Origin of the sequence: Streptomyces sp. V3I8, from assembly GCF_030817535.1 — a bacterium.
Classification (GTDB): Bacteria; Actinomycetota; Actinomycetes; order Streptomycetales; family Streptomycetaceae; genus Streptomyces.
In genome coordinates this window covers 1,368,807-1,484,149 of record NZ_JAUSZL010000002.1, presented here as the reverse complement: position 1 = coordinate 1,484,149, position 115,343 = coordinate 1,368,807, and the positions used below count along the sequence as shown (strand labels likewise).

Annotated in this window: 81 protein-coding genes, 2 tRNA genes, 2 pseudogenes, 2 CRISPR repeat arrays and 1 riboswitch (2 of these 88 cut by a window edge); of the genes and pseudogenes, 55 read left to right on the top strand and 30 right to left on the bottom strand. The window is 71.7% G+C overall.

Annotation, left to right across the window (positions count from 1 at the left end; translation table 11 throughout):
- The 13 genes and pseudogenes from hpnC to QFZ75_RS06475 all read left to right on the top strand — a co-directional run.
- A protein-coding gene (hpnC, locus tag QFZ75_RS06530; RefSeq protein ID WP_307534608.1) for a squalene synthase HpnC crosses the window boundary here: on the top strand, nt 1-862 show its 3' portion. The gene continues 41 nt to the left of window position 1, outside the view; 862 of the gene's 903 nt are visible here — the last part of the coding sequence; its start codon lies off the left edge, out of view; the stop codon is at nt 860-862.
- Complete coding sequence (hpnD, locus tag QFZ75_RS06525; RefSeq protein WP_307534606.1) at nt 859-1,809, top strand: presqualene diphosphate synthase HpnD; 951 nt, start codon at nt 859-861, stop codon at nt 1,807-1,809. The genes hpnC and hpnD overlap by 4 nt, the downstream gene beginning before the upstream one ends.
- Nucleotides 1,809-1,949, top strand: a complete 141-nt coding sequence (locus tag QFZ75_RS41070) for a DUF6380 family protein (protein WP_373465816.1) — start codon at nt 1,809-1,811, stop codon at nt 1,947-1,949. Before hpnD ends, QFZ75_RS41070 begins: the two co-directional genes overlap by 1 nt.
- Nucleotides 1,946-3,370 (top strand): hydroxysqualene dehydroxylase HpnE, encoded by a 1,425-nt coding sequence (hpnE, locus tag QFZ75_RS06520; RefSeq protein ID WP_307534604.1) that lies wholly within the window; start codon nt 1,946-1,948, stop codon nt 3,368-3,370. Before QFZ75_RS41070 ends, hpnE begins: the two co-directional genes overlap by 4 nt.
- Nucleotides 3,367-4,488, top strand: coding sequence for a polyprenyl synthetase family protein (locus QFZ75_RS06515; RefSeq protein ID WP_307534603.1), 1,122 nt, complete (start codon nt 3,367-3,369; stop codon nt 4,486-4,488). Before hpnE ends, QFZ75_RS06515 begins: the two co-directional genes overlap by 4 nt.
- Before the next feature lie 112 nt (nt 4,489-4,600).
- Nucleotides 4,601-6,628, top strand: a complete 2,028-nt coding sequence (gene shc, locus QFZ75_RS06510) for a squalene--hopene cyclase (protein WP_307534601.1) — start codon at nt 4,601-4,603, stop codon at nt 6,626-6,628.
- A complete protein-coding gene (locus tag QFZ75_RS06505; protein ID WP_307534599.1) occupies nt 6,628-7,272 on the top strand; it encodes a 1-hydroxy-2-methyl-2-butenyl 4-diphosphate reductase in 645 nt (214 codons plus the stop codon). Before shc ends, QFZ75_RS06505 begins: the two co-directional genes overlap by 1 nt.
- Nucleotides 7,273-7,277: 5 nt before the next feature.
- Nucleotides 7,278-8,300 carry an adenosyl-hopene transferase HpnH gene (gene hpnH / locus QFZ75_RS06500; RefSeq protein ID WP_307534597.1) on the top strand — a complete coding sequence of 341 codons (1,023 nt, stop codon included), beginning with the start codon at nt 7,278-7,280 and terminating at the stop codon, nt 8,298-8,300.
- A 4-nt stretch (nt 8,301-8,304) separates the two neighbouring features.
- Nucleotides 8,305-9,486, top strand: coding sequence for a flavodoxin-dependent (E)-4-hydroxy-3-methylbut-2-enyl-diphosphate synthase (ispG, locus tag QFZ75_RS06495; RefSeq protein WP_307534595.1), 1,182 nt, complete (start codon nt 8,305-8,307; stop codon nt 9,484-9,486).
- A 29-nt stretch (nt 9,487-9,515) separates the two neighbouring features.
- Nucleotides 9,516-11,384: pseudogene (gene dxs, locus QFZ75_RS06490) on the top strand (1-deoxy-D-xylulose-5-phosphate synthase); the annotation flags it as partial.
- Nucleotides 11,385-11,866: 482 nt separating this feature from the next.
- On the top strand, nt 11,867-13,264 hold the full coding sequence (locus QFZ75_RS06485) for an aspartate aminotransferase family protein (protein ID WP_307534594.1): 1,398 nt from the start codon (nt 11,867-11,869) through the stop codon (nt 13,262-13,264).
- Between the two features lie 107 nt (nt 13,265-13,371).
- The gene (locus QFZ75_RS06480; RefSeq protein ID WP_307534593.1) at nt 13,372-13,977 is read left to right on the top strand and encodes a helix-turn-helix domain-containing protein; all 606 of its coding nucleotides are present in this window, start codon (nt 13,372-13,374) and stop codon (nt 13,975-13,977) included.
- Nucleotides 13,974-14,099, top strand: coding sequence for a DUF6126 family protein (locus QFZ75_RS06475; RefSeq protein ID WP_149511185.1), 126 nt, complete (start codon nt 13,974-13,976; stop codon nt 14,097-14,099). The genes QFZ75_RS06480 and QFZ75_RS06475 overlap by 4 nt, the downstream gene beginning before the upstream one ends.
- 13 nt (nt 14,100-14,112) lie before the next feature.
- On the opposite strand, the gene QFZ75_RS06470 is transcribed toward QFZ75_RS06475, so the two are convergent.
- Nucleotides 14,113-14,910, bottom strand: coding sequence for a tyrosine-protein phosphatase (locus QFZ75_RS06470; protein WP_307534590.1), 798 nt, complete (start codon nt 14,908-14,910; stop codon nt 14,113-14,115).
- 168 nt (nt 14,911-15,078) lie between these two features.
- On the opposite strand from QFZ75_RS06470, the gene QFZ75_RS06465 reads away from it, so the two are divergent.
- The 4 genes from QFZ75_RS06465 to QFZ75_RS06450 all read left to right on the top strand — a co-directional run bounded on the left by QFZ75_RS06465 (nt 15,079) and on the right by QFZ75_RS06450 (nt 20,504).
- Nucleotides 15,079-17,187 carry an alpha-galactosidase gene (locus tag QFZ75_RS06465; RefSeq protein WP_307544247.1) on the top strand — a complete coding sequence of 703 codons (2,109 nt, stop codon included), beginning with the start codon at nt 15,079-15,081 and terminating at the stop codon, nt 17,185-17,187.
- Nucleotides 17,188-17,490: 303 nt separating this feature from the next.
- Nucleotides 17,491-17,649: riboswitch (cyclic di-AMP (ydaO/yuaA leader) on the top strand.
- 4 nt (nt 17,650-17,653) lie between these two features.
- Nucleotides 17,654-18,592, top strand: coding sequence for a M23 family metallopeptidase (locus QFZ75_RS06460; protein ID WP_307534588.1), 939 nt, complete (start codon nt 17,654-17,656; stop codon nt 18,590-18,592).
- 245 nt (nt 18,593-18,837) lie between these two features.
- Nucleotides 18,838-19,557, top strand: coding sequence for a DUF6250 domain-containing protein (locus QFZ75_RS06455; RefSeq protein ID WP_307534586.1), 720 nt, complete (start codon nt 18,838-18,840; stop codon nt 19,555-19,557).
- Nucleotides 19,558-19,718: 161 nt separating this feature from the next.
- Nucleotides 19,719-20,504 carry an SGNH/GDSL hydrolase family protein gene (locus tag QFZ75_RS06450; RefSeq protein ID WP_307534585.1) on the top strand — a complete coding sequence of 262 codons (786 nt, stop codon included), beginning with the start codon at nt 19,719-19,721 and terminating at the stop codon, nt 20,502-20,504.
- A gap of 104 nt (nt 20,505-20,608) precedes the next feature.
- Here the strand turns inward: QFZ75_RS06450 and QFZ75_RS06445 are convergent, their stop codons facing one another.
- Together QFZ75_RS06445 and QFZ75_RS06440 are read right to left on the bottom strand one after the other, a co-directional pair.
- The gene (locus QFZ75_RS06445) at nt 20,609-21,223 is read right to left on the bottom strand and encodes a TetR/AcrR family transcriptional regulator (protein ID WP_307534583.1); all 615 of its coding nucleotides are present in this window, start codon (nt 21,221-21,223) and stop codon (nt 20,609-20,611) included.
- A 111-nt stretch (nt 21,224-21,334) separates the two neighbouring features.
- Entirely contained in the window at nt 21,335-22,498 is a 1,164-nt protein-coding gene (locus tag QFZ75_RS06440; protein ID WP_373466028.1) for a Glu/Leu/Phe/Val dehydrogenase dimerization domain-containing protein, read from the bottom strand.
- Nucleotides 22,499-22,824: 326 nt separating this feature from the next.
- Here QFZ75_RS06440 and QFZ75_RS06435 point away from each other — a divergent pair, with 326 nt between their 5' ends.
- The 12 genes from QFZ75_RS06435 to QFZ75_RS06380 all read left to right on the top strand — a co-directional run bounded on the left by QFZ75_RS06435 (nt 22,825) and on the right by QFZ75_RS06380 (nt 33,581).
- Nucleotides 22,825-24,039, top strand: coding sequence for an MBL fold metallo-hydrolase (locus QFZ75_RS06435; protein ID WP_307534579.1), 1,215 nt, complete (start codon nt 22,825-22,827; stop codon nt 24,037-24,039).
- A gap of 371 nt (nt 24,040-24,410) precedes the next feature.
- On the top strand, nt 24,411-26,528 hold the full coding sequence (locus tag QFZ75_RS06430) for an ATP-binding protein (protein WP_307534577.1): 2,118 nt from the start codon (nt 24,411-24,413) through the stop codon (nt 26,526-26,528).
- Between the two features lie 77 nt (nt 26,529-26,605).
- A complete protein-coding gene (locus tag QFZ75_RS06425) occupies nt 26,606-27,040 on the top strand; it encodes a roadblock/LC7 domain-containing protein (protein ID WP_307534575.1) in 435 nt (144 codons plus the stop codon).
- Entirely contained in the window at nt 27,037-27,408 is a 372-nt protein-coding gene (locus QFZ75_RS06420; protein WP_307534573.1) for a DUF742 domain-containing protein, read from the top strand. Before QFZ75_RS06425 ends, QFZ75_RS06420 begins: the two co-directional genes overlap by 4 nt.
- The gene (locus tag QFZ75_RS06415) at nt 27,386-27,985 is read left to right on the top strand and encodes an ATP/GTP-binding protein (protein WP_307534571.1); all 600 of its coding nucleotides are present in this window, start codon (nt 27,386-27,388) and stop codon (nt 27,983-27,985) included. Before QFZ75_RS06420 ends, QFZ75_RS06415 begins: the two co-directional genes overlap by 23 nt.
- Nucleotides 27,982-28,599 carry a GAF domain-containing protein gene (locus QFZ75_RS06410; protein ID WP_307534569.1) on the top strand — a complete coding sequence of 206 codons (618 nt, stop codon included), beginning with the start codon at nt 27,982-27,984 and terminating at the stop codon, nt 28,597-28,599. Before QFZ75_RS06415 ends, QFZ75_RS06410 begins: the two co-directional genes overlap by 4 nt.
- A gap of 159 nt (nt 28,600-28,758) precedes the next feature.
- Nucleotides 28,759-29,787, top strand: a complete 1,029-nt coding sequence (tdh, locus tag QFZ75_RS06405; protein WP_307534567.1) for an L-threonine 3-dehydrogenase — start codon at nt 28,759-28,761, stop codon at nt 29,785-29,787.
- 76 nt (nt 29,788-29,863) lie between these two features.
- Nucleotides 29,864-31,066 carry a glycine C-acetyltransferase gene (locus QFZ75_RS06400; RefSeq protein ID WP_307544245.1) on the top strand — a complete coding sequence of 401 codons (1,203 nt, stop codon included), beginning with the start codon at nt 29,864-29,866 and terminating at the stop codon, nt 31,064-31,066.
- Between the two features lie 21 nt (nt 31,067-31,087).
- On the top strand, nt 31,088-32,005 hold the full coding sequence (locus QFZ75_RS06395) for a LysR family transcriptional regulator (protein ID WP_307534565.1): 918 nt from the start codon (nt 31,088-31,090) through the stop codon (nt 32,003-32,005).
- Nucleotides 32,006-32,015: 10 nt separating this feature from the next.
- Complete coding sequence (locus QFZ75_RS06390) at nt 32,016-32,621, top strand: helix-turn-helix domain-containing protein (protein ID WP_307534563.1); 606 nt, start codon at nt 32,016-32,018, stop codon at nt 32,619-32,621.
- A gap of 5 nt (nt 32,622-32,626) precedes the next feature.
- On the top strand, nt 32,627-33,157 hold the full coding sequence (locus QFZ75_RS06385) for a GNAT family N-acetyltransferase (protein ID WP_307534561.1): 531 nt from the start codon (nt 32,627-32,629) through the stop codon (nt 33,155-33,157).
- 64 nt (nt 33,158-33,221) lie between these two features.
- Nucleotides 33,222-33,581 carry an MmcQ/YjbR family DNA-binding protein gene (locus tag QFZ75_RS06380; protein WP_307534559.1) on the top strand — a complete coding sequence of 120 codons (360 nt, stop codon included), beginning with the start codon at nt 33,222-33,224 and terminating at the stop codon, nt 33,579-33,581.
- A 107-nt stretch (nt 33,582-33,688) separates the two neighbouring features.
- On the opposite strand, the gene QFZ75_RS06375 is transcribed toward QFZ75_RS06380, so the two are convergent.
- Together QFZ75_RS06375 and QFZ75_RS06370 are read right to left on the bottom strand one after the other, a co-directional pair.
- Nucleotides 33,689-34,663 (bottom strand): transketolase family protein, encoded by a 975-nt coding sequence (locus QFZ75_RS06375; RefSeq protein WP_307534557.1) that lies wholly within the window; start codon nt 34,661-34,663, stop codon nt 33,689-33,691.
- 92 nt (nt 34,664-34,755) lie between these two features.
- Nucleotides 34,756-35,487, bottom strand: coding sequence for a transketolase (locus QFZ75_RS06370; RefSeq protein WP_373465815.1), 732 nt, complete (start codon nt 35,485-35,487; stop codon nt 34,756-34,758).
- Between the two features lie 151 nt (nt 35,488-35,638).
- Between QFZ75_RS06370 and QFZ75_RS06365 the strand changes: the two genes are divergently transcribed.
- A tRNA-Pro gene (locus tag QFZ75_RS06365) sits at nt 35,639-35,712 on the top strand.
- A gap of 89 nt (nt 35,713-35,801) precedes the next feature.
- On the opposite strand, the gene QFZ75_RS06360 is transcribed toward QFZ75_RS06365, so the two are convergent.
- On the bottom strand, nt 35,802-37,028 hold the full coding sequence (locus QFZ75_RS06360) for a site-specific integrase (RefSeq protein WP_307534555.1): 1,227 nt from the start codon (nt 37,026-37,028) through the stop codon (nt 35,802-35,804).
- On the bottom strand, nt 37,028-37,285 hold the full coding sequence (locus tag QFZ75_RS06355) for an AlpA family transcriptional regulator (protein ID WP_307534553.1): 258 nt from the start codon (nt 37,283-37,285) through the stop codon (nt 37,028-37,030). Before QFZ75_RS06355 ends, QFZ75_RS06360 begins: the two co-directional genes overlap by 1 nt.
- A gap of 1,056 nt (nt 37,286-38,341) precedes the next feature.
- A CRISPR array of direct repeats spans nt 38,342-39,834; the repeat unit is 28 nt; unit sequence GTCGACCCCGCGCTCGCGGGGATGCTCC.
- Between the two features lie 119 nt (nt 39,835-39,953).
- Between QFZ75_RS06355 and cas3 the strand changes: the two genes are divergently transcribed.
- From cas3 to QFZ75_RS06310, 9 genes are all read left to right on the top strand, one after another.
- Nucleotides 39,954-42,842 carry a CRISPR-associated helicase Cas3' gene (cas3, locus tag QFZ75_RS06350; RefSeq protein WP_307534551.1) on the top strand — a complete coding sequence of 963 codons (2,889 nt, stop codon included), beginning with the start codon at nt 39,954-39,956 and terminating at the stop codon, nt 42,840-42,842.
- A gap of 271 nt (nt 42,843-43,113) precedes the next feature.
- On the top strand, nt 43,114-44,820 hold the full coding sequence (casA, locus tag QFZ75_RS06345; protein ID WP_307534549.1) for a type I-E CRISPR-associated protein Cse1/CasA: 1,707 nt from the start codon (nt 43,114-43,116) through the stop codon (nt 44,818-44,820).
- Nucleotides 44,821-44,946: 126 nt separating this feature from the next.
- Nucleotides 44,947-45,552, top strand: a complete 606-nt coding sequence (casB, locus tag QFZ75_RS06340) for a type I-E CRISPR-associated protein Cse2/CasB (protein WP_307534548.1) — start codon at nt 44,947-44,949, stop codon at nt 45,550-45,552.
- Nucleotides 45,553-45,677: 125 nt separating this feature from the next.
- Nucleotides 45,678-46,832, top strand: coding sequence for a type I-E CRISPR-associated protein Cas7/Cse4/CasC (gene cas7e / locus QFZ75_RS06335; protein WP_307534546.1), 1,155 nt, complete (start codon nt 45,678-45,680; stop codon nt 46,830-46,832).
- Complete coding sequence (gene cas5e, locus QFZ75_RS06330; RefSeq protein ID WP_307534544.1) at nt 46,829-47,626, top strand: type I-E CRISPR-associated protein Cas5/CasD; 798 nt, start codon at nt 46,829-46,831, stop codon at nt 47,624-47,626. The genes cas7e and cas5e overlap by 4 nt, the downstream gene beginning before the upstream one ends.
- A gap of 5 nt (nt 47,627-47,631) precedes the next feature.
- Entirely contained in the window at nt 47,632-48,384 is a 753-nt protein-coding gene (gene cas6e, locus QFZ75_RS06325) for a type I-E CRISPR-associated protein Cas6/Cse3/CasE (protein ID WP_307534542.1), read from the top strand.
- A 6-nt stretch (nt 48,385-48,390) separates the two neighbouring features.
- Nucleotides 48,391-49,398 carry a type I-E CRISPR-associated endonuclease Cas1e gene (cas1e, locus tag QFZ75_RS06320; RefSeq protein ID WP_307534541.1) on the top strand — a complete coding sequence of 336 codons (1,008 nt, stop codon included), beginning with the start codon at nt 48,391-48,393 and terminating at the stop codon, nt 49,396-49,398.
- Nucleotides 49,395-49,703 (top strand): type I-E CRISPR-associated endoribonuclease Cas2e, encoded by a 309-nt coding sequence (cas2e, locus tag QFZ75_RS06315; protein ID WP_307534540.1) that lies wholly within the window; start codon nt 49,395-49,397, stop codon nt 49,701-49,703. The genes cas1e and cas2e overlap by 4 nt, the downstream gene beginning before the upstream one ends.
- 18 nt (nt 49,704-49,721) lie before the next feature.
- Nucleotides 49,722-51,397: direct repeats of the CRISPR family, unit length 28 nt; unit sequence GTCGACCCCGCGCCCGCGGGGATCTTCC.
- A 469-nt stretch (nt 51,398-51,866) separates the two neighbouring features.
- Nucleotides 51,867-54,095 (top strand): hypothetical protein, encoded by a 2,229-nt coding sequence (locus tag QFZ75_RS06310; protein WP_307534538.1) that lies wholly within the window; start codon nt 51,867-51,869, stop codon nt 54,093-54,095.
- A 1,263-nt stretch (nt 54,096-55,358) separates the two neighbouring features.
- Here QFZ75_RS06310 and QFZ75_RS06305 read toward each other — a convergent pair.
- From QFZ75_RS06305 to QFZ75_RS06295, 3 genes are all read right to left on the bottom strand, one after another.
- Complete coding sequence (locus tag QFZ75_RS06305) at nt 55,359-56,066, bottom strand: nitroreductase (protein ID WP_307534535.1); 708 nt, start codon at nt 56,064-56,066, stop codon at nt 55,359-55,361.
- Nucleotides 56,067-56,229: 163 nt separating this feature from the next.
- Nucleotides 56,230-57,570: an NtaA/DmoA family FMN-dependent monooxygenase gene (locus QFZ75_RS06300; RefSeq protein WP_307534533.1), complete on the bottom strand. Its 1,341-nt coding sequence runs from the start codon at nt 57,568-57,570 to the stop codon at nt 56,230-56,232.
- The gene (locus tag QFZ75_RS06295; RefSeq protein ID WP_307534531.1) at nt 57,567-59,171 is read right to left on the bottom strand and encodes a DHA2 family efflux MFS transporter permease subunit; all 1,605 of its coding nucleotides are present in this window, start codon (nt 59,169-59,171) and stop codon (nt 57,567-57,569) included. Before QFZ75_RS06295 ends, QFZ75_RS06300 begins: the two co-directional genes overlap by 4 nt.
- A gap of 468 nt (nt 59,172-59,639) precedes the next feature.
- Here QFZ75_RS06295 and QFZ75_RS06290 point away from each other — a divergent pair, with 468 nt between their 5' ends.
- Both QFZ75_RS06290 and QFZ75_RS06285 read left to right on the top strand, forming a co-directional pair.
- The gene (locus QFZ75_RS06290) at nt 59,640-60,068 is read left to right on the top strand and encodes a MerR family transcriptional regulator (protein ID WP_307534530.1); all 429 of its coding nucleotides are present in this window, start codon (nt 59,640-59,642) and stop codon (nt 60,066-60,068) included.
- Nucleotides 60,065-60,724 (top strand): nitroreductase family protein, encoded by a 660-nt coding sequence (locus QFZ75_RS06285; RefSeq protein ID WP_307534527.1) that lies wholly within the window; start codon nt 60,065-60,067, stop codon nt 60,722-60,724. The genes QFZ75_RS06290 and QFZ75_RS06285 overlap by 4 nt, the downstream gene beginning before the upstream one ends.
- A 94-nt stretch (nt 60,725-60,818) precedes the next feature.
- Here the strand turns inward: QFZ75_RS06285 and QFZ75_RS06280 are convergent, their stop codons facing one another.
- Both QFZ75_RS06280 and QFZ75_RS06275 read right to left on the bottom strand, forming a co-directional pair.
- The gene (locus QFZ75_RS06280; RefSeq protein ID WP_307534525.1) at nt 60,819-60,974 is read right to left on the bottom strand and encodes a hypothetical protein; all 156 of its coding nucleotides are present in this window, start codon (nt 60,972-60,974) and stop codon (nt 60,819-60,821) included.
- The gene (locus tag QFZ75_RS06275; RefSeq protein WP_307544242.1) at nt 60,974-61,930 is read right to left on the bottom strand and encodes a LysR family transcriptional regulator; all 957 of its coding nucleotides are present in this window, start codon (nt 61,928-61,930) and stop codon (nt 60,974-60,976) included. Before QFZ75_RS06275 ends, QFZ75_RS06280 begins: the two co-directional genes overlap by 1 nt.
- Nucleotides 61,931-62,020: 90 nt before the next feature.
- Between QFZ75_RS06275 and QFZ75_RS06270 the strand changes: the two genes are divergently transcribed.
- The 3 genes from QFZ75_RS06270 (at nt 62,021) to QFZ75_RS06260 (ending at nt 64,526) form a co-directional block, all read left to right on the top strand.
- Complete coding sequence (locus QFZ75_RS06270; protein ID WP_307534523.1) at nt 62,021-62,866, top strand: alpha/beta hydrolase; 846 nt, start codon at nt 62,021-62,023, stop codon at nt 62,864-62,866.
- Nucleotides 62,863-64,260 carry an MFS transporter gene (locus QFZ75_RS06265; protein ID WP_307534521.1) on the top strand — a complete coding sequence of 466 codons (1,398 nt, stop codon included), beginning with the start codon at nt 62,863-62,865 and terminating at the stop codon, nt 64,258-64,260. The genes QFZ75_RS06270 and QFZ75_RS06265 overlap by 4 nt, the downstream gene beginning before the upstream one ends.
- Nucleotides 64,261-64,346: 86 nt before the next feature.
- Entirely contained in the window at nt 64,347-64,526 is a 180-nt protein-coding gene (locus tag QFZ75_RS06260; protein WP_307534519.1) for a hypothetical protein, read from the top strand.
- Between the two features lie 232 nt (nt 64,527-64,758).
- On the opposite strand, the gene QFZ75_RS06255 is transcribed toward QFZ75_RS06260, so the two are convergent.
- Entirely contained in the window at nt 64,759-65,640 is an 882-nt protein-coding gene (locus QFZ75_RS06255; protein ID WP_307534518.1) for an SDR family oxidoreductase, read from the bottom strand.
- Nucleotides 65,641-65,723: 83 nt separating this feature from the next.
- Between QFZ75_RS06255 and QFZ75_RS06250 the strand changes: the two genes are divergently transcribed.
- Nucleotides 65,724-66,305: a TetR/AcrR family transcriptional regulator gene (locus QFZ75_RS06250; RefSeq protein WP_307534516.1), complete on the top strand. Its 582-nt coding sequence runs from the start codon at nt 65,724-65,726 to the stop codon at nt 66,303-66,305.
- A 467-nt stretch (nt 66,306-66,772) separates the two neighbouring features.
- Here QFZ75_RS06250 and QFZ75_RS06245 read toward each other — a convergent pair whose 3' ends face one another.
- The 5 genes from QFZ75_RS06245 to QFZ75_RS06225 form a co-directional block, all read right to left on the bottom strand.
- Complete coding sequence (locus QFZ75_RS06245) at nt 66,773-67,300, bottom strand: NUDIX hydrolase family protein (RefSeq protein ID WP_307544240.1); 528 nt, start codon at nt 67,298-67,300, stop codon at nt 66,773-66,775.
- Between the two features lie 136 nt (nt 67,301-67,436).
- A complete protein-coding gene (locus QFZ75_RS06240; RefSeq protein ID WP_307534514.1) occupies nt 67,437-68,498 on the bottom strand; it encodes an iron-siderophore ABC transporter substrate-binding protein in 1,062 nt (353 codons plus the stop codon).
- Complete coding sequence (locus QFZ75_RS06235) at nt 68,498-70,450, bottom strand: ABC transporter ATP-binding protein (protein WP_307534512.1); 1,953 nt, start codon at nt 70,448-70,450, stop codon at nt 68,498-68,500. Before QFZ75_RS06235 ends, QFZ75_RS06240 begins: the two co-directional genes overlap by 1 nt.
- Entirely contained in the window at nt 70,447-72,141 is a 1,695-nt protein-coding gene (locus tag QFZ75_RS06230) for an ABC transporter ATP-binding protein (RefSeq protein ID WP_307534510.1), read from the bottom strand. The genes QFZ75_RS06235 and QFZ75_RS06230 overlap by 4 nt, the downstream gene beginning before the upstream one ends.
- A gap of 157 nt (nt 72,142-72,298) precedes the next feature.
- Nucleotides 72,299-73,663, bottom strand: coding sequence for a lysine N(6)-hydroxylase/L-ornithine N(5)-oxygenase family protein (locus tag QFZ75_RS06225; RefSeq protein ID WP_307534509.1), 1,365 nt, complete (start codon nt 73,661-73,663; stop codon nt 72,299-72,301).
- An 85-nt stretch (nt 73,664-73,748) separates the two neighbouring features.
- On the opposite strand from QFZ75_RS06225, the gene QFZ75_RS06220 reads away from it, so the two are divergent.
- Both QFZ75_RS06220 and argB read left to right on the top strand, forming a co-directional pair.
- Complete coding sequence (locus QFZ75_RS06220; protein ID WP_307534508.1) at nt 73,749-74,696, top strand: methionyl-tRNA formyltransferase; 948 nt, start codon at nt 73,749-73,751, stop codon at nt 74,694-74,696.
- Entirely contained in the window at nt 74,693-75,664 is a 972-nt protein-coding gene (gene argB, locus QFZ75_RS06215; RefSeq protein WP_373465814.1) for an acetylglutamate kinase, read from the top strand. Before QFZ75_RS06220 ends, argB begins: the two co-directional genes overlap by 4 nt.
- 168 nt (nt 75,665-75,832) lie before the next feature.
- Here the strand turns inward: argB and QFZ75_RS06210 are convergent, their stop codons facing one another.
- From QFZ75_RS06210 to QFZ75_RS06195, 4 genes are all read right to left on the bottom strand, one after another.
- The gene (locus tag QFZ75_RS06210) at nt 75,833-76,690 is read right to left on the bottom strand and encodes a glycoside hydrolase family 16 protein (RefSeq protein WP_307534506.1); all 858 of its coding nucleotides are present in this window, start codon (nt 76,688-76,690) and stop codon (nt 75,833-75,835) included.
- A gap of 221 nt (nt 76,691-76,911) precedes the next feature.
- Nucleotides 76,912-77,754, bottom strand: a complete 843-nt coding sequence (locus QFZ75_RS06205; RefSeq protein WP_307544236.1) for an ABC transporter ATP-binding protein — start codon at nt 77,752-77,754, stop codon at nt 76,912-76,914.
- 70 nt (nt 77,755-77,824) lie between these two features.
- Nucleotides 77,825-78,844, bottom strand: a complete 1,020-nt coding sequence (locus QFZ75_RS06200) for an iron chelate uptake ABC transporter family permease subunit (RefSeq protein ID WP_307544234.1) — start codon at nt 78,842-78,844, stop codon at nt 77,825-77,827.
- Nucleotides 78,845-78,945: 101 nt separating this feature from the next.
- Nucleotides 78,946-79,953, bottom strand: a complete 1,008-nt coding sequence (locus QFZ75_RS06195; protein WP_307534504.1) for an iron ABC transporter permease — start codon at nt 79,951-79,953, stop codon at nt 78,946-78,948.
- Nucleotides 79,954-80,135: 182 nt separating this feature from the next.
- Here QFZ75_RS06195 and QFZ75_RS06190 point away from each other — a divergent pair, with 182 nt between their 5' ends.
- From QFZ75_RS06190 to QFZ75_RS06180, 3 genes are read left to right on the top strand one after another with little or no spacing between them, the layout of a single operon-like run.
- Entirely contained in the window at nt 80,136-99,740 is a 19,605-nt protein-coding gene (locus tag QFZ75_RS06190; protein ID WP_307534502.1) for a non-ribosomal peptide synthetase, read from the top strand.
- Nucleotides 99,741-99,792: 52 nt separating this feature from the next.
- Nucleotides 99,793-100,017 carry an MbtH family protein gene (locus QFZ75_RS06185; protein WP_307534500.1) on the top strand — a complete coding sequence of 75 codons (225 nt, stop codon included), beginning with the start codon at nt 99,793-99,795 and terminating at the stop codon, nt 100,015-100,017.
- Nucleotides 100,018-100,027: 10 nt separating this feature from the next.
- On the top strand, nt 100,028-101,602 hold the full coding sequence (locus tag QFZ75_RS06180) for an amidohydrolase (protein ID WP_307534498.1): 1,575 nt from the start codon (nt 100,028-100,030) through the stop codon (nt 101,600-101,602).
- A 13-nt stretch (nt 101,603-101,615) separates the two neighbouring features.
- Here the strand turns inward: QFZ75_RS06180 and QFZ75_RS06175 are convergent, their stop codons facing one another.
- From QFZ75_RS06175 to QFZ75_RS06165, 3 genes are all read right to left on the bottom strand, one after another.
- Nucleotides 101,616-102,233 (bottom strand): isochorismatase family protein, encoded by a 618-nt coding sequence (locus QFZ75_RS06175; protein WP_307534496.1) that lies wholly within the window; start codon nt 102,231-102,233, stop codon nt 101,616-101,618.
- Nucleotides 102,234-102,295: 62 nt separating this feature from the next.
- The gene (locus QFZ75_RS06170; protein WP_307534495.1) at nt 102,296-102,976 is read right to left on the bottom strand and encodes an endonuclease; all 681 of its coding nucleotides are present in this window, start codon (nt 102,974-102,976) and stop codon (nt 102,296-102,298) included.
- Nucleotides 102,973-103,356: a DUF3140 domain-containing protein gene (locus tag QFZ75_RS06165; protein ID WP_307534493.1), complete on the bottom strand. Its 384-nt coding sequence runs from the start codon at nt 103,354-103,356 to the stop codon at nt 102,973-102,975. Before QFZ75_RS06165 ends, QFZ75_RS06170 begins: the two co-directional genes overlap by 4 nt.
- 136 nt (nt 103,357-103,492) lie before the next feature.
- Here QFZ75_RS06165 and QFZ75_RS06160 point away from each other — a divergent pair, with 136 nt between their 5' ends.
- Entirely contained in the window at nt 103,493-104,266 is a 774-nt protein-coding gene (locus tag QFZ75_RS06160) for a sulfite exporter TauE/SafE family protein (protein WP_307534491.1), read from the top strand.
- Between the two features lie 80 nt (nt 104,267-104,346).
- On the opposite strand, the gene QFZ75_RS06155 is transcribed toward QFZ75_RS06160, so the two are convergent.
- The 3 genes from QFZ75_RS06155 to QFZ75_RS06145 form a co-directional block, all read right to left on the bottom strand.
- Nucleotides 104,347-106,347, bottom strand: a complete 2,001-nt coding sequence (locus tag QFZ75_RS06155; RefSeq protein WP_373466027.1) for an MDR family MFS transporter — start codon at nt 106,345-106,347, stop codon at nt 104,347-104,349.
- A gap of 252 nt (nt 106,348-106,599) precedes the next feature.
- Nucleotides 106,600-107,397: a precorrin-6A synthase (deacetylating) gene (cobF, locus tag QFZ75_RS06150; RefSeq protein WP_307534489.1), complete on the bottom strand. Its 798-nt coding sequence runs from the start codon at nt 107,395-107,397 to the stop codon at nt 106,600-106,602.
- 113 nt (nt 107,398-107,510) lie between these two features.
- On the bottom strand, nt 107,511-108,038 hold the full coding sequence (locus tag QFZ75_RS06145; RefSeq protein WP_307534487.1) for a DUF309 domain-containing protein: 528 nt from the start codon (nt 108,036-108,038) through the stop codon (nt 107,511-107,513).
- 99 nt (nt 108,039-108,137) lie between these two features.
- On the opposite strand from QFZ75_RS06145, the gene QFZ75_RS06140 reads away from it, so the two are divergent.
- A tRNA-Pro gene (locus tag QFZ75_RS06140) sits at nt 108,138-108,211 on the top strand.
- Between the two features lie 99 nt (nt 108,212-108,310).
- Here the strand turns inward: QFZ75_RS06140 and QFZ75_RS06135 are convergent.
- A pseudogene (locus QFZ75_RS06135) lies at nt 108,311-108,802 on the bottom strand (tyrosine-type recombinase/integrase); the annotation flags it as partial.
- 165 nt (nt 108,803-108,967) lie between these two features.
- Nucleotides 108,968-109,663: a GAF and ANTAR domain-containing protein gene (locus tag QFZ75_RS06130; protein WP_307544231.1), complete on the bottom strand. Its 696-nt coding sequence runs from the start codon at nt 109,661-109,663 to the stop codon at nt 108,968-108,970.
- An 861-nt stretch (nt 109,664-110,524) separates the two neighbouring features.
- Here QFZ75_RS06130 and QFZ75_RS06125 point away from each other — a divergent pair.
- From QFZ75_RS06125 to QFZ75_RS06115, 3 genes are all read left to right on the top strand, one after another.
- Nucleotides 110,525-111,466: a LysR family transcriptional regulator gene (locus QFZ75_RS06125; protein ID WP_307534485.1), complete on the top strand. Its 942-nt coding sequence runs from the start codon at nt 110,525-110,527 to the stop codon at nt 111,464-111,466.
- Nucleotides 111,467-112,378: 912 nt separating this feature from the next.
- On the top strand, nt 112,379-113,311 hold the full coding sequence (locus tag QFZ75_RS06120; RefSeq protein WP_307534483.1) for an NAD(P)-dependent oxidoreductase: 933 nt from the start codon (nt 112,379-112,381) through the stop codon (nt 113,309-113,311).
- 205 nt (nt 113,312-113,516) lie between these two features.
- On the top strand, nt 113,517-115,343 hold the 5' portion of the coding sequence (locus QFZ75_RS06115; protein WP_307534482.1) for a BTAD domain-containing putative transcriptional regulator. Its footprint extends 105 nt past the window's final position; 1,827 of the gene's 1,932 nt are visible here — the first part of the coding sequence; it begins with the start codon at nt 113,517-113,519; the stop codon falls past the right edge of the window.

Genomic DNA, 115,343 nt, shown 5'->3' with positions numbered 1-115,343 from the left:
CAGCACCCTCGACAAGGCCGCGGACGAGAACTTCCCCGTGGCACCGTTCTTCCTGCCCAGGGCCTGGCGCGCCGACCTGATGGCCGTCTACGGCTTCGCCCGGCTGGTCGACGACATCGGCGACGGCGACCTGGCCCCCGGCGGTGCGGACGCCCGCCTCCTCGGAGTCCCGGACGCGCGGGCCGAGGACCGGCTCGTACTGCTCGACGCCTTCGAGGCGGACCTGCGCAGGGTCTTCGACTCGACCCCGGGCCACCCGCTGCTGCGCCGTCTGCAGCCCACCGTCCGCCGGGCCGGCCTGACCCCCGAGCCCTTCCTCGGCCTGATCGCCGCGAACCGCCAGGACCAGCTCGTCAAGCGGTACGAGACCTACGACGACCTCCTCGCCTACTGCGAGCTGTCCGCCAACCCGGTCGGCCGGCTGGTCCTCGCCGTCACCGGTACCTCGACCCCCGAGCGGGTCCGCCGCTCCGACGCCGTCTGCACGGCCCTGCAGATCGTCGAGCACCTCCAGGACGTCGCCGAGGACCTCGGCCGCGACCGCATCTACCTTCCCGCCCAGGACATGAAGCGTTTCCATGTCCAGGAGGCGGACCTCGCCACGCCCACAGCAGGCGCATCGGCGCGCGCACTGGTTGCATACGAAGCAGAACGCGCCCGCAACCTCCTGAATGAAGGCACCCCTCTCGTGGGTAGCCTCCACGGCAGGCTCAAGCTGCTGCTCGCGGGGTTCGTGGCAGGGGGGAGGGCGGCGATCAGGGCGATCGCCGCCGCCGAATACGACGTACTTCCCGGCCCGCCGAAGCCCGGCAAGATCCAGTTGCTGCGCGAGGTGGGAGTGACTCTGCGAGGAGAGGGGTGATCCGGAGCGTGGACTCGGAGCCACACATGTCCGCACCGGTACTCGCCGCCTACGGCTACTGCGAGGCCATCACCGGACAGCAGGCCCGGAACTTCGCGTACGGCATCAGGCTGCTGCCGACGCCCAAGCGCCGTGCGATGTCGGCCCTGTACGCGTTCTCGCGGCGCGTCGACGACATCGGCGACGGCGCGCTCGTGCCCGAGGTCAAGGCTGCGCGGCTGGAGGAGACCCGGGCCCTGCTCGCCCGGGTCCGCGACCGCACGGTGGACGAGGACGACACCGACCCGGTCGCCGTCGCCCTCAGACACACCGCGGACCACTTCCCGGTCCCGCTCGAAGGCCTCGACGAACTCATCGACGGCGTCCTGATGGACGTCCGCGGCGAGACGTACGAGACCTGGGACGACCTCAAGGTCTACTGCCGCTGCGTCGCCGGCGCCATCGGCCGCCTCTCGCTCGGCGTCTTCGGTACGGAACCGGGCGCGCGCGGGGCCGAACGGGCGCCGGAGTACGCGGACACCCTCGGACTCGCCCTGCAGCTCACCAACATCCTCCGGGACGTCCGCGAGGACGCCGGGGACGGACGGACCTACCTGCCCGCCGACGACCTCGCGAAGTTCGGCTGCTCGGCCGGGTTCGGCGGATCCCGCCCGCCGGAGGGCTCCGACTTCGCGGGCCTCGTCCACTTCGAGGTGCGCAGGGCGCGCGCGCTCTTCGCGGAGGGCTACCGGCTGCTGCCGATGCTGGACCGCCGCAGCGGGGCCTGCGTCGCCGCGATGGCCGGCATCTACCGCCGCCTGCTGGACCGCATCGAGCGTGACCCGGAGGCCGTCCTGCGCGGCCGGGTCTCGCTGCCCGGCCGCGAGAAGGCGTACGTCGCGGTGCGGGGCCTTTCCGGTCTCGACGCCCGGCACGTCTCGCGCCGGGCCGTCAGGAGGCGCGCCTGATGGACACTTCGGCCCAAGACGACGCAGGTCCGTGGAAACGGGACGCAACCCTTTGGCCGGGGACGGCGTCCCTGACTGCGACGGCCGCCCGCGCCCCGTTCCACCGGCGCGGCGGGGCCGCGGGGGAAGGTGCACGATGAACGACACCACGCAGGACGAGGAGCTCGACGCCGACGCGTCGAACCGCCCCGCGACGGCCGTAGTGGTCGGCGGGGGGCTCGCGGGAACGACCTCGGCGCTCGCGCTGGCCGACGCGGGCGTCCGCGTGACGCTGCTGGAGGGCCGGCCCCGCCTCGGCGGGCTCGCCTTCTCCTTCCGGCGCGACGGCCTCACCGTGGACAACGGCCAGCACGTGTACCTGCGCTGCTGCACCGCCTACCGCTGGTTCCTCGACCGCGTCGGCGCCGCGCACCTCGCGCCGCTGCAGGACCGCCTCGACGTACCGGTGCTCGACGCCGCGGCGAAACCCGGGCGGCGGCTCGGCAGAATCGGCAGAACGGCGCTGCCCGTCCCGCTGCATCTGGCGCGCAGCCTCGCGACCTACCCGCACCTGTCGCTCGCGGAGCGCGCCAGGGTCGGCCGTGCCGCACTCGCCCTCAAGGAACTCGATCCCGCCGATCCCGCGCTCGACACGCGCAGCTTCGGCGGCTGGCTGGCCGCGCACGGCCAGTCGGACCGGGCCGTCGAGGCACTGTGGGACCTCGTGGGGGTCGCCACCCTCAACGCGGTGGCCGGCGACGCCTCGCTCGGGCTCGCCGCGATGGTGTTCAGGACCGGGCTGCTCTCCGACCCGGGCGCCGCCGACATCGGCTGGGCGCACGTCCCGCTGGGAGAACTGCACGACCGGCTGGCCCGCAAGGCGCTCGACTCCGCGGGAGTCCGTACCGAGATCCGTACACGCGTCACCTCCGTCTCCCGCAAGGAGAACGGGCGTTGGAGCGTGCAGGTTCCCGGACGGACGCTGGAGGCGGACGCGGTCGTACTCGCCGTGCCCCAGCGCGAGACCCACGGTCTGCTGCCCGAGGGAGCCCTCGACGCCCCCGGGCGGCTGCTGGAGATCGGCACGGCGCCGATCCTCAACATCCACGTCGTGTACGACCGCAAGGTGCTCGACGCGCCGTTCTTCGCCGCGCTCGGTTCCCCCGTGCAGTGGGTCTTCGACCGCACCGCGGCGTCGGGCCTCGAGGAGGGCCAGTACCTCGCGCTGTCGCAGTCGGCCGCGCAGGACGAGATCGACGAACCCGTCGCCGTGCTGCGCGAGCGGTACCTGCCGGAGCTGGAGCGGCTGCTGCCGCACACCGGGCGGGCCGAGGTCCGGGACTTCTTCGTGACCAGGGAGCGTACGGCGACGTTCGCCCCGAGCCCCGGCGTCGGACGGCTGCGGCCCGGCGCCCGTACCAACGCCCCCGGCCTGTACCTGGCCGGCGCGTGGACCGCCACCGGGTGGCCCGCGACGATGGAGGGTGCGGTCCGCAGCGGCGTGAGCGCGGCCGACGCCGCGCTGCACGCCCTGGGCCGGCCCCGCGACCACCTCTTCGAGCTCTTCGAGGAGGCCGCTTGACGCTCGATCAGGGCTCCCGCACCCCCCGTACCGCGAATAGAGGAGAGACTGTGCCCACTGTGCCCCCGGCATCGAAGGCTGCCGACGCGGTGGACGTGACCGCGCTCCTGGAGCGCGGCCGGACCCTGGCCTCACCGGTACTGCGCGCGGCCATCGACCGCCTCGCGCCCCCCATGGACACCGTCGCCGCCTACCACTTCGGCTGGATCGACGCCGCCGGCAACCCCGCCGACGGCGACGGCGGCAAGGCCGTACGGCCCGCCCTGGCGGTGCTGTCCGCCGAGGCGGCCGGCGCCGCCCCCGAGGTCGGCGTACCGGGCGCGGTCGCCGTCGAGCTCGTGCACAACTTCTCGCTCCTGCACGACGACCTGATGGACGGCGACGAGCAGCGCCGCCACCGTGACACCGTCTGGAAGGTGCACGGTCCCGCCCAGGCGATCCTCGTCGGCGACGCCCTGTTCGCACTGGCCAACGAACTGCTCCTGGAGCTCGGCACGGTCGAGGCGGGCCGCGCCACGCGCCGTCTCACCTCCGCCACCCGCGCGCTGATCGACGGCCAGGCCCAGGACATCTCCTACGAGCACCGCGACCGCGTCAGCGTCGAGGAGTGCCTGGAGATGGAGGGCAACAAGACCGGCGCCCTGCTCGCCTGCGCCTGCTCCATCGGTGCCGTCCTCGGCGGCGCCGACGACCGCACGGCGGACACCCTGGAGAAGTACGGCTACCACCTCGGTCTCGCCTTCCAGGCCGTCGACGACCTCCTCGGCATCTGGGGCGACCCGGTGGCCACCGGCAAGCAGACCTGGAGCGACCTGCGCCAGCGCAAGAAGTCCCTGCCCGTCGTGGCCGCGCTCGCGGCCGGCGGCGCCGCCTCCGAGCGTCTGGGCGAGCTGCTCGCCGCGGACGCCAAGAGCAGCGACTTCGAGAGCTTCTCCGAGGAGGAGTTCGCCGTACGGGCCGCACTCATCGAGGAGGCAGGCGGGCGCGAGTGGACCGCCCAGGAGGCGCGCCGCCAGCACACGATCGCCGTCGAGGCGCTGGACACGATCCACATGCCGGACCAGGTGCGGGCCCAGTTCGTGGAGCTCGCCGACTTCGTCGTCGTACGGAAGAGATGATCACTATCGGTCGAATAGCCCTCGCGTAGTCGCCGGCCGGTGCCGCGGGAACACGAGCACCGGCCGACGGCGGACCCACAGCAGTAAAACGCCACTGCACGAAGGGGAAGCCATGACAGCGACGACCGACGGAAGCGCCGGGGCCCTGCCGCCCCGCGCAGCCGCGGCCAGCGACATCCGGACAGAATCGACCCCCGTGGCGGCCGGGACAGCCGATCCCCGAGACGCCGCCGTGCGCGCGATACAGCGCGCCACCGACTTCCTGCTCTCCACGCAGGACGCCGAGGGCTGGTGGAAGGGCGATCTCGAGACCAACGTCACGATGGACGCCGAGGACCTGCTGCTCCGGCAGTTCCTGGGCATCCAGGACGAGCGGACCACCCGGGCCGCCGCGCTGTTCATCCGCGGCGAGCAGCGCGAGGACGGCACCTGGGCCTCCTTCTACGGCGGACCGGGCGAACTGTCCACGACCGTCGAGGCGTACGTCGCCCTGCGGCTGGCCGGTGACGCGCCGGACGACCCGCACATGGCGCGGGCGGCCGCGTGGGTCCGCGCACAGGGCGGCATCGCCTCCGCCCGGGTCTTCACCCGGATCTGGCTCGCCCTGTTCGGCTGGTGGAAGTGGGACGACCTGCCCGAACTCCCGCCGGAGCTCATCTGGTTCCCCAAGTGGGCGCCGCTCAACATCTACGACTTCGGCTGCTGGGCCCGGCAGACCATCGTGCCGCTCACCGTCGTCTCGGCGAAGCGCCCGGTGCGTCCGGCGCCCTTCGCGCTGGACGAGCTGCACACCGATCCCCGTCACCCCAACCCGGTCAAACGCCTGGCACCGATCGCGAGTTGGGGTGGTGCGTTCCAGCGGCTGGACCGGGCCCTGCACGCCTACCGCAAGGTCGCCCCGCGCGGACTGCGCAGGGCGGCCATGAACGCCGCGGCCCGCTGGATCATCGAGCGTCAGGAGAACGACGGGTGCTGGGGCGGCATCCAGCCGCCCGCCGTCTACTCGGTCATCGCCCTCCACCTGCTCGGCTACGACCTCGAACACCCGGTGATGCGCGAGGGACTGGCCTCCCTGGACCGCTTCGCCGTGTGGCGCGAGGACGGGGCCCGGATGATCGAGGCCTGCCAGTCACCGGTGTGGGACACCTGCCTCGCGACCATCGCGCTCGCCGACGCGGGCGTGCCCGCCGATCACCCGCAGCTCGTGCGGGCCGCGGACTGGATGCTGGGGGAGGAGATCGTCCGCCCCGGCGACTGGGCGGTCAAACGACCCCAACTGGCGCCTGGAGGCTGGGCGTTCGAGTTCCACAACGACAACTACCCCGACATCGACGACACCGCCGAGGTGGTCCTCGCGCTGCGCCGCGTCAAGCACCACGACCCGGAGCGCGTCGAGAAGGCCATCGGGCGCGGGGTGCGCTGGAACCTGGGCATGCAGTCGAAGAACGGTGCCTGGGGTGCCTTCGACGTCGACAACACCAGTCCCTTCCCCAACCGGCTGCCGTTCTGCGACTTCGGCGAGGTCATCGACCCGCCGTCCGCCGACGTCACCGCGCACGTCGTGGAGATGCTCGCCTTCGAAGGGCTCGCCCACGACCCGCGCACCCGGCGGGGCATCGAGTGGCTGCTCGCCGAACAGGAGGCGAACGGCTCCTGGTTCGGCCGCTGGGGCGTCAACTACGTCTACGGGACGGGGTCGGTGGTGCCCGCGCTGGTCGCCGCCGGACTGCCCGGCTCGCACCCCGCGATCCGCCGGGCCGTCGCCTGGCTGGAGACGGTGCAGAACGACGACGGCGGCTGGGGAGAGGACCTGCGCTCCTACCGTGACGCCGCCGAATGGAGCGGACGGGGCGCCTCCACCGCCTCCCAGACCGCGTGGGCGCTGCTGGCGCTGCTCGCGGCCGGGGAACGGCACTCCGAGGCGGTCCAGCGCGGGGTCGCCTGGCTCGCCCGGACCCAGCTGGCGGACGGCTCCTGGGACGAGCCGTACTTCACCGGCACCGGATTCCCCTGGGACTTCTCGATCAACTACCACCTCTACCGGCAGGTCTTCCCGCTGACCGCGCTGGGCCGGTACGTCAACGGCGAACCGTTCGCCGGCCTGCAGAGCTCCCGGAGCTCCTTCGGCAGGGCCAGTTGATGAGCGCGACACCGGGCGCCGGCCCGCTGCTGATCGCCTGCGCGCTGGGCATCGAGAAGTTCGCCCTGCGCACCGGCGGCGACCGGGGCGGCGCCGGGGGACCGGTCACCGTGCTGCGTACGGGCATGGGACCGCCGGCCGCCGAACGGGCGGTCGCCGCGGCGCTGGCCGCACCGGCCCTGCACGGGGCGGCCGTCCTGGCCACGGGCTTCTGCGCCGGGCTGGCCCCCGGCATGCATCCGGGAGACGTGGTCGTCGCCGAGGAGACCCGGGGCCCGCACGGCAGCACACCGTGCGTGGGCACCGGCCTGCTCGTCGAGGAACTGCGGCGCGCCGTGCCCGGGCGCGCCGTCCACACGGGACCGCTCACGGGGTCCGATCACGTGGTCCGCGGTCAGGAACGGTCGGATCTGTACGCGACCGGCGCGATCGCGGTCGACATGGAGTCGGCGGCCACGCTGCACACCGCGGTGCTGGCCGGAGTGCGCGCGGTTGCCGCCGTACGGGTGGTCGTGGACGCTCCAGAACATGAACTCGTCCGGATCGGCACGGTGCGCGGTGGAATATCAGCTTTCCGCGTTCTTCGTGCCGTCCTTCCTGTTTTTTTCGAATGGCACCGTTCCCTGCTGCTCCCCCGGAGGTGAGCCAGATGGCCATGCCGCTCCGTCAGACCATCAAGGTCGCGACGTATCTCGCCGAACAGAAACTCCGCAAGCGGGAGAAGTTTCCGCTGATCGTCGAGCTCGAACCGCTCTATGCCTGCAATCTGGCGTGCGAGGGCTGCGGCAAGATCCAGCACCCGGCCGGGGTGCTCAAGCAGCGCATGCCGGTGGCTCAGGCCGTCGGGGCGGTGCTGGAGTCCGGGGCACCGATGGTGTCCATCGCCGGTGGCGAGCCCCTGATGCACCCGAAGATCGACGAGATCGTACGGCAGTTGGTGGCCCGCAAGAAGTACGTCTTCCTCTGCACCAACGCCATGCTGATGCGCAAGAAGATGGACAAGTTCACCCCGTCCCCGTACTTCGCGTTCGCCGTGCACATCGACGGGCTGCGGGAGCGGCACGACGAGTCCGTGGCGAAGGAGGGCGTGTTCGACGAGGCCGTGGCCGCCATCAAGGAAGCCAAGAAGCGCGGTTTCCGGGTCACCACCAACTCGACCTTCTTCAACACCGACACCCCGCAGACGATCATCGAGGTGCTCAACTTCCTCAATGACGACCTGAAGGTGGACGAGATGATGATCTCGCCCGCCTATGCCTACGAGAAGGCGCCCGACCAGGAGCACTTCCTGGGCGTCGAGCAGACCCGCGAACTGTTCAAGAAGGCCTTCTCGGGCGGCAACCGGCGCCGCTGGCGCCTCAACCACTCCCCGCTCTTCCTGGACTTCCTGGAGGGCAAGGTCGACTTCCCCTGCACGGCGTGGGCGATCCCCAACTACTCGCTCTTCGGCTGGCAGAAGCCCTGCTACCTGATGAGCGACGGGTACGTCACGACGTACCGGGAGCTCATCGAGGACACCGACTGGGACTCGTACGGCCGCGGCAAGGATCCGCGCTGCGCCAACTGCATGGCGCACTGCGGCTACGAGCCGACCGCGGTCCTGGCCACCATGGGCTCCCTCAAGGAGTCCCTGCGGGCCGCCCGCGAGACCGTCTCGGGAAACCGCGGGTGACGTCGTGACCGCCATCTCCTTGGGCCTCCCCGAGGTACCGGTCCGGCCGATCGCGGAGCGCCGCGTCTCGCGGCGGATCCAGGTCGGACCGGTGGCGGTCGGGGGCGGGGCACCTGTCTCGGTGCAGTCGATGACGACGACACGCACGTCGGACATCGGCGCCACCCTGCAGCAGATCGCCGAGCTGACCGCGTCCGGCTGCCAGATCGTCCGCGTCGCCTGCCCCACGCAGGACGACGCGGACGCCCTCGCCACCATCGCGCGCAAGTCGCAGATCCCGGTGATCGCCGACATCCACTTCCAGCCGAAGTACGTGTTCGCCGCGATCGAGGCGGGCTGCGCGGCGGTGCGCGTGAACCCGGGCAACATCAAGCAGTTCGACGACCAGGTGCGCGAGATCGCGCGCGCCGCGCAGGACCACGGCACGCCGATCCGGATCGGCGTCAACGCCGGTTCGCTGGACCGGCGCCTGCTCCGGAAGTACGGGAAGGCGACGCCCGAGGCACTGGTGGAGTCGGCGCTGTGGGAGGCGTCGCTCTTCGAGGAGCACGGCTTCCGGGACATCAAGATCTCGGTCAAGCACAACGACCCGGTCGTGATGGTCAGCGCCTACCGGCAGCTCGCCGCCGCCTGCGACTACCCGCTGCACCTCGGGGTGACCGAGGCGGGCCCGGCCTTCCAGGGCACGATCAAGTCGGCGGTCGCCTTCGGGGCGCTGCTCGGCGAGGGCATCGGCGACACCATCCGGGTGTCGTTGAGCGCCCCGCCTGCCGAGGAGTGCAAGGTCGGCATCCAGATCCTCCAGTCGCTGGGGCTGCGGGAGCGGCGCCTGGAGATCGTGTCCTGTCCGTCCTGCGGGCGGGCCCAGGTCGACGTCTACAAGCTCGCCGACGAGGTCACGGCCGGCCTGGAGGGCATGGAGGTGCCCCTGCGCGTCGCGGTCATGGGCTGCGTCGTCAACGGGCCGGGAGAAGCACGGGAGGCGGACCTGGGGGTCGCCTCCGGCAACGGCAAGGGCCAGATCTTCGTCAGGGGCGAGGTCATCAGGACGGTGCCCGAGTCGAAGATCGTGGAGACCCTCGTCGACGAGGCGATGAAGATCGCCGAGCAGATGGAGGCGGCCGGCGTCGCGTCAGGCGAGCCGGAGGTCACGGTACCGGGGCAACCCCCCGCCGCCGTGAGGTAGCTGCAGCACGGACCGAGAGGGGGCCCGACGTGACGATTCTGGAGACCATCCGGGGACCACGCGACCTGAAGGCGCTGTCCGAGGCCGAGACCGGCCGGGTGGCCGAAGAGATCCGGGAGTTCCTGGTGCACGCCGTCGCCAGGACCGGGGGGCATCTGGGACCCAACCTGGGGGTGGTGGAACTGTCCATCGCGCTCCACCGGGTCTTCGAGTCGCCGGTCGACCGCATCCTGTGGGACACCGGCCACCAGAGCTATGTGCACAAACTCCTGACCGGGCGTCAGGACTTCTCCAAGCTGCGCGGCAAGGGCGGCCTGTCCGGCTATCCCTCGCGGGAGGAGTCCGAGCACGACGTCATCGAGAACAGCCACGCGTCCACCGCGCTCGGCTGGGCCGACGGGCTCGCCAAGGCCCGGCAGGTGCAGGGGGAGAAGGGGCACGTCGTCGCGGTCGTCGGCGACGGCGCGCTCACCGGCGGCATGGCCTGGGAGGCGCTGAACAACATCGCCGCCGCCAAGGACCGGCCGCTGATCATCGTCGTCAACGACAACGAACGCTCGTACGCGCCGACCATCGGCGGCCTCGCCAACCACCTGGCGACGCTGCGCACGACCGACAGCTACGAGAAGGTCCTGGCCTGGGGCAAGGACGTCCTGCTGCGCACCCCGGTCGTCGGCGGCACGCTCTACGAGTCGCTGCACGGCGCCAAGAAGGGCTTCAAGGACGCGTTCGCCCCGCAGGGCATGTTCGAGGACCTGGGCCTGAAGTACGTCGGGCCGATCGACGGGCACGACGTGGGCGCCGTCGAGTCGGCCCTGCGGCGCGCGAAACGTTTCCACGGGCCCGTCCTCGTCCACTGCCTGACGGAGAAGGGGCGCGGTTACGAGCCCGCCCTCGCGCACGAGGAGGACCGCTTCCACACGGTCGGTGTGATGGACCCGCTCACCTGCGAGCCGCTCGCGCCGTCCAGCGGCCCGTCCTGGACCTCGGTGTTCGGCGACGAGATCGTGCGCATCGGCGAGGAGCGCGAGGACGTCGTGGCGATCACGGCGGCCATGCTGCACCCGGTGGGACTCGCGAAGTTCGCCGAGCGGTTCCCCGGCCGGGTGTGGGACGTGGGCATCGCCGAGCAGCACGCCACGGTGTCCGCGGCCGGACTCGCGACGGGCGGGCTGCATCCGGTCGTCGCCGTGTACGCGACCTTCCTCAACCGGGCCTTCGACCAGCTGCTCATGGATGTCGCGCTGCACCGCTGCGGAGTGACGTTCGTGCTGGACCGCGCCGGGGTGACGGGCGTCGACGGGGCGTCGCACAACGGCATGTGGGACCTGTCGATCCTCCAGGTCGTGCCCGGACTCAGGATCGCCGCGCCACGTGACGCCGACCAGCTCCGTGCGCAACTGCGCGAGGCGGTCGCCGTGGACGACGCGCCCACGCTGATCCGCTTCCCCAAGGAGTCGGTGGGCCCGCAGGTCCCGGCGGTCGACCGGGTGGGCGGCGTCGACGTGCTGCACCGCGGCGAGCGGACCGACGTGCTCCTGGTGGCCGTCGGCGTGATGGCCCCGGTGTGCCTCCACGCGGCCGGGCTCCTCGAGGCCCGGGGCATCGGCTGCACGGTGGTGGACCCGCGCTGGGTCAAGCCCGTCGACCCCGAGCTCCCCGGCCTCGCCGCCGGCCACCGCCTGGTCGCGGTCGTCGAGGACAACAGCCGGGCCGCCGGGGTGGGCGCGGCCGTCGCGCTCGCCCTCTCGGACGCCGAGGTCGACGTGCCCGTACGGCGGTTCGGGATCCCCGAACAGTTCCTCGCGCACGCCAAGCGGGGCGAGGTACTGGCCGACATCGGTCTGACCCCGGTCGAGATCGCGGGCCGCATCGGCGCGAGCCTGGCCGCCCGGGAGGCCGGCCCGCCCCGGGACGTCGGCCGGGGTGCCCGTGGGGCCGACGCGCAGGTCGGGCCCACGGACGGGGCGCAGGCCTCCCCGCGGCGGGCGGCCGCGAAGCGTGCCCGGACGACGCCGGCCGCCGGCCGCCGGGCATCGGTGCGCGGAGCCGCCGGGGCGCGGGAGGCCGACGTCGGCGGGGACGCCGGGCGGACGGTCGCGGAGGGCGGTCCCGCGGCCGGGGCCCGGGTCTCGGGCGGGCCGGCCGACGAGGAGCGGCCCCGGACGGCGCCGGTCGCCGGTCGCCAGGGAGCCGTCGGGGCGCGGAAGACCGACGCGGACGGGGAAGCCCGTCAAGGCGTCGAGGGGGGTGACCCCCGGGCCGGGGCACGGGCGCCGGCCGCCGGGCGGCGGACCCGCAAGGCGCCGGAGACCGCCGCGGAGCAGGGTGCCGCCGGTGAGCCGGCCGGAGAAACGCACGCGTCCAGGGAGAAACAGGAATGACGACCAGCGAGCCCCGGGAGTTCGACCTCGGCGGTCTCCTCGCCGAGCGCGGAGCAGAGCGCTACGAGCTGCACGCGAAGTACCTGAACCACCAGCTGCCGCGCATGCTGCACACCATCGGCTTCGACAAGGTCTACGAGCGGGCCGAGGGCGCCCATTTCTGGGACGCGGACGGCAACGACTACCTGGACATGCTCGCCGGGTTCGGGGTGATGGGGCTCGGCCGCCACCACCCCGTCGTCCGCAGGGCGCTGCACGACGTCCTCGACGCGCAGCTCGCCGACCTCACCCGCTTCGACTGCCAGCCGCTGCCCGGGCTGCTGGCGGAGAAGCTCCTCGCCCACAGCCCGCACCTGGACCGGGTGTTCTTCGGCAACAGCGGTACCGAGGCCGTCGAGACCGCGCTGAAGTTCGCCCGGTACGCCACCGGGAAGCCGCGCGTGCTGTACTGCGCGCACTCCTTCCACGGCCTGACCGCCGGATCCCTGTCCGTGAACGGCGAGGACGGCTTCCGGGACGGCTTCGCCCCGCTGCTGCCCGACACGGCGGTCCCGCTCGGCGACCTCGACGCGCTGGCGGCCGAGCTGAAGAAGGGCGACGTCGCCGCGCTGATCGTCGAACCGATCCAGGGCAAGGGCGTGCACGAGTCGCCGCCCGGATACCTGCGCGCCGCCCAGGAGCTGCTGCGCAGGCACCGCGCGCTGCTCATCGCGGACGAGGTGCAGACCGGACTCGGCCGCACCGGGGACTTCTACGCCTACCAGCACGAAGAGGGTGTGGAGCCGGACCTGGTCTGTGTGGCGAAGGCGCTGTCGGGGGGCTATGTGCCCGTCGGCGCGACCCTCGGCAAGGACTGGATCTTCAAGAAGGTCTACTCGTCCATGGACCGGGTCCTCGTGCACTCCGCGAGCTTCGGGTCCAACGCGCAGGCCATGGCGGCCGGCCTCGCCGTGCTGTCGGTGATGGAGAACGAGCAGATCGTGGCGAACGCCCGCGCCACCGGAGAGCAGCTGAGGTCGCGGCTCGCGGCGCTCGTCGGGAAGTACGAGCTGCTGAGCGACGTACGCGGCCGGGGGCTGATGATCGGCATCGAGTTCGGCCGGCCGAAGTCCCTCAAGCTGCGCAGCCGTTGGACGGTGCTGCAGACCGCCCGCAAGGGGCTGTTCGCGCAGATGGTGGTCGTGCCGCTGCTGCAGCGCCACCGGATCCTCACCCAGGTCTCCGGCGACCATCTGGAAGTGATCAAGCTGATTCCGCCGCTGGTGATCGACGAGCAGGACGTGGACCGCTTCGTGGACGCCTTCACCGCCGTGATGGACGACGCGCACAGCGGGGGCGGCCTGATGTGGGACTTCGGGAAGACACTGATGAAGCAGGCGGTTGCCAACCGGTAGGCCCTGCGGCCGGCCGTAGGCCGTCGGTGGGGTTCCTGGGGGCCGGCATCTTTTGCCTCAGGGGCAAGTTATTTGCCTCCGGGGCAAGGGTGCGGCTCAATGGACGCATGAACCCTGACAAGGGTACGCACCCCACCGTCGCCCCCCAGCTACGTGCTCTGCGCCGCCGCGCGGCCCTCACCCTGGAGTCCGCGGCCGGCGCAGCCGGACTCTCCCCCGCCCACCTCTCCCGGCTGGAGACCGGGCAGCGCCAGCCCTCGCTGCCGATGCTCCTCGCGCTGGCCCGCGTCTACGCCACCACCGTCTCCGACCTGCTCGGTGAGACGGCTGCCGAACGGGACGCGGTCGTGCGCTGTGCCGACATGGAGCCCACGCAGGCCGGCGGCTGGACGTATCGGCAGGCCGGCGCCGCCGGACGCGGTATGCAGTCCCTGCGCGTGCACGTCCCCCACGGGACGCAGGGCGACATCGTGCGGGTCCACCCCGGCGAGGAGTGGCTGTACGTCCTCCAGGGGCGGCTGCGGCTGCGCCTCGGGGACACCGCGCACGTCCTCGCGCCCGGGGACAGCGCCCACTTCGACTCGCTGACCCCCCACCGGATCGCCGCCGCGGACCGGGACGGGGCCGAGCTCCTCTTCGTGCACACCCTGCTGCAGAGCCCGACGGCCGCCCTGTGCCTCGGACCGACGACGACCTCAGGAGAAGATTCGTGAAGGACCTGGAGGAGAAGTTCCCGCGCGCGCTGTGGGTCCGGCTCATCATCTACGTGGCGGTCGGGCACGTCTTCGCCGCCTTCATCTACCTGCTGTTCACGCTCGGGGCCCAGAACCAGTAGCCCCCCGGCGTAGTCAGTCGAGGAACCGCTCGCGCAGCCGCTCCCGTACCCGCGGGGTCACGGCGAGGCCCTGCTCCAGGTACGCGTCGACCCCGCCCCACGTCTCCTCGATCGTGTCGAACGCCGCCGTCAGGTACTCGGCGCGGGCGTCGAAGAGAGGGCTCAGCAACTCCATCACCTCGGGGGTGTACGCCGAGGCGGCGGAGCCGCTGCGGTGGACCTTGTAGCGGCGGTGCGCCGCGTTCGACTCCAGGTAGTCCGTCATGACGGCCTCGCGCTCGACGCCGACGGCGAGGAGCGTCACGGCGACGGAGAGACCGGCCCGGTCCTTGCCCGCCGCGCAGTGCATCAGCGCCGGGACGCTGCCCTCCGCCAGCGCGTGCAGCACCTGACGGTGCTCGGCGGTGCGGTCCTTGATGATCGTGCGGTACGAGCCGATCATGCGGTCCGCCGCCCGGCCGTCCGAGAGCAGCTCGCGCAGCTGCTCCAGATTCCCGTCGCGGACCATCTTCCAGAACTCCGCGCCGTCCGCCGGGTCCGACAGCGGCAGGTTCACATTGCGCACCCCGGGCAGCTCGACATCGGCGCCCTCGAGCTTGTGGTCGGCCGCGTTGCGGAAGTCGAAGATCGTGTGCAGGCCCAGGGAGGCCAGGAACGCGGCGTCCGACGCCGTCGCGTGCGCGAGGTGGCCGCTGCGGAAGAGCCGCCCGTACGCCAGACGCCGGCCGTCCACCGTCGGCAGGCCGCCCACGTCGCGGAAGTTGCGCACTCCGGTCAGCTCGGGCTCGGTCGACGGGACCTGCTGCGTCACGGGGGCTCCTCCCCTCGGCTGCCGACGCGGCTCGTCGGCGAGGTGCGTATCCGACGATACGACATCGGTTCACGGGCCGATGAGTTGTCCACAGGCGTTGCCCGAAGGGCGGGTCGGCCCTGATGATGTTGGGGCTTGAGCGTGCCTGTTCGAATATGTGAGGGCTTGATGGTAGAGATCGGCGCAGACGGCCGTACGTGGCTTCTTTCGGGGCCCACGAGCAGCTACGGCCTGCGGCTCGGTGACGAGGACGAGCTGCTTCATCTGCACTGGGGCCCGAGGATCGCACTCGCCGACGCCGAGGCGCTCGCCGCGGGTCCCGGCCCGGAGTACTGGGCGTTCGAGGCGACCCTCGACGGCCACGAGGAGTACCCGGTCGAGGGCGGTCCCCGCTTCGTGCGGCCCGCGCTGTCCGTGCGGACACCGGACAGGCGCGGCACCGAGTGGCGCTTCGAGGGGTACGAGACCGACGAGGCCGAGGGGGCGGAGGGGGCCGGCGGGGGCGAGCTGCGGCTGCGGTTCTCCGACTCCGGGCTCGGCATCACCCTGCACTACCGGATGCGGGCCGGTGGCGACGTCGTCGAGCGCTGGGTGACCCTCGCCAACGAGGGGCCCGCCCTGGAGGTGCTGCGGGCCGACTCCGCGACCTGGACGCTGCCGCTGCGCGACGGGTGGCGGCTGTCCCAGCTGCACGGACGGTGGGCGGCCGAGTCACGGCTCACGCGCTCGGAGCTCACCTACGGCGAGAAGATCATCGGCAGCCGGCGCGGGCACACCGGGCACCAGCACCTGCCGTGGGTCGCCCTGGACGCGGACGGCACGGCGACCGAGGAGCTGGGCGAGGTCTACGGCTGCGCGCTCGCCTGGTCGGGGACCTGGCGGATCGCGGTGGCGCAACTGCCGGACGCGCGCGTGCAGATCACCGGCGGCGCCGGGTACGACGACTCGGGCCTGCTGCGGCTGGAGCCGGGGGAGAGCTTCGTCACGCCCGTCTTCGCGGGGCTGTGGAGCGACGGTGGCTTCGGCGGGGCGAGCCGTGCCTGGCACGCGTACCAGCGCGCGCACGTGATCCCGGACGCGGACCGGTACCGGCCCGTGCTCTACAACTCCTGGGAGGCCACCGAGTTCGACATCTCCGAGGAGCAGCAGCGGGCGCTCGCCCGCCGGGCCGCCGACGCGGGGATCGAGCTGTTCGTGGTGGACGACGGCTGGTTCGGGGCGCGCACCAGCGACCGGGCCGGGCTCGGCGACTGGACGGTCAACCGGGACCGCTTCCCCGGCGGCCTCACCCCGCTGAGCGACTACGTGCACGGGCTCGGGATGCAGTTCGGCATCTGGGTCGAGCCCGAGATGGTCAACCCGGACAGCGAGCTGTACCGCGCGCACCCCGACTGGGTGCAGTTCCAGCCGGGCCGCAGGCGCACGGAACTGCGCAACCAGCTCGTCCTGAACCTCGCCCGCGAGGACGTCCAGGAGTACCTGTGGGAACAGCTCGACGCGCTGCTCTCCAGCGCGCCGATCGACTACGTGAAGTGGGACTTCAACCGCTGCTTCACCGACGCGGGCTGGCCCGGCGAGGCGTATCCGCAGCGGCTGTGGGTGGACCATGTGCACGCCCTGTACCGCCTGCTGGACCGGCTGCGGGCGGCCCACCCCCACGTGGCCTTCGAGTCCTGCTCGGGCGGCGGCGGGCGGATCGACCTCGGGATCATGGCCCGTACGGACCAGGTGTGGACCTCCGACAACACCGACCCGCTCGACCGGCTCGCCATCCAGCACGGGTACAGCCAGGTGCATCCCGCGCGGGCCATGGCCGCCTGGGTCACAGACAGCCCGAACACCCAGCTCAACGGGCGGGTCAGCTCGCTGCGCTTCCGGTTCGTGAGCGCGATGGCCGGGGTGCTCGGAGTCGGCGGCGACCTCACCCGGTGGAGCGCCGGGGAGCTGGCCGAGGCGCGGACCTGGGTGGACCTCTACAAGGAGATCCGGCCCGTCGTGCAGGGCGGCGACCTGTACCGGCTGCGGGCGCCGGAGGGCGGGCTGAGCGCCGTCCAGTACGTCCGCGGCGGCGAGACCGTCGTCCTCGCCTGGCTGCAGGCCCAGCACCACGGCGAGCCGGTCCCGCCGCTGCGGCTGCGCGGACTCGACCCGTCAGCATCGTACGAATGCCTCGAAACGGGCGAAGTGCACCGGGGTGCGGTGCTGTTGCACCACGGGGTGCGGACGGGGCTGCGCGGGGATCTCGACGCGGCAGTTGTCCGGCTGCGTCGCATGTGACGGATGTGTCCGCAATGGAGCCTTCGTTCCAACTCGTGCCGGAATGAAGGCTCCTGGGGCCGTGCGCCGTGAGCAGCGTCATATCCGTGACGTTCCGCTGTCGCCATGCTCACGTAAGTCCACTTTGTTTCCAGGGCCGCAGCAAGGAAAAGGCGGCCCGTATTCACGCAGGGTGACCGGTATTCCATCGGAGGATCAAGGAAACAGGGGACACAGGAAACCCCGAAGGTTGTTTCCGCCTCTTCATGTCGCTTACGTTCACCTCCAATCCGGACGGACGCCCAATCCTGCCGCCGCCCGGAATCCGCACACCCACCCGATCCACGGCAGGAGCGGGGGACCCACAGGTACTACGCCTGTTCCGGTCTCCGGAACGGGCTCGGGGTTAAGCCGTGCGACAGCACGGCCGGGCATCTCCAGCCCGCACCCGACAGCTCACCTCGCAGGCGCCGGAGAGGAATTCGTCATGCCCGCGAAGGGTAAGCACCGCCGTCCCAGGTCCCAGCGTTTCACCCGCTCCATAGCCGTGGCCGGAACCGGGGGCGCGGCCCTCGCCCTCCCGCTGCTCGGCGCGGCCGGAGCGCACGCCGCCACCCCGCAGTCCGCCGCCGACTCCGTCGCGAGTGCCTCGAACGTCGCGAGCGAAACCCCGAAGTCCGCACCGGCCGCCGACAAGAAGGCCGGAGCGGGGAAGACCGGGGCGCAGAAGGTCACCACCAAGACGTACGCCGTGCGTTCGGGCGACTCCCTGTCGAAGATCGCCGACACGCAGGACGTCGACGGTGGCTGGAAGAAGCTGTACTCGGACAACCGCACCGTGGTCGGCGGCGACCCGTCGCTCATCCATCCGGGCCTGAAGCTCACGCTCGGCGGGGCCGCGGCCACCACCGGCTCCGACGCCTCCGAGGCGGCCGGGCGGTCCACCGCCAAGAAGCCGGCCACGACGTCCAGGGCCACGGACACCTCCGCCGCCACCTCGACCGCTCCGTCGGCCTCCAGCGGCTTCTCGCTGCCGGTCGCGGGTGCGTCGATCGGGACCTCGTACAAGATGTCCGGCAGCATGTGGTCCAGCGGCTACCACACCGGTGTCGACTTCGTGGTGCCCACCGGCACCTCGCTCAAGTCCGTCGGCGCGGGCACGGTGGTCTCCGCCGGATGGGGCGGCGCGTACGGCAACCAGGTCGTCATCCGGCTCGCCGACGGCCACTACGCCCAGTACGCCCACCTGTCCTCCCTGTCCGTCTCGGCCGGCCAGGCCGTGACCGGCGGACAGCAGGTCGGCCTCTCCGGCGCGACGGGCAACGTCACCGGCCCGCACCTGCACTTCGAGATCCGCACCACCCCGGACTACGGCTCGGACGTGGACCCGCTGGCGTACCTGCGTGCCAAGGGCGTTTCCGTCTGACACCCGCTCGGCACGTCCTTCGAAGGCCGGACCCCGTCACGGGGTCCGGCCTTCGGCATGCCGTCGCGCGGACGGTACGGCCCGTACCGCCCGCGCGACGGGCGCGGCGTGTTGCGGTCTCGTGGCGTGGCCGGGCGGAGCGTCGACACGGGTGGGCGGCAGGCGCCAGAGTGATCTCCACAAGCGCTTTCCGCACCCATGGCGGTGCCGGAGCCGTCGCTCACCACCCCCGGAGGAACCGCGCCATGACGACCACACGCAGGGCGTTCGGAGCCCTGGCCGCAGGCGCCGGCCTCGCCGCGCTCGTCCCCGGAGCGCCGGCGGGCGCCGCGGACCGCCACCGCCCGGGGCGGATCCTCGCCCGCGACGACTTCAGGCACGGCCTCGGCCGGTGGGTGACCGAACTGCAGGACGGCGGCAGCGTCACCGCCTCCCGGGGTGTCCTGGACATCGACGTACCCGGCGGTGCGACGGTCTGGTTCAGGCACGCGCTCCGCGGACCGTACGTCATCGGGTACACCGCCGTCCCGATCGGCGCGGGCGGCGTCAACGACCGCGTCTCGGACCTCAACAACTTCTGGAACGCCATCGACGCCCGCTCGCCCGACGACCTCTTCGCCACGCCCCGCGACGGTGCGCTCGCGACCTACGACCACCTCAGGACGTACTACGTGGGATACGGCGCGAACGGCAACACCACGACCAGGCTGCGCCGCTACGTCGGCGAGGCGGGCGTACGGCCGCTGATCCACGACTACACGGAGCCCCTGCTCACCGCGAACCGGCCGAACCGGGTCCGGATCGTCTCGGACGGTTCGACGGTCCAGTGGTGGAACAACGGCCGGCTCGTTCTCGACCACACGGACCCGGAGCCGTACACGAGCGGGCACTTCGCCTTCCGGACCACCTGGAGCCACTTCGCGATCAGCGACTTCCACGTACGGGAGCTGCGGAAACGTACCTGAAGGAGCTCTGTATTCCTGGATTGACCAACACTTGACAAGTGGCTTATCTCACCGCGCGTCAACCCCTTCCTACGGTCGCGTAGCTCACACCCCAAGGTGAATCATGGGCCGACGTGGCAGACGATTCGAGAGACGGCAACAGAAAAGACGACAACAGATCAGTGATCGGGTCGTACGTGGCGGTGGGGGACAGCTTCACCGAGGGCGTCGGCGACCCCGGCCCGGACGGGTCCTTCGTCGGCTGGGCGGACCGGTTCGCGGTGCTGCTCGCGGACCGGCGGCCCGAGGGCGACTTCGGCTACACCAACCTCGCGGTCCGCGGGAAGCTGCTCGACCAGATCGTCGAGCACCAGCTGAAGCGGGCCAGGGAGCTCGCTCCGGACCTGGTCTCCTTCTGTGCGGGCGGCAACGACATCATCCGGCCGGGCACCGATCCCGACGAGGTCGCGGAGCGCTACGAGCGGGCCGTCGCGGACCTGACGTCGGCCGTCGGCACGGTCCTGGTGACCACCGGGTTCGACACCCGTGGCGTGCCCGTGCTCCGGCACATGCGCGGCAAGATCGCCACCTACAACCTGCATCTGCGGGCCATCGCCGACCGGTACAACTGCCCGGTGCTGGACCTGTGGTCGCTCAGGACCATCCAGGACCGGCGGGCCTGGGACGGCGACCGGCTGCACCTGTCGCCCGAGGGGCACACCCGGGTGGCCCTGCGCGCCGGTCAGGTCCTCGGCCTCGAGGTGCCGGCGGATCCGGACCAGCCCTGGCCGCCGCTGCCGCCGCGCGGCACGTCGGAGGTACGGCGCGACAACATCCAATGGGCCCGGGAGTACCTCGTGCCGTGGATCGGCCGGCGGCTGCGCGGGGAGTCCTCGGGCGACCGGGTGGTGGCGAAGGGAAGCCTGTCACCGGGCGACATCAAGACGTGGATCGAGGCCGTGGCCTGAAGATCCGGAAAATCCCGGAGGCCTGAAGGCTCCGCGAGGTCCGTGGGGAGGGGATTTCGAGGGGTGGCCGGTGCCGCCCGGCCGGTGCCGTCGGGCGGCACCGGTCACCTCTCGCGCAACGCCCCTTCGTCGAGGCCCAGTTCGCGGGCCAGTGCCTCGTCCACCCACTGCTGGGTGCGGGTGCGTGACACCGCGCCCGGGTACGCCGTCATCTGCACGGCCAGTCCGTCCAGCAGGGCGGTCAGACGCAGCGCCGTGCCCGTCGGGTCCGGGCACCGGAACTCGCCTCCGGCCACCCCCTCGGCGATGACCTCGATGAGCGCGGCCTTCCACTGCCGGTCCAGGTCACGGGTGACGTCCCGCAGCGCCGGCTCGCGCAGTGCGACCGCCCAGCCCTCGATCCACAGCCGCCAGCCCTTGGCCTGCCCGGTCGGCGCGTACCAGCGCACGGCGGCCCGCAGCCTGCGCCGTGCGGTCGTGCGGCGGCCGAGCAGTTTGCGCAGGTGGGCGAGGTCGTCCTCGGCCGCGTACGTGAACGCGGCGGCGACCAGTTTCTCCTTCGTGGAGAAGTGGTAGAGCACCAGGGCGTTGCTCACCCCCAGCGCGTTCGCCACATCGGCGATCCGCACCGCGCAGACACCGTGCTCCTCGATCTGCCGGACGGCGGCCCGCAGCAACTCCTCGCGCCGCTGCGCCACACCCAACCGCACCCTTGCCACCGGACAACCCTATGGCCTGGTCGGGGGCGGCACCGTCACAGGGGCGGTTACCGGCCGCGTGGAGGACGCCACCGGTACCGCGCGGGCACGTCACCGGCACCGTGGGAGCCGTCAGCGGTACCGGCCGAAGCGCTCCGCGATCACCGGCAGGCGCTCCGCGGCGACGGCGTGCGCGGCGGCCCGCAGTGTCGTCCCGTCGGCCTGCGCACGGGCGAGCGTCAGGTCGACCAGGGCGCGCATCGAGCGCCGCGTGTACGCGAACGCCTCGTCCGCGTCGGCCCCGATGTCACCGAAGAGCGTCCACCACCACCAGGCGTTGGTACCGGAGTTGGCCACGACGTCCGGCAGGACGGTGATTCCGCGCGCGGCGAGCGGTTCCTCCGCCTCGGGCAGGACGGGCATGTTGGCCGCCTCGACGATCCAACGCGCGGTGATCCGGCGCTGGTTGACGGTGTCGACGGCGTACGAGACCGCGGCGGGCACCAGCACCTCGGCCGCGGTGGACAGCCAGGCGTCACCGGGCAGTTCGCGGTCGGCGGGGCGCAGGGCGGCGCGGTCCACCGTGCCGAACGCGTCCCGCGCGGCGAGCAGCGCGTCCACGTCCAGGCCCGCAGGGTTGGCGATCGTGCCCTTCACGTCGGCGACCGCCACGACGCTCAGGCCCGCGCGCACCAGGAACCTGGCCGTGGCCCCGCCCATGGTGCCCAGACCCTGCACGGCGACCCGCGTCCCCCGGTACGCCGTGCCGGACCGGTCCAGGGCCGCCAGCACCGACTCGGCCACCCCGCAGCCGCCGACCAGCTCGTCCAGGCCGATGCCGTCCACCTCCACGGCGAACGCGTCCGCCAGCCGCCGCCGGGCCGCCCCCTCGTCGTCGAGCAGCGGATACACGGCCTGGATCGTCGACACGAGCCCGGCCTCCGCCGCGGCCCGGTCGACCAGGTCCTGGCTGAGGCCGAGGTCCTCGCCGGTGGTCCAGTGGTTCTCGATGTACGGGCGCACGGCGCGCAGGTACCGCACGAGCAGCCCGTACGCCTGCGGGTCCCGGGGGTCGCAGTCGATGCCGCCCTTGGCGCCGCCCAACGGGATGTAGCGGCCCTCCGGGTTGTAGTGCAGCGCCTCCTTCATGGTCATGCCCCGGGCCAGCCCCGCCACCTCGGCCTGCGTGCAGCCCGGCCGCATCCGCAGCCCGCCGCTGCAGACACCGCGCACGAGGCGGTCCACGACCAGGTGCCCCTGACGACCCGTGACGTGATCGGTCCAGGTGAGCGACATCAGGGGAAGGTTGTCGGCGGTCACGCGGTCTCCTCGGGAACGGGGATCATCAATTCGGGAACAGGGACCGGCCCCGGAACGTTTCACCCGCTGGGAGCCGGGCGCATCACTGTGTCCGGTGCCTGTCCCGCACTCTCGCTACTGAATGATCGGTCAGTATCGACCGGTCGGTGCCGAAGAGGCGGGGCGGGGTTGCCGACGCACCGGACGGACGTCCGGCACCCCGTCCGTGCCCGGCACGGACACCGCACCGTCACGCGCCCGACCCGGCGCTGTCGGAGGCGGTGACCATAATGGAAAAACAGACCCACCCACCTGGAGGTGCCGTGACCGGTTCCCGTTCCCTGAGCTCCGGGCTCCGTGCTCTGCGCCCCGCCGCCTTCGGCGCGGATCCCAGTGGTGAGCGCATGGAGCGCATCCGCAGATCCCCGAACTACGCGGACGGTGTCTTCCGCAACCCCGAGGGGGCTCCCCGTCCCGAGGGCGCCATGCTCGAGGTGGCGAAGATCTACTTCCGCAAGGAGGAGCGGGCCCACCGGGCCCCGGTGGGCGTCGTGCCGGTCCATGCCACGACCCTCGCCGACCTCGCGAAGCCTCCCGCCTCCGGGCTGCGGATCACATGGATGGGCCACTCCAGCGTGCTCGCCGAGATCGACGGGCACCGGGTGCTCTTCGACCCCGTCTGGGGCGAGAGGTGCTCCCCGTTCGCCTTCGCCGGCCCCAAGCGGCTGCACCCCGCGCCCGTGCCGCTGGCGGCGCTCGGCCCGGTCGACGTGGTGGTCATCTCGCACGACCACTACGACCACCTCGACCTGCCCACGATCAAGGCACTGGCCGGTACGGACACGGTGTTCGCGGTGCCCCTCGGCGTCGGCGCCCACCTGGAGCACTGGGGCGTCCCGGCGGACCGGCTGCGCGAGCTGGACTGGCACGAGACGACGAAGGTCGGCGGCATCTCCCTGACCGCCACCCCGGCCCGCCACTTCTGCGGCCGCGGCCTGCGCAACACGCAGCACACCCTCTGGGCCTCCTGGGTGGTCGCGGGCGACGAGCACCGGATCTACCACAGCGGCGACACCGGGTACTTCACCGGTTTCAAGGACATCGGCGCGGCGTACGGCCCCTTCGACGCCACGATGATCCAGATCGGCGCGTACAGCGAGTTCTGGCCCGACATCCACATGACGCCCGAGGAGGGCATGCGCGCCCACCTCGACCTGCAGGGCGCCGCGCCCTCCGGCGTGATGATGCCGATCCACTGGGCCACGTTCAACCTCGCGACGCACCCGTGGGCCGAGCCCGGCGAGGGCACCGTCGCCGCCGCCCGGGAGGCCGGCGCCCGGATCGCGCTGCCCCGTCCCGGTGAGCCCTTCGAACCCACGGCCGAGGCCGTTCCGTCCGAGCCCTGGTGGCGCGGTGTGGCGCTGGCGCCGCGGGGCGGCTGGCCCGTGGCCGGGGAGACGGTCCGCGACACACCGCGTGACCGGGCGGCCGGCACCGCGGTGGACAGCGGAGAGCCGGAATCCGTCCCGACCGGGTGATCCGGAGGTGCCGGAAGGCGATCGGCGAGGGCCGGGGAGCACACCGCTCCCCGGCCCTCGCCGTTTTCTGCTGACCGCTTCTGACCAGGTGTGATCGGTTCGCGGCGTCAGACGCGCATGCGTTCGAGTGACTTATCGGGCTGTCGTACGAACGCTCACACCGGAGAGGGACGTCGGCCGTCGGACTTTGTCAACTGCTCACCGCACATGGTGCTGTCACGACTACCGTGAGTGGCCGCTGAGCGGTACCGGACCGGATTCTCCGGCCCGGTGCGCCCGGCACCGCGATCGCGTACGCCCCGTCCGGAGCGGGCGCCGGTCGCAGCCCGGGGGAGCCCCCACAGCCCCGACACACCAGTACGAGGACGTCGATGTCTCACCTTCGCGCACCGGCCGCACGCGCAGACCGCCGCGAGGGCGGGCGGCACGGGCGGCCGGTCCCTCACCCCGCCCCCACGCTGCCCGAGGCCCACATACGGCCCCAGCTGCTCCGCCTCGCGCTCCTGCCGCCCATCGCGGTGGCGCTCAGCGGCAGTGCCGCCGTGCTCTTCACCGTCCGCACGACCGGCGCACACCCCGGCCCCACGCTGTGGATCGTGCTCACCGGAGCCGTCGGTGTCGCCCTCGCGGGCATCGTCGTCGCCGCCGTGGCGGCCGGCCGCGCCGCCCGGTCCGTGCACGACCGCATCGGATCACTGCGCCGCGCCAGCGCCCGCGGCCAGGCCGAGCTGCTCACCCTCGTCGAGACGCTGCGCCGCGGGGACGGGCCGCCCGCCCGCAGACAGCGCGGCCGGCCCGCCCCGGACGCCGACGACTTCGACCTGCTCGCCGAGGACCTGGCGTCCGCCCACGACGGCGCGGTCACCGCGGTGGTCCAGGCCTCCCAGCTCTCCAGCCACGCGGGCAGCGAGCAGAAGGTCGAGGTCTTCGTCAACCTGGCCCGGCGGCTGCAGTCCCTGGTGCACCGCGAGATCTCGATCCTCGACGAGCTCGAGAACCAGATCGAGGACCCGGACCTGCTCAAGGGCCTCTTCCACGTCGACCACCTCGCCACCCGCATCCGGCGCCACGCCGAGAACCTCGCGGTGCTCGGCGGCGCCGTCTCGCGCCGCCAGTGGAGCAACCCGGTCTCCATGACCGAGGTGCTGCGGTCCGCCACCGCGGAGGTCGAGCAGTACTCCCGGGTCAAGCTCGTACCGCCGATCAACGGGACCGTGCGCGGGCACGCCGTGGCCGACGTGATCCACCTGCTGGCCGAACTCGTCGAGAACGCCACGGTGTTCTCGGCGCCGCACACCCAGGTGCTGCTGCGGGCCGACATCGTCACGTCCGGGCTCGCCGTCGAGGTCGAGGACCGCGGGCTCGGGATGCCGCTGGCCGAGCAGCACAGGATGAACACGCTGCTCGCCGACCCCGACCAGGTGAACGTGGCGAGCCTGCTGCAGGACGGCCGGATCGGGCTGTTCGTGGTCTCGCAGCTCGCGCGCCGGCACGGGATCACCGTCCGGCTGCAGACCAACATCTACGGCGGCGTACAGGCCGTGCTGGTCGTGCCGCAGGCGCTGCTGGGCGCGGAGCCGGGCTCCGGCCCGGCCCGGGCGGTGGGCGGCGGGGCCGAGGTCCCTGCGCACGGGGCGCCCACGCACGTGGCCCCGGCGCACGGCACGCCTGCCCACGGCACGCCCGGACCGGGCGCTCCGGCCCACGGCACCCCCGGCCATGGAACGCCGGCCCATGGGGTGCCCCTGCCGGAAGTGTCCGCTCATGCGGCCGGAGCGGCCGGGCCCGCGCCCCGGTCGCAGCCGCTGCCGCTGCCGCTGCCGCTGCCCCAGCGGGACACCTCCGTCGGGCCGACCGCCGTGAACGGCCGGGGCGGCGCAGGCGGCCCCGACCCGCTCCCGGTGCGCGGTGCCGGGACACGGGCCAACCCCGCGGAGGCCGTTCCCGGCATCCGGCCCGACGACAGGCAGGCGGTCGCCGAGCACACGCTCGCGCCGCCCACCCCGCGCAACGGCACGGTGCGCGGCAGCATGAGCCGGCCCCGGCTGCCCAAGCGGCGGGCCCAGGAGCACATAGCGCCGGAGCTGCGCGGCGGACCCGCGCCCCGGCAGGAGTCAGAGTTCCCCGTGGAGCACGACCCCGGCCTGATGGCGGCGTTCCAGCGGGGCATCGGGCTCGCCGAGGCCCAGCACAGGGAAGCGGAGCTCGCGGGCGGCCTCCCCGTGGAGCCCGCGTACGCCGAGCCCGGGTACGCCGAGCCCGGGTACGCCGAGCCCGCGTACGGGGAAGCCGACCGCATCGGCCCCGACCACATGGACGGGACATCCTTCGGCGGCGACCCGCCCGTGCCGCCCGAGCGGCCCCAACCGTCCGTGGCGTCCGTCCCGTCCGCCCCGCCCGGGGTGCCCGCCCCGTTCGAGCCGTCCGCGCCGTCTGCGCCCGGTCACGGTCTCACCGTCCGGCACGACGGGAGCACACCGGCCGGATGAACCACGCCACCCCCGCGTCCGCCCCCGGACGCCCCTGTGCTCCCGCAGACCTTCGTATTTCAAGGAGTCGATCCCCCATGGCGAGCGATGTGCCGACCGGCCACGCATCCGACCTCGACTGGCTGATGAGTGGCTTGGTGCAGCGCGTACCGCACACCAGAAGCGCGGTGCTGCTCTCCTGCGACGGCCTGGTGAAATCGGTGCACGGGCTCGACCCCGACAGCGCCGACCACATGGCCGCCCTGGCCTCCGGGCTCTACTCCCTGGGACGCAGCGCGGGCGTCCGCTTCGGCGACGGCGGCGGCGTACGCCAGGTCGTCGTCGAGCTGGACTCCACGCTGCTGTTCGTGTCCACCGCGGGCTCCGGCACCTGTCTCGCCGTGCTCGCCGGCCGCGACGCCGACGCGGCCGTGCTCGGCTACGAGATGGCGATGCTGGTCAAGAGCGTCCGCCCGTACCTCATGACGGCGCCGCGACAGCACTCCGCCGAACCGCCGGCGATGAGGCCTTGAACGCGGCCGGTGACGGGCCCTGGCTCGACGGCGCGGCCGGACGCCTGGTGCGGCCCTACCAGGTCAGCAACGGCCGGACCCGGCCGAGCACCGCGCTCGACCTGCTGTCCCACGTGCGGTCCACCGGCGTCACCCCCCTCGGCTACCTCGGTCCCGAACACACGCAGGCACTCGAACTGTGCCGGGACCCCGTGTCGGTGGCCGAGGTCGCCGCTCATCTGAGGCTGCCGGCGGCGGTCACCAAGGTGCTGCTGTCCGACCTCGTCGACTGCGGGGCGCTGTCCACGAAGCCCCCCACGTTCCACCACAACCCCACTGACCGGTCTCTTCTGGAGGCAGTGCTCGATGGACTACGACGACAGCTCTGACCCGTTCCCCACCGCACTGAAGATCCTGGTGGCGGGAGGGTTCGGAGTGGGCAAGACCACCTTCGTCGGCGCGGTGAGCGAGATCGCGCCGCTCAGCACGGAGGAACTGCTGACCACGGTCAGCGCCGCGACCGACAACCTCGACGGCATCGAGAACAAGGTCGAGACGACCGTCGCGATGGACTTCGGGCGCATCACCCTCGATCCGGAACACGTGCTGTACCTGTTCGGCACGCCCGGACAGGAGCGGTTCTGGTTCATGTGGGACGAGCTCTCCGAAGGAGCGCTGGGCGCGGTCGTCCTCGCCGACACCCGCCGCCTGGAGGAGTGCTTCGCCGCCGTCGACTTCTTCGAGCAGCGCGGCCTCGGGTTCATCGTCGCCGTCAACGAGTTCGACGGCGGCTTCCGCTACGACCCGGAGGAGGTGCGGTCGGCCATCGACCTCGACCCGGACGTGCCGGTGGTCCGCTGCGACGCGCGGATCTCCAGCTCGGGGGTGCAGACACTGCTCACCCTGGTACGCCATCTGCTCGCCCACGCGCCCTCGCGCGCCCCGAGCCACGGAGCCCACACATGAGCTACGACCCGCCGCGTCCGGCCGGTCGGCTGCTGCTCACCCCCGAGGACAAGGAGGCGCCGGCCAGGACGCGCCGACTGCGTGTGCTGGGCCTCGGCGAGCACGCGGAACCGGCCCTCGACGCGTTCGCGCGAGGGCTCGCCGAACTGGCCGGGGCGCCGTACGCGCTGGTCAACTTCATCGGCGAGGAGGGGCAGTTCTTCGCCGGACTGCACACCCGGCACGCCCGGCACACCGCTGTGACCGGCAACGGCACCGGCGGTGCGGGCGGTGGTGACAGGGACGGAGGCCGCGCGCAGGGCGCGCGGTTCGGGGCCGGCCGCCACATGACCCGCGACTACGGGTTCTGCCCGCATGTGGTGGTCCGCCGCAAGGCCCTGGTCCTGGAGGACGTCCGGGACTATCCGCGCTTCGCGGGCAACCCGGTCGTCGACGAGTTCGGCATCCGCTCCTACCTCGGCGCCCCGCTTCTCGACCGCACCGGTATCGCACTCGGCACGGTGTGCGTCACCGATGTCGAGCCCCGGCCGTGGGGAAGATCCGGCCTGGACACCATCAAGGCCATGGCGGCGGAACTGGTCGAGCAGCTCGAACTGCGCGAGGGCGGCTTCTGACCGGCGCGGGTGTGAAGGAAAGCTGCGGCGCCGCTTAAGAAAACCTCGATGGACCCGGAGCACCCGCGTACGGCAGATTGCTGGTCGAATCCACTCCTCTCCCCGGTGCGGGTGTGCTTCGGCGTGTCCGGAACCGGGACCTCACGCACGGGAGCCCCGTTGAAGGCGCTGGTCAAGGAGAAGGCGGAGCCCGGGCTGCGGCTCATGGACGTACCGGAGCCGGTCATCGGCCCCGGCGACGTACTGATCAAGGTCCTCAGGACCGGGATCTGCGGCACCGACCTGCACATCCGCAACTGGGACGGCTGGGCGCGGCAGACCGTCGAGGCACCGCTCGTGCTCGGCCACGAGTTCGTCGGCGAGGTCGTGGAGACGGGCCGCGACGCCGGCGACATCGCCGTGGGCGACCGGGTCAGCGGCGAGGGCCACCTCGTCTGCGGGAAGTGCCGCAACTGCCAGGCCGGCCGGCGCCACCTGTGCCGCGCGACGGTGGGGCTCGGGGTCGGCCGCGACGGCGCGTTCGCCGAGTACGTGGCGCTGCCCGCGTCCAACGTCTGGGTGCACCGCGTTCCCGTCGACCTCGACGTGGCCGCGATCTTCGACCCGTTCGGCAACGCCGTGCACACCGCGCTGTCGTTCCCGCTGGTCGGGGAGGACGTACTGATCACCGGCGCGGGTCCCATCGGTCTGATGGCCGCCGCCGTCGCCCGGCACGCGGGCGCCCGGCACGTCGTGATCACCGACGTCAGCGAGGACCGTCTGGAGCTGGCGCGCAAGATCGGCGTCAGCCTGGCGCTGAACGTGGCCGAGTCGGGCATCGTGGACGGGCAGCGCGCCCTGGGCCTGCGCGAGGGCTTCGACATCGGCCTGGAGATGTCCGGCAACCCGGTCGCGATGCGGGACATGCTCGCCAACATGACGCACGGCGGCCGGATCGCCATGCTCGGACTGCCGTCCGAGGAGTTCGCCGTCGACTGGTCCCGGATCGTCACCTCCATGATCACGATCAAGGGCGTCTACGGCCGGGAGATGTTCGAGACCTGGTACGCGATGTCCGTCCTCCTCGAAGGCGGCCTCGACCTCGCGCCCGTCATCACCGGCCGCTACGGCCACCGCGACTTCGAGGCGGCCTTCGAGGACGCGGCGAGCGGCCGCGGCGGCAAGGTCATCCTCGACTGGACCACGTAGGACCTGGGCCGTGCAGGACCTGGACCCCGTAAGGAACCGGACGCCCCAGGGCCTCCGGACTCTGTAAGGACTGATGATGTTCGACTCCGTACGCGACGACCTCCGCACCACCCTCGAAGAGATCCGCGCCGCGGGACTGCACAAGCCCGAGCGCGTCATCGGCACCCCGCAGTCCGCGACCGTCAGCGTCACCGCGGGCGGCCGGCCCGGTGAGGTCCTCAACTTCTGCGCCAACAACTACCTCGGTCTCGCCGACCACCCGGAGGTCGTGGCCGCCGCCCACGAGGCGCTCGACCGCTGGGGCTACGGCATGGCGTCCGTGCGCTTCATCTGTGGTACGCAGGAGGTGCACAAGGAGCTGGAGGCGCGGCTGTCCGCGTTCCTCGGCCAGGAGGACACGATCCTCTACTCGTCCTGCTTCGACGCCAACGGCGGAGTGTTCGAGACCCTGCTCGGCGCGGAGGACGCGGTGATCTCCGACGCCCTCAACCACGCGTCGATCATCGACGGCATCCGGCTCTCCAAGGCTCGCAGGTTCCGCTACGCGAACCGTGATCTCGCCGATCTGGAACAGCAGTTGAAGGAGGCCGCGGGCGCCCGCCGCAGGCTGATCGTCACCGACGGCGTGTTCTCCATGGACGGGTACGTGGCCCCGCTGCGCGAGATCTGCGACCTCGCCGACCGCTACGACGCGATGGTGATGGTCGACGACTCGCACGCCGTCGGCTTCGTCGGTCCCGGCGGGCGCGGCACTCCCGAACTCCACGGCGTGATGGACCGCGTCGACATCATCACCGGCACCCTCGGCAAGGCCCTCGGCGGCGCGTCGGGCGGTTACGTCGCCGCCCGCGCCGAGATCGTCGCGCTGCTGCGCCAGCGGTCGCGCCCGTACCTCTTCTCGAACACCCTGGCCCCGGTGATCGCCGCCGCCTCGCTCAAGGTGCTCGACCTGCTGGAGTCGGCGGACGACCTGCGCGAGCGGCTCGCCGCCAACACCGCGCTGTTCCGCTCCCGGATGACCGGGGAGGGCTTCGACATCCTCCCCGGCGACCACGCCATCGCCCCGGTGATGATCGGGGACGCGACCGTCGCGGGCCGGATGGCGGAGCTGCTCCTGGAGCGCGGTGTGTACGTGATCGGTTTCTCGTACCCCGTGGTCCCGCAGGGCAAGGCCCGCATCCGCGTACAGCTGTCCGCCGCGCACTCCACCGAGGACGTCGACCGCGCGGTGGACGCCTTCGTGGCCGCCCGCGCCGAGCTGGCGGCCGAAACCGGCTGAATCCCTGAGAGAATCGGCCGCATGATCGAAGCGCGGCGGCTGCACATCCTCCGAGCGGTCGCGGACCACCGTACGGTGACCGCCGCCGCCGCCGCGCTCTACCTCACCCCCTCCGCGGTCTCCCAGCAGCTGACCGCCCTGGAGCAGGAGACGGGGCACCGGCTGGTGGAGCGCGGCGCCCGGGGCGTACGGCTGACTCCCGCGGGCGAGATCCTGCTGGGCCACACCAACGCGGTCCTCGCGCAGCTGGAGCGGGCCGAGGCGGAGCTCGCCGCCTACAGCTCGGGTTCGGCCGGCACGGTCACCGTCGCCTCCTTCGCGACCGGCATCGGCCTCGTCGTCGCGCCCGCCCTGGCCCGCCTCGCGCACACGGCGCCCGGCATCCGGCTGCGCGTCCAGGACGCCGAGGGCGACGCCAGCCTGCCGATGGTGCTCGACCGGCAGGTCGACGTGGCGGTCGCCGTCGAGTACCGGGGCGCCCCGGACCCCGACGACCCCCGCCTCGCGCACATCTCGCTGTACGCCGAGCCGTTCGATGCCGTCGTACCGCAGGGCCACCGCCTCGCCGACCGTACGCAGGTGCCGCTGGCCGAGCTGGCGAAGGACCCGTGGATCGGTCCGTACCCGGGCAACCCCTGCCACGACGTGGTGGTCCTGGCCTGCGAGCACGCCGGTTTCCAGCCCGCCCTCGAACACTCCTCGGACGACTTCCGCGCGGTCGTCGCGCTGGCGTCGGCGGACGCGGGGGTCGCCCTGGTCCCGCGCTCGGCCCTGCACGGCATGGACCTCGCGGGCGTGGTCGTACGCCCCGTCGACGGTGTCGCCCCCACCCGCCGGGTCTTCGCCGCGGTACGCCGGGGGGCCGAGGCCCATCCGCTGATCCGGCCGGTGCTCGACGCACTGGCGGAGGCGGCACCCGTCGTCCCTGATATGGGATAGCATCCCGAAAATGGGAAGCAAGGAAGACGCGGACGCGGACACCGCCGTCCGGCCGGATCCCGTGGACGTCCGGCTCGGCGCCCGGCTGGCCGCGCTGCGCGCCGAACGAGGCTGGTCGCTGGGCGAGTTGGCGCAGCGCAGCGGGGTGAGCCGTTCGACCCTGTCGCGGGCCGAGCGCGCGGAGACCAGCCCCACGGCCTCCCTCCTGAACCGGCTGTGCGCCGTCCACGGGCGCACCATGTCCCAGCTGCTCAGCGAGGTCGAGGCCGAGGCCGGACCCGCCCCGCTGGTCCGGGTCGCCGACCAGGCCGTCTGGGAGGACCGGGCCTCCGGTTTCGTACGCCGGTCCGTGTCCCCGCCGCATGCCGCCCTGCGCGGCGAACTGGTCGAGGGGCGGCTCACCGCGGGCGCCGACATCGCCTACGACCGGCCTCCCGTGCCCGGCCTCGAACAGCACATCTGGGTGCTCGACGGGCAGTTGGAGGTCATGGCGCAGGACACCGGGCACCGGCTCGACACCGGCGACTGCCTGCGGCTGCGGGTGTGGGGGCCGACGCGGTTCCGCTGCCCCGGCCCGCAGGACGCGCGCTACGCGCTGGCGGTGGTGCTGCCGTGACGGCCATGACCTGCACACGGCTGACGGATGATCAGTTCTTGTCCGCCGTGGACGAGTTGGCGGACCTGCTGACCGACACGGTCGACGGTGGCGCGTCGATCGGTTTCCTCGCACCGCTCGACCGCGCCGCGGCCGTCGGCTGGTGGCGGGAGCGGGCGGACGCGCTCGCGGACGGCTCCCTGGCGGTGTGGGCCGCGTACGCGGACGGCAGGATCGTCGGCACGGTGGGCCTCGTCCTCCCGGACAAGCCCAACAGCCGTCACCGCGCCGAAGTGGTGAAGCTGATGGTGCACAGGCAAGGGCGGGGACGCGGCCTCGGACGCTCGCTCCTCGCCACGGCCGAACGCGCGGCGGCCGGGATGGGCGTGACCCTGCTCCACCTCGACACCGAGACCGGCAGCCCGGCCGAGTCGCTGTACGCGTCGGCCGGCTGGACCCGCGCGGGCGTCATCCCCGACTACGCGAGCACGCCGTCGGGACGGCTGCACCCGACCACGATCTTCTACAAGTACGTGCCGGACGTACGTGTCGGCTGAGGGAGGCACGGCTGCGATCGTTCCCGGCGGATGATTGTCAGTGGCGTTGGCTACGGTGCGTTCCATGCACGATGCCGATGACGTACGCCGGATCTGTCTCTCGCTGCCGGACACGGTGGAGAAGACCGCCTGGGGCATGCCCACCTTCAGGGTGGCGGGGAAGATGTTCGTCACGTTGCCCGAGGAGGAGACCTCCATGGCCGTGCGCTGCCCGAAGGCGGAGCGCGACGAACTGGTCCTCGCGGAGCCCGCGAAGTTCTGGATCGCCGATCACGAGGCGGGCTCCGCCTGGGTGCGGGTGCGGCTCGCGGCCCTGGAGGACGGGGGCGAGCTGCGTGACATCCTCGCGGACTCGTGGCGGCAGGCGGCCTCGACCCGACTGCTGGAGTCCTACCCGGAGTTGGGGGTCGTACCGGGCGGCTGACATCTCGGGGCGAGGGGCGTTGTCAGTGCCGCGTGGCATGATCCGAAGGCTGGTGGGAGCGCGGCACACGGGGGCCGCGATCCCACCGGTGTTCCGCTCGCGAGCGGTCAGACCCGTGCCCGCGCACCCGGTTCTTCCCCCACCGGTTCTTCCCTCACCGGTCCTTCCCGTACCGGTTCTTCCCGTACGCCGAGGAAGCCGGTGATCCGCTCCCGCAGCGTCCTCGCGTCCAGCCCGTGCGCACGCATGTGCTCGTCGACGCCGCCGTAGCGGCGCAGTTCCCGGCGGCCGACGCCGAGGCCGAGCACGCGGTGGGGGAGGTGCGCGAGGGCGTCGTTCACGGCGGACGTCGACGTACCGGCCAGGTACGGCTCGACCAGGACCACATCGGTGCCGGCCGTGTCCGTGGCCCGGCGCAGCGCGGCCGGGTCGAGGGGCCGCACGGTCGTCGCGTACAGCACGGTGACGTCGAGCCCCTCCGTGGCGGCGAGCACCGGGTCGAGCAGGGGGCCGACCGCGACGACGACACCGGCCCGCCCTTCGCGCACGGTGCGCAGGCGGCTGCCGTCGACGGGCCGCGGCCGCGCGTTCGACTGATCGGAGAGCCGTACGTACACCTTGTCGTCGTGTGCCGCGACGGCGTGCCGCAACAGGGTCTCGGCCTCGTCCGGGTGGCCCGGCACGTGCACGGTCCAGCCGTCCAGGGTGTCGAGCAGGGCGACGTCGCCGGGGGACATGTGGGTGAAGCCGCCCGCCGGCCAGTCGAACGACGCGGCCGCGCTGACCAGCACGGCGCCGACGTCCTGGTGGCCGAGATCCAGCTTGATCTGCTCGAAGGGCCGCTCGACGAGGAAGCTGGCGAACGTGTGCACCACGGGCCGCAGCCCGGTCAGCGCCAGGCCCGCGCCGGCCCCGATCAGCAACTGCTCGCGGATGCCGACGTTGATCACCCGGTCCGGATGCCGGCGCAGGGCCTCCTCGAAACCGGCCAGACCGATCTCGGCGAGGACGACGGCGACCCGCGGATCCTCGTCGAGCAGCCGCGAGACGACGGGAGCGAAGCGCTCACGCATGGAGTCCATCGGAAACCTCCTGGGAAGGATGGGGGTGAGGGTGAGGGGTGAACGGCGAAGGGGTGAGGGGCGAAGGGGTGAGGGGCGGGCGCCGTGGCGGCTCAGGCGTCCTTCGGCTCGACCCGGGCGACGACCACGCGGGGCCGCCCGGGATGGGGCGCGGTGAACGCGGCGTACAGGGCCTCGTGGTCCCGGCCGTCGACGGTCGCGGCCGACCAGCCAGCGGCCTCGAACCGCCTGGCGATCCCGCCGGGCAGCGCCCAGCTCGCGGACGAGTTGTCGATCACGACGGTGTGCAGGCGGTCGAGCCCGGCGGGGCCCGCGTAGGCGATGGCCTCGTGGTTGCTGCCCTCGTCCAGCTCGGCGTCGCCGACGAGCACCCACACGTGCGGGTCGTCGAGCCCCTGGGCCCGCAGTCCCAGCGCCGTGCCGACCGCGATCGGCAGCCCGTGCCCGAGCGAACCGCTGCCGATCTCGGCGCCCGGTACGAGCACCCGGTCCGGATGGTGGCCGAGCGGCGAGTCGTACGAGCCGAAGCCGGGGAGCCAGCCTGCCGGTACGAAGCCCTTGGCGGCCAGCACCGCGTAGTACGCCATCGGGCCGTGCCCCTTGGACAGCAGGAACCGGTCCCGCCCGGGGGCGTCCGCCGTCGCTGGGTCCACCCGCAGCACCTGGTCGTAGAGCACCCAGAGCGCGTCGAGCGTGGACGTCGCCGCCGGGCCGTGCTTCTCGTCCCCGCTCATCAGCCGCATCAGCCCGGGCAGCGCCTCGTAGCTGTCGTGTTCCTGCTCGTACCTGTCCATGTGCCGGTGTCCCGCCGCTGTCGTCGTCATACGGACGATCGTGCAACCTCGATAAAGGTTGAGGTCAAGTGGTCGCCGGGACGAGCTGGCCGGGACAAAAGGAGTGCGCGATCACCGACCCGAGTGCGGTAGAGTTTCGGTGCGCGTTCAGCCAGGGGAAACCCCAGGTCACAACGGGCAACGGGACGTGGCGCAGCTTGGTAGCGCACTTGACTGGGGGTCAAGGGGTCGCAGGTTCAAATCCTGTCGTCCCGACTGGAGACAGTCGCATGTCAGAGGGCCCGCCGGAGGAATCCGGCGGGCCCTCTGACCTGTTCTTGGGGACCATGTGGGGACCAGGCGGTCTAGCGGGCGCGGCGGGGACCGGCGGGCAGGGTGGGCAGGGTCTTGGGGGCGCGGACCATGGTCAGGTGGGCGGTGAGCGCGGTGCCGGCGTCGGTGATCTGGCGGAGGTCGGAGTGCAGGTAGCGCTGGGTGGTGATGAGGGATCCGTGTCCGGCGATCTTGCGCAGGACGTGGACGGGCACTCCGGCGTCGGCGAGCCAGGTGAGTCCGGTGTGGCGGAGGTCGTGGCGGCGCAGGTGCTCGTAGCCGAGCTTGGTGACCACGTCGTCCCAGTGGGTGGCGTCGCGTAGGACGGCGGTGGAGATGCGTCCGCCGCGTGGGCCGGTGAACAGGCGGGCGTCGGGGTCGGGGCCGGCGGACAGGATGCGCTGGGCGACGAGGGGACGGATTTCCTCGACGATGGGAACCTTGCGGGCGCGTTTGCCTTTGGTGCCCTTGTCGGTCAGTCCGCCGGGTGCGGGTGTGGTCTGACGCCGTATGGTCCAGATCCACTGGCTGGTGTCGATGTCGCCGACACGGCATCCGGAGACCTCGCCGATGCGTGCGGCGGTGCAGGCGGCGAAGAGGACGACGTCTGCCCAGCCCTGGTAGTGGTCGTGGGAGCGCTGGACGAGGGCGTTGGCGAGGCGTTGGAGGGTGGCCCAGTCGGGCAGGGCGAGGGAGCGGGGGTCATCGAGTTCGTCCTGGGCTTGCTTGTACTGGGCCTGCCAGCCGGTGATGCGGGCGGGGTTGAGGGTGATCAGGCCGTCGCGGACGGCTTGTTCCATGACGCGGACGAGGACGGCGATGCTGTTCTTGACGACGGAGCGGCTGAGTTCGTCGGCGATCCAGGCATGGACGGTGCGGTCGACGGCGCCGTTGGTGATCATCCGGACCGGCAGGTGACCCAGGGCGGGGACGATGCGCCGTCGCCAACCGGCCATGTATGGGTCGTGGGTCTTGAGTTCCAGGCCGCGCAGGGCGAGGTGCATGTTGGCGTCGCCGTAGTCGGCCAGGGTCATGGTGGCGAGGTCGGGGGAGATACCGGCCTGGGCGGCGTCTTTGATGCCCTTGATCCAGGTGCGGGCGTCGTCCTGGGTGGGTTTGCTCTCGGACAGGGTGAGGCGTCTGCCGGTGACCGGGTCGGTCCAGCGGACACGGGCACGGTAGGGGGAGGCCCGGTCGGGGCGATGCTCGATGTCGGCGGAGAGCCGGACGCCGACCGGGATCTGTGCGGCTTGCCCCATCAGCGCTCGCCCTGGGGGACGGTGCGGTGTCGGCGAAGCCACTGCTCCACGTCGTGGTTGCTGTAGAGGACGACGCGTTCGGAGAGCCGTACGAAGGGCGGACCTTGTGGCGGGCGGGCGGTACGCCAGCGCCGCATGGTGGAGGGATCGACGTTCAGCAGGCGGGCGAGCTGTTCGGTGGTGCTCCAGCCTGCGTTGAGGAGGTCCTGGAGCGGTGTGCTGGTGGCTGATTGCTGGTCAGGCGTGGCGGGGGGCATGGGCTCCGGGCGGGGTGGCGGGGCGTGATGGACACTGTGAGTGCTTCAACACAGGGGCGGGCCGGTACAGGAGCAGGATCTTCGCCGGAGGCAGCGGAACTGGCTTCCTGACCCGGCCAGATGATGGTGCGGACACTTCGGGCGGTGCTGGCGGTGTCGGGCGGTCGACTGAGAGGTCGTGCTCGGACAGAGACTCTGGTCGACCGGCAACTGCGTGAAAGCGTGGCAGTACGGCGGCGCCCTACCAATGGTCTGCGGCAACGCCGGTTGGGCCAACCGGCGATGGTGGGCTATCATCTCGGCCGCCATGCGCCTCAGACGGCCGCCCTTCGCACTCCTTGACGGGCTTGGATGCGGCCGATCCGGCGCACTGAGAGGGCCGTTGAGGACCCCGTGCTCTACGTGTACTTTGACCCGCTCACTGCACCGCAGCGCCGACTTCTCAAACAGCCCTGCCGATGGCTGTTCAGGCGGTCTGATGAGTAAGACCTTGAGACAGGGGTGCCGGGAATTTCATGGCGCCAAGCAATCATGCTCAGCCACATGAGCGGAGCGCCCAATAGGTTCTTCGTCTGCTGGTGGTACAGCGGCGGCGTATCTCTGACCTGCGCACTTGGTGATTATGGGCAGCTGGTCGGAGTCGTTGGTCCGGGAATGGCCCGGATCTTGCTTTGCCCGGGGTGGTCGTTTGGTGGTAGCCGGCGGTCGGGCTCTGCAGTAACTGTTTGTACTTCCGGCCAGGCAGTGGTGCCGGCAGCCAACGCCACCCTGCACGTTGTTACTCCAGGGCGACGTCTACTGGCCCTGGCTGCAGGCGGTGAATTGTTCCGGAAGGGGTCAGCACATTCCGTGACCTGCTGCGGTAGATCGGTTCGACCTGCTGACCTGTGTGAATGATCTTTCGGTTGTTTCACGCTCGTGCTTGTCAACGCGGGCCAAAGCCCCAGAGCGCCCACTGCTCGGCGTCGCTGTCGTCGAGAGTTGCTCCTTCATGCCGAGAAAAATCAACTGAATGAAAACAGCTACCCGGCCCGGTAAAGTCCCAGCTCAGCAAGTGTCGACCCCGCGCTCGCGGGGATGCTCCGTCAAGGATGCAACCCATGTCCTCCCACGTGCTGTCGACCCCGCGCTCGCGGGGATGCTCCAATGCGTTCGTGGGCAGGCTTGTCGATCCTGGGGTCGACCCCGCGCTCGCGGGGATGCTCCGACGTTCATCAACACGAGGATGGTCGAGGGCGTGTCGACCCCGCGCTCGCGGGGATGCTCCGCCTCCGGGGTCGTAGCCCTCCCTGTCCGGGTTGTCGACCCCGCGCTCGCGGGGATGCTCCTGCGTCGTGCGGCACGTCTTCACGCAGCGCCTCGTCGACCCCGCGCTCGCGGGGATGCTCCGCCGAGACCTTGGCCGCTGATCTCCGCGACCGCGTCGACCCCGCGCTCGCGGGGATGCTCCGCGCTGGGCGGTCGGGTACTCCGACTGTTCGAGGTCGACCCCGCGCTCGCGGGGATGCTCCGGTCACCCGGGAGGATCTCCGCCCGGCTGACCGGTCGACCCCGCGCTCGCGGGGATGCTCCGCCGTTCGGGGCGTCCGGGTCACTGCCGGCGACGTCGACCCCGCGCTCGCGGGGATGCTCCGACGGGTCCGTTCTCCGGGCACGGCTACACCAGGTCGACCCCGCGCTCGCGGGGATGCTCCGGTCTCCGGGATCGCCAAGAAGCCCGTGAAGTTGTCGACCCCGCGCTCGCGGGGATGCTCCGTGGGTGTACTCCCTCGGCGGCCGCGAGGACCAGTCGACCCCGCGCTCGCGGGGATGCTCCGACCTGGTCGAACCGCGCACCCCGCTCTTCGAGGTCGACCCCGCACCCGCGGGGATGCTCCGTGGTGGCAGGCGCGCGACGCCGCGGCGTACGAGTCGATCCCGCGCCCGCGGGGATACTCCGGCCTCGGCTCCGGGGTCCCTGCGTTCCGTGACGTCGATCCCGCGCCCGCGGGGATACTCCGCTGGATTGGCCCGGGGCACCCACGACAGCGCTGTCGATCCCGCGCCCGCGGGGATACTCCGGTAGGCATGGGCCAGGCGGAGGCCGACCAGTAGTCGATCCCGCGCCCGCGGGGATACTCCGTAGGGAGGCCCGGGGTGTACGACTACCGGCCCGTCGACCCCGCGCCCGCGGGGATACTCCGTCGGTCCCCGCGTCCTCCCACGTGCTCGTCTGGTCGACCCCGCGCCCGCGGGGATACTCCGTACCGGCTCCTCACCCCGCGGACGGCCACGGTGTCGACCTCGCGCCCGCGGGGATACTCCCTTGCCCACGTTGAGCATCGCGGCCGCAATGTCGTCGACCCCGCGCCCGCGGGGATACTCCGACGATGTCGGTCCCGGACGCGTCGTAGCCGTAGTCGACCCCGCGCCCGCAGGGATGCTCCGGAACCTCGTGCCGTCTTCGTTGGGGCACGTTTGTCGACCCCGCGCCTGCGGGGATGCTCCGTGTCTCACCGGCCGGGCGGACGTGGAGGGCACGTCGACCCCGCGCCCGCGAGGATGCTCCGTGTGGAACTCGGCTGTCAGCTCTCAAGTCAGAAGATTTTACTGTTTCCGCAGGTCAAGCCACTTTGTCAGTGGTGGACTCTAGGCTCTGGTGCTGAGTTGTGGATGAGGATGCGGGGGCATGGTGGATGTTCGGGAGTTGAGCGAGCGCTACGAGCCATTGGTGGTGAGGGCTCTAGAGACGCTGTGGGGGAAGTCGCGGGAGCGGGCAGGGGGTACGACGAACCTTCTGCTTGCGCACCTTGTCGATACTGCGGCAGTTGCGGAGCTGTTGTGGGACGGCTTCCTCGCGCGTTCGACACGCTCGGTGCTGGATGAGGTCGCGGGCGGGCCGGGGCGAGGGCGGCGGTTGTTCGCCTGGTTGTGCGGAGTTCATGACTGCGGGAAGGCGTCGCCGGCGCATCAGCGTCTGTGGCCCGAGGGCGCGGAGGCTGTGCGCAGGTCGGGGCTGACGTGGGTTGAGGCGGCTGCTGTGGCGGGGGCGAAGCAGCAGAAGCGGTGGCGTCACGACTGGGCCGGTGGGCTGATGACGCGGGAGTTGCTGGCCGGGGCCGGTTGGGATACGAAGCAGCTGGACTGGGTGTGGCCACTGGTGGCTGGACACCATGGTGCGTTCCCTTCGATACGGGATGTGCAGGAACCGCGTCATGCGAAGGGGCAGTTGCGGGGAAGGGGAACGTGGCGTCAAGTCCAGCAAGCTGTGCTTGACGTGTTCACCCAGGAAGTTGGGTTCGGGGATCTCCGCGAGGTGGAGCCGGGGGCGGTTCCGTCCAGGGCGCTTCAGTTGCAGCTCAGCGGCCTGGTGGTCATGGCGGACTGGATCGCCAGTGACGAGCGTTTCTTCGTGGGCGTGGACGATCTGCGGCTGGTGAGCCTGGATGCTTCCCGAGAGCGGGCGGCGTCGGCGTGGCAGGCTCTGGGGTTGCAGGGCGGTTGGGGTGCTTTGACCGTGCCGGGACCGGAGGCGTTCCGGGACCGGTTCGGGTATGCGCCGCGGCCCTCGCAGGCCATGGTGGTCGAGATGGTCCGCCGCATGGGCGGTCCGGGGATCGTGGTGGTCGAAGCGCCAATGGGTGAGGGCAAGACAGAGGCTGCTCAGGCTGCAGCGGAAGTCCTGGCGGCCAGGTTCGGCGCGGATGGCGTGTTCGTGGGAATGCCGACCCAGGCGACCAGCGATCCCATGTTCACCCGCACACGTCAATGGCTGGAGGCGATCGAAGGGCGCCTGGCGTCCCGGGTGGTGTTGCTGCACGGCAAGAGGGCGTTCAACCGGGAGTGGAAAGCTCTGCTGGAGGACGCCGGCGCGTACGCGGACGAGGCGTTTTGCGGGGTGGACGAGTTCGGGCTGGAGGACGACCCGTACGGAGTCGAGCTCGAGGTGCGTGATGTGCCGGAGCGGCAGGCGCCCGCTGAGTGGTTTCTGGGATCGAAGCGTGGGCTGCTGGCCCCGTTCGTGGTCGGTACGGTCGATCAGCTTCTGTATGCAGCTACCCGTACGCGGCATGTGATGCTGCGGATGGCGGGCCTGGCCGGCAAGGTTGTGATCCTGGACGAGGTCCACGCGTGCGACGTGTACATGAGCCAGTTTCTGCAAGAGGCGCTGCGCTGGCTGGGGCAGGCCGGCGTGCCGGTGATCATCCTGTCGGCGACTCTTGCCCCCGCGCAGCGCCAGGCGCTGGTCGAGGCGTACCTGGCTGGTGCGGCCTCGCGTGAGGAGCTGCGGGTCGAGGTGCCTTTGCCGTCGGGGTACCCGAGTGTCACAACGGCATGGCTGCCGGCCTCGGGGGAGCCGCAGATCCATGTGGATGCGACCGACAGCTGGCGCGAGGACCTCGGCGTACAGGTGCGTGTCGTGCCCGAGGCGGTACCCGGTGCGCGTTGTTCGCGTCAGGAGCGCGAACGGCTGCAAGGCGAGGCGGACGCGCGGGTGAGGGACCTGTTGGCGAGTGAGCTCGCCGACGGGGGAACCGCGCTGGTCATCCGTAACTCCGTTGCGCGGGCGCAGAGCCTCTACAAGGAGCTGCGCGGGCGGTTCGGCAAGGACGAAGTGCGCCTTCTGCACGCCCGTTTCACGGTAGCCCGGCGTGCCGATCTGACGCAGGAGAGCCTGCGCCTGCTGGGTCCGCGCACGCCGCGGCCCAGGGGAGGCCGGTTGATCCTGGTGGCGACTCAGCTCGCCGAGCAGTCCTTCGATGTCGATGCCGACCTGCTCGTCACGGATCTGGCGCCCGTCGACCTTCTGCTGCAGCGCGTAGGCAGGTTGCACCGGCACGAGGAAACCTGGCGTCCGGACAGGCTGCGCGTGCCGCAGGTGTTCCTCACCGGGTTCGAGCCGCGTGAGGGCCGCGAGCCGGCGTTCGCGTTCGCCAGCGAAATGATCTATGGGCGTCATCTGCTGCTGCGCACCGCAGCGGTGCTGCCCGGTGCCGGTGAGGCGTGGTTGGTTCCAAGAGATGTGCCTGGGCTGGTGGCCAGGGTGTACGGGGCAGATGCATCGCTGCTGCCCGAAATGTGGCGAGAAGCCGGTGAGGAGGCATGCCGGGAGCAGGAGAGCCGGGACCGAATGCGCGCCGAGAACGCACGGCAGTTCTTGCTGACCGCGCCCGGTGAGTACGAGAAGCGGACGCTGGCAGGTCTTCACTACGGCGGCTCCACCACGGGCAGTGACGAGGGCTCGTTGCAGGCGGCGGTGCGCGACGGTGACGAATCCGTCGAGGTCGTTCTGGTGGTCCGGGAGGAGGGCGATGCGGTCTTCAGGACGCTGGCGGGGCGGGCCTTGAGCGTCAATGGCGAGGTGGCGCCGGACGTGCTGGAGGAGGTGCTGGGCTCGGCGGTGCGTCTGCCGTCGAAATTGACGCAGGTGGCCTCGCAGTTGCGGCCGCTGCCCGGCTGGCACGGGCATCCGTGGTTGCGCCACAGCCGTGCTCTGGTGCTGGACGGCTCATGCAGCATCCGGCTGGGCGACCTCACGGTGTCCTACGACGACGAGTTCGGGCTTCGGGAGCAGTAGAGGTCTTGGTGTCTGTTGCAAGGCTCCGTGGGGGAGGGGGTGAGTCGCCGGGCTGGCGCCCGGCGACTCGGTGCCCCGCGTGGCGCGGGGTCGAGGCGGGTCCCGATCTGCTGTGCAAACACAGAAGGGGATCATCCCCGGGTCCCGGACCGTCACGGTCCGAGGGCTGGGGGCAACGGCCGGATTGTTGCACCTGATTGAGGAGAAAGCATGTGCACCCTCGGAGCCGCTGCTAGCGTCAAACATAGAAGCTTCAGCAAAGGGGGGACCGATGACTGATGGCTTTTCCCTGACGGACGAGCCGTGGCTGCTCTTACCGTCGGCCGCAGGGGGAGTGGCGCAGGAGCGCTCGCTGCGTACTGCGTTGTTGGAGGCGCACGAGTTCGGTGACCTGGTGGTGGAACTCCCCACCCAGAGGGTGGCCGTGTTTCGGCAGGTTCTGCTGCCGGTGATCCTTGACGCTCTGGGCAGGCCGGCCGACGAACGCGAGTGGATGAACTGGTTCTCCACCGGGCGCTGGTCACCGGAGCAGCGTTCGAGGCTAGAGGCATATTTGGATGCGCACCGTGAACGGTTCGACCTCTTCCATCCGGTGCAGCCCTTCGGGCAGGTCGGTGGCCTGCGTACCGCGAAGGGGGAAACGAAGAACGCTGGGCTGATTGTCGCGACTGCCGCCACCGGTAACAATGTGCCGCTGTTCGCATCGCGTACTGAGGGTGATGCCTTTTCGCTGGCTCCGGCGCAGGCGGCGCACTGGCTGCTGCACACGCAGTGCTGGGATACCGCAGCGATCAAAACGGGTGCCGTGGGCGACTCGAAGGCAAAAGCGGGCAAGACCACAGGGAACCCGACCGGCCCGCTGGGGCAGATGGGTGTCACCTTGCTGGCCGGGACGACGCTGTTCGAGACGCTGTTGCTGAACCTTCCGGTCGGAGCGCCGCCCACGTCCGCCGACCTGCCGCAGTGGAGGAGGCGTCAGCCCGCAGATCCTCGATCGGCAGACACTGCCCAGTGGCAGGAGCGGGCACCCGAAGGGCTCTTGGACCTGTGGACCTGGCAGTCCCGCCGTATCCGGCTCGTCCCGGAAAACACGGGTGAAGGGCTGCGGGTGACGCGCGTACTGGTCGCTGCGGGGGACCGGATGCCGCATACGCCTGAGATCGAACCGCACACCATGTGGCGCCTGGAGCCGACCGGTGGCCGCAGCACGAGCAGAAACAAAGGCGCCGCCGCGCCGCCGCGCCGCCCGTTGCGCCTTCAGCCAGGCAAGGCTGCGTGGCGCGGGCTTGACGCGCTCCTCGCGCCCGAGCGGCAGTCCCGAGAAGCAGGGGAGAAAACGAGCGGGTTCGCCACGAGCAAGCTCTTGGACCAGGCCGGTGCCCTGGCGCCCGATCTCGGGCAGGCATATCCGTTGCGCGTGGAACTTGTCGGGATGGCGTACGGCAACCAGTCGGCCGTCATCGACGACGTGATGTTCGACGCGCTGCCTCTCCCGCTGGCCGCGCTCGACGCGGACAGCGACGTCCGCTCCGCTCTCCTCGAAGTAGCAGAACAGGCAGAGCAGTTGGCCACGGCCGTCAATCATCTCTCGGCTGATCTGCGGCGGGCTCTGGGCGCCGAACCCATCCCCTGGGACAAGGGACAGCGCCCCGGCGAACTCGTCCTGCACGCCCTGGACCCGCTGGTTCGGCAGTTGCTGGCCGGGATGCGAGGTGTGGAGGACCTGGAACGGATCGAGGCCGGCCAGCTCGCCTGGGAGCAGCTGGCGTGGCGGCGCAGCTGGGAGGTCGCGGACCGCCTCCTGCAGGCGGTGCCTGTTGGAGCGTTCGTGGGAAGGAGCGTCTCCCAAGGGGAGGGCAAGCCCGAGCGCACGCACCGCGTCCCGCTGGCCGAGGCGTCCTTCCTCAAACGCCGCGGGGAGATCCTTCACCGGGCAGACGCCGCCCGGCGCAGCAGCCCTCACCCCGACAGCCAGTAAGCGCCGAGGCGCTGCTTGGGACGCCCACGTCTCTTACATCCGGCTTGGGCCCTCCAACGCCATGCCTCCGGGACGCTCCCACATGCCTTCGCGACACAGCATCCCTCATCACGTCTGGACACGGACATGACCGAAGAAGACTTCACGAAGCAAAGAATCTGGCACCGCTACATCGCTGCGGACGGCACCTGGCGGCGCAAGGACGGCACTGCGGCCATGCAGCGCCCGCCCGGCGAGGACCTCGCGGTTCTGCGCCGTGGACTGGGCCGCCCCGCCGGCACCGTGCTGGAGATGTTCCCGTTCTACACCTGCCCGGTCGACGACTTCGCCGCCCGCCGTGGGGAGGTTTCGGCAGAGCAGGAGGCCGAACATGTCGCGCTCGCCCTCTACGGGCTGCACCAGCAGAGCCAGGAGCGGCCGATGCACCGCGACGGAGTTAGCCTCGGCCGGGCCATGCTCGAGCTTCGGCGCCACGACCGCACCAGTGACGAGGCAGTCGACTCCCGCTTCCAGCAGGCGTTCTCCGCCACCTCGACGCCGGCGCTGCAACTGCGTCTGCGCGGTCTGATCACCCAGCTCAAGGACATCAAGCAGCCTCTCGACTACAACCGCCTGGCCCTTGACCTGCACGACTGGAACCGGCCCGAGCCCCGCTCCCGCGTGCGCCGCCGCTGGGGCCTGGACTACTACGGCTGGACCCAGCCGGCCATGGCTTCGCGATCTGGCCGCTGAGACCAGCAGCACGCACGACCTCTGCCGCCCAGTTGTGAACGTTCTGCTCTCGTTCGCGCACGCGCGCCCGTGCCGGCCCCGGATCGCTTGATCACCGTTAACCCACAGGACTTGGAGCCAATTCGATGACCCAGCGCCTCTACATCGACGTGCACGTCGTGCAGACCGTCCCGCCCGCCAACCTCAACCGGGACGACCAGGGCAATCCCAAGGAGGCCATCTATGGAGGCGTCCGCCGCTCCCGGGTCTCCTCCCAGGCGTGGAAGCGAGCGACCCGCCAGCACTTCGACGTCCAGGCTCCCCAGTCCGAGCGAGCCACCCGCACCAAGCGTCTCACCGGTGAGCTCACCACCCGGATCACGCAAAACACCGGTCTGGAGCGTGAGGACGCCGGCCGGATCGCCGCGGCACTGCTCGCCCAGCTCGGCCTGAGCCAGGGCAAGAAGGCCGGCGACACCGCCTATCTCCTCTTCTACGGAAACGCCCAACTCGACGCCGTGGCCACCCTCGTCACGGACCGGGCCACCGACCTCGCAGCTCTGGACGACAAGGCACTCGCGGACACGGTCAAGGAACTGCCCGTCGCGGAAACCTTCACCACCGGGCACCCCGTGGGCGTCGCCCTGTTCGGCCGGATGGTCGCCGACATCCCCAAGCTCAACGTCGACGCCGCCGTCCAGGTCGCCCACGCGCTCTCCACCCACGAGACGCAGCTGGAGTTCGACTACTTCACCGCGGTCGACGACCAGAACGAAAAGGAGGAGACCGGAGCCGGGATGATCGGCACCATCGGCTTCAACTCCGCCACCCTCTACCGCTACGCCACCGTCGGGCTCGCCCAGCTCACCGACAACCTCGGCGGGGACACCGAAGCCGCCCTCGACGCCCTGGACCGGTTCGTCGACAGCTTCACCCTGTCCGCCCCCACCGGCTACCAGAACTCCTTCGCCCACCGCACCCGGCCCAGCCTTGTCGCTGTCGTCGTGCGCACCGACCAGCCCGTCAACCTGGTCTCCGCCTTCGAAGAGCCCGTCCCGGCCGAAGCGGGCATTCAGGCGAACTCCGCCCGTCGCCTCGCCGAGGAGCACCTCACCGCCACCCAGGTCTGGGGCGACACCCCCCTTTACGCCGCAGCCAGCCACACCTTCACCACCCGCGAAACCCGCACCAAAGACACCGTCGAGACCCTCACCCAGGCATTCGGGGAATCCGTCGCCTTCGCCGACCTGCGCACCGCCCTGCGGGCCCGCATCACCACCGCCGTGGGGGAGCAGGCGTGACAGCCTCCGGCCGCACCTCCGTCCTCCTGCTGCGGCTCGCCGCCCCGCTGCAGTCCTGGGGTGACCGCAGTACCTTCAACCGCCGTGAGACCCGGCCCGAACCCACCAAATCCGGGGTCGTGGGTCTGCTCGCAGCTGCCGCCGGCCGCTCCCGGCACGCCGCCCTGGACGACCTTGCCGGGCTCGCACTGGGCATCCGCATCGACCAGCCCGGCAGCCTCCTACGCGACTACCACACCGTCAGCGATCACCGGGGCCAGCCGCTCCTGTCCGCCGCCGTGTCCGCCAGGGGCCTGCAAAAACCCACCTCACCTGCCAAGCACACCCACATCACCCAGCGCTTCTACCTCCAGGACGCCGTCTTCCTCGCAGCCGTGGAAGGCCCCGCAGAACTCATCACCACCCTCGAACACGCCGTACGCCACCCCGCCTTCCCCCTCGCCCTGGGCCGTCGGTCCTGCGTACCCGCGCAACCCCTGCTCCTGGGACAGCGCACCGGCCCGCTCCAGGACGCCCTGCGCGCGGAGCCCTGGCAAGCCTCCCCCTCGGTGCGCAAGCGCTGGGGACGCCAGAACGGCAACGCCACCCGCATCGACCTTCCCGCCACCCTCGACGACCCGGCAGGAGACGACATTCGCGACGACGTGCCCCTCTCCTTCGCCCCCACCCGCCGCACCTACACCACCCGCCGCACCTCACACACCTACCTCTCAGCCCCCACCGGCCTCACACCCGATCCCACACGGCCCCCGAGCACCGGCGGCCACGACCCCTTTGCCCTCCTGGGCTGGTGACCGACATGCCTTATCTCTCCCGCATCCGCATCAACCCGCTGCGCGCCGAAAGCCGCACACTCCTCGCCGGCCCACGCGCCCTGCACGCCGCAGTCCAAGGCGGCATCCCCGGCCTGCCCGCCGAAGAGCGCACCCTGTGGCGACTCGATGCGGACAACCCCCACCGCCCCCACCTGTTCGTCCTCACCACCGACAAACCCGACTGGACGCACCTCGTCGAACAGGCAGGATGGCCCGACGCCGACGGCGAGCACTACGCCGTACGCGACTACACCCCCCTCCTGCAACAGCTGGCAACCGGACGCAACTTCGCCTTCCGCCTCACCGCCAACCCCGTCCAGAACACCAGCCGCCCCGACAAACCCACCCCGCGCCAACAACAACGCATCGAAGCCGGCGAACGCCGCAGTTTCCGCCTCGGCCACCGCACCGCCGCAGCCCAGCTCAACTGGTTCCTCACCCGCACCGACCGCTGGGGCTTCGACATCCCCACCGCCCCCCACCTGGACGACACCCACGACACCGACGGCGAACCGCCCCGCGACGTCCGCATCACCACCCGCCAACGCCGTGCCTTCGGCAAAGGATCCCTCAGCACGAAGGAAGCCCAGGTCGTCATGAACGCAGTGACCTTCGAAGGACGCCTGCGCATCACCGACCCCGCCCTGCTCACCGAACGCCTCCTGAACGGCATCGGCCCCTCCAAGGCGTACGGATGCGGACTGCTCACCCTCGCCCCGCTTCCCGAAAGGGCATGAGCACCCGTGCCCGACATCTGGTGGAAAGCCGACCCCCAGGACCTGCACCGCCTCGTCGACCGGGTCTCCAGCGTCTACGTCGAACGCAGCCACCTGGACCGCGACGAGAACGCCGTCGTCATCATCAACAAACAGCAGACCGTCCGGGTCCCCGCCGCCATGGTCGCCGTCATGCTCCTGGGTCCCGGCACCCGCGTCACCCACGGAGCGATCCGCCTGCTCGCCGACTCCGGCACCACCGTGTGCTGGGTCGGCGAACAAGGCGTCCGCATGTACGCAGCCGGCCTCGGCCCCAGCCGCGGCGCCGGCCTCCTGCACCGCCAAGCCTGGCTCGTCACCCGCCCCAAGGAACGCCTCGCCGTCGCCCGAGCCATGTACAACATGCGCTTCCCCGGCGAAGACGTCTCCACCCACACCATGCAACAACTCCGCGGCCGCGAAGGCACACGCATCCGAAAGCTCTACAAAGCCCACGCGGACCGCACCGGCATCACCTGGAACGGCCGCATCTACAAAGCCGGCGACGCCTTCGCAGCAGGCGACGACCTCAACCGCCTCCTGTCCGCCGCCAACGCAGCCCTCTACGGCATCTGCCACGCTGTCATCATCGGACTCGGCGCCAGCCCAGGGCTCGGATTCGTCCATACCGGCAAAGCCACATCCTTCGTCCTGGACATCGCCGACCTGTACAAGGCCGAATACACCATTCCGCTCGCCTTCGACCTCGCCGCACAAGGACTCACAGAGGAACGCGACGCACGACTGGGACTTCGTGACCTCATCGCCCGCGACAAACTCCTCGGCCGCATCGTCACCGATGTGAAGAGCCTGCTCACTCCCGAGGGAACGGACTTCGAAGACCCCGAGGCCAACCTTTTGTGGGACGAGCACCTCGGCGCCGTCCCGGGCGGCACCAACTACGCCAACCACGCAGACCTGTCAGTACACGGAATGACCGACAACCACATCGCAGTCATCGGACCCGAAATCAACGACATCGAATCCACACCATGACCGTCATCATTCTCATCGCCGCCCCAGAGGGACTGCGCGGGCACCTCACCCGCTGGATGGTCGAGGCCAGCGCCGGCGTGTTCGTCGGCAACCCAAGCCGCCGCATCCGCGACCGCCTATGGGAACTCCTGGCCACCCGCATCGGCGACGGCCAAGCCATCCTCATCGAACCCGCCGCCAACGAACAAGGATGGGCCACACGCACCGCAGGCCGCGACCGCTGGCAACCCGTCGACTTCGACGGACTGATCCTCTCAGCCCGCCCCAAAAAGCAACTGAATGAAAACAGCCGCCCCGCCCGGTAAAGCCCCAGCTCAGAAAGTGTCGACCCCGCGCCCGCGGGGATCTTCCTCCCTGATCAGACTGGTGATCGTCTTGTGGTCGGTCGACCCCGCGCCCGCGGGGATCTTCCTTCGGGGGCGGCGCAGGGGGGTTCGGGGGCCGCAGTCGACCCCGCGCCCGCGGGGATCTTCCGAGGGCATACGACTGACCGGGAGATCCACCAGGGTCGACCCCGCGCCCGCGGGGATCTTCCGAGGGCATACGACTGACCGGGAGATCCACCAGGGTCGACCCCGCGCCCGCGGGGATCTTCCGTCGTCCAGCCAGTGGAAGACCTTGACCCCGTTGTCGACCCCGCGCCCGCGGGGATCTTCCTTCGACGGGCCGAAGTCTCAGCCGCGCACATCAGTCGACCCCGCGCCCGCGGGGATCTTCCCTCACAGTTCGAGGGGAAGTCCTGCGTGATGTGGTCGACCCCGCGCCCGCGGGGATCTTCCGTAGGCGTTGAAATAGATCATGGGGCCGATCCGGTCGACCCCGCGCCCGCGGGGATCTTCCCCGGTTCGGGGGGTTCGTCTACAACCCCGACCCGTCGACCCCGCGCCCGCGGGGATCTTCCCGCAACAACGCTCACGGCAGGCTGGAACGACGGGTCGACCCCGCGCCCGCGGGGATCTTCCCCTCGTGAGGCACTATTGGCTCAGACGCATCGCGTCGACCCCGCGCCCGCGGGGATCTTCCGCCACCGCAGTCATGCACGAGGGCCAGCAGCGAGTCGACCCCGCGCCCGCGGGGATCTTCCGCGGATCCACGCCGCCACCCTCGGCCCCGACCCGTCGACCCCGCGCCCGCGGGGATCTTCCGAAGTCCGGCGGCAGCATCCGCAGGTTGTCCGGGTCGACCCCGCGCCCGCGGGGATCTTCAGTAGCGCCCCTCGGACTGCAACGGGTAGCCGCCGTCGACCCCGCGCCCGCGGGGATCTTCCGGAGCAGCACCATGGCCGGCGACCGTATCTCCAGTCGACCCCGCGCCCGCGGGGATCTTCCGCTGGGAACCTGCTCCGCGGTCTGCTGGGCCGCGTCGACCCCGCGCCCGCGGGGATCTTCCGGGGTTGGCGAGCAGGTGCCCGGCGAGGTGCCAGTCGACCCCGCGCCCGCGGGGATCTTCCGTAGACGAGGGCCCGCATGTACTGGCGGACCGCGTCGACCCCGCGCCCGCGGGGATCTTCCGGGGTTCGCCGACAAGTTTGTCGAGCTGGACATGTCGACCCCGCGCCCGCGGGGATCTTCCGATCTTGACCTTGTCCATCTCGACTTCGAACAGGTCGACCCCGCGCCCGCGGGGATCTTCCGAGGGTGTCGACTACGTGGCCATCCGCATGACCGTCGACCCCGCGCCTGCGGGGATCTTCCTGTGTGAGATCAGCATTGGGCGGAGTACAGGGTGTCGACCCCGCGCCCGCGGGGATCCTCCGCACGGTGACCTGGACGCCTACCCGTGGCAAGCCGTCGACCCCGCGCCCGCGGGGATCCTCCGGCGCCTGCGGTGACGGTCGGCGGGGTGGTCTGGTCGACCCCGCGCCCGCGGGGATCCTCCGACCCTGGAGACCCTCAACCTGGTCGTGCCGAAGTCGATCCCGCGCCCGCGGGGACCCTCCGGTGTCGTAGGACTGCCACGTCTGGGGAGGTGGCCGCCCCCGCGCCTGCGGGGATTCTTCGGACTACCTGACGTGTCGAGGTATCAGTGTTGGATGTTCGAGATAGAGCAGGCGTTTAGAAGGCGCCTGCCCTATTCGGCTCAGGGGTATCCGTGATGGCTGGTATGCCTGGTGCTTGTAACACGGGATCACCGGTTGGCCAAACCGGCGCTTCTCCTGATCATTGTCTGCGTTCGTTGTTGGACGTTGCGGTCTTCTTGTCTGCGCCAGCGCCTATCGGTGCTTTGCCATTGAGGTCACGTTCGTGCAGTGGGGTCGCGTGACCCGAGCCCGCACAGAGGTGCGGGTGATGGTGCGGCGTGGGTCCGGGGACCAGTGCCCGCTACACGTAGTGGCCTTGCGATGTCGGTGGTGACGAAGAGCACGTAAGTGGCGAGGCGGCGTCGTTCGGTGGAGGCCGTTTTGACGTTTGGAAGGGGTGAGGGTGTTGTCGGGCTCTAGTCTTCGAGAAAGCGGGATGGGGGGACTTATGGGTGGCGAGCTGTCCATAGCTGACGTTCCACTCGGGCCGTTCGAGGGCTCGTTGGTCACGGTGTATTCGGCCAAGGGCAAAGCGGCCAAGCTGCATGTGGTCAGGCAGTGTGGGCAGCTGCGTACGTCCGATGTGAGAACGGTCGACGTGCTGATGGAGGCGACGACGATGCGACGGCTCTGCTCGCGGTGCGCCGCATGGGGTGTCTGGGGCCGGCCGACTACCGGGCTGGGCATGTTCCTGGGGGCTCTGGGTGGGACGGGCCTGTTGTACCAGTTGCAGTCCTACACGGAGCCGGACGAGGACGAATGCTGGACCGACGAGGAGGCGCGGAAGGCCGCTGTCCTTCTTCGTGCTGAACAGGATCCTGATGGTGATGGCGATGGCGAGGAGGTGGAAGGCGGCGCGTCGCTTCGAGAGGCACGTGAGGACGCCGAACGTCTGCGGGACCTGATCTTCTCCCATTGGCGCGATGCGGGAGGGAGCCTGTATCGGGCCCAGACCGTCCTCGCCCACTTTGGCTGGCTGGAGGAGTGGGCCAAGCCGTCGCTGACGGCCAAGATGCGATATGTGGAGACGCTACGGGCCCAGGCCGCCCGGTTCGCCGACCCGGAGGAGCTTGTTGTGGCTGCTGCCGCAACGACTCTTCCCATGCCCGAGCTTCCGTGCACGGCCCCGGCCTTCGCGGTGCTCGGTGGCAACAGCCAGGTGTCTGCGGCCCTCGCGGATTTGTGGCGCCGGTGGCAGAACGCGGCCGGACAATCCTGGGAAGGGCCGAAGGCGCGCGCCTACCTCTCGTACGAGATCGTGCAAAGCATCCGCAGCAATCGGAAGGGCTACGACGCGGCCCGGGCCGAGGCGGCGCGCCTCGTTGAGTCCTGGGAGGAACTGGCCCGCGCGGCAGCGAAGTCGGCGGACCGGATTCCGGCGCGTCGGCTGACGGCGCACGTGCCGCAAGCGCCCGCCATCACGCCACATCATGAAGGGCGGGACTTCCTGGAGGGGCTGGACGCGTGGACGGTCGGTGCGCTGGTCACGTGGACCGTCGATACTGACTTGAGCAGCCGCGTCCTGACACTGGAGGTTCCCGATCCCGTCGCCGAACGGCTCCTTGGCCCTGCAAGCGACCTCCCTTGCAGACCAGTCGACGGGACCGCGGATCTGTCCGAGCACGACGGTGTTCCGCCACGTCAGCCAGACACCATTGGTCCGGGCATCTTCGACGACACCTCGGTCTTCGACCGACGACCTGTCACCCACGATCACATCCGTGCGCTGCGCACATTTGTGCACGGCGCCGACCAGCTGTACCTGGTCTTCTCGGCGAGCGGGGGAGCGGAAGTCCTGCCTCTGGACACCATCGAGAGACGGCTGGCCAAGGGGTGGCTGGGCGTTCTCATCGCAGGAGCCAGTGACCTGCCCGCAAGCGTGATCGGCCTGGAGAAGCCGGCGGGTAGCAGTCCCGAGCCCGAGGTACGTGATGCTCGGCAGCACGTCCATGATCCATATTTCGGTGCAAGCCTGGGGCTTGCTGAAGGCGGACGCCGGACCCTCCGCCACACCTATGGCACCGAGGACCGCAACTTGAATCTGCGCCTGCTCGCTCTGGCGCGCGGCGCGCACGACCTGCGGAGCCTGGACACCGACCGGCCCGGCGGACTGCCCGTGGCGGTATGGCACGGCCTGCTCGCGGAGGACCACCTCGACTTCGCGCCTTTCCGGCAGCCCGGCAGTGACCGGTGGCGAAGCGGCAGCGGACTCCCCTTGGGTCCTCTGGCCGCAGTCCAGCTCTACACCACCAACGCCAACCCTCTGATCGAGGGCAAGGGCCACTCGCCGCTGTGCCGGCATGCCCACGAACGCGCCGTGGTGGCCAGCGACGACCTCCTCACAGTCGCCGACCTCATGGCGCGCACCGACTTCGACTGGTGCAGCAAATGTGGTGGCTACGCCCTGCGCAGACTCACCGACTCCCAGCAGTCCTACTACCGAGCCGCTCACCGCCTGCACAACATCAAACGGACGCTCGACGGCAAGGGCGGAATCTCCGGCACCGACGCCTCCACGATGATCACTCACCTGGAGGAACTGGCAGCCTGGCAGCCGGTCGACGAGGAGGAGTGGCACGGGAGCGATTCCTGGCAATGGCAGGACACCGTCCGCGAGTTCAGGCGCAAGGTCGCAAGGTCTCACACCGTGACGGGTCCTGGCGAGCCGGTCTCTTGACCCGGTTGAGGGCGTTGGACACGCGCGTCACCGACATGCGCATGGGGACCAGTTGGGGACCACACGGTGCCCGCGCCTGAACGGTACGCGCGGAACAGCACGCTTTGCTTCCTGCTTTCTGGCCGTATGTGCAGACAAAAGGGATAACCCCTACTCCTGGGGGTCAAGGGGTCGCAGGTTCAAATCCTGTCGTCCCGACTGGAGACAGTCGCATGTCAGAGGGCCCGCCGGAGGAATCCGGCGGGCCCTCTGACATGTTGATGCTGTCGGGGATCTTGGTCACGCCAGGGGGCAAGGTGGTACCCGTCCGGCTCGCAGGAGACAAGATCCCTGACAGCATCAGGCGCTCAGTAGTCGTCGTACGGTATGGCGTCGCCGGTCTTGAACGCGGGAAGCCGGTCTCGGCGGCAATGTTCTTGACGTTGGCGAGATGCGTCTTCGGCGGGCACCGGCGCCTCACCCTGACCATCTCGCCTCGCCCGAATCGCGCCAGGTAGCTCTGAAGCACATAGTGGTGAAGTTTCGGTGCAGACACATCACTCAGCGTAAGCGGACCCGGCCGTGAACACCCACAAGATTCCCAGGACTTCACAGAGCCACGACGGTGGCAGCGGAGCAGTTGCACGCGGCCGGAACGCAGGGGACGTAAAGCCGGGCGTCACAAGCGGCCGCGGTTCCCCCATAGCGGAATCAGACGACCTGACACCCCCGATGTCCTCAACGAGCACGAGCCGCTCCGCTGACGTTCACCTCGTTCCTCAAGGTCGGGCCCGGCTGTGCTGTCACTCTTTCGAGTGATCGCAGGGCAGAAGGACGGCCTTCCCCATGATCCTGAACTCTGCTACGAGACAACGGTGTTCACAAGGAAGGCCGTGGGGATGAGTGTGCTGCCGCTGGGCGGCGGGCGTGACGCTTCCGCGTAACTGTCCCGCTTTCGGACGGCCTTCTACGGGTGCTTGTCCGCGCGGGCGACCGCCGGGGCGGCCGCCCCGGCCGACGCACTCTTCGAGGTGGCCGACGCGTTGGTGTGCACGGACGGGTCGACGCGGACGCCGGTGGAGCTGTCACTGCTCGCCGGGCACCGGCGCGGCAACAAGGACCGCCCGGCGTCGCTCACCAAAACGGTGATCGAGCCGATAATTCACCGTTCCGGCCTCGACGGCCCACGCCCAGGAAACCCAGGCACACGGCCGTCATGCCGAATCGCAGCCACCCCGACCACGCGCACACGGCCCGCGTTCCCCGCCCCGGCGGGCGGGGGGATTACTCCTCTTCCAGTACTCCGGGGGTGTCGTGCAGGACGACGCTCTGCTCCAGCGGGACGCGTCCCATGTGGAAGCCGTTCACCGGAGCAGAAAGGTCGGCGGTGCCGAAGGAGATGCCGAACAGGAGCTTGAGTTCCCTGGGAACGTCCAGGAACTCGCGGACGGTGTCGGCGTACTGCCCGAGCATGGTCTGCGGGATGCCGCCGAACCCCCGGGCGGTGAGCGAGAGCAGGAGGTTCTGTGCGTACATGCCGATGTCCCCGGCCGCCCGCACCCCGTCGCCGAACGCCGGCATGAAGAGGAAAGCGGCGTGGGGGGCGCCGAAGAATTCCAGGTTCTCTCGGGCATGCGCGTACCTTGACGCCTGGTCCGAGCGGGATATTCCCACGGACTGGTAGACGGTCGCGGCGTGCTCGTGGGCCCGGTCGAGGTAGGGGCCCTTGCCGAAGTCGTCGTAGCTGAAGGAGAAGTCGGGAGTGAACCGCTTCTCCTCGTCGGCCTTGAGTAGTTCCTTGCTCAGGGCGTCGCGTGCCGCGCCCGAGACGACGTGCACCGTCCAGGGCTGTGTGTTGCAGTTCGACGGGGCGGCCTGGGCGTCTTCCAGTACGCCGCGGATGTCCGACGGGGACAGCGGGGTGGGGTGGAACTTCCGGACGGAGTACCGGGAGCGCACGATGTCAGTGATCGGCGAAGCTGTGGCGGGCACAACAATTCCTTTCGGGAGTGGTCCGTTTTTCCTGGACACGGTGGTGCCTCACGGGGTGTTGGCTGCGTCCGAGCCCGGCACACCATTTCTTCGCGGACCGTCGATTCAGCCTGATGATCTCCCACGAGGCCGTTCAACCAAGATCTGCGACAGCGTCAGCCAGTTACCGCTCGGCTGCGGTGATGCGGGGGTCGGGTCCGTACTGGTGCGGGATGCCGAGGTTCTCGCGCAGGGTCGTGCCCGGGTACTCGGTGGGATAGATACCGCGTTCCTGCAGGATCGGCACCACCTCGTCGACGAATGCGTCGATGCCGTCCTCGTAGATGTCGGGTGTCACCCAGAAGCCGTCGGCGGCTCCCGCCTCGAACCACTCCTGAAGGTGGTCGGCGTGGAGCTCGCCCGGGCCCACGACGGTGGGATGGAAGTCGATCACGCCATGGGCGAGAACGTCGCGCGGGGACCACCCCTGGCGTGCCACCGCCAGAGCGTTCGAGGAGCGCGGGTCCCGCGGTGAGGCGTGCGCGGACGCCAGCTGATCCGGCGTGAGAGGTTCGTCGAACCGGTCCGGGTGGATATGGATTCCGAGCATCGCGCCGAGGTGGGGCAGACGGGCCTCGATGACGTCGTCCGAGTATGTCAGGCGACGGTCGAGGCCCTCGCGCACGGTCGGCGCGACGGTGGTCATGATGCCGGCGATGTACTTGATCTCGTCGGGGTCGCGGCCGGCTTCGCGTGCCGCGTTCCGCACGAGTTCGCGCTGGGCGCGCGCCTCCTCGATCGTCCACACCTCGGCGATGAAGCCGCTCGCGTAGCGGCCCGCGATCGACAGGAGGTGCGGGCTGGGGCCGCCGGACGTGAAGACGACGGGCTGGCCCTGTTCCGACGGTGGGATCGCCAGGGGGCCCCGCGAAGCGACGTACTGGCCCTGCAGGTTGACGGGCTGCAGTTTCGTCGGGTCGATGAAGCGGTTCGCTGCCTGGTCCTTGATCCACGCGTCTTCGTGCCAGCTGCCCCACAGCGCCTGGACGATCTGAATCGCCTCGTGCGCCCGTTGGTAACGCTCGGCGCGGTCGGCGACGGGCCGTCCGTAGTTGGCAGCGACAGCAGGGTCACTGGTCGTCACCGCGTTCCAGCCTGCGCGCCCATGGCTCACCACGTCCAGGGCCTTGAACTGGCGTGCCGTGTTGAACGGTTCCTGGAACGTCGTCGACCCGGTCGCGACGAAGCCGATGTTCGTCGTCTCGCGTGCGACGGCGGTCAGCTGGATGAGCGGGTCCATGAGGTTGCTGATCGTGGAGTGCTCGACGTCGCCGCGTACGGCGGGGAAGTCGGGAGTGAAGAGGAAGGCGAACTTGCCGCGTTCGGCAGCTCTCGCATGACGCACGGTGGCATCGACGTCGGCGTAGGTCCCGGGGTCCACGTGCGGGGCACGCCAGGCGCCGTGCAGGCCACCGTATCCATCGATCAGCCCCATCCCCAGGACGAGCTTCCTGTCCGCGGTCACCGGGCCCCCGCCTTGCAGACCGCTTCGGCGGTGGCCGACGCGCCGCTTGCCGTCTCGCCGCCGACGGTCTCGTCGCTGACCGGCCCCGGCTCGGCAGCGGCCGCCCCGTCGGCGGCTGTCCCGTCGGCAGCCGGAGCCGGTGTCCGGCCGATGAAGAGGGCGCCCGCCAGCACGAGCAGGCCGATGGCCCAGGCGGTGAGGAAGGCCGCCTGTCCGGCGGACTCGGCCTGCGCCGTGGTGAGCACACCGGCGTCCCGGGCGCCGGAGCCGATGGTGTAGGCCGAGATGAACACCGCGCCGAAACCGGCACCGGCGAGCTGCTGGACGGTGGCGAAGGCCGCGGTGCCGTGCGGGTAGAGCTCGGTGCGCAGGGCGCCCATCGCACTGGTGGTGAGCGGCGCCCACATCGCAGCCATCGCGCTGGTGAACACCAGCCACGCGAGGATCAACGTGATCACGCTCGTGCTCTCGTCCACCCGGCTGAGGAACCACAGGACGGCCAGCCAGACGATCGCACCGGGAACCACCAGCGGACGCGGGCCGAAACGGTCGTAGAAGCGGCCGCTCAGGGCCGCCACGATCGAGATCGCCGCACCGCCCGGGATCAGGAAGAGGCCGAGCTGGAGGGTGCTCAGGCCGGTGACGTTGGTCAGCACCAGTGGGACCACGACCAGCAAACCGATCCCGTTGCCCGCGACGAACACCATCACCAGGATCGGCAGGACGAACGACTTCCGCAGGAAGATCCGCATGTCCAGGAACGCGTTGTCGCGACGCTGCAGGGGGATCTGTCGCAGGACGAACGCCACCAGGCCCGCCAGGCCCACCGCGATCGGCAGGTACGGCGAGACCGGAGAGTGCCCGGCAGACGCCTCGCCGAGCAGGGAGAGTCCGTAGACAAGGCCGCCGAACCCGATCGCGGACAGCAGCAACGACGGCACGTCCAGGGCCACCGGCTCCGGGGTGGTGGTGTTGCGCAGCTTCCACGCGCCCAGCGCCAGGGCGGCAACCGCGATCGGCAGCATCAGGATGAACAGCCAGCGCCAGCTCAGTGCGGACAGCACGAGACCCGACAGCGCCGGCCCGAGGGCCGGTGCCACGGACGGGACGGCTGTCGTGATCGCCATCATCTGGCCGCGGCGACCGACCGGGACCAAGCGCATCGTCGTGGTCATCAGCAGGGGCAGGAAGACGGCGGTGCCGGATGCCTGGATGACCCGGCCGGCCACCAGGAGGCCGAACGTCGGCGCGATCGCGGCGAGTGTCGTCCCGACGAGGAACAGTGACATCGCGACCAGGAAGACCGTTCGCATATGGAAGCGCCGCATCACGAATCCGCTGGCGGGGATCAGCACGGCCATGGTCAGCAGGAAGCCGGTCGTGACCCACTGCCCGGTGCTCGGGCTGACCCCGAAGTCCGCGATCAGCGTGGGCAGGGCGACGCCGAGGAGCATCTCGTTGAGGAAGACGATGAACGTCGAGACCATCAGGACCCCGATGACCAGGGCGACACCCGGTGGGAGCCGATCGCCGGAGTGGGTCGTCGGTGCCGCGACTGCGGCGCCAGATGCCGATGGGGTGGTCATGTACGTGCTCGCCATCTCGTGAGGTTCGAAGAGGAAGATCGATCGGTGCGACGTGCGCGACTCGCCGGCGGGCAGGCGTCAGGTGCGGGCCGGACAAGTCGGTGCACGAAGGACAACCGGGTCGGTCACGGCCTGGATGATCACCGACCCGCGATCGAAGGAATCGTCTGGCGCTTTCGCACCAGCTCGCCCTGGGTAATCGAGGAATCCCGTGACCGGACAGCCGACGTGGAGCCGGCCTCCGAGGATGGCGCTGCTTCCCGAACAGCTGTCGCTCTTCACGGCAATGACCGCGGCACCCGTCGCGAAGCCTGCGCAGGTGCGCCGCATCGTCCGCGGTGTCCCGCTTCGCGGGCGGCCCCATACGGAGTTACTGGTCCGGAACATGCGACCATGGTGCAACCTTCACATCATGTGAATGTCAACGGTAAGCGACGAGTCGCTGCTCACACCCAATCAACCTTGACATGACTGTAAGGTTTCGTGGGTGACGATCGTGTTGCCGAGGAGGTGGTGGTCATGAAGATCGGTGAACTCGCGAAACGCACCGCAGTCCCGACGCGCATGCTGCGCTACTACGAGGAGCAAGGGCTCATCACGCCGCGACGGCAGGAGAACGGCTACCGGGAGTACGACGAATACCTGGTGGATCGCGTGAAGAAGATTCGCGGCCTGCTCGACTCCGGTATCCCCACGCGCATCATCGGCGACATGCTGCCGTGCCTCAACCAGCCGCAGGAGATCGTCGTCGCCGATGCCGACCCTGAGCTGCGCGAGATGCTGGTGCGTGAGCGCGACCGGATGACAGAGCGCATCGTCCTGCTGGAGCACCATTGCCACGCCCTTACCCAATACATCTCCGCCATGGACCGATCCATCGCTGCCACGACTGAAACCCGCGTGCCGAAATGACCCTCGACCCCAGGGTGACCGAAATGACCTTGCTTGATCTCGACCCGGACCAACTGCTCTCCACCACACGCGCGGTCCGCAAACGCCTCGACTTCACCCGGCCGGTGCCCGACGACGCGATCCGCGAGTGTGTGGCGATGGCCCTGCAGGCGCCGTCGGGATCGAACGTCGTGACCATGCGGTTCGTCGTGATCCGCGACGAGGCGAAACGCCGGGCGGTCGGCGACGTCTACCGCGAGGTGTACGCCGCCTACAAAGCCTCACCGGGATACCCCGGTAAGCCCACCGGTGACGACGCCCGCGACGCGGTGCAGCAGCGGGTAGCCAGCTCTGCCGACTACCTGGGCGAGCACATGGGCGACGCACCGGTGCTGGTGCTGGCCTGCAACGAAGGCCCCAACCGAGAGTGGGCGGCGGCCGGCATGAGCAACGTCATCCCGGCCACGTGGAGCTTCATGCTGGCCGCCCGGGCCCGCGCGCTGGGCACCGCTTGGACATCGATGCACCTCGCCCGCGAACGGGACGTGGCCGACATCCTGGGACTCGACTACGAAACGGTCGCGCAGGCGGTGCTCACGCCGGTGGCGTACACCAAAGGCACGGATTTCCGCCCGGCCGAACGACCCGCACCAGACGAGGTCATTCGCTGGATCTAAGTGCCTGACGCTGTCAGGGATCTTGGCCACGGCCGGGGACGTGGGTGTTACCCGCCTGCGTCGCCGCCCACAGGAAACAAGATCCCCGACAGCGTCATGTTCTCGGAAGACCACTTGGGGACCAGGCGGTCCAGCGGGCGCGGCGGGGACCGGCGGGCAGGGTCGGCAGGGTTTGGGGAGCGCGGACCATGGTCAGGTGGGCGGTGAGCGCGGTGCTGAGCGTCTCCAGCCGGTACTGCTGAGCAGGCATCAGCCGCGGTCGCCTTCTCCTTGTGGTCCCGGTGGGCCGAGCCGGTGGTCGAGCGCGGCACCGACGTGGGGGCAGTTCGTGCGGATGACGTCGAGGAAGGCGTTCAGCGCCGGGGAACGGTCCCGGGCATGGAAGGACAGGACCAGATCGGGCAGAGGCGTGCGTGGGGTCACCTCGCAGAACCATGTGCCCTGTCGTGGGGCCGTCAGCATGCGAGAGGGCCCCAGACCGACGCCTACCCCGCAGGCGGCGAGGCCGATGATGGTGTGGATGTCCCTGGCGACGGTCGCGCCGGAGAGTGCGGGGGAGTCCGTGCCCAGGAGTGTCCGCAGCCCGGTGGCGACGGCGGGCTCGTCCTCACCCGGCGCCACGATCAGCGGCTGCCGCCGCAGCTGGTCCACGTCCACCGAGGGCTGCCCCGCGTACGGGTGCGTGCTGCTCACGACCGCGACGATGTGGTCGTGTCCGATCGGGACCGACACCAGCTGCTCGGCCCCGATGCCTCCTGGCGGGCCGAGGCCGATCGCCACGTCCAGTTCGCCGGTGACGAGTGCGGCCGTGCTGCGCCTGGTCGCCATCTCGTGCAGTTCCAGCCGTACGTCGGGCCGTTCGCGGCCGAACCGGCTGAGGACGTCCGGCAGGGGTTCGAGCAGTGCCGAGGCGATGAAGCCCAGGCGCAGCCGGCCTGTCTCGCCGCGCGCTGCCCTGGCCGCGTCGACCGAGGCGGCCGCGATCTCGTCGAGCGCCTTGCGTGCCCGGGAGAGGAAGGCCTTTCCTGCAGCCGTCGGAAACACCCCCTGGCGGGTGCGGTCGAACAGGCGGGTGCCCACTTCCCGTTCGAGGTCGGCGATCTGCTTGGACAGCGGAGGCTGCGCGATGCCCAGCGCACCGGCCGCCCGGCCGAAGTGCGCGTGCTCGGCGAGGGCCAGTGCGTACCGTAGGTGCCGCGCCTCCATGTAGCCTCCGGCCATACCTCACATGTATTGCAGACCAGTTTGTCAGATCTTTCACTGGATGATCCAGGTCGGGCCGCGTGGAATGCGGTCATGACTGATCCTTCCTTCGCCGGCACCGTCTTCGTCTTCGTGCACGGGGCCTGGCACGGCTCCGGCCAGTGGGCGGCGACGCAGCGCGCACTCGCCGCACCGGGTGCCGCGAGCATGGCCGTCGACCTGCCGGGGCACGGCTTCGACGCACCGCTGCCCAGCGGATACCTCCAGCCGGGCCAGCCGGGCTTGTCGACCGAGAAGTCCGCGCTCGCCGACGTGACGACGGACGACTGCGCCGAGGCCGTGCTGGACACGCTGCGCCAGGCCCGCCACCACCGTCGTGTCGTCCTCGTCGCGCACAGCGCGGGCGGCGGCCCCGCGTCACTGGCCGCCGAGCGAGCACCCGAACTCGTCGATGAGCTCGTCTACCTCTCGGCCTTCGTGCCCGCCGGACGGCCCCGCTTCTTCGACTATCTTCGCTCGCGCGAGAACGCCACAGCGCGGGGTCAGAATCTGAACCTCGGCGACCCCGGGCAACTGGGCGCCGTGCGGATCAACCCGCTCTCACAGGACCCCGCCTACGTCGAGGAACTGCGGCAGACCCAGTACCACGACATCGCTCCGGACCGCTTCGACCGCTGGCGCTCGGCACTGAGCCCCGATCTGCCGCTGTCGATCCCCACCACCCCGGTCATCGTGACCGCGCAACGGTGGGGGCGCATCCCGCGGACCTTCCTGCGCTGCGCGGACGACCGGGCACTGCCGACGGCCGTGCAGGATCTGATGATCGCTGAAGCCGACCGGGCCATGCCCGGCAACCCGTTCACCGTGCGCACCCTCCCGGGCAGCCACAGCCCGTTCGCCGCCCGCCCCCATGAGCTCGCCGCGGCTCTGCTGCCGTGAGCGACCGGCGCCTGGTGCTGCCGGTGGTGCTCAGCGCCACTTTCGTGCAACTGCTCAACGTCACTGTCGCCCAGGTGGCTGCGCCGGCGATACAGGCCGGCCTGGGCGCCGGTCCTGGTGCCGTGCAGCTGGTCCTGGCCGGATACACCCTGACGTACGCGTGCCTGCTCATCCCCGCCGCGCGGCTGGGCGACCGGTACGGCTACCGCCGACTGTTCGTGGCGGGCACCGTGGTCTTCACCGCTGGCTCGGTGGCCGGCGCGTGCGCCCCCGACGCCGCATCACTGATCACGGCCCGGCTGGTGCAGGGCGCGGGCAGCGGCCTGGTCGCCCCCCAGGTCCTGTCGCTCATCCGGGCCGTCACCCCCGCAACACGCCGACCGCGTGCGCTGGGCCTGTACGGCGCCACCATGGCCGTCGCGTCACTGGCCGGGCCGCTGATCGGTGGCCTCGTCCTCAGCGCCGATCTCTTCGGCCTCGGCTGGCGGCCGGTGATGCTCCTCACCGTGCCGGTGGCGCTCGCCTCGCTGGCCGGAGCGGGCGCGCTGCCCCGCACCCGCGGGGCGGAGGGACTGCGCGTCGACAAGCTGGGTGCGTTGCTGGTCACCGTGGGAGCCGGCGCGCTGGTCCTGCCCCTGGCGCTGGGGCGGGAAGCAGGCTGGCCCTGGTGGACATGGGCCGGGTTCACCGTAGCTGCGACCGCCCTCTGTCACTTCGTCCGAAGCCTCCCGCACCGGCCGGACCCCCTGATCCATCCCGCGGTGCTGCGTGACCGGGCGGCGCGCAGGGGCACGCTGCTGGTGTTCATGTTCAACACGGGCGTGCCCTCCTTCACCTACGTGCTCTTCCTCCACCTCCAGTCCGCCGTCGGGTACTCGGCCCTGGCGGCCGCGCTGACGTCGGCACCGTTCGCCGCTGCTGCCGCCGCCGGCAGCACGGCCGCCCCCGCTCTCACCCGCCGGCACGGGCCGGCGGTGCTCACCGCCGCGTCGCTGGTGCTGGCCGGGATGTGCCTGGCGCTGGCCCCGCTCATCGGCTCAGCGGCGGGACGCCAGGCGGCACTGCCCGTACTGGCCGCCGGCGGAGCCGCGTTCGGCGCCTTCACCGCGTCGGCGTTCACCCTGGTCCTGGCCGAGGTGCACGGCCCCGCCGCCGGCTCGGTCTCCGGACTGCTGCCCACAGCACAGCAGCTCGGCGGATCCATCGGAGTGACCGCGGCCGGACTCGCCTACGGTGCCCCCGCCGCTGATGCGGACACCGCATTCCGGCACGCCATGCTCTACCAGGTTGCCGTCTTCACGATCACTGCGCTGATCAGCCTCCGGCTCCGCGACCGACCTGGCACCGAGCCCGTGCGCGGCCATCGCAGTCACAGCGCAAGGACACGCAGGTAACGGCGCACAGCTGGACCACGGCAACTGAGCCCACCGCTCGGGCGGCCGGTCCGGCCGCTCTCCCGACCGTCGACGTCCCGGCGATCGTGCTCGATCCCACCGAGGATCCGGCACTGCACCCCCGTCCGCGCGAGGAGCACGCCGGCCGGTTCCCGCGCCTCCTCGGCCACCGGCGCGTCCCGAGCGGCCACAACCAGCCGTTCGACGCGCCCGCAGAGGTCGCCCGCGCGGTACGCGACCTGCATGCGTTCCTGGAGTCGGCGTAACCGCACCGTGGCCCCACCTGACCGCGCGGTCAGGTGCGGTCGCGCCGACTCCAGGGATCTCATCGGGCCCTGGGCGTCGTCCGTTTGCCTGCTCCGACGGTGAGCGCGCGGTGCCGCGCGGGCTGTACCCGCTCTCGCCCGCCGCCGCGTCGAAGACCTCTGGACCTTTCCGCGGGACGGACGGCGTTACGAGCTCACGCCGCCCGTCGCCCTCGCTGCTCGGCAAGCGGCATCAGGGCTCGATGTTCTCCAGGTCCGCGAGGAGGCTCGGGCGGGTGGGCCGCCAGCCGAGGGCGGTGCGGGTGCGGGCGCTGGACGCGGGCTGGTCCATGGCGAAGATCGGGCCGATGGCGCCGAAGTTCTCCTGCGGTACGGATGCGACCGGCAGGCCCAGGCGCCGCCCGATGACCGTGGCGATGTCGAGTACGGCGTCGCCCCCGTCGGCGACGGCGTGCCACACGCTTCCGGCCGGGGCCTTCTCCAGCGCGAGCCGGAACAGGACGGCGGCGTCGAGTGCGTGGACGGCCGGCCAGCGCTGCGTGCCGTCTCCGGGATAGCCGGCGACACCGTCGCGGCGGGCGATCTCGGTGAGCATTCCGGCGAACCCGCCCCGGCCCCGGTGATGGACGGTGCGCGGCAGCCGTACGGCCGAACTGCGCACGCCGTGCGCGGCGAGCGCGAGGGCCCGGTTCACCGACTCGGCGCGTCCGCCGACGGGGCCGCCGGTCGGCAGCGGGTCGTCCTCGGTCGACACGTGTCCCGGCAGCGGAGGCGTTCCCGACACGGTGACCAGCGGACGGTCGCTGCCGGTGAGGGTGTCGCCGAGTACGGCGAGGGCCTCCTGCTCCTCGCGGACGCACCGCGCGAGGGCCTCGGGCGAGCTGAAGTCGTTGCCGAAGGCGAGGTGGATGACGCCGTCCGCGTCCTGGGCGCCGCTCCGCAGCGTCCGGAGGTCGGTGAGTTCACCCCGCAGTACCCCGGCGCCGGCGGCCTCGGCGTGTGCAGCGGAAGCGTCGGAACGGGTGAGAGCGGTGACCGTATGGCCCGCGCCGAGCAGTTCGGCGACGACGGCCGAGCCGATCAGTCCGGTTCCGCCCGTGACGAAGACACGCATGGCTGGCTCCTCAATGTGATGCGACATGTGTCGCATCACTATAAGCATGATGCGACACATGTTGCATCGACTAGGATGGCCGCATGCCCAGATGGAAGCCGGACGCGCGCCAGCGCCTGATCGTGGCGGCGCTCGAGTTGTTCACCGAGAAGGGCTACGACGACACGACGGTCGCCCAGATCGCCGAGCGCGCCGGGCTCACGCGGAGTACCTTCCACCGCCACTTCGCCGACAAGCGGGAGATGCTCGCGGCGGGGCAGGAGACCCTCAGCCGCCTGCTGGCCGAAGGAATCGCCGCCGCCGCCCCTGACGCGACGCCGATGACGGCCGTGGCGGCCGGCCTGGAGCGCGCCTCGATGCAGATGACCTCCTTCAACCGTGAGCTCGGGCCGCTGATGCACGCGGCGGTCGAGGCGAACGACGAACTGAAGCAGCGCGACGCGTCGAAGAGCACCGGCATGGTCGCGGCCATGACCGAGGCGCTGAGGGGCCGGGGCGTCCCCCGGGCCGTGGCGCAGGTGGCCGCGGAACTCGGCATCCTCGCGTTCAAGACCGGATTCGCCCGATGGACCGACCCCGCCCGGGACGCGGACCCCGGCGAGCTGGCACCCCTCACCCGAGCCGCCCTCGACGAACTCCGCACGGCGGTCACGGAGTTGCGCTAGAGGACGCTTTCATCCGCAAAGTTCGACTTGCGGGGTGGCCGGTGTGTGTCTGTGGACCTGCGGCGTGGAGGTGTACCTGCTGTTCCCGGCGTGCCGTGCGCCTGCCCGGCGGCATGACCTCTCGTGGAACGCCTCGCCGTTGTCGGTACGGCGTCCGGCTCCGGCTCCCCACGTGGCCCCGCTTTCGCGGCGGCTGCTGCGGTGGGGTGTCCGGGCTGGTACGTGTGTATTTGTCCGGAGATCACAAGCAGCGCAATGCGGTCGAGCGATGCATCAGCCGGTTCAAGTGGTGGCGGGGGCCGGCCATGCGAAGATTTTCAGTCGTATGTGGTGGCGAAGGGGATGGCCCATACCCCTGGGGGTCAGGGGGCCGCAGGTTCACCTCCTGTCGTCCCGACCGGCTTCACGGCAGACCGGAAGCCGTTCCCACTCGGTGGGAACGGACTTCTCGCCTGTCCGTCGTACGGTCAGGACAGGCGGCCCACATGGGCCAGCGCCTGCTTGAGCAGGGCTCCGTGGCCGCCCGGCATCTCGTTGAGGACCATGGGGGACGAGGCCTCCTCGGGGCTGAACCAGACCAGGTCCAGCGCGTCCTGGCGGGGGCGGCAGTCGCCGGTCACCGGGACGATGTAGGCCAGGGACACCGCGTGCTGGCGGGGGTCGTGGAACGGCGTGGCCCCCAGCGTCGGGAAGTACTCCGCCACGGTGAAGGGCTGCAGCGACGTCGGCACCCTGGGGAGCGCGACCGGGCCGAGGTCCTTCTCCAGGTGGCGCAGCAGGGCGTCCCTGACCCGCTCGTGGTGCAGGACCCGGCCGGAGACGAGCGCGCGGCTGACCGCCCCGCCCGACCCCATCCGGAGCAGCAGTCCGATGCTGGTCACTTCGCCGCTGTCGTCCACGCGCACCGGCACGGCTTCGACGTACAGGATCGGCATGCGGGCGCGCGCCTGCTCGAGCTCGTCGTGCGGGAGCCAGCCGGGCGTGGTCTCGGTCATGTCAGACATTGGGTGATCATACTTTCAGCCTCTGGTGTCGCGAGCGTGTCGCCCGACACAGCGAATCCGGGGCCACGGTCGTCCGTGGCCCCGGACCTTCTGTCCGCTCGTCCCCGCGGCAATCGCGGAGTCACTCTCAGGAGGACGGCTGGGTCACCTTCGTGGCGGTGTCGCCGTCGACGGCCGCGGCCAGCTGCGGTACCAGGCGCTCCAGCATGTACGGCAGGCTCAGCACCGAGACGAAGGAGACGGAGTTGCCGTAGTCGGCGCTCTCCTCGACGAAGACCTCGCGTCCCTGCTTCGCCACGTCCAGGTCGGAGTAGAGGGCGTTCCTGCGGAGTTTGGCCTCTTCCTTCTTGATGTCCGAGACGATCCAGACGATGGCGTCGGTGTCCAGCAGGTCGGTGCGTTCCTTGCTGATGTTGGCACCGAACTCGTCACCGATGACCTTGTCCAGGTCCGTCGGCAGCTTGAAACCGAGGTCGGTCAGCACCCGTGAGCGCGGGTCCTGGCTGCCGAAGACGAAGAGACCCTCGTACGGCGTCGCCATCACCGCGGTGGACTTGCCGAACTCCGGATTGTCCTTCGCCGCGGTGGCGAACTCGTCCTCGACGCCCTTCACCAGCTCCTTGGCCCTGGACTCCTGGCCGAGCGCCTTGCCGATGATCCCGGTCTGCTGCTGCCACGGCACACCGAAGTCGTTGAACTCCTTCGGCTGGGCCACGACCGGCGCGAACTTCGAGAGGGTCGTGTACTGGTCCTTCGTGATGCCGCCGTAGACCGCGAGGATCAGATCGGGCTTGAGCCCGGCGATCTTCTCGGTCTGCGGGCCCGTGCCGGTGTCCTTCAGCACGGTGGGCACCTCGGCGTCGCCCAGCTTGTCCGCGGCCCAGGGGCCGATGGCGCCCTTGTAGCCGCCGAGCCACTCGGTGGTCCCCACGGGCACCTTGCCGAGGGCGAGTACGGCGTCCTGGTCGGTCAGCCCGACGGTGACGATCCGCTTCGGCTCGGACTTGACGGTGGTGCTGCCGTATTTGTGGGCGAGCGTCACCGGGAAGGCGCTGTTCGCGGACGCGGACGTGTCCGGCGCTGCCGCGTCGGAGTCGTCGTCGGAGCCGCAGGCCGCCGCGGTGGTGAACAGGAGGAGCGCGGAGGCGAGCGACGCGACGAGGCGTGCGCCTCTGGAGGAGCCGGGCATCAGTGGTCCTTCACGGTGGTGTCGGTGGTGGTGTCGGGGCGGTGGTGCGTGGGGGTTTGGTCAGCCGTGCCGCGGGTGCCGGACCACACCTCCCACAGGGAGGCGTAGGGGCCGGCCGCGGCGCACAGCTCGTCGTGGGTGCCGCTCTCCACGATCCGGCCGCCGTCCATGACGACGATCCGGTCCGCGGTGGCGGCCTGGGTGAGGCGGTGGGCGACGACCAGTGCCGTACGGCCCTCGACCGCCCGGTCGGCCGCCTGCTCCAGGAGCCGGGCGCCGGTGCTGCCCGCTTCGGCGGTGGCCTCGTCCAGCACGGCCACCGGCGGATCGGCCAGGACCAGGCGGGCCAGGGCGAGTTGCTGGACCTGCGCGGAGGTGAGGCGGTGTCCGCCGTCGCCGACGACCGTGTCCAGACCGGCGGGCAGCGCCGCGGCCCAGTCGAGGGCGTCCACGGTGGCCAGCGCCGTACGCAGCTCCTCGTCGCCGGCGCCGGGCCGCGCGAGACGCAGGTCGTCCGCGAGCGGTCCGGCGAAGACGTGCGTCTCCTGGGTGACCAGGGCGACCGGCAGGCCCTCCCGGGGCGATCCGCCGCCGGCCGGCCCGCCCACCGGGCCGTTCGTCACGCGTACCGAGCCGGACGTGGGGCGGTGCACGCCCGCGACGAGTTTGGCCAGCGTGGTCTTGCCGGCGCCGCTCACGCCGACCAGGGCCACCCGCTCGCCCGCCCGGAGCGTGAGGTCCACGCCGTGCAGGACGGGACGTCCGGGCTCGTAGGCGTGGTGGACGTCCGTCACGGTGACGGTGCCGGGTGCGGTCCCGGTCCCGGTCCGTGGGCCGTCTGTCCCGTCCGGCCCGTCCGTTCCGGCTCCGGACGGGCCGGGTGCCGGCTGGTCGGCCACCCCGACGAGCCGGGCCAGCGCCGCCGTCGCCGACTGCGCGTCGTCGAGGAGGACGAGCGCCGAGTTGACCGGCGCGAACAGGCTGTGGAAGTAGAGCGCGGCGGCCGTGGCCGTGCCGATGGACACCGACCCCTCGCGCACCAGCAGGAATCCGGTGACGAGGACCGCCGCGAGTCCGGCGTACTCGGCCACGTGCAGCCGGTTGTAGAAGTCGAGCACCAGCCGTACGCCGCGCAGGGTCAGTTCGACCGCCGTCGACGACCGCCGGTCCACCCGGGCGGTGTGCTCCTCCTCCAGCCGGAACGCCCGTACCGTGCCGGCGCCCGCGATGGTGTCCAGCAACTGCTGCTGCTGGGCCCCGGTCGCGATGCGCTGCTCGGCGTAGAGCGGCACGGCGTTGCGTACGTACCAGCGGGCGGTGGAGGCCTGGACGGGCACCGCGACGAGGGCCGCGAGGAAGAACCGCCAGTCCAGCGCGGCCATCGCGACCAGGGTCAGCGCGATGGCCAGCAGGGAGCGGACCAGTTCGGGCAGGGCGGAGCGCACTGCCTCGCCCACCACCGAGACGTCCCGGGTGACCCGCGCGGTGAGGTCGCCGGCCCCCGCCTTCTCCACCTGTTCCAGAGGCAGCCGCAGGGCCTTCTCGACGAACCGCTCGCGCAGGTGCGCCAGGACGGTCTCGCCGAGCCGGGACACGAGCGCCAGGCCCGCCATGGTGGCCGCGCCCTGCGCGAGGGCGACCAGCACCAGCAGGACGACCGGCGTGGTGATGCTGCCCGGCGGACGCCGGTCGGCGACGAGGTCCACGATCCTGCCCAGCAGCGGCTGGACGAGCAGGCCGACGGCGGTGGCCACGACCATCATGGCGAAGCCGCCGAGCGCCACCCGGCGGTGCGGGCCGATCAGTTCGCGTACGGCGGCACGGGTACGGGCCTGGGTCGCGGTGGGCAGCAACTCGCGCCCGGCGCCGAGGTGTTCCGGTCCGGCCGGTGTATCCGGTGTGTCCGACGTATTCGGTGTGTCCGGCGTTTCCTCGCGGGAGAGGTCGCTCATGCCAGCACCGCCGATCGGTAGGTCTCGTGACGGGCGATCAGGTCGGCGTGCGGGGCCGTGTCGGTGACGCGGCCCTCGTCGAGCAGCACCACCCGGTCGGTCACGGCGAGCAGTGCGGGACTGGTGGTCACGAGGATCGTGGTGCGGCCCTTGCGGACCTCGCGCAGGCCTGCCGCGATGCCCGCCTCGGTCACCGCGTCGACGGCCGTGGTCGGGTCGTGGACCACCAGGACGGGGCGGTCGGCCGCCAGCGCCCGGGCCAGGGCGACGCGTTGGCGCTGGCCGCCGGAGAGGGAGCGGCCGCGCTCGCTGACCGCCGTGTCCTCGCCCCGGGGCAGGGTCTGCGCGACCTGGGCCACCCCGGCCGCCGTCATGGCGGGTTCGGGGTCGGCGGACCCGGGGGCGGCGGCCGTGACGTTGGTGCGGACGGTGCCCTCGAAGAGGTCCGCGTCGTGGTCGGCCACCAGCATCGCGGTGCGCAGCTCGGCCGGGTCCAGGTCCCGCAGGGGGATCCCGTCCAGTTCGACCGTGCCGGTGTCGGGGTCGGCCCGCCGGGCCAGGCAGCGCAGCAGATCGGTGGCGTGGGCGGGGTCGGTGGCGACGACGCCCAGCAGTTCGCCGGGTGCGACGTCCAGGTCCAGCCCGCGCAGCCCGCCGTGGCCGACGCCGGTGAGGCGCACCGCGCCGCGCACCTGCGGGGGCAGGCTCCGGCCGCCCGCCGTGACGCTGTGCCCGGCCGCCAGGACCTCCGCGACCCGTCCGGCCGAGGCGCGGCCCTGGGCGAGTTCGGCGTTGACCCAGGCGAGTACTTCGAGGGGGCCGAGCAGGAAGAGCGCGAGTCCGACCGCCGACACCAACTGGCCCAGGCTGATGCTTCCTTCGGCGGCCAGCCGGCCGCCGACCAGGGCGACGACGGCGATCAGGCAGCCGGTGAGGGACAGCACCATGCCGCTCTGGAAGGCCTGCGCGCGGGCGGCCTTCAGCGTGGCCGCCAGGGAGTCGCGGCTGGTGGTGCGGTAGCGGGCGACGGCCGCCGGCTCGCCGCCGATGCCCTTGAGGATCCTGAGGCCGGCCACCAGGTCGGCGGCGACGGCGGAGGCGTGTGCCGCGCGTTCCTGCTCGGCCTCGCTACGGGCCTCCAGGGGCTTGCTCAGCAGGTGTCCCAGGAGGAGCAGGACGGGTGTGCCCAGCAGGACGACGAGGCCGAGGAGGACCGAGGTGCGCAGCAGGACGACGGCACAGGTGAGGATGCCGGCCAGCGCCGCGATCCCGTACATCACCGCCGTGTTGACGCTTCCGACCCGTTTGGCGTCCTCGGTGGCGGTGTTGGCCAGCGCGCCGGGCAGACGGCCTTCCTCGGCGCCGCCGCCGGGGTGCAGCACCCGTCGTACGAGGGCGATGCGCAGCGTGTGCTCGGAGCGCACCGCCGACCGGTCGCCGGCCCAGGCGCCGAAGCGGAAGGACAGGGCGAGCGCGACGTACACGACGGCGAGGACGCCGAGCCACAGCAGGAGGGCGCCGGTGTCGGACCCGGTGACGGCCCGGTCGATCACCACGCCGATCAGCACCGGGACCAGCGCTTCACCCACTTGGTGACCGGAGGCGAGCAGCGCGCCGAGGGCGACGTCGCGACGCTGCCCTCCGACCGACTCCCGCAGGACGTCACGTCCTGACGGACTGGTAGGACTCACCCGCAACCCCTCCGGGATCGGACGTAGAGAACTTAGGTGAGGCTACTCTAAGTTGCCGACCTCGGTCCTGCCCAGTGCGGGCGGACCGTGCCGGAGCCGCCCCCGGGTGCGGCGGCACGGGGGAGCCGTGCCGCCGCACCCGGCCGGGGCCGGTTCCTCAGCCGGCCCGCACGGCCAGGCCGGCCGTGCCGGCTGTGCCGGCCGTGTCGGCCGCGCGGTGGGTGAGCAGGGACGCGAGGATCTCGCCGGACCGGACCGCCGTGGTGGACAGCAGGGTCGAGGTGAGGCCGTGCGTGTGCTCGGTCGCGCCCTGCAGATAGATGCCCGCCGTGACGTCCGGGGTGAGTTCGACGCGGTGGTCGCGCCCGACGCGCACGGCGTCCTTGTCGTCCCGCAGGCAGAGCTTCGCGGTCCTGCCCAGCAGGGAGTCGAGGTCCCTGGGGCGGTAGCCGGTCGCGTGGACCAGCAGGTCGGCCGAGATCACCTCCCGTTCCCCGGTGGGGAGGTACTCGACGGTGACCTCCAGGTGGTCGTCGAAGCCGCGTACGTCCCGGATGCGGGACACGTTGCGCATCTGCAGCCGCTCGCGGCCCTGGACCTTCTCGCGGTACATCGTCGCGTACAGCGACTCGATGAGGTCCATGTCGACCACCGAGTAGTTGGTGCTGCGGTGGTAGTCGACCAGGGACTGCTTCACCTCCGGTGCGGAGCGGAAGTAGACGTCCACGGCCTCCGGGTCGAAGATCCGGTTGGCGAACGGGCTGTCGTCGGCGGGCGTGTACCCGTACTTCGCGAAGATCGCGCAGATCTCCGCCCCGGGGAAGGACCGGTGCAGGTAGTCGAGCGCCTCGGCGCCGCTCTGCCCCGCGCCGAGCACCAGGACGCGGCCCACCGGATCACCGGAGGCGTTCAGCTCCCGTACCCGCGGCACGAGTTGGCTGTTGTGCCAGATGCGGTCCGACAGGGCCGTGTCCGGCGGCAGATGGGGTTCGAGGCCGACGGCCACCGAGATGTTCCGGGCCCGCCGGGTGACGGTCCGGCCCGGTTCGCCGGGCACGCGGCTGACGACGTCCAGCCAGCGGACCTCGCCGTCGGGGCCCGTCACCGGCTCGACGGACACCACCTCGTCCGAGTAGTCGACGAGGTGCGCCACCCGCGCCGCCGCCCACTCGAAGTACTCGTGGAACTCGATCCGCAGGGGGAACAGCGTCTTCGCGTTGAGGAAGTCCACCATCCTGCCCCGCTCCCGCAGGAAGCACAGAAAGCTGAAGTCGCTCGTCGGGTTGCGCATGGTGACCAGGTCCTTGAGAAAGGAGACCTGCATCGTGGCGTCCTCGATGAGCATCCCCCGGTGCCAGCCGAACGACGGCTGGCGCTCCAGGAATCCCGCGCGGATCCGGTCCTCCGGAGCGGCTTGGGCGTTGTGTTCCTCAACCGCGATGGCCAGTGCGAGATTTGACGGCCCGAAACCTATCCCGAGCACATCAAGAACGGCGTCGGGCTCGTCGTGCAGTGCGTTCACCGCAACTTTCCTTCCCCTAGACGCCACTGATGGTAAATAAGGTTAGCCTTACCTTGCAATGGTGTGTCCTAGGAGAGGATCGAGTATGCGGGTCGTCATGTTCGGCTATCAGACCTGGGGGCACCGCACCCTCCAGGCTCTGCTGGAGTCCGACCACGAGGTGGTCCTGGCCGTGACCCACCCCAGGAGCGACCACGTGTACGAGAAGATCTGGGACGACTCGGTGGCCGACCTGGCCGAGAAGCACGGGGTGCCGGTACTGCTGCGCAACCGGCCCGACGACCCCGAGCTGCTCACCGCGCTGAAGGACGCGCGACCCGACCTGATCGTCGCCAACAACTGGCGCACCGTACTGCCGCCCGAGGTCTTCGACCTCCCGCCGCACGGCACGCTCAACATCCACGACTCGCTGCTCCCGGCGTACGCGGGCTTCTCGCCGCTGATCTGGGCGCTCATCAACGGCGAGCGGGAGGTCGGCGTCACCGCGCACCGGATGAACGCCGAACTCGACGCCGGTGACGTCCTGCTGCAGCGGGCGGTGCCGGTCGGCGCCACCGACACCGTCGCCGACCTGTTCCACCGCACGGTCGACCTGATCGGCCCGGTCGTCGACGAGTCGCTCGACCTCATCGCCTCGGGCCGGGCCCGGTGGATCCCGCAGGACCGCAGCCGGGCGAGCTTCTTCCACAAGCGGTCCCTGGAGGACAGCCGCATCGACTGGAGCTGGCCGGCCGAGGACATCGAGCGGCTGGTACGGGCCCAGTGCGACCCGTACCCGAACGCCTTCACCCACCACCGCGGGCAGCGGCTCAGGATCGTCGAGTCCGCGGTGTCCGAGGGCTGTTACGGCGGTACTCCGGGACGCATCTTCATCCGTGAGGGCGACGGGGTGGTCGTCGTCGCGGGCGCGGAGGCGAGGAACGGGCGACTGCGCGGGCTGGTCGTCAAGCGCGTACGCACCGAGGACGGGGCGGAGCACGCGGCGACCGACTACTTCCGCACGATGGGCGGCTACCTCATCGCGCGCCCGTGAACGGCGCGACGGTCGCCGGTACGGCGCCGACCGGCGCAGCGGCACCGGCCGCTGGTCCGGACGGACGCCTCGCGGCGCTCGAAGGCCTGCGCGGCCACACGGTCGTCGTCAAGTACGGCGGCCACGCGATGACCGACGACACGCTCCGGCGGGCCTTCGCCCAGGACGTCCTCACCCTGCGCGCCGCCGGCGTCCGGCCGGTCGTGGTGCACGGCGGCGGCCCGCAGATCGCCGCCCACCTGGACCGGCTGGGGCTCAGGTCCGACTTCCTGGGCGGGCTGCGGGTCACCACCCCCGAGACCATGGAGGTCGTACGGATGGTGCTGTCCGGCAAGGTCCAGAAGGACCTGGTCGGACTGCTGAACGAGCACGGGCCGTACGCGGTCGGCCTCAGCGGCGAGGACGGGCACACCCTCACCGCGGTCAAGCGGTACGCCGAAGTGGCCGGTGAGCGCGTGGACATCGGCCTGGTCGGGGACGTCGCACGGGTCGACACCGCGGTCGTGCGCCTCCTGCTGGAGGGCGGCCACATCCCGGTGCTCTCCTCGGTGGGCCGGGGCGAGGACGGGCAGGTCTACAACGTCAACGCGGACACCGCGGCCGGTGCGCTGGCCGCAGCGCTGGGGACCCGGATCCTGATCGTCCTCACCGACGTGCCCGGGCTGTACGCGGACTGGCCCGCGAGCGAGCGGGTCGTCGGCCGGATCGGCGCGGCCGAGCTGGAGCGGCTGCTGCCGGGGCTGAACGGCGGCATGGGTCCCAAGATGGAGGCGTGCCTGCGGGCCGTCAGGGGCGGGGTGGCGGTGGCCCGGGTGCTCGACGGGCGCGCCCCGCACGCCCTCCTCGACGGGCTGGCCGACGCCGGCGGGACCGGCACGACGGTCGTGCCGGACGCGACGGCCCCGATGGCGTCCGCGGTCCCGGTGGCGTCCGCGGCTTCGGCGGCGTCCGCGGTCCCGGCGGCCTGAGGCGCGGGGAGCGCCCGGCCGGGGACATCCTCCCGGCCGGGCGCTCCGCGTGCGGGCCGACGTGCCGGTCGGCGTGCGGACCGACGCGCGGATCCGCGCTCCGGTCCGCGTTCGGGTCTTGAACGCGGACCGGCTGCCGCACCGTCACCGGTGTCGCGAGCGGCTCCGTCAGCCGTCGCTGGTCGTCACCTTCACCTCGTCGACCACCAACTGCTGCGGGAAGGCGGTCGAACCGTCGGGGTCGCCGGGCCAGTAGCCGCCGACCGCGAGGTTGAGGATCAGGAAGAACGGTTTGTCGAACACCCAGGTGTTGCCGTTCAGGTCGGCCGGGGTGCGGGTCTGGTAGACGGTGCCGTCCACGGACCAGGTGATCCTGTTCGGCGCCCAGTCGACGGCGAAGGTGTGGAAGGCGTCGGCGAAGGCCTGGCCGCCGGGCAGCGTGTAACCGGCGCCTATGCCGCCCGAGCCGGAGTAGCCGGGCCCGTGGAGGGTGCCGTGCACGGTCCCGGGCTCGAAGCCGACGTTCTCCATGACGTCGATCTCACCGGAGTTGGGCCAGCCGACGCTGCCGATGTCCTGGCCGAGCATCCAGAAGGCGGGCCAGATGCCCTGACCGCGCGGGATCTTCATCCGGGCCTCGACGTGCCCGTACGTCGCGGTGAACTTGCCGGAGGTGTTGAGCCGGGCCGAGGTGTACTCGCAACTGCCGTACCAGCACTGGTAGTTGCCCGGGTTCTCGCGGCGAGCCTCGATGACCAGGTGGCCCTGGCCGTCGAGCTTCGCGTTGTCGTTGCCGGCCGTGTAGTACTGCCGCTCGTGGTTGTCGACGTTGTCGCCGGTCTCGACCTGCCACTTGCCCGGGTCGACACCGGATCCCGCGGCGCCGTCGAAGGTGTCGGAGAACGTCACCGCCGCCGCTGCCCGCGGAGTGGGGTCCGCGTGGGCAGGGGCTACGGCGGCCGCCGCGACCAGAACGGCGGGCAGGGCGGCGAGCAGACAGGTGCGGAGCAGACGTGGGGAGTCCACGACTCTCCCTTCCGTGGGCCGCCTCTGCGCGGGGCGGGCCCACTGAGGTGGGGGGAATGCTTCGCCTCTCGTTCTAAGAAGTGAACGAAGCCGGTGTCAAGACACAGGTACGGACCTTCCGTCCCTCCGGCCTCATCTGCCTCTCACGGTCACCGTTCGGCCATACGGCGCACACAAACCCCCGGCCGACAGGTCCCTGGCTTCCCGCTCGCAGCGGCCCCTCAGTCGGCCGCCCGCGCCGTCGCCGCCGTCGGCGTCGTCGGTCCTCCGTGGTGGCGGCCCATCGGGATGACCAGAGGGGTGTGGCTGACCGGGTCCATGGTGATCCGGCAGGTCAGGTCGAAGACGTCCTCGACGGTCCCGGCGGTGATGACCTCGGCCGGGCTGCCCTCGGCGACGATCTTCCCGGCCTTCATGGCGACGACGTGATCCGCGTACCGGCAGGCCTGGTTGAGGTCGTGCAGCACCATCACGACCGTACGGTTCTCCCGGCGGTTGAGGTCGGTGATCAGGTCCAGGACGTCGATCTGATGGGCCAGGTCGAGATACGTCGTCGGCTCGTCGAGCAGCAGGACGGGCGTGCCCTGGGCGACGGCCATGGCGATCCAGGCGCGTTGCCGCTGGCCGCCGGAGAGTTCGTCGACGGGCCGGTCGGCGAGGTCGGTCATGCCGGTGGCGGCCAGCGCCTCGTGCACGGCCTGCTCGTCCGCCTTCGACCACTGCCGCCACCAGGTCTGGTGCGGCGAACGCCCGCGGTTGACCAGGTCGATGACGGTCAGCCCCTCGGGCGCGACCGGGCTCTGCGGGAGGATGCCCAGGCGCTGCGCGAGTTCCCGGCTCGGAATGGACTGCAGGGCCCGCCCGTCGAGGTGGACGGCTCCCTCCTTGGGCCCCAGCAGCCGGGCGAGGGCCCTCAACAGGGTGGACTTCCCGCAGGCGTTGGCGCCGACGATGGCCGTGATCCGGCCCGGCGGTACCGCCAGGTCGAGGCCGTCGACGACCAGCCGGTTGTCGTACGCCAGCCGCAGACCGCTCGCGCGCAGGTCGGGATCGGCGGCCGGCAGGCCGGGGCCGGGGACCGGCACGGGCCCGGTGGACACGGGATCGGCCGGCAGGGGGTCGGCGGACATGGGATCAACCTCCTGAACCCGCGCGGTTGGCGCGGACGAGCAGCCAGAGCAGGACCGGTGCGCCGAGCACACCGGTGACGACGCCGACCGGCAGTTCCGTGCCGGAGACGAGGGTACGGGCGATGAGGTCGCCGCCCAGGACCACGAGCGCCCCGGTCAGTCCCGAGGCCACCGTGGGCGGCCAGGCGGTGCCGGCGAGCCGCTGTGCGATCTGCGGGGCGGCGAGCGCCACGAAGGCCACGGGCCCCGCGGACGCGGTGGCGAAGGCGATCAGGCCGACACCGGTGAGCAGGACGGCCAGGCGTACGGGCTGGACGCGCGTCCCGAGGCCGGTGGCCACGTCGTCGCCGAGCTGGAGCGTGCGCAGCAGCCGGCCGAGCAGCAGGGCCGCCGGCAGCAGCACGGCCAGCGCGACGGCGAGCGGCCCGACCTGGTCCCAGGTGCGGCCGTTCAGGTTGCCGACCAGCCAGCCGAGCGCGGCCTGCGCCTGGAAGCGGCCGCCCTTGGCCACCAGGTAGTCGGTGGCACTGGTGCAGATCCAGGCCACGCCGATGCCGACCAGGATGATGCGGTACCCGGTGGTGCCGCGCCGCCAGGCCAGTGCGTAGACGGTCAGGGCGGTCACCAGGGCGCCGAGCAGTCCCAGTGCCTGGGTGCCGAGTCCGCCGTCCCAGCCGAGCACGATGCCCGCGACCACGGCGGTGCCGGCGCCCTGGGTGAGACCGATCATGTCGGGGCTGGCCAGCGGGTTGCGCGTCATGGTCTGGAACAGCGCGCCGGAGACCCCGAAGGCGATCCCGGCGAGCAGTCCCACCAGGGCGCGGGGCAGGCGCAGTTCCTCCACCACGAGTACGGTGCCGGGGTCGCCGGAGCCCACGAGGGCCCGTACGACCTCGGTGAAGCCGATCGGGTAGTCGCCGGTCGTCAGACCCCGGCAGAACAACAGGAAGGTGGCCGCGGCGAGCACCACCGACAGGACCACCAGCCGGGGGCGGAAGACGCCGGAGACGGGGGGCAGGGCCAGCCGGTAGGCGCGGAAGTGGGCGGATCCGGACGAACGGCCGCTACCGGCGGGGGACTTGGGGTCGGGACGCGACACGAGGGTCGATTTCGGGTTCGGCACGCTCACACCTCCGCCAGATTGCGCCGACGGACCATGGCGATGAAGAACGGGCCGCCGATGAAGGCGACCAGTACGCCCGCCTGGATCTCGGTGGGCCGTGCCACGAGCCGTCCGAGGATGTCGGCGCCGAGCAGCAGGATGGGCGCGAGCACCGCCGAAAGGGGCAGCAGCCAGCGCTGGTCGGGACCGATGCCCGCCGACTGGGCCAGTACGCGGGCCACATGGGGGACCACCAGGCCGATGAAGACCACCGGACCGATGACGGCGACCGCGGCCCCGGTCAGCAGGGTGATCGCCGCGACGCCCGCCAGCCGGACCAGGCCCAGGCGCCGGCCGAGCGAGGCCGCGACGTCGTCGCCGAGGGCCAGGCTGTTGAGGGCCGGGGCGCAGGCCAGCGCCAGCACCCCGCCGACGACGAGGAACGGCAGGACCCGCCACACCATGCCGTTCTCCGCCTCCGCGAGCGAACCGGCGGACCAGAAGCGGAACTTGTTGAGCGCGTCCACGTCGGTGAGCACGATGGCCTGGGTGAACGACCACAGCATCGACGTGACGGCGATGCCCGCGAGCGCCAGCTTCACCGGGGTCATCCCGGACCGTCCGAGGCCGCCCAGCAGATAGACGGCCACCGTGGCGACCAGCGCCCCGCCGAACGCGAACCACACGTACCCGTAGAGGGAGTCGATGCCGAGCACGCCGACGGCCAGCACGATGGCGAAGGACGCCCCGGCGCTCACCCCCAGCACCCCGGGGTCGGCGAGCGGATTGCGGGTCAGGGCCTGCATCAGCGCCCCGGCCAGCCCGAGGGCCGCGCCCGCGGTGAGCCCGAGCGCGGTGCGGGGCATGCGCGCGGACCAGACGACGTTGTCCACGAAGCGGCTCGGGGCGTCGCCGAACAGCGCCCGGATCACCTGGTCCGGCGGGATGTTGGCCGCGCCGAGTGCCAGTGAGAGCAGGCAGAGCGCCGCCAGGGCGGTACCCAGCAGCGTCACGAGAAGGACAGGGCGCACCCTCTTGCCCGTCACCTTGCGGTCTCCAACAGCCAGCTCCCTTAGGTTAGGCAGGCCTTAATCGTAGTGGGGATCACGAGGTCCGCCGAGACGGGGCCTTTTGGTTAGGTAATCCTTACCTTAGTATGACCTGCGGTCCTCCGGCTGAGCCGGTTCCGCACACTCTGGAGGCACGGTCAGCTGTGTCCGGTTTCGAAACGCGTGCGTCCGGTGTCGACGGCGACGATGTGACGGCGTACTGGCGCCGAACGCTCGACCCCCTCCCGCAGGAGGCGGTCCTCCCCGTCGACTTCCCGTACCCGCTCGCACCCGGTGGGGAAGTGCGCACGGTCGGCCGCGCGCTGGACGCGACGGCCGACGAACTCACCCACCTGTCCGTCTTCGTGGCGCTGCTGCACCGCTACGGCGGCGCGCGCGACATCACCGTCGGGTACGGGGGACTGCCGGTCCGGGTCGCCCTCGACGGCGGGACCGGGTTCGCGGAACTGGCCCGGCGGGTGACACGGGCGTGTGCGGAGGCCGCCGCCCACCGCGTCGAACCGGCCGCGCTGGTCGCGTGGTTGCGACCGGAGCCGACCAGGGGCGGGGGGCTGCTGTTCAACGTGGCCTTCGGGGCGGCGCACGGCGCGGCGCCGGACGGTCCGGCCCGGACCGCGTCCGGCGGCGCGGCCGACACCGTGTCCGGTACTGCGGTGGACGGCCCACGCGGCAGCGGGGCCCAGGGCATCCTCGATCTTGCGCTGGAAGTCCGTTCCGGCAGCGTGTGGGTGACGTACCGTCAGGAGCTGTTCCGGGACGAGACCGCGCAGCGGGCCGCCGGCCACTACGCCACCCTGCTCGCCGACGCCCTCGCCCGGCCGCACACCCCGGTCGGTGAACTGGACCTGCTGGACGCCGAGGAGCGCCACCGTGTCCTGACGGAGTGGAACGACACCGACCACGACGTCCCCCTGCGCACCTGGCCGGAGATGTTCGCCGAGCAGGTCCGGCGGCGGCCCGACGAGATCGCGCTGGTCTTCGAGGACACCCGGCTCACCTACGCCGAGCTGGACGAGCGGGCGGCCCGGCTGGCCCGCGCCCTCGTCGCGCGCGGTGCCGGCCCCGAGCGCGTGGTGGCCCTCGCGGTGCCCCGCTCGGCCGAACTGATCGTCGCCGAGGTCGCCGTCCTGAAGTCCGGCGCCGCCTACCTCCCGGTGGACACGGACTACCCGGCCGACCGCATCTCCTACATGCTGGCCGACGCCCGCCCCGCCTGCCTGGTCACCACCGCCGAGGTCGCCCGGGACATCCCGCCGTTCGACGGCATGGACGTCGTGGTGCTGGACGCGCCCGACGTCGTACGGGAGTTGGCGCAGGCGCAGCCGTCGGAGCCCGGACCAGGCCCCGACCTCGACCCCGGCTCCGGTTCCCTCTCCGTCGGCAACGCCGCCTACGTCATCTACACCTCCGGCTCCACCGGCCGCCCCAAGGGGGTGGTGCTGTCCCACGCCGGTGTCGCCAAGCTGGTCGCCACCCAGACCGAGCGGTTCGGGATCGGACCGCACAGCCGGGTCCTGCAGTTCGCCTCGCCCAGCTTCGACGTGGCGTTCTGGGACCTGTGCCTCGGGCTGCTCTCCGGCGGCCGGCTCGTCGTCGTACCGGCCGAGTTGCGGGTGCCCGGCGCCCCGCTCGCCGACTACGCCCACGCCCACGGCATCACCTTCATGATCCTCCCGCCGGCACTGCTCGCCGCGATGCCCGAGGACGTCGAACTGCCGCCCGCCACCCTGCTCGCCGGCACCGAGCGGGTCTCGCCCGAGCTGGTCGGCCGGTACGCCCGCGGCCGCATGATGTTCAACGCGTACGGCCCCACCGAGGCGACCACCAACTCCACCCTCGGCCTGTGCGACCCCGACACCCCGGCCGGCACGATCGTGCCGATCGGCGTCCCCGACCCCGGCACCCGCGCCTACGTGCTCGACGCGCGGCTGCGGCCCGTACCGGCCGGAGTGCCGGGCGAGTTGTACCTCGGCGGCGCCGGACTCGCCCGCGGCTACCTGGGCCGGCCCGATCTGACGGCCGAGCGGTTCGTCGCCGATCCGTTCGGGGGGCCCGGCGAGCGGCTGTACCGTACCGGCGACCTGGTGCGCTGGAAGGCCGACGGCAGGCTGGAGTTCCTCGGTCGCGCCGACGCGCAGGTGAAGATCCGGGGCTTCCGCATCGAGCCCGGCGAGATCGAGTCCGTGCTGCGCGCCCATCCGGCCGTGGAGCAGGCCGCGGTCCTGGTCCGCGAGGACCGCCCGGGCGACCGCCGGCTCGCCGCCTACGTCGTCCCCTCGCTGGACGCCGACCGGGACTTCGGCGAGCAGGTCCAGGAGTGGAAGGACCTGCATGAACTGCTCTACTCGGCGGCCGGATCCGAGGGCCGGCAGGAGGGGTCCGAGGGCCTCGGCCCCGCCTCCGCCGGCTTCCGTGAGAACTTCGCCGGCTGGAACAGCATGTACGACGGGCTGCCCATCCCCGTCGCCGAGATGCGCGAGTGGCGCGAGGCGACCCTCGCCCGCATCGCGGAACTCGACCCCCGCCGCGTGCTGGAGATCGGCGTCGGCAGCGGTCTGCTGCTCTCCCGGATCGCTCCCGGCTGCGAGGCGTACTGGGGCACCGACCTGTCCGAGGAGGCGGTACGGGCCCTGCGCGACCAGGTCGACGCGGTACCGGAGTACGCCGGCCGCGTGCACCTGAGCGCCCGGCCCGCCCACGACACCGACGGGCTTCCCCGCGCCTACTTCGACACGGTCGTCCTGAACTCCGTCGCCCAGTACTTCCCGGACGCCGACTACCTCACCGATGTCATCGGCGCCGCCGCCGGGCTGCTGGCCCCGGGGGGACGGCTGTTCATCGGCGACGTGCGCAACGCCCGGCTGCTGCGCTGCCTGCGTGCCGCCGTGGAGGCGCGCCGCGCGACCGACCTCGAGGACAAGCAGGCCCTGCGGACCGCGGTGGAGCGGTCGGTCGCCTGGGAGGGCGAACTGCTGCTCGACCCGGACTACTTCGCCGCCCTCGACGGCTTCGACGCCGACATCCGCGTCAAGCGGGGCGCCCACCACAACGAGCTGACCCGCTACCGCTACGACGTGGTGCTGCGCAAGCGCACGTCGTCCTCGGCCCCCGCCACCGCCGCGCCGCGGACCGGTCACCCGGCCCCGGCCGACGACCGCGCCGCCACGTCGGAGGCCGGCGCCGCCGGAGACGGGGCGGCGGCCCCGTTCGACCGCGACGAAACCGCCCCGACCGCGGCCGACGGAACCGCACCGGCCGCCCCGGCCGCGGCCGACGCAACCGCACCGGCCGTTCCGGCTGAGGCTGACGGGAGCGTGTCGGTCGTTCCGGCTGAGGCTGGCGGACCCCTGTCGGTCGTCCCAGCTGAGGCTGACGGGACCGTACCGGCCGTTCCGGCTGAGGCCGACGGGAGCGTGTCGGCCGTCCCGGCTGAGGCTAACGGGACCGTACCGGCCGTCCCGGCCGAGGTCGGCGGGACCCTGTCGGCCGTTCCCGCCGAAGGCGACGAGGTGGCCTGGGCCGATCTCGTCGGCGACGGCGACCCCGCGGACGGCCCGCGCGGCCTGGACGCCCTCGGCGCCCTGCTCGCCGGGCGCACCGCCCCGCCCGCCGGACGTACGACTCCGCTCCGCGTCACCGGTCTGCCCAACGTCCGCCTCGCCGAGGACCTGGCGGCACTGTCCGCCGTGGACGACAGCAGCCGCGCCGCGTCCCCCGCCGACGTGCCGGACCCCGAGGACCTGCACGCCCTCGCCGCCCGGCACGGTCTGGAGGCGGCCGTCACCTGGAACGGGGCCGCCGACGACGGCAGCCTCGACGTGGTGTTCGGCCCCGTCGGCACCGCAACGGCGGCGGCGGTGGCAGGGAGGCTGTACCGCCCCTCCGGCACCGCGGCGCACGCCAACCGTCCCGCGCCCTTCCGCGACGTCAACTCCCTCATGAAGGCCCTGCGTACGTACGCGGCCGAGCAGCTGCCGGAGTACATGGTCCCGTCCGCCGTCGTCCCCCTGGACCGCCTCCCGGTCACCCCCAGCGGCAAGCTCGACGGCGCCGCGCTCCCGGTGCCCGACTACGGCGCCCTGAGCTCCGGCCGCCCGCCGCGCGACGCCCGCGAGGAAGTGCTCTGCGCGGCCTACGCGCAGGTGCTGGGCCTGCGGTCGGTGACCGTCGACGACGACTTCTTCGCACTCGGCGGCGACAGCATCACCGCCATCCAGCTGCTCGTCCACGCCCGCCGGGCCGGGCTCCGGCTCAGCTCCCGCGACGTCTTCCGGCACCGGACGGTCGCGGCCCTCGCCGAGGCCGCGGACGTACGCGCCGACACCGGCACCGACACCGGCACCGGCACGGGTACGGGTACGGGTACCGGGGCCGCCGGCGGCCGGGAGGCCCCCCTCGTACGGCTCACCGAGGCCGAACTCGCCGATCTTCGGGGCACGTACCCGCTCACGGTCCAGGAGGTACTGCCGCTGAGCCCCCTCCAGGAGGGCTTCTACTTCCACTCGCTCGTCGACGGTGCCGACCGCGACACCTACGTGGTCCAGCAGGCCCTCGAACTGTCCGGCCCGGTCGACGCCGAGGCACTGCGCCGGGCCGCCCGGCGCGTCCTGGACCGGCACGCCCCGCTGCGGGCCTGCTTCCGCCCGCTCTCCGACGGGCGCCCCGTGCAGATCATCGCCGAGGGACTCGAACTGCCCTGGCGCGAGATGGACCTGTCCCGGGACGGGGACCTCGCGGCGCAGGACGGCCGGGGCCCCGGGACCGGCCAGGTTCCCGGGAACGGCCGAGCGCCCGGGGACCGCCTGCTCCTCGCCGCCGACGCGGTCGCCGCCGAGGAGCGCGCCCACCGCTTCGACCTGGCCCGCCCGCCCCTGCTGCGCTGCGCCTTCGTCCGGCTCGGCGAGCAGCGCAGCCGGCTCCTGCTCACGTTCCACCACAGCGTCGCCGACGGCTGGTCGCTGCCCGTCCTGCACCGCGAACTGCTGGCCGGCTACGGCGAGAGCCCCGCCCCGCTGCCCGAGGTCGCCCCCTACCGTTCGTACCTGCGCGCACTGGGCGCCGCCGACCGCGACGCCGCACGCGAGACCTGGCGCGGGGCGCTCGCCGGGATCGAGGAGCCGACCCGGCTGGTCGCAACTCCCGCCGACGGCACGCCGATCACGCCCGCCCAGGTCCGTGTCGAGCTGTCCGAGCAGGTCACCGCCCGTCTGTCGGCGCGCGCCCGCGAGCTGGGCGTGACACTGGGAACGGTCGTCCAGGGCGCCTGGGGTCTGCTGGTCGGACGGCTGACCGGCCGCCAGGACGTGGTGTTCGGCACCACCGTCTCCGGCCGGGACGCCGAGGTCGAGGGCATCGAGTCCATGGTCGGGCTGTTCATCAACACCCTGCCCACCCGCTTCCGCTGGGAGCCCGCGGACACCCTCGCCGGCCTCCTGGGACGGCTCCAGGACGAGCAGGCCGCCCTGCTGGACCACCAGCACCTCGGTCTCGCCGAGATCCAGCGCGTCGCCGGACTCGCGGGCAGCGGCGAACTGTTCGACACCCTCGTCGTCTTCGAGAACTACCCGGCCGCCACCGGCCTCGCCGACCCCTCCGGCCGGATCCGGGTCACGGGCCACGAGTTCCATGACGCCGTCCACTATCCGCTCGCCCTGATCGTGAAGCCGGGCCGCCGCCTCGACCTGCGGCTCAAGCACCACGCGCAGCGGCTCGACGCCGACGCCGTACGGCACCTCGCGGACCGCCTCACCCGGATCCTGCACGCCCTGGCCGCGGACCCCGGGCAGCCGGCCGCCGCCCTGGAACTGCTGTCGCCGGCCGAGCTGTCCCGGGCCCACCCGGCCGGCGAACGGCGCGAGGTGCCCGGCACCACCCTCGCCGCGGCCTTCGAGGCGCAGGCCGCCCGCACCCCGCGGGCCACCGCGGTCGTGTACGGGGACGAGACCCTCACGTACGCGGAACTCGACGCCCGGGCCGAGGAGGTGGCGCGACGGGTCCGGGCGCAGGGGGCCGGACCCGGCACGGTCGTCGCGGTCGCCGTACCGCGCTCCGCCGCCCTGATGGCCGCCCTGCTCGGCGTGCTCAAGTCCGGCGCCGCCTACCTCCCGGTCGACGTGGACTACCCGGCCGACCGGGTGACCCACATGCTCACCGACTCGGGGGCGACGACGATCGTCACCACCGCCGGCACCGCACACCGGCTGCCCCGCGTTCCGGGCCTCGCCCACCTCCTGGTGGACGCCCCGGCCGGCCGGCGGGCAGGAGCCGCCCCCGATCCCGACCCCGATCCCGGCCCCGATCCCGCCATGGCTCCCGTCCGTGCCACCCCCGACGACCCCGCCTACCTGATCTACACCTCCGGCTCCACCGGTCTGCCCAAGGGCGTCGTCGTCACCCACCGCGCCGTCGTCAACCGGCTGGCCTGGATGCAGGGTGCGTACGGGCTGACCGCCGACGACCGGGTGCTGCAGAAGACCCCGGCCAGCTTCGACGTCAGTGTCTGGGAGTTCTTCTGGCCGCTGTGCGAGGGCGCCGCGGTGGTGCTCGCCCGTCCCGACGGACACCGCGACCCCGCCTACCTCGCCGCACTGATCCGCGAACAGGGCGTCACCACCCTGCACTTCGTGCCGTCGATGCTCGAGGCGTTCCTGCGGTCCGGGGAGATCACCGCCGACCCCGCGTGGGCCGCCACCCTGCGACGCGTCTTCAGCAGCGGCGAAGCCCTGCCCGGCGCCGCGGCGGCCCGCTGGCGGGACCTCACCGGGGTGCCGCTGCACAACCTGTACGGCCCCACCGAGGCCGCAGTCGACGTCACCCACCACCCCTACGACGGCGCACCCGGCACCACCGTGCCCATCGGCCGCCCGGTGTGGAACACCGGCCTGCGCGTCCTGGACCCCTGCCTGCGCCCGGTGCCCGAAGGCGTACCGGGAGAGCTCTACCTGACGGGCGTCCAGCTCGCCCGCGGCTACCACGCGAGGCCGGGCCTGACCGCCGAGCGGTTCGTCGCCGACCCGTACGGCGGACCCGGCGAGCGCATGTACCGCACCGGTGACCTGGTACGCCGCCGCGCCGACGGGGTCGTCGAGTACCTGGGCCGCACCGACCGCCAGGTCAAGATCCGCGGCAACCGCGTCGAACTCGGCGAGATCGAGGCCGCGCTGGCCCGGCAGGCCTCCGTCGCGCAGGCGGCCGTCACCGTCACGGACGGCGCGCTGGTCGCGTACGTGGTCCCCGCCCGCAGCGCCCACCCGGAGCCGGCCGGACTCCGGGCCGCCCTCGGCGAGTCGTTGCCCGCCCCCCTGGTACCCGGCGCCTACGTCGTCCTGGACGCCCTCCCGCTGACCCCCAGCGGCAAGCTCGACCGGGCCGCGCTGCCCGCCCCGCAGGCGGTACGCGCCGAGGCGCGCGCGCCCCGGAACGAGCGTGAGCGCGCGCTCACCGAGATCTTCGCCGGGGTGCTGAAGCTCGACGAGGTCGGCATCGACGACGACTTCTTCATGCTCGGCGGCGACAGCATCACCTCCATCGGCGTCTCCAGCCGCGCCCGCCGGGCCGGCCTCGACCTGAACCCCCGCGACGTCTTCGAGCACCGCACGCCCGCCGCCCTGGCCGCCGCGGCCACCCCGGTCGCCGAAGTGCGCGCCCCACGCTCCGACTTCGCCCTGACCGCGGAGGAGACCGAGCGCGTCCACCGCCTCAGTCCGGGCCCGGTGGACGACATCTGGCCGCTCGCCCCGCTCCAGGAAGGCCTGTTCTTCCACTCCACGTACGACGCCGGCACCCTGGACGTCTACACCGTCCACGAGTCCTTCGACCTCGCCACCCCGCTCGACACGGAGCGCCTGCGCACCGCCGTCCGGGTCCTGCTGGAGCGCACCCCCAGCCTGCGCGCCGGGTTCACCAGCGAAGGGCTGCGCCAGCCGGTGCAGTTCATCGTCCGCGACCCCGGGATCCCGCTCGAAGAAGTCGACCTCTCCGGGTTGCCGCACGCTGAACAGAACGCCCGGCTGAGGGAGTTGACGGACGCCGAGCGGTCCCGCCGCTTCGACCTGACCCGTCCGCTGCTCTTCCGCATCCTGGTCGTGCGCCTCGGCGAGGAGCGCGGCGACCGCCTGATCGTCGGCCGCCACCTCCTCCTGTGGGACGGCTGGTCGGCCTGGCTCTTCCTCGACCAGCTCTTCGCCCTGTACGCGTCCGGCGGCGACCCGGGCGGCCTGGCCGCACCCGGTTCGTACCGCGACTACCTGACCTGGCTGGAGGTCCAGGACACGGCTGTCGCCACCGCCGCCTGGCGCACCGCCCTCGCCGGGCTCGACGAGCCGACCCTGCTCGCCGCCGCCGACCAGGGCCTCGAACCGGACATCCCGGAGAGCCTCGACGCGTACGTCCCGGACGAGGTGGGGACCCGGCTGCGCGACCTCGGCCGCCGGCACGGGCTGACCCTCAACACCGTGCTCAACGCGGCATGGGGCCTGACCCTGGCCAGCGCGACCGGGCGCACCGACGTCGTCTTCGGCACCACCGTCGCGGGCCGGCCGAGCGAGGTGCCGGAGATCGAGAACGTCATCGGCATGTTCCTCAACACCGTCCCGGCCCGCATCGCCTACGACCCCGCCGAACCCGTGCTCGCACTCCTGCGCCGCGTCCAGGGCGAGCGGCTGGCCGTCATGCCGTACGAGTACCTGGGCCTCGGTGTGCTGCAGGCCGAGACCGGGCACCGGCGGCTCTTCGACACCCTCTTCGTGCTGCGCAACAGCGACACCGGGGAGCGGCTCGCCGAACTGAGCGAGCGGCACGGGGCCACCGCCGTCGCCAACGTCGACGCCACGCACTACCCCGTCAACCTCGTCGTCACCCCGGGCCGCAGCATCCAGGTCACCCTGACCCACCGGGCCGACGTCGTCGCGCGTCCGCAGGCCCAGGACCTGCTCGACCGGTTCACCCTGCTCCTGGACCGCCTCACCCGCGACCTCGACGCCCCCGTGGGCCGCCTCGACGCGCAACTGCCCGCCGAACGGCGGGAGCTGGCGCGCGAGCGGGCCGAGGGGCGGGTGCCCGACCCCGAGGACACCATCGCCGACCTGCTGGCCGACCAGGCCGCGGCGACGCCCGGCGCCACCGCGCTGGTCTTCGGCGAGCAGACCCTGACGTACGCCGAACTCGACACCCGCGTCAACCGCATGGCACGGCTGCTGCTGGAGCGCGGCGCCGCGCCCGAGCGGGTCGTCGCCCTCGGGCTGCCGCGCTCCCTCGACATGGTCGTCGCGCTCTTCGCCGTGCTGCGCACGGGCGCCGCGTACCTCCCCCTGGAGCTGGACCACCCGGACGACCGGCTCGTGGCGATGCTCCAGGACGCCCGGCCCACGCTGCTGCTGTCCAACGCCGCCGTCTCCGCGCGGCTGTCGGCGGCCGACACCCCCCGCGCCCTGCTGGACGACCCGGCGGTCGTCGCCGAACTCGCCGCGTATCCGGCCGGCCTGGAGCGGCGGCGCTTCAGCCTGGAGCACCCGGCGTACGTCATCTACACCTCCGGGTCCACCGGCCGGCCCAAGGGTGTCGTCACGCCCTACCGCGGCCTGACCAACATGCAGCTCAACCACCAGCGGGAGATCTTCGAGCCGGCCGTCGCCGCGGCGGGCGGGCGCGGACTGCGCATCGCCCACACGGTGTCGTTCGCCTTCGACATGTCCTGGGAGGAGCTGCTGTGGCTCGTCGAGGGCCATGAGGTGCACATCTGCGACGAGGAGCTGCGGCGCGACGCCGAGGCGCTGGTCGCGTACTGCGAGACGCACCGCGTCGACGTCGTCAACGTGACGCCCACCTACGCCCACCTCCTCATCGAGCAGGGCCTGCTGGAGGGCCACCGGCCGCCGCTCGTGCTGCTCGGCGGCGAGGCCGTCTCCGAGACGGTGTGGAACCGGCTCCGCGACACCGAGGGCACGTACGGCTACAACCTCTACGGGCCGACCGAGTACACCATCAACACCCTCGGCGGCGGCACCCTCGACAGTGCCACCCCGACCGTCGGACGTCCGATCCGCGGGACCCGGGCCCATGTCCTGGACGCCTGGCTGCGCCCCGTGCCCGAGGGCGTGCCCGGCGAGCTGTACATCGCGGGCATCGGTCTGGCCCGCGGCTACCTCGACCGGCCGGCCCTGACCGCCGAGCGGTTCGTCGCCGACCCCTTCGGCGAACCCGGCGAGCGCATGTACCGCACCGGCGACCTCGTACGCCGGGGCCCCGACGGCAACCTCGACTTCCTCGGCCGCACCGACGACCAGGTCAAGATCCGCGGCTACCGCGTGGAGCTGGGCGAGATCGAGACCGCGCTCTCCCGGCATCCCCAGGTCGCGCACGCGGCCGTCGTCGTCCGCGACGAACGCCTCGTCGGGTACGTCGTCCCGGCGCCGCTCACCGGCGACGACCGCGACGGCGCCGAGCGCGAGCAGGTCGGCGAGTGGCAGGAGATCTACTCCGACGAGTACGAGGAGATCAGCACCGCCGTCTTCACCGAGGACTACGCCGGCTGGGACTCCTCGTACGACGGGCGGCCCATCCCCTTCGAGGAGATGCGGGAGTGGCGCGCGGCCACCGTCGCGCGGATCCGCTCGCTGCGCCCGCGCCGCGTCCTGGAGATCGGCGTCGGCTCCGGACTGCTGCTGTCCGAGCTCGCGCCGGAGGCCGAGGCTTACTGGGCCACCGACTTCGCCGCCCCCGTCATCCGCAAGATCGGCGAGGAGCTGGCACAGGACCCGGAACTCGCCGCCCGCGTCACCCTGCGTGCCCAGGCCGCCGACGACCTGACCGGTCTGCCGGCGGACGGCTTCTTCGACACGATCGTCATCAACTCCGTCGTCCAGTACTTCCCGAGCGTCGACTACCTGACGTCCGTGATCCAGGGGGCGATGGAACTCCTCGCCCCGGGCGGCGCCCTGTACGTCGGCGACGTACGCAACCTGCGCCTGGCCCGGACCTTCCAGACGGAGATCCAGCAGGCCCGGGGCGTCACGGGGGAGGGGCTGGAGCGCGCCGTCGAACGCGGCCTGCGCCTGGAGAAGGAACTCCTGGTCGACCCCGACTACTTCACCACCCTCGGCCACCGCGTGGACCTGCGCACCAAGCGCGCCCTCCACCACAACGAACTCACCCGCCACCGCTACGACGCCGTCCTGTACGCCGGTGAGCCGGACCTCGCCCTGGAGCGCGTCCCATCGGTCGGCTGGACCGACGACCTCGACGTGGCGGACCTCGTCCGCGCGGTCACCCCGCTGCGGTTCACCGGCATCCCGGACGCCCGCGTCGGGGCCGCCGGGGGAGTGGACCCCGAGACCCTGCACGACCTCGCCGCCACGCTCGGCTGCCAGGTCCTGACGACCTGGTCCCGCGAACCCGGCACGTACGACGCCGTGTTCGTCACGGACGGCGAGGCCGGTGCCGGCGGCGGCCCCGGCCGCACCGCCGGCCTGTACCTCCCCGGCGGCGGCGAGGCGCCCTACGCCAACGAGCCCACCGCCGCACGCGGTGCGAACAGTCTGGTGCGGCGGCTGCGCGACGACCTCAAGCAGCGGCTGCCCGAGTACATGGTCCCGGCCGCGTTCGTCACCCTCGACCGGCTGCCCATGAACGACAACGGCAAGCTCGACGTGCGCGCTCTGCCCGACGCCGAGCCGGCCGTCGCCCTCGGCACCGGCCGCGGACCGCGCACCCCGCAGGAAGAGGTGCTCTGCCGGCTCTTCGCCGAGGTGCTGGGCCTGCCGGAGGTCGGCGCGGAGGACGCGTTCTTCGACCTGGGCGGCCACTCCCTGCTCGCCACCCGCCTGATCAGCCGGGCCCGCACCGAGCTGGGCGCCGAGCTGGCGATCCGCGACCTCTTCGAGGCGCCGACGCCGGAACTGCTCGCCGCCCGGGCCGGCACCGGACGCCCCGCCCGGCCCGCCGTCGCCCCCGCCGAACGGCCCGAACGCATCCCGCTCTCCCCGGCCCAGCGCCGGCTGTGGCTGGTCGAACGGATCACCGGCAGCGGCGTCGCGTACAACTTCCCGCTGGTCTTCCGGCTCCGCGGCCACCTCGACCTCGACGCGCTGCGGTCCGCCCTGGTGGACGTGGCGGGACGGCACGAGGCGCTGCGCACGGTGTTCGGCGAGCACGACGCAGAGCCCTACCAGCGCATCCTGCCGGTCACGGAGGCCGCGCCCGGGTTCACCGTGACGGACTGCGCCGAGGACGCGCTGGACGCGCTCATCGGGTCGGCGCAGCGCCGGCCCTTCAACCTGGCCCGTGAACTCCCGCTGCGCTGCGAGGTGTTCAGGACCGGTCCGGCCGACCACGTGGTGGCCGTCGTGCTGCACCACATCGCCACCGACGAGTGGTCCGACCGCCCGTTCCTCGCCGACCTGAACACCGCGTACGCGGCCCGGCTGGCGGGCGGGGAACCCGGCTGGTCCCCGCTGCCGGTCCAGTACGCCGACTACACCCTCTGGCAGGACGACCTGCTGGGCCGGATCGGCGAGCGGCAACTCGCCTACTGGACAAGCACGTTGAGCGGTCTGCCCGACGAACTGACGCTGCCCCTCGACCGGCCCCGCCCGGACGCGCCGACCGGACGGAGCGGCAAGGTACGCCTGGAACTGCCCGCCGCCACCGGCCGGGCGCTGCGCGACCTGTCCGGTGCCACCGGCACCAGCATGTTCATGCTGTTCCAGGCCGCCACCGCGGCACTTCTGCACCGGCTCGGCGCGGGCGACGACATCCCGCTCGGCGCCCCCATCGCGGGCCGCACGGACGACGCGCTGGACGACCTGGTCGGCTTCTTCGTCAACACCCTCGTCCTGCGCACCGACCTGTCCGGTGAGCCGACCTTCCGCGAACTCCTGGCCCGGGTGCGGGAGTCGGCCCTGGCGGCGTTCGAGCACCAGGACCTGCCCTTCGACCAGGTGGTGGAGGCGCTCAACCCGGCGCGGGTCGCCGGCCGCAACCCGCTCTTCCAGGTCATGCTGGGCTACCACCACCGGCCGGACGGCGACCCTGACGTGCTCGGCCTGCCCACCGAGTGGTCCGACATGGACACCGGGCAGGCCAAGTTCGACCTGCACTTCACCTTCGTGGACGAGACGCCCGCGGGCAGGGCGGACCGGCTGATCCTGCTCCTGGAGTACGCGGCCGACCTGTGCGACGGGGCGACGGCGCGGCGCCTCACCCGGCGCATGGTCCGGCTGCTGGAGCAGGCGACCGCCGCACCGGACCGGCCGGTGCGGGAGCTGGACGTCCTCGACGGGTCCGAGCGCACCCGCGTGCTCACGGACTGGAACGACACGTCCCGCCCCACGGGCACGAGGACCCTCCCCGAACTGTTCCGCGACCAGGCGGCCCGTACGCCCGGTGCCCCGGCCCTGGTCTTCGGTGAGGAGCGCCTGACCTACGCGGAGCTGGACGCGCGCGTCGAGCACACCGCCCGGGTGCTGGCCGGGGCGGGCGTGGGCCCCGAGACGACGGTGGCCGTCGCCCTGCCGCGCTCGGCCGACCTCGTGGTGGCCCTGCTGGCGGTGCACCGCGCGGGCGGCGCCTACCTCCCGCTGGACGCCGGTCTGCCCGGGGAACGCCTCGCCCTCATGCTGGAGGACACCCGCCCGGTGTGCGTGATCCGGGACGCCCTCCCCGAAGGCGGGTACGGCGAACCGCCGCGCTCGTACGACCCGTCGAGCCCGGCCTACGTGATCTACACCTCCGGTTCCACGGGCCGCCCCAAGGGCGTGGTCGTACCGCAGTCGGGCATCGTCAACCGCCTGCTGTGGATGCAGGACACGTACGGGCTGGACGGCACGGACCGGGTGCTGCAGAAGACCCCGTCCAGCTTCGACGTCTCCGTGTGGGAGTTCTTCTGGCCGCTGATCACCGGGGCCACCCTGGTGGTCGCCGAGCCGGACGCGCACCAGGACCCCCGCCGCCTCGCGGAGCTGATCCGGCGGGAAGCCGTCACCACCGCGCACTTCGTGCCCTCGATGCTCCAGCTGTTCCTGGAGGAACCGGCGGCCGCCGGGTGCACGGGCCTGCGCCGTGTGATGTGCAGCGGCGAGGCCCTGCCCGCGCCGCTCGCGGACCGCTTCCACCGCACGCTCGCCCCCGTCGAGCTGCACAACCTGTACGGACCCACCGAGGCCTCCGTCGACGTCACGGCCGGCCGGGTGCGGCCCGGCGCCGCGCCGGTCACCATCGGCCGGCCGGTGTGGAACACCCGCGTGTACGTCCTGGACGCCGCGCTGCGGCCGGTGCCCCCGGGCGTCGCGGGAGAGCTCTACCTCGCGGGCGCGCAGCTGGCCCGCGGCTATCTCGACCGGCCGGGACTGACGGCCGGGCGGTTCGTCGCCGACCCCTACGGCGGACCGGGCGAGCGCATGTACCGCACGGGCGACCTCGCCCGCTGGACGTCCGACGGCGAGGTCGAGTACCTGGGCCGCACCGACGACCAGGTCAAGATCCGCGGCTTCCGGGTCGAGCCCGGCGAGGTCGAGGCCGTACTGGGACGGCACGACACCGTCGCCCGGGCCGTCGTGACCGCGCACGGCCAGCGGCTCGTGGCGTACGTCGTCCCGGCGGCCGGACACGTCACCAACGCCGCGGAACTGCGCCGCCACACCGCGGCCGAACTGCCCGAGCACATGGTCCCCGCGGCCTTCGTGACCCTCGGCGCCCTGCCGCTGACCCCCAACGGCAAACTCGACCGCAGGGCGCTGCCCGCACCCGACTTCGCCGCGCGGACCACCGCGACCCTGCCGCGCAGCCCGCGCGAGGAGATCCTGCGCGGCCTGTTCGCCGACGTCCTCGGCCTCGAACGGGTCGGCGTCCACGACGACTTCTTCGCCCTCGGCGGCCACTCCCTCGTGGCCATGCGGCTGGCCGCCCGCGTCCGGGCCGCGCTCCACGTGGAGGTGTCACTGCGTACGCTCTTCGAGGCGCCCACGGTCGCCCGGCTCGCCGAACGCCTCGGTGAGGGCACCGGGCGCACCGGCGCCGGCCTGCCCGTCCTCGCGCCCGCGGACCGGCCCGAGCCCCTCCCGCTCTCCTTCGCCCAGCAGCGGCTCTGGGTGCTGTACCGGGTCGAGGGCCCCAGCCCCACGTACAACATCCCGCTCGCCTGGCGGCTCACCGGGCCGCTCGACACCGACGCGCTGCAGCTCGCGGTCGACGACCTGGTGGCCCGCCACGAGCCGCTGCGCACCGTCTTCCCGGAGGACGACGGGCGCGCGTACCAGCTGATCCTCGCGCCGGAACAGGCCCGCGTCCCGGTGCGTACCGCCGCCGCCGACGAGGAGGAGCTGGCCGCGCGGCTGGCCGAGGCCGCCGGGTACGGCTTCGCGCTGGACCGGGAGGCACCGCTGCGCGTGCACCTGTGGCGCACCGCGCAGGACGAGCACGTCCTGCTGCTCCTGCTCCATCACATCGCGGGCGACGAGTGGTCGGACCGGCCCCTCACCCGCGACCTGGCCGCCGCCTACGGGGCTCGCGCGGCGGGCCGGGCGCCCGAGCGGGCACCGCTGCCCGTCCAGTACGCCGACTACAGCCTCTGGCAGCGTGCCGTGCTCGGCGACGAGAAGGACCCGCAGAGCCTCGCCTCCCGTCAACTGGCCTTCTGGAAGCAGGCGTTGCAGGGACTGCCCGAAGAGCTCGGGCTGCCCGTCGACCGGCCGCGTCCGCTGGAGGCGAGCTACCGCGGCGGTGCGGTCGGCATGGCCCTGGACCCGGAACTGACGGCCGGACTGCGCGAGCTGGCCCGGTCGGGCAACGTCAGCATGTTCATGATCGTCCAGGCGGCGGTGGCGGCCCTGCTGACCCGCCTGGGCGCGGGCACCGACATCCCGCTCGGCAGCCCCATCGCCGGGCGCACCGAAGAGGCGCTGGAGGACCTGGTCGGGTTCTTCCTCAACACCCTGGTGCTGCGCACCGACACCTCCGGCGACCCGGCGTTCCGCGACCTGCTGGCCAGGGTGCGGGAGACCGACCTGGCCGCCTTCGACCACCAGGACGTGCCGTTCGAGCGCGTGGTGGACGCCCTCGGCCCGGCCCGCTCGCTGTCCCGGCACCCGCTGTTCCAGGTCATGGTCGTGTACCTGGCGGCAGGCGGTGACGGGGAGGTCCTCGCCGGACTGGACGCCCGGCGCGAGGAGACCGGCGCGGCCGGCGCCAAGTTCGACCTCTCCTTCGACTTCGTGGAGCGCGACGGCGGAGAGGGCGTCGACGGCGTCCTGGAGTACAGCGCCGACCTGTTCGACCACTCCAGTGCCGAAGCCGTCGCCGAACGGCTCGTACGGTTCCTGCGCGCCGTCGTCGCGGCCCCGGACACCCCGATCAGCCGGATCGACATTCTCGGCGACGCGGAACGCCGGCGCATCCTCACCGAGTGGAACGACCGGCCCCCGCTCGCCGCACCGACCACCGTGCCGGCCCTCTTCGAACGGCAGGCGGCGCTCTCACCGCACGCGCCGGCCGTCGCCTCCGACGGCGTCGAGCTGACGTTCGCCCAGCTCGACGCCGAGGCGAACCGCCTCGCCCGGCTGCTCGTCGCGCACGGCGCCGGACCCGAACGGCTCGTCGCGCTGGCCCTGCCCCGCACCGCCCGCACCCTGCTGGCGATCCTCGCGGTCCACAAGGCGGGCGCCGCCTACCTGCCGCTGGACCCGGACGCCCCGGCCGGCCGGCTGAAGGACACCCTCGACGACGCCCGCCCGGTCCTGACGCTCACCACCCGGCACCTCGCACCCCTGCTGCCCGCGGACGGACCGCCGCTGCTGGAACTCGACACCCCCGCGACGGCGCGGCTGCTCGCCACCCGGGCCGCGACCGCTCTCACCGACGCCGACCGCACCGCGCCCCTGACGCCGCGTCATCCGGCGTACGTCATCTACACCTCGGGCTCCACCGGCCGGCCCAAGGGCGTCGTCGTCACCCACGAAAGCGTCGGCAACCTCTTCCACAGCCACCGCGAGACGCTGTACGCGCCCGCCAGGGCGGCCACCGGACGGCGTCACCTGCGCGCCGGACACGCCTGGGCGTTCTCCTTCGACGCCTCCTGGCAGCCGCAGCTGTGGCTGCTCGACGGGCACTGCGTCCACGTCGTCTCCGACGAGACCCGCCGCGACCCCGACCTCCTGGCCGCGGCCGTCACCGAGCACGGCTTCGACTTCCTGGAGGTCACCCCGTCGTTCTTCGCGCAGATGGCGCAGACGGGCCTCGTGCGCGAGGACGGCAGCAGCCCCCTCGCGGTCGTCGGCGTCGGCGGCGAGGCCGTACCGGGCGCGCTGTGGGAACGGCTCGGACGGCTGAACGGCACCGAGGCGTTCAACCTGTACGGGCCCACCGAGTCCACCGTCGACGCGCTCGTGGCCCGGGTGCGCGACAGCGACCGGCCGCTGGTCGGCCGGCCCGTCGCGGGCACCCGCGCCTACGTCCTCGACGAGCGGCTGCAGCCCGTACCGCCCGGCGTGACCGGTGAGCTGTACCTGGCGGGCGGCGGCCTGGCCCGCGGGTACCTGGGCCGCCCCGCCCTGACCGCCGAGCGGTTCGTCGCCGACCCGTTCGGGGCTCCCGGCTCGCGGCTCTACCGGACCGGCGACCTGGCCCGCTGGACCGCCGACGGGTATGTCGACTACCTGGGCCGCGCCGACGACCAGGTCAAGATCCGCGGCTTCCGTATCGAACCCGGCGAGATCGAGTCCGTGCTCGCCGCCCACCCGGACGTCGCGCAGGCGGTGGTGACGGTACGTCAGGAAGGCGCGAGGAAGCTGCTCGTGGCGTACGCGGTCCCGGTGACCGGCGCCCTGCCCGATCCGGGCCGGCTGCGCGCCCACGTCGGCGGGCACCTGCCCGACCACATGGTCCCGGCCGCCGTCGTCCTGCTCGACCGGTTCCCGGAGCTGGCCAACGGCAAGCTGGACCGGGCCGCCCTGCCCGCCCCGGACTTCTCGGCGCTCTCCACCGGCCGGGCCCCCGGCACCGAGCTGGAGAAGACCCTCTGCGCCGTGTTCGCCGACGTGCTCGGCCTGCCCGAGGTGGGCGTCGACGACGACTTCTTCGCCCTCGGCGGCGACAGCATCATGGCGATGCAGCTCGTCAGCAGGGCCCGCGCGGCGCAGGTACGGATCACCCCGCGCCTGGTGCTCAGGCACCGCACGGTCGCCGGCCTCGCCGAGGTGGCCACCACCACCGGTGCCGCCGACGCCCGCCCGGCCGACGACGGCACCGGCACCGTGCCGCTCACCCCGGTCATGCACTGGCTGCGCGAACTGGGCGGCCCGACCAAGGGCTACCACCAGTCGGCCCTGGTCCGGACCCCGGCCGCGCTGGACCGGCCGGGACTCACCGCCGTGCTCCGGGCGCTCGCGGACCGGCACGCCATGCTGCGCGGCACCCTGGTCCGTACGGACGGGGGCGCGGACGGCCGCGAGCAAGGTGCGCCGCAGGCGCCCCACAAGGGGCGCGGGGAGCTGCGCGACCGGCCCCCGCTGGCCCGCGGCCGACGAACGACCGCCGCCGGGGACGGCCACCGCGGCGACTGGAGCATCGTCGTGCCGCCCGCGGATTCGGTGGACCCCGGGACCTGGATCGAGCGGATCGACGTCACCGGTCTGGATCCCGAAGCGCTGCGGACGGCCGTCGCGGCCGGCGCCCACGCCGCCCGGGCCGCGCTCGACCCCGACGCCGGGGTCATGGTGCGGGCCGTGTGGTTCGACGCGGGCGCCGAGCCCGGCAGGCTGCTCCTGATGGCCCACCACCTCGTCACCGACGGTGTGTCCTGGCGCATCCTGCTGCCGGACATGGAGACCGCCTGGCGGGCCGTCCGGGCGGGCCGCCCGGTGGAGCTGCCGCCCGTCGACACGTCCTTCCGCACCTGGTCGCGCAGGCTCACCGAGCTGGCCCGGGACCCGGCGCGGGAAGCCGAACTGCCTTTCTGGACGGACATCCTGGAGGGCGCCGCGCCCCTGCCGCTGAAGAGCCCGCTCGACCCGGTCCGCGACACGGCCGGCACCGTACAGCGGCTGGAGCTGCGGCTGCCCGCCGAGTACACCGGTCCGCTGCTGTCCGCCGTACCGTCCGCGTTCTCCGCGAACGTCAACGACGTCCTGCTCACCGGTCTCGCACTCGCCGTGGCCGACTGGCGGCGGCGCCACGACAGCGGCCCCGGCGGACCGGTCCTGGTCGACCTCGAAGGACACGGCCGCGACGAGGAGGTGGCCGGGGACGTCGACCTGTCCCGTACGGTCGGCTGGTTCACCAGCGTCTTCCCCGTACTCCTGGACCCCGGCCCCGTCGACCTGGACGCGGCGCTGGCCGGCGGCCCCGCCGTCGAGGAGGTGCTCGACCGGACCCGGCGGCACCTCGCCTCGCTGCCCGCGAACGGAACCGGCTACGGCATGCTCCGCCACCTCAACCCCCGTACCGCACCGGTCCTCGCGGGCTTCGAGACGCCGCCGATCGAGTTCAACTACCTCGGCCGCTTCGGCATCCCCGAGGACACCGACTGGTCGTACGCCCCCGAGGAGGACATCTCGGACATCGGCGCCGAGCCGGACATGCGGGAAGGTCACGCGCTCGGCATCGACGTGGTGACCGAGGACCGCGCCGGCGGACCCGTCCTGGCCGCCCACTGGTCCTGGCCCGGGGCGGTCCTGGACGAGGCGGCGGTCCGCGACCTGGCGCAGACCTGGTTCCGCGCACTGAAGGCCCTGGTCGCCCGCGCGGCCGGCCGCGACTAGACCGACACCCCCTGTACGTCGACCCGTACGTCAGCCGATCCGGAGGACCCCGATGAGCACCAACCCGTTCGAGAACCCCGAAGGCACCTACTCGGTGCTCGTCAACGACGAGGGCCAGTACAGCCTGTGGCCCGACTTCGTGGACGTGCCGGCCGGCTGGACCGTCGTGCACGGCCCGGCCCCCCGCCAGGAGTGCCTGGACCACATCGAGGTCACCTGGACCGACCTGCGCCCCAGGAGCCTGGTGGAGCGGATGACGGCGGAACAGACCGGCTGAGGCTCCGTCGATGCTCACCACGAGACTGACGAACGGCCGCATCCTCACCATGGACCCGGACCGCCCCGCCGCCCGCGAACTGGGCGTCTGGCGGGGCCGGATCGTGGGCCTGGACGAGGAGGTGGCCGCCCTGCCCGCCCGCAGGACGGTGGACCTCCAGGGCGCCACCGTGCTGCCCGGGTTCATCGACAGCCATGTGCACCTGGCCTGGACCGGCCTCAAGGCGGGCACGCCCACCGTGGCACCCTGCCGGTCGGCCGAGGACGTCCTGGCCGCGGTCGCCGAGGCGGTGGCACGCGCACCGGAAGGAGGCTGGGCCCACCTCGCGGGGTACGACCAGCGGGGTCTCGGCCGCCATCTGACCGCCGCCGAGCTGGACCGGGTCAGCGCGGGACGCAAGGTGTTCCTGATGCACGACTCCGGGCACGGCTGCCTGGTCAACTCCGCCGTCCTGGACCTGCTGCCCGCCGAACTCCGGGACGGGGAGGGCTTTCTCGCCGAGGGCGCCATGGGGGCCGCCCGGGCACTGCGACTGCCGCACTCGCAGCAGGAACTGGCGGACGCGATCGGGCACGCCGCCCGCACCTGTCTGGCCGAGGGCGTCACCGGATGCGCCGAGGCGGGCATCGGCGGCGCCCTGCTCGGCCACAGCCCGGTCGAACTGGGTGCGTACCAACTTGCCCGCGAACAGGCCAAGTTACCGCTCCGGGTGCAGCTCATGGTGTCCGCGGACCGACTGCACCCGGTCGGCGCGCACGAGGACGACGGCATCCCCCGCGGCCTCGACCTCGGTCTGCGCACGGGGTTCGGCGACGACCGGCTCTCCGTCGGCGCGCTGAAGGTCTTCACCGACGGCGGCATGATGGCCCGCACCGCGGCCCTGAGCCGCCCGTACGAGGGGCTCGACCACGGGGGCCAGCTGCAGGACGATCCCGAGGTGCTCGCGGCCACGATCGTCGACGGCCACCTCGCGGGCTGGCAGCTCGCCGTCCACGCCATCGGCGACCGCGCGGCCGACGTGGCCCTGGACGCTCTGGAGCGGGCCCAGCGCCTGCGGCCCCGGCCCGCGGCCCGGCACCGCATCGAGCACGCGGGCCTCGTGCGGCCCGACCAGCTGGACCGGATGGCGCGACTGGGTGTGGCGGCCGTGGTCCAGCCGAACTTCCTGCGGTACTTCGGCGACGACTACGCGGCGGTCATGGGGGAGGAGCGGGCGCCCTGGCTGTACCGGGGGAGGGGTTTCCTCGACCACGGCATCACGCTGGTCGGCAGCTCCGACCGGCCCGTGGCCGACGGATCGCCGCTCAGGGCCGTCCAGTTCATGGTCGAGCGGGCCTCCCGGTCGGGCCGGGTCATCGGCCCGGACGAGGGCATCACCGTGGACGAGGCCCTGCGCGCCTACACCGTGGCCGGCGCCTTCGCCTGCCACTGGGAGGACAGCGCGGGCAGCCTCACGCCGGGCAAGCGGGCCGATCTGGTCGTCCTGGGCGACGACCCGACGAGTGTCGACGTGTCGCGCATCGGCGACATCGACGTGGTCGCGACCTTCGTGGAGGGCCTGGAGGCGGAGGGAGCCGCCCTGTAGCCGCGTTCGCCGTTCACCCGCTCCGTGCCGCCCTGCCGTGCAGCAGGTGGCGGATCAGCTGGTCGGTGGTGCAGACGACGCCGGTCCGGGCGATCCACCGCAGTGCCAGGGAGTGGTCCTCGGCGGAGAAGTCGGCGACCGCGTCGGCCACGACGAACGGCTGGATGTCGTGCATGAAGGCGTCCGCCGCCGTGAGCAGGATGCCGAGGTGCGCCCGCACCCCGCACAGGATCAGCTGGTCGCGCCCCTCGGAGCGCAGCAGCCTGCCGAGATGGCTGCGCAGGAACGCGTTGTGGCGGACGTTGACCATCAGGTGTTCGCCCGCCCGGGGCGTGAGCGGGGCCACGACCGCCGCGTCCCCGTCGGGCTCCGGGCCGGGGCGCCGCGCGGCGGGTTCGGCGCTGAAGACGACCGGCATGCCGAGGGTGCCCGCGAGTTCGCGCAGGGTCGCGATGTTGTCGATCAGCTCCACGACGGGGGAACAGTCCGGCGGGAAGGCATGGACGAAGTGGTTCTGCATGTCGTGCACCAGCAGTGCCGCCCGCGCCGGGTCGATCGTCCAGGGCGGGGCGGAGGCGGGGACCGCCGCACGGTCGGGCATGGCGTAGGAGTTGATGACCGGCGGAACCATGGCGGACTCCTCCCTGGTGGCGTGGGTGTCCGAGCCCGTTCAGGAACTTAGCTTAGCCTAAGCTAAGTTGAGTGACGAGTGCCGGGCCCGGTCCCGTGTGCCTGGCGCAGGCAGTCGTCCACGACGGACCTGTCCAGCGCCGCCCGCACCAGCGCGGCCGCCAGCACGGCCGGACCGGTGTCCCCGGCGAGTTCCAGCAGCCGGCCGGGCTCCTCGGGCAGACCGAGCCGGGCCGCGCCCTGCAGGGCCTTCGCGTCGAGGTGGGGCGCGACCTCGGGCCACACCTGCTGCACCTCCCGCAGGAAGATGTCCACCCCGGCGGGGCCGAGCCCCGGCAGCTCCCGCAGCAGGGACCGGAGCTCGTCCAGGTCGCCGTCCGCCGCCTCCCGCATCCGGCGCGGATCCCCGCCCCAGCGGTCCAGCAACAGCTCGGCCCCCTCCCCGAGCTGGGTCGCCGTGCGCTCGTCGTAGCGCCGGTAGCCGCCCCGGCCCAGCGCGTCGACCCGCTCCTGCCACGGGGCCCGGGCCATGCGGCGGGGATCGCGCAGCCCGGCCTCGTACAGGGCGCGAGTGGTGGCGAGGGCGACGGAGCCGCGGATCCGGGCACTGAGCAGGCAGGACATGACCAGGGTCCGGTACAGCGGCTGCGGGGTGTTCCGCAGCCGGATGCCCGCCTCCTCGGCGAAGGTACGGCCGTGCCCGGCGATCAGAGCCGAGAGGATCCGTCGGGACCCGTCGCTCACGCGGTCGCCCGGGACGGGTCGTGGCCCAGCGTCATCAGCCGCTTGCGGCGACGGGCCTGCACGGCCTCGGAGTCCTCGGACCGGTGCGCCTCCGCCGCCTCCGCGGCGCCCTGCGGCACGTGCTCCGGGTCCGTCTCGGCCGTGACGGTGTCCACGACCTCGTACATCACGTCGAGGTCGTCGTCGGTGAGATCGATCCGCCGCTTCTGCAGCAGGGCCAGCACATGCTCACCGGTCGGCGTGCCCTTGTGCTCGGGCGGCGGGACCGACTCCTCGGCCGCATCGTTCACCCGCAGCCAGGCGGCCAGTTCCTGCGAGGTCATGTTCACCACGCGGTGGAACTCCTCCCACAGCGCGTCGAGCTCGAGGGCGTCGGCCATCGGGTGTTCCTTCCGTCCGTCGATTCGCGCCCACCCGAGTGCCCGGCCCGGACCGGCGGAAACACCCGCCGCGCCCGCCCGTCCGGTGAGACACCCGTGCCATGACCGGACAGATGGACATAGCATCGGTCACCGCATGGACACGATGACGCTCTGGCACACGACCCCCTGGGAGTTCGCCGCCCTCGCCGCCGCGGCCCTGCTCGTCGGCTTCTCCAAGACCGCCGTGAGCGGCGCCAACACCGTCAGCCTCGCGATCTTCGCGGCGGTGCTGCCGGCCCGGGCGTCCACGGGGGTGCTCCTGCCGATCCTGATCGTCGGGGACGTGCTCGCCGTCCTCACCTACCGGCGGCACGCGCACTGGCCGACGCTGTGGAGGCTGTTCCCCGCGGTCGCCGCGGGCGTGGTCGTCGGCACGGTGTTCCTGATGCGGGCCGACGACGCGATGGTGCGTACGTCGATCGGCGCGATCCTGCTGCTGATGGCCGGGGTCACGGTGTGGCGCCGCCGGAAGGCCGAGGCGGAGAACGACCCCGACGCGGTGACCACCCGGACCGGCCGCGTCAAGGCACGCTCGTACGGGGTGCTGGGCGGCTTCACCACGATGGTCGCCAACGCGGGCGGTCCGGTGATGTCGATGTACCTCCTGTCCGCGGGCTTCCGCAAACTCGGCTTCCTCGGTACCTCCGCCTTCTTCTTCCTGATCGTCAACGTCTCCAAGGTCCCCTTCAGCGTCGGCCTGGGTCTGATCGACGGTCACTCGCTGCTCCTGGACGCGGCCCTGGCCGTCTTCGTCCTCCCGGGCGCCCTCCTCGGCAAGTGGGCGGTGGACCGCATCAACCAGCGCCTGTTCGAACAACTGGTGATCGCGGCGACGGTACTGGGCGGCCTGCAGCTGCTCCTGCGCTGACGGCGCGCCCCGCCGCAGCCGCGCCCGGCGTCCTCGCCGCGGCCCGGGTCCGCGGCCAGGGCGTTTCTTGAAGAAACGCCCTAGCGTCGGTCGGTGCCCGCCGCGGCCAGGGCTCTCGGGCGCGGCTCCGCCGCGGGTCCGTCGGACAGGTCCTCGACCAGCAGCCGCTTGGCGATGCTGTCGACGGCGACGCGGAGCTCCTCGCCCGAGGGGCGGCCGAGGTCGTTCTCGACGCGGTCCGCCAGCCAGCCGGCCCAGGCCTCGCCGATGACACGGGCCTCACGCGCGCCGGCCTCGGTGTGCATGAACAGCGTGCCCTCGCGGGTGAGGTAGCCCTCCTCGACCATGCGCTGGAAGACCGGCACCAGGACCTCCGGGGGCAGGTGCCGCCGGGCCGCGATCAGCGTGAGACCGGCGTGACCGACCATCCGGGTGAACAGCTCGACCTGCATCACCGCCCAGGCCCCCGCGACGTCCAGCCGGGTGTCCGCCCCGATGACGATCCGGCGCAGGGTGTCGGACCCGGTACCGCCGAGGATCTTCCCCACCGTGGCCTCCAGGCGCTGCCGGCTGTCGGCCGCCGACGGGGTCGCGAAACCCTCGCCCAGGTCGGTGGACCCCATCCGCGCGCTGTCGCGCAGCTGCACCTGCTTGAGGAACAGCGAGACCAGGAAACCGAGCAGCGCGACGGGCACCGTCCACAGGAAGACGGTCTGCAGCGTCTCCGCGTACGCCTTCACGAGGGGCGCGGCGGTCGCCGACGGCAGGCTGTGCAGCCCTTCCGGGCTGGTCGCGGCCCTGGTGACGGCCGCGGGGTCGGCGGCGCCGGTCCGGGCCGCCTCGGCGACCCCGTCCGCCAGGTTCGGCTTCAGCGTGTTGGTGTAGATCGTGCCGAAGACCGCGGTGCCGAAGGAGCTGCCCAGCGTACGGAAGAAGGTCACGCCGGACGTCGCGGTACCCAGGTCGGTGTACTCGACGGTGTTCTGCACGGCGATGGTGAGCACCTGCATGCACAGCCCGATCCCGGCGCCGAGCACGAACATGTACAGCGAGGACAGCCAGATGCCGGTGCCGCTGCCCATCAGGGAGAGCAGGTAGAGACCGACGCCCATCACCAGCGAGCCGACGACGGGGAAGACCCGGTAGTGCCCGGTCCTGCTGACCACGCTGCCGCTGAACACCGAGGCGATGAGCAGGCCGACGACCATCGGCAGGGTGCGTACGCCGGAGACCGTGGCCGAGTCGCCGTCCACGTACTGCAGGTACGTCGGCAGGAACGTCATCGCGCCGAGCATGGCGAAGCCCACGATGAAGCTGAGGATCGAGCAGACCGTGAAGACGGGGTTGCCGAACAGCCGCATCGGCAGCATGGGTTCGGCCGCCCGGGTCTCGACCAGGCAGAACGCCGCCAGCGCCACGACACCGCCGGCGAAGAGGCCGATGACGACGGGGGAGCCCCAGGCGTACTCGTTGCCGCCCCAGCTCGTCGCCAGGATCAGCGCGCTGGCGCCGATCGCGACCAGCGCGATGCCGAGATAGTCGATGACCGGGCGGGACGGCGACTTCACCACCGGGATCGTGCGGGCCGCGGCCACCACGACGAGGATCGCGATGGGCACGTTGACGTAGAACGCCCAGCGCCAGGTGAGGTGGTCGGTGAAGAGGCCGCCGAGCAGCGGGCCGATCACGGTGGCGACGCCGAACACCGCGCCGATCGCCCCCTGGTACTTGCCGCGCTCGCGCAGGGGGATCACGTCGGCGATCAGGGCCATCGCGGTGACCATCAGACCGCCCGCGCCGATGCCCTGCATGGCCCGCCAGGAGATCAGCAGCAGCATGTTCGAGGCCAGGCCGCACAGGAACGAGCCGGTGATGAAGATGATCGCCGACACCTGGAAGACGATCTTGCGGCCGAACAGGTCACCGAACTTGCCGACCAGCACCGTGGCGACGGTCTCCGCCAGCAGATAGCTGGTGACCACCCACGACATGTGCTCCGCGCCGCCGAGGTCCGACACGATCGTCGGCAGCGCCGTGCCCACGATCGTCTGGTCCAGCGCGGCCAGCAGCATGCCGAGCATGATCGTCACGAAGACGACGTTGCGGCGTCGCCTGTCCAGCACGGGAGACTGCGTGGCGGGTGCTTCGGCGGCGGGCGGTCCGGCGGGCGGTCCGGCGGTGTCGATGGTCGTCACACCGGTCAGCTTCACACCGGCCCGCGGGGTGTGCATGCGGGGCCGTCCGCGCGGGGGTGCGGGCCGCTGCCGTGTGCCTTCGGGGTCTGCCGGGTCTGTGGGGCTTGTGGGGCCTGCGCCGTGCTGTGGGGCCCCGGGTCAGCCCGGTCCGGGGGCGTCCTGGTCCCGGGGATGCCTGCGGAGCAGGTACGTGTCCATGATCCAGCCCTTGCGTTCGCGGGCCTCCGCGCGCAGCTCGACGATGCGGGGTGCCGTCTCCGCCAGCGGGCCGGAGGCGAGGATCTCGTCCGGCGTGCCCAGGTAGGCGCCCCAGTAGATGTCGATGTCCTCGCCGGAGTCGGCGTACCGCCGGAACGTCTGGTGGGCGTCCAGCATGACCACCACGTCGTCGACGCCCTCCGGGAACCCCTCGGCGAGCCGGCGGCCCGTGGTGATCTGCACGGGCCGTGCCACGCGGTTGAGTCCGGTGCGGTGGCGGGCGACCAGGGACGAGACGCTGCTGATGCCCGGCACCACGTCGTAGGCGAAGGCCACGGCGCCCTTCCGGAGGATCTCCTCCAGGATGCCCAGCGTGCTGTCGTACAGCGAGGGGTCGCCCCAGACGAGGAACGCCCCGGTCCCGTCCTCGTCCAGCTCCTCGGCGATCAGCCGCGCGTAGATGTCGGCGCGGGCGCTGCGCCAGTCCCCGACGGCGGGGGAGTAGCCCGCGCCCCCGGCGGCCCGGTCGCGCTCCGGGTCGCGCGCCTCCACCGTCCGGTACGCCCCGTCCGGCAGGTGCGCGTCCAGGATGTCCCGGCGCAGCTGTACCAGGTCCGCCTTCACCTCGCCCTTGTCCAGGATGAAGAACACGTCCGTGCTCCTCAGCGCCTTGACCGCCTGCAGGGTCAGTTGGTCGGGGTCGCCCGCACCGATGCCGATGACATGAATCTTTCGCACGCCCCGAGTCTGCCGCACGGCACCGCGGCCGCGGTCACCGCACCTGCTCCGGGCGGCCGGGAGCGACGCGGGCGGCGGACCGTAAGCGGCCCGGGAGCGGCCCGGGAGCAGGTCTACGCGCCGCCGCGCAACCGCGGCGCCCACTCCCGCGCGTCCACGGCCGTCTGGTCCCGCTCCACGAGCTCCGCCAACTCGCGGGCCCAGGAGGCGAGTTCGGCCGGCGCCAGTCCGTACGGGCGAGGCGTCCCGCTCTGCGCGCCCCACTCCTCGACGGCGCCGGCCCCGCGCCGCAGCAGCCGCGCACCGCCCGTCGCATTGCCCCGGGCCGCGTGCGTGAGCCCCACCGCGAGCTGGGCGAGTCCCCGCCACAGCGCGCGCTCCCCGTCGGGGCCCGACTTCCAGGCGTCCTCGAAGACCTCGTGCGCGTGGAACGGCTTGCCCGCCGCCAGCAGCGCCTGCGCCTCGGTGACCGTGTCCTCGGGGGCGCGCACCACGCCTTCGGGCTGCCGCTCGACCCCGTCCGTCCCGTACGGCAGGGGCCGCCCGAGCCCGTCCCGCGGCCGTGCGTTGCGCGCCCGCCCCTCCGCGTCCCGGTCCCGCCCGTCGCCGCTGCCGCTGTCGTCGTCAGAAGTGCTGCTCATGCACCGATTGTCCCCCTGCCGCGCCGTCTTCGGAGCAGCCCCGGGCGTGCGGTAAGGTTCTGTTCGCGCGATCACGCGGTTCACCGCGACGAGGCGCATCGGGACGTGGCGCAGCTTGGTAGCGCACTTGACTGGGGGTCAAGGGGTCGCAGGTTCAAATCCTGTCGTCCCGACTGGAGACAGTCGCAGGTCAGGGCCGGTTTCGGAGAAATCCGAAACCGGCCCTTGGTCTTTTTTGGGGACCAGTTGGGGACCGGCGTCCTTGACCGGCGTCAGCGGGTCATGACGATCGGGCTCGGCGGGGAGCGTGGGGCGCCGGCGGCCGTGATCTTGTGTACGTCCGGGTGGAGGTAGCGCTGGGTGGTGGTCAGTGACCCGTGGCCGGCGATCCTGCGGAGGACGTGTACCTGGACTCCGGCGTCGGCGAACCAGGCCAGTCCGGTGTGCCGGAGGTCGTGCCGGCGCAGGTGCTCGTAGCCGAGCTTGGTGACCACGTCGTCCCAGTGGGTGGCGTGGCGCAGGACGGCGGTGGAGATGCGTCCGCCGCGCGGGCCGGTGAACAGGCGGGCATCGGGATCGGGGCCGGCGGACAGGATGCGCTGGGCGACGAGGGGACGGATCTCCTCGACGATGGGAACCTTGCGGGCGCGTTTGCCTTTGGTGCCCTTGTCGGTCAGTCCGCCGGGCGCGGGTGTGGTCTGACGCCGTACGGTCCGGATCCACTGGCTGGTGTCGATGTCACCGACACGTGCCTGTGCGGCTTCGCGCCGCTGTACGGCAGCGATCTTCTCGTCGATGCTCGTGCTTCGCCGATCGCACCTCGGCTCCTTCTTCGTGCTGCACGCGCTGATCGAGGCCGGCGGGGGAGTGAGGTGCCGGTGGTGCGGGTTCGCCGACGTGGGTGGTGATGGCCTGCGGGGGTGTGCGGGTCAGGGGCGGGGGCGTAGGGGGCGCCTGTCGGCGGGTGGGGCGCCGCCGATGTTGGTGATGAGTTCCTGGCAGAGGTCGCGGAGTTTGATGTTGCGGTGCTGGGAGGCTTTGCGCAGGAGGGCGAAGGCTGCGTCGGCGGTGCAGCGCTGCTGTCCCATGATCACGCCGGTGGCCTGGTCGATCACCGTGCGTGATTCCATGGCGTGCTGCAGGTCCGTGGCGTACTGCTGTGCGTCGGCGATGCACTGGGCCAGAGCGATCGCTCCGGTCGCCTGCTCGGCCAGTTTCCGAAGGCCGGTGAGGTCGATGTTGGGGAACGCGGATGCTTTGGGTGAGTACAGATTCAGGGCGCCGGCGGTGTGGGTGTGCGCGGCGATCGGCAGCGACAGCGACGAACGAGTACCGCACGCAGCCGCATACGCGGGGTAAGGGCCCCAGCGCCGCTCTTCCAGCATGTCCGCCACCAGGACCTCCTCGCCTTGGCGCAGCGCCTGCAGGCACGGTCCGTCGTCCTGTCCGTACTGGGCCTCATCCAGCTCAGGCGCTCCCGCCCCGCTGCTGACCACCGTCAGCGGCCGCTTGTGCCGCTCCAAGGTGATCCCCACCCCGCCGGCGCCGGCTGCCATGGCCAGCGCACTGTCCGCAAGCATCTTGAGGAACTCCTCGAGCGAGTCGGTGCTCAGCAGCACAGACATCACGTCGGGAAGGGCAGAGACCTCATCGCTCACGGTGTACCTCCTGCGGCATTGAGGCGTGGACTGCTCAAAAGCGGGACCGGACCAGGAGAACGGCCGGCCGCGTCCAGGAGAGGACCTGGCCACTGCTTCACCCAACAGGCCGGGTGCCCACGACACGATCGGGCACTCCCCAACAGCAGACACTCTTTTCCGGCGCAGTGCGGCCGGACCCCGCAAAGAGGCTCTGCCGGTCGCAAGGCGGGACTGCGGGCCAGACGCGGCGAGACCGCCGGGGCAAGCAGCTCGCCGCGTTTTTGAAAGGGGGTACGTTCGACCGGGTCGGTCCCCGGCCGGACACTGCCTGGATCGTCTGCAGTACGACCAGGCGCAGTCCGGGGTCCAGGGACCTGAGACCGCCACCCGTAAAGAGGCGACCAGGTGCACGCCACTCCGGCCGGTCCACGGTCTCCGCTGTACAGGGGTATGCCCCACGTCTAGTCGCTGCTCGCGAAACCTCGCATCCGCTGAACGGCCTGGGAGGGAACGCGCATGGCACGGGAGTGCTGGCCGCCTGACTGACGAACAGTTCCGTCGCTACTGCACGATCATGGAAAGTGCTTGTGGCAGATGTCTGATTGTTCAGGGCCTGTCTGCGGGGGAGCGCGGTGGCGGTGAGCGTTCGCGAGGCACGTATGCCCGCCATCAAGCCCGCTGCCCAGGACCGTCACGACGACTATCGAATTGGTGCGTGATAGCGGTTGGGCATGCTCTGCCGGTGAGGGGTATGGCTGATCGTTCGGTATTGGCGCATCCGTTGTTCACGGGGATCTCAACAGCTCATCTGATTGATACCTTGAGGGGTTGGCATAGAGTCTTTGGATGCCTTCTTTTCGCGCACTGGAGTGCCTCATTGCTGTCGCGGACACCGGATCGATCACTCAGGCCGCATTGCTGCTGCACTCCTCGCAGCCGGCCGTGTCCCACCAGATCGCCTCACTGGAGCGTGAGGCCCGCACGACCCTGCTGCGTCGCGAGGCACGGGGGGTCAAGCTCACCGCCGCGGGGCGGGCCGCGGTCGCTGACGCCCGACGGGCGGTCGAGGCGGCTACCACCGCTGTTCGATCGGCTCGGGCGGTGGGAGAAGCCGGGGGCGGGTTGCTGCGGATCGGCTGCGCGCAAAGCCTTACCGTCGCCTTGCTCGCCCCGGTGCTCCGCGACTGGCGCCGGCGTCACCCGGATGTGGTCATCACCCTGCATGAGCTCGCCGTCATGGACGAGGCACTAAGGCTGGTCGAGTCCGACGACGTTGACGTCGCCGTGCTGCCGGACCCCCCGTCCGGCCGTTTTCGGATTACTGCCATCGCCGAGGAGGAGATCGTCCTGGCTGCGCCCACCGGCCACTCATTGGCCCAGCAGGCCTCAGTGCGGATCCAGGACCTCGATGGCGCGCCACTCGTGCACTACACGGCGCACAACCGCCTCGGCGCATGGCTCGACCAGTCCTTCGCCCGGGCCGGGGTCCACCCGGAGGCGGTCATGCGGACGTCCGTTACTGCTACGGCACCTCAGCTCGCCGCCGCCGGACTGGGCGTTGCGGTCTGTCCGGTGAGTGCGATCAGTGCGGGCTTTCCGGGCGTGGTCCGGCCGTTCTCACCGCGGTGGACCAGACAGTTGATGGCGGTGACCTCTGCCAACACCGATCCGCTCGTCGCACGGTTCATCGCGGGACTGCGCCGTCACGGACTGCGGATCGCCCGCAGCGTACAGACGCAGCTCGACGCAGGCGTCGTGGTCGCGGACGAGCGATCACAGACGCTCTGAGACCGGCACAGGACACGAGGCCCGGCTTCCCCTCAGAGACGAGTTCCCCGCCGATCTGCGACATCTCTTCAACTGGCAGACTCTCTTGACGATGGGCATCGCAACGTTCGGATTCGGTGGCATGTCCGGCGCCTCCTATGCGGCGCTGACGCTCACGAAAGTCTCGGGATACCCCACCAGCGCCGTTGCCTGGCTGCTCGTGCTCTTCGACATCGGCCTCATGGTCGGCAACGCACTGGGCGGTCGGCCGGTCGACCGTGCTCTGGCCGCACCCTGGCAGAGTCACTCATGGGCCTGCTGGCCGTGCAGATTCTCCTCAATGCACCCAAGCCGGCACGGTGACCCCGGCCGTCCGAGTCGCCGCCCCCACCGTGAGAAGCATGGCGACGGCTGACGTCCTCGGTATTGCCCGGCTGAGGAGTTTCCGGCTCGTGCGCTTTCGCCGGCGGACAACTCCGCGTTCCAGTCGACGAGCCGCTTTCGGCGAGGACCTGCCGTAACCGCAGGACGCCCTGCGCATAGCGGTCGCTACCGTCGCCGGTTACGGCGGAGGGCAGGACCGTCTCCTGCTCCTCGGCGCCCTGCTTTCATCATCCGCACTCGCCGACGCGGCTGTGCGACATCGCCCTGCGCGACGCTGACCCGCTGCTCGAGCGTGGCCACCGGGCGTCGCCCAAGATCTCACCGCGCTACCGGTCATCGGTCCGGCCATTGACAGAGTTCTCGCCGACATCCGGAGATTCTGCACTCCTCCGGTAGAGGGACGAGGGTGAGACATCCAAAAATTCTATGTCACGCCGTCCACTTATGAATGACTTCGAGGGAACAGCGGGCAGCCCCTGATCGCTGCACACCACATGACCTCCCGCCTGCAGCGAGCGGGAAGCGTCTTACACGAGAGGGAAGGCTCCCATGTCGCAGGCATTCATTACGGGTGGCTCCGGTTTCATCGGACAGGCCCTGATCCGCCGGCTCGTCGCAGAAGGCCATACGGTCCGCGCACTGGTCCGCAGCGAGGCGTCGGCCGACAGGGTCGCGGTCCTCGGCGCGCAGCCGGTGCGGGGCGAGTTGACAGAGGCGGCCAGCTGGCAGGACGCGGTGGCAGGCAGCGACGTACTGTTCCACCTCGCCGCCGAGACGGACGTCACCGCCGACCGCGAGCGCCATGAGCAGGTGACGGCCGGTGGCACCCGAGCGGCTGTGGAAGCAGCCCGTACCGCGAAGGTCGCCACCTTCGTCCACTGCGGCAGCGAGGCCGCTCTCCTGGCCGGCGAACCGCTGCTGGACGTGGACGAGACCGCACCGCTGCGGCCGGACTCCGAAGCCGCCTACTGCGCGGTAAAGGCCGTCGCCGAGCAGGTCCTGCTGGACGCCAACGCACCGGGCTTCACCACCGTCTCCATACGGCCGCGGTTTGTCTGGGGCCCCGACAGCAGCCTGACCGAAGGCCTGGCCGCTGCGGCCAAGGCCGGGCAGTTCGCCTGGATCGACGGCGGCCGGCACACCACCGATGTGACATACGTGGACAATGCCGTCGAGGGCTTGATACTCGGCTGGCGGCACGGCCGGCCGGGTCAGGCGTACTTCGTCACCGACCAGCGTCCAGTGGTCCTGCGAGATTTCCTGGAGACACTTTTCTCGCTCTACGGCGTCGACGTGCCCATCCCCGACCTGGACGCCGACACCGCCGCCCAGGTAGTGCCGGTGCCCGCCCGGTGGTTCGTCGGACAGCCGTGCACGCTGCGCACCGACAAAGCCGTGACCGAACTGGGATACCGGCCCATCGTCCCGCACGCCGCCGGTTTCGCCGCGGTGAAGGAAGCGCTCGCCTCCGACGCCGCGTGACGGCCTGCGGGGTCTCACCTGTGGTGTCCGCCCTGGGGTCCGGTACGACCGCAGGCAGGGAGCCGGCACTGTTTAAGTGCCCGGCCGTCGTCTGTGGTCGGGCACGTCGGTGTGGGTGGGTCCGGTCGGCGGTGAACCTGGACGCAGAGATCGCCGTTCCGGCTCCGCGTGGCGGCCTCGCTGGCCGGGCCGGAACGGAGCGGGAATGGAAAAGATAGGGTGCGGTCGCGTGATGCGTCTTGCAGTTCTTGGTCCTGTCCGTGCATGGCACCGGGACGAGGAGATCGACCTCGGATCTCCACAGCAGCGTGGATTGCTCGCTCTGCTGCTTTTGCATGAAGGGCGCCCAGTGGAGACCGAGGCGATTCTGGAGGCCTTGTGGGGCGAGCACGGGCCTCGAGGCGCTCGGGGCACCGTTCGCACTTACGTCTATCGTCTGCGCCCGATTCTCGGCGACATGGCGGTCATCGAGTCGACCGGCACTGGCTACCGTCTCATGGTTCGTGACGGGACTTTTGACCTGAGGAGATTTCGGGAGCTGACCGCCCAGGCTCACAAAATGCGCCGCGTCGGCGCCGCGGCGAGTGCTGCCGATCTCCTGCGTCAGGCTCTTGGCATGTGGCAGGGACCAGCCCTGTCGGGTGTCCGGGGCCCTTTCTTCGAGCTCGAGCGTGATCGGCTGGAGGAGTTGAAGCTGGCTGCCCTGGAGGAAGTCTTCGATCTTGAGCTGGAGGTCGGCGGGCCGTCTGATCTGACGTCCGAGATTCGGGCAGCCGCGATGAAGCACCCACTGCGGGAGCGGCTGCACGAACAGCTCATGCTGTCGTTGTTCCGTGCCGGCCGCCGAGCCGAGGCTCTGGCCGCCTTCCAGCGCGCACGGCAGCTTCTGCGTGAAGAGCTGGGTGTGGACCCCGGGCCCGCACTTCGATCTCTCCACAGCCGTATCCTGCGCGAGGTCGAGGACTCGCCCGTCCCTGCGAACCGTGATCTGTCCTCGCCCCTCGCCCCCGCGCCTGCTCAGCTCCCGGCGGACCCGGCAGTGTTCACCGGGCGCCGCGCAGAGATCGCGGAGCTGTCCTTGACACTGCGTGATGCCGCGCACGCTCCGGTCGTCGGCATCACCGGCCTGGGCGGGATGGGCAAGACCACACTCGCCGTCCACGTTGCACACACCCGGCGCCATCTGTTTCCCGATGGGCAACTCTTCGTCGACCTCGGCGGCTTCAAGGACCCGGTCGGCCCGCTGGAGGTGCTCGGCCAGTTCTTGCGCGCGGTCGGGGCGTCACGGCTGCCGGCATCGCTGGACGAACGTGCCGCGCTGTGGCGTACGACCGTGTCAGGGCGCCGCCTGCTGATCGTCCTGGACGCGGCATCCAGCGGTGAGCAGGTGCGTCCCCTGCTACCGGCCTCCCCGGGCTGTGCCGTCATCATGACCAGTGCGCGCCGCATCGTCGACCTGCCCGGAATCCCCTGGCTGCGTCTCGGCGTCCTACAGCCCCAGGACGCGTTGCACTTGCTCGCCGCCATCTCCGGCACCCGGCGGGTGTTCGCGGAGCAGGCAGCGGCCAGCCGCCTGGTGCAGGCCTGCTCCTACCAGCCGCTCTCAGTGCATGTGGCGGCCGCCCGGTTGGATGCCCGGCCCTCGTGGACGATCGACCAGATCCTGGCCCAGCTCGAAGACGATCTGCGCCAGCCGGTCGTCATGCATGAGGACTGCAAGATCGTCGACAAACCGTTCCGTGAAGCCCAGGCGCGCATGGACGCCGTCCACCGCAACGCCTTCCACCTCGCCGCCGTTCCCGACTGCGGCAGGCTGGACGCCGCCATGGCCGCGGCAGTGCTCGACCTGCCCGTCAACGAAGCCACAGCCGTCATGGAAGCCCTCGTCGACGCCCATGTGGTGGAGACCGGCGAGAACGGCGACTACCACTTCCTCGGGCTCGTCAAGGCGTTCGCGCGGCGCCAGGCCCTCAACGGGCTGGGACACGAGCACTGCCAGCAAGCGCTGCACCGGCTGCTGCGCCACTGCCTG

Bases quoted from the DNA above. Each gene is read 5' to 3' on its own strand.
- QFZ75_RS41070 (WP_373465816.1), top strand. From the start codon at position 1,809: ATGGACACTTCGGCCCAAGACGACGCAGGTCCGTGGAAACGGGACGCA.
- hpnE (WP_307534604.1), top strand. From the start codon at position 1,946: ATGAACGACACCACGCAGGACGAGGAGCTCGACGCCGACGCGTCGAAC.
- shc (WP_307534601.1), top strand. From the start codon at position 4,601: ATGACAGCGACGACCGACGGAAGCGCCGGGGCCCTGCCGCCCCGCGCA.
- QFZ75_RS06505 (WP_307534599.1), top strand. From the start codon at position 6,628: ATGAGCGCGACACCGGGCGCCGGCCCGCTGCTGATCGCCTGCGCGCTG.
- hpnH (WP_307534597.1), top strand. From the start codon at position 7,278: ATGGCCATGCCGCTCCGTCAGACCATCAAGGTCGCGACGTATCTCGCC.
- QFZ75_RS06485 (WP_307534594.1), top strand. From the start codon at position 11,867: ATGACGACCAGCGAGCCCCGGGAGTTCGACCTCGGCGGTCTCCTCGCC.
- QFZ75_RS06480 (WP_307534593.1), top strand. From the start codon at position 13,372: ATGAACCCTGACAAGGGTACGCACCCCACCGTCGCCCCCCAGCTACGT.
- QFZ75_RS06465 (WP_307544247.1), top strand. From the start codon at position 15,079: ATGGTAGAGATCGGCGCAGACGGCCGTACGTGGCTTCTTTCGGGGCCC.
- QFZ75_RS06460 (WP_307534588.1), top strand. From the start codon at position 17,654: ATGCCCGCGAAGGGTAAGCACCGCCGTCCCAGGTCCCAGCGTTTCACC.
- QFZ75_RS06455 (WP_307534586.1), top strand. From the start codon at position 18,838: ATGACGACCACACGCAGGGCGTTCGGAGCCCTGGCCGCAGGCGCCGGC.
- QFZ75_RS06440 (WP_373466028.1), bottom strand. From the start codon at position 22,498: ATGTCGCTCACCTGGACCGATCACGTCACGGGTCGTCAGGGGCACCTG.
- QFZ75_RS06430 (WP_307534577.1), top strand. From the start codon at position 24,411: ATGTCTCACCTTCGCGCACCGGCCGCACGCGCAGACCGCCGCGAGGGC.
- QFZ75_RS06425 (WP_307534575.1), top strand. From the start codon at position 26,606: ATGGCGAGCGATGTGCCGACCGGCCACGCATCCGACCTCGACTGGCTG.
- QFZ75_RS06415 (WP_307534571.1), top strand. From the start codon at position 27,386: ATGGACTACGACGACAGCTCTGACCCGTTCCCCACCGCACTGAAGATC.
- QFZ75_RS06410 (WP_307534569.1), top strand. From the start codon at position 27,982: ATGAGCTACGACCCGCCGCGTCCGGCCGGTCGGCTGCTGCTCACCCCC.
- QFZ75_RS06400 (WP_307544245.1), top strand. From the start codon at position 29,864: ATGTTCGACTCCGTACGCGACGACCTCCGCACCACCCTCGAAGAGATC.
- QFZ75_RS06395 (WP_307534565.1), top strand. From the start codon at position 31,088: ATGATCGAAGCGCGGCGGCTGCACATCCTCCGAGCGGTCGCGGACCAC.
- QFZ75_RS06390 (WP_307534563.1), top strand. From the start codon at position 32,016: ATGGGAAGCAAGGAAGACGCGGACGCGGACACCGCCGTCCGGCCGGAT.
- QFZ75_RS06385 (WP_307534561.1), top strand. From the start codon at position 32,627: ATGACCTGCACACGGCTGACGGATGATCAGTTCTTGTCCGCCGTGGAC.
- QFZ75_RS06380 (WP_307534559.1), top strand. From the start codon at position 33,222: ATGCACGATGCCGATGACGTACGCCGGATCTGTCTCTCGCTGCCGGAC.
- QFZ75_RS06375 (WP_307534557.1), bottom strand. From the start codon at position 34,663: ATGGACTCCATGCGTGAGCGCTTCGCTCCCGTCGTCTCGCGGCTGCTC.
- QFZ75_RS06370 (WP_373465815.1), bottom strand. From the start codon at position 35,487: ATGACGACGACAGCGGCGGGACACCGGCACATGGACAGGTACGAGCAG.
- QFZ75_RS06360 (WP_307534555.1), bottom strand. From the start codon at position 37,028: ATGGGGCAAGCCGCACAGATCCCGGTCGGCGTCCGGCTCTCCGCCGAC.
- QFZ75_RS06355 (WP_307534553.1), bottom strand. From the start codon at position 37,285: ATGCCCCCCGCCACGCCTGACCAGCAATCAGCCACCAGCACACCGCTC.
- cas3 (WP_307534551.1), top strand. From the start codon at position 39,954: ATGGTGGATGTTCGGGAGTTGAGCGAGCGCTACGAGCCATTGGTGGTG.
- casA (WP_307534549.1), top strand. From the start codon at position 43,114: ATGACTGATGGCTTTTCCCTGACGGACGAGCCGTGGCTGCTCTTACCG.
- casB (WP_307534548.1), top strand. From the start codon at position 44,947: ATGACCGAAGAAGACTTCACGAAGCAAAGAATCTGGCACCGCTACATC.
- cas7e (WP_307534546.1), top strand. From the start codon at position 45,678: ATGACCCAGCGCCTCTACATCGACGTGCACGTCGTGCAGACCGTCCCG.
- cas6e (WP_307534542.1), top strand. From the start codon at position 47,632: ATGCCTTATCTCTCCCGCATCCGCATCAACCCGCTGCGCGCCGAAAGC.
- cas2e (WP_307534540.1), top strand. From the start codon at position 49,395: ATGACCGTCATCATTCTCATCGCCGCCCCAGAGGGACTGCGCGGGCAC.
- QFZ75_RS06310 (WP_307534538.1), top strand. From the start codon at position 51,867: ATGGGTGGCGAGCTGTCCATAGCTGACGTTCCACTCGGGCCGTTCGAG.
- QFZ75_RS06295 (WP_307534531.1), bottom strand. From the start codon at position 59,171: ATGGCGAGCACGTACATGACCACCCCATCGGCATCTGGCGCCGCAGTC.
- QFZ75_RS06285 (WP_307534527.1), top strand. From the start codon at position 60,065: ATGACCCTCGACCCCAGGGTGACCGAAATGACCTTGCTTGATCTCGAC.
- QFZ75_RS06280 (WP_307534525.1), bottom strand. From the start codon at position 60,974: ATGCCTGCTCAGCAGTACCGGCTGGAGACGCTCAGCACCGCGCTCACC.
- QFZ75_RS06275 (WP_307544242.1), bottom strand. From the start codon at position 61,930: ATGGAGGCGCGGCACCTACGGTACGCACTGGCCCTCGCCGAGCACGCG.
- QFZ75_RS06270 (WP_307534523.1), top strand. From the start codon at position 62,021: ATGACTGATCCTTCCTTCGCCGGCACCGTCTTCGTCTTCGTGCACGGG.
- QFZ75_RS06255 (WP_307534518.1), bottom strand. From the start codon at position 65,640: ATGCGTGTCTTCGTCACGGGCGGAACCGGACTGATCGGCTCGGCCGTC.
- QFZ75_RS06250 (WP_307534516.1), top strand. From the start codon at position 65,724: ATGCCCAGATGGAAGCCGGACGCGCGCCAGCGCCTGATCGTGGCGGCG.
- QFZ75_RS06245 (WP_307544240.1), bottom strand. From the start codon at position 67,300: ATGACCGAGACCACGCCCGGCTGGCTCCCGCACGACGAGCTCGAGCAG.
- QFZ75_RS06240 (WP_307534514.1), bottom strand. From the start codon at position 68,498: ATGCCCGGCTCCTCCAGAGGCGCACGCCTCGTCGCGTCGCTCGCCTCC.
- QFZ75_RS06235 (WP_307534512.1), bottom strand. From the start codon at position 70,450: ATGAGCGACCTCTCCCGCGAGGAAACGCCGGACACACCGAATACGTCG.
- QFZ75_RS06220 (WP_307534508.1), top strand. From the start codon at position 73,749: ATGCGGGTCGTCATGTTCGGCTATCAGACCTGGGGGCACCGCACCCTC.
- QFZ75_RS06185 (WP_307534500.1), top strand. From the start codon at position 99,793: ATGAGCACCAACCCGTTCGAGAACCCCGAAGGCACCTACTCGGTGCTC.
- QFZ75_RS06180 (WP_307534498.1), top strand. From the start codon at position 100,028: ATGCTCACCACGAGACTGACGAACGGCCGCATCCTCACCATGGACCCG.
- QFZ75_RS06175 (WP_307534496.1), bottom strand. From the start codon at position 102,233: ATGGTTCCGCCGGTCATCAACTCCTACGCCATGCCCGACCGTGCGGCG.
- QFZ75_RS06165 (WP_307534493.1), bottom strand. From the start codon at position 103,356: ATGGCCGACGCCCTCGAGCTCGACGCGCTGTGGGAGGAGTTCCACCGC.
- QFZ75_RS06160 (WP_307534491.1), top strand. From the start codon at position 103,493: ATGGACACGATGACGCTCTGGCACACGACCCCCTGGGAGTTCGCCGCC.
- QFZ75_RS06155 (WP_373466027.1), bottom strand. From the start codon at position 106,347: ATGCTCGGCATGCTGCTGGCCGCGCTGGACCAGACGATCGTGGGCACG.
- QFZ75_RS06145 (WP_307534487.1), bottom strand. From the start codon at position 108,038: ATGAGCAGCACTTCTGACGACGACAGCGGCAGCGGCGACGGGCGGGAC.
- QFZ75_RS06130 (WP_307544231.1), bottom strand. From the start codon at position 109,663: ATGTCTGTGCTGCTGAGCACCGACTCGCTCGAGGAGTTCCTCAAGATG.
- QFZ75_RS06125 (WP_307534485.1), top strand. From the start codon at position 110,525: ATGCCTTCTTTTCGCGCACTGGAGTGCCTCATTGCTGTCGCGGACACC.
- QFZ75_RS06120 (WP_307534483.1), top strand. From the start codon at position 112,379: ATGTCGCAGGCATTCATTACGGGTGGCTCCGGTTTCATCGGACAGGCC.